Source organism: Klebsiella sp. Sb-30 (genome assembly GCF_057652795.1).
This window is the reverse complement of the sequence record NZ_CM172749.1, coordinates 4,178,663-4,291,571: the sequence shown is the minus strand read 5'-3', so window position 1 is coordinate 4,291,571 and position 112,909 is coordinate 4,178,663. Positions and strand designations below refer to the sequence as shown.

Annotated in this window: 113 protein-coding genes and 1 tRNA gene (2 of these 114 cut by a window edge); 52 read left to right on the top strand and 62 right to left on the bottom strand. The window is 53.7% G+C overall.

What is annotated here, in order from left to right; translation table 11 throughout:
* From nqrF to AC236I_RS20105, 4 genes are all read left to right on the top strand, one after another.
* A protein-coding gene (gene nqrF, locus AC236I_RS20120; protein WP_004858252.1) for an NADH:ubiquinone reductase (Na(+)-transporting) subunit F crosses the window boundary here: on the top strand, window positions 1-256 show its end. Its footprint begins 968 nt before the window's first position; the window shows 256 of its 1,224 coding nt (coding positions 969-1,224); its start codon lies off the left edge, out of view; the stop codon is at window positions 254-256.
* Between the two features lie 2 nt (window positions 257-258).
* Window positions 259-474 (top strand): (Na+)-NQR maturation NqrM, encoded by a 216-nt coding sequence (nqrM, locus tag AC236I_RS20115; protein ID WP_004858255.1) that lies wholly within the window; start codon window positions 259-261, stop codon window positions 472-474.
* A 136-nt stretch (window positions 475-610) separates the two neighbouring features.
* Complete coding sequence (gene dinB, locus AC236I_RS20110) at window positions 611-1,666, top strand: DNA polymerase IV (protein ID WP_044349669.1); 1,056 nt, start codon at window positions 611-613, stop codon at window positions 1,664-1,666.
* Window positions 1,667-1,671: 5 nt separating this feature from the next.
* Window positions 1,672-2,124 carry a GNAT family N-acetyltransferase gene (locus AC236I_RS20105; protein ID WP_032724333.1) on the top strand — a complete coding sequence of 151 codons (453 nt, stop codon included), beginning with the start codon at window positions 1,672-1,674 and terminating at the stop codon, window positions 2,122-2,124.
* A 40-nt stretch (window positions 2,125-2,164) separates the two neighbouring features.
* Here AC236I_RS20105 and pepD read toward each other — a convergent pair whose 3' ends face one another.
* The gene (gene pepD, locus AC236I_RS20100; RefSeq protein WP_004858263.1) at window positions 2,165-3,622 is read right to left on the bottom strand and encodes a cytosol nonspecific dipeptidase; all 1,458 of its coding nucleotides are present in this window, start codon (window positions 3,620-3,622) and stop codon (window positions 2,165-2,167) included.
* Window positions 3,623-3,879: 257 nt separating this feature from the next.
* Here pepD and gpt point away from each other — a divergent pair, with 257 nt between their 5' ends.
* From gpt to crl, 3 genes are all read left to right on the top strand, one after another.
* Window positions 3,880-4,338: a xanthine phosphoribosyltransferase gene (gene gpt / locus AC236I_RS20095; RefSeq protein WP_004858267.1), complete on the top strand. Its 459-nt coding sequence runs from the start codon at window positions 3,880-3,882 to the stop codon at window positions 4,336-4,338.
* Between the two features lie 107 nt (window positions 4,339-4,445).
* Window positions 4,446-5,690 carry an esterase FrsA gene (gene frsA / locus AC236I_RS20090; RefSeq protein WP_487608621.1) on the top strand — a complete coding sequence of 415 codons (1,245 nt, stop codon included), beginning with the start codon at window positions 4,446-4,448 and terminating at the stop codon, window positions 5,688-5,690.
* A gap of 57 nt (window positions 5,691-5,747) precedes the next feature.
* Complete coding sequence (crl, locus tag AC236I_RS20085) at window positions 5,748-6,146, top strand: sigma factor-binding protein Crl (protein WP_004858274.1); 399 nt, start codon at window positions 5,748-5,750, stop codon at window positions 6,144-6,146.
* A 92-nt stretch (window positions 6,147-6,238) separates the two neighbouring features.
* On the opposite strand, the gene AC236I_RS20080 is transcribed toward crl, so the two are convergent.
* The 12 genes from AC236I_RS20080 to AC236I_RS20025 are packed head-to-tail and all read right to left on the bottom strand — an operon-like array spanning window position 6,239 to window position 19,813.
* Window positions 6,239-6,745, bottom strand: a complete 507-nt coding sequence (locus tag AC236I_RS20080) for a serine acetyltransferase (protein ID WP_487608620.1) — start codon at window positions 6,743-6,745, stop codon at window positions 6,239-6,241.
* 2 nt (window positions 6,746-6,747) lie between these two features.
* On the bottom strand, window positions 6,748-8,166 hold the full coding sequence (locus AC236I_RS20075; RefSeq protein WP_487608619.1) for a DUF4832 domain-containing protein: 1,419 nt from the start codon (window positions 8,164-8,166) through the stop codon (window positions 6,748-6,750).
* 2 nt (window positions 8,167-8,168) lie between these two features.
* Window positions 8,169-8,576: a hypothetical protein gene (locus tag AC236I_RS20070; RefSeq protein ID WP_487608618.1), complete on the bottom strand. Its 408-nt coding sequence runs from the start codon at window positions 8,574-8,576 to the stop codon at window positions 8,169-8,171.
* Window positions 8,573-9,688 carry a glycosyltransferase family 4 protein gene (locus AC236I_RS20065; RefSeq protein WP_438303747.1) on the bottom strand — a complete coding sequence of 372 codons (1,116 nt, stop codon included), beginning with the start codon at window positions 9,686-9,688 and terminating at the stop codon, window positions 8,573-8,575. The genes AC236I_RS20070 and AC236I_RS20065 overlap by 4 nt, the downstream gene beginning before the upstream one ends.
* Entirely contained in the window at window positions 9,688-10,899 is a 1,212-nt protein-coding gene (locus AC236I_RS20060; RefSeq protein ID WP_438303748.1) for a glycosyltransferase family 4 protein, read from the bottom strand. The genes AC236I_RS20065 and AC236I_RS20060 overlap by 1 nt, the downstream gene beginning before the upstream one ends.
* On the bottom strand, window positions 10,880-11,905 hold the full coding sequence (locus AC236I_RS20055; protein WP_438303749.1) for a glycosyltransferase family 2 protein: 1,026 nt from the start codon (window positions 11,903-11,905) through the stop codon (window positions 10,880-10,882). The genes AC236I_RS20060 and AC236I_RS20055 overlap by 20 nt, the downstream gene beginning before the upstream one ends.
* 1 nt (window position 11,906) lies before the next feature.
* Entirely contained in the window at window positions 11,907-13,280 is a 1,374-nt protein-coding gene (locus AC236I_RS20050) for a capsular biosynthesis protein (RefSeq protein ID WP_438303751.1), read from the bottom strand.
* A complete protein-coding gene (locus tag AC236I_RS20045; RefSeq protein WP_438303752.1) occupies window positions 13,271-14,488 on the bottom strand; it encodes a lipopolysaccharide biosynthesis protein in 1,218 nt (405 codons plus the stop codon). Before AC236I_RS20045 ends, AC236I_RS20050 begins: the two co-directional genes overlap by 10 nt.
* Window positions 14,485-16,581 carry a GumC family protein gene (locus tag AC236I_RS20040; protein WP_487608617.1) on the bottom strand — a complete coding sequence of 699 codons (2,097 nt, stop codon included), beginning with the start codon at window positions 16,579-16,581 and terminating at the stop codon, window positions 14,485-14,487. The genes AC236I_RS20045 and AC236I_RS20040 overlap by 4 nt, the downstream gene beginning before the upstream one ends.
* 1 nt (window position 16,582) lies before the next feature.
* A complete protein-coding gene (locus tag AC236I_RS20035) occupies window positions 16,583-17,137 on the bottom strand; it encodes a polysaccharide biosynthesis/export family protein (protein WP_438303755.1) in 555 nt (184 codons plus the stop codon).
* On the bottom strand, window positions 17,134-18,420 hold the full coding sequence (locus tag AC236I_RS20030) for an outer membrane beta-barrel protein (protein ID WP_487608616.1): 1,287 nt from the start codon (window positions 18,418-18,420) through the stop codon (window positions 17,134-17,136). Before AC236I_RS20030 ends, AC236I_RS20035 begins: the two co-directional genes overlap by 4 nt.
* Window positions 18,410-19,813 (bottom strand): undecaprenyl-phosphate glucose phosphotransferase, encoded by a 1,404-nt coding sequence (locus AC236I_RS20025; RefSeq protein ID WP_438303758.1) that lies wholly within the window; start codon window positions 19,811-19,813, stop codon window positions 18,410-18,412. Before AC236I_RS20025 ends, AC236I_RS20030 begins: the two co-directional genes overlap by 11 nt.
* A gap of 505 nt (window positions 19,814-20,318) precedes the next feature.
* Between AC236I_RS20025 and AC236I_RS20020 the strand changes: the two genes are divergently transcribed.
* A complete protein-coding gene (locus tag AC236I_RS20020; RefSeq protein WP_032717161.1) occupies window positions 20,319-20,684 on the top strand; it encodes a hypothetical protein in 366 nt (121 codons plus the stop codon).
* A gap of 66 nt (window positions 20,685-20,750) precedes the next feature.
* Here the strand turns inward: AC236I_RS20020 and gabD are convergent, their stop codons facing one another.
* Window positions 20,751-22,199 carry an NADP-dependent succinate-semialdehyde dehydrogenase gene (gene gabD, locus AC236I_RS20015; RefSeq protein WP_004858280.1) on the bottom strand — a complete coding sequence of 483 codons (1,449 nt, stop codon included), beginning with the start codon at window positions 22,197-22,199 and terminating at the stop codon, window positions 20,751-20,753.
* 567 nt (window positions 22,200-22,766) lie between these two features.
* Here gabD and AC236I_RS20010 point away from each other — a divergent pair.
* The 4 genes from AC236I_RS20010 (at window position 22,767) to AC236I_RS19995 (ending at window position 27,109) form a co-directional block, all read left to right on the top strand.
* The gene (locus AC236I_RS20010) at window positions 22,767-23,723 is read left to right on the top strand and encodes a TRAP transporter substrate-binding protein (protein ID WP_224050084.1); all 957 of its coding nucleotides are present in this window, start codon (window positions 22,767-22,769) and stop codon (window positions 23,721-23,723) included.
* A gap of 75 nt (window positions 23,724-23,798) precedes the next feature.
* Entirely contained in the window at window positions 23,799-25,673 is a 1,875-nt protein-coding gene (locus AC236I_RS20005) for a TRAP transporter large permease (RefSeq protein ID WP_004858284.1), read from the top strand.
* 206 nt (window positions 25,674-25,879) lie between these two features.
* Window positions 25,880-26,644, top strand: coding sequence for an SDR family NAD(P)-dependent oxidoreductase (locus tag AC236I_RS20000; RefSeq protein WP_015585083.1), 765 nt, complete (start codon window positions 25,880-25,882; stop codon window positions 26,642-26,644).
* A gap of 45 nt (window positions 26,645-26,689) precedes the next feature.
* Entirely contained in the window at window positions 26,690-27,109 is a 420-nt protein-coding gene (locus AC236I_RS19995; protein ID WP_015585082.1) for an RbsD/FucU family protein, read from the top strand.
* Between the two features lie 60 nt (window positions 27,110-27,169).
* Here the strand turns inward: AC236I_RS19995 and AC236I_RS19990 are convergent, their stop codons facing one another.
* Window positions 27,170-28,219: a LacI family DNA-binding transcriptional regulator gene (locus AC236I_RS19990; protein WP_004858294.1), complete on the bottom strand. Its 1,050-nt coding sequence runs from the start codon at window positions 28,217-28,219 to the stop codon at window positions 27,170-27,172.
* Between the two features lie 411 nt (window positions 28,220-28,630).
* Window positions 28,631-29,224, bottom strand: a complete 594-nt coding sequence (locus AC236I_RS19985; RefSeq protein WP_054829166.1) for a TetR/AcrR family transcriptional regulator — start codon at window positions 29,222-29,224, stop codon at window positions 28,631-28,633.
* A gap of 140 nt (window positions 29,225-29,364) precedes the next feature.
* Here AC236I_RS19985 and AC236I_RS19980 point away from each other — a divergent pair, with 140 nt between their 5' ends.
* From AC236I_RS19980 to AC236I_RS19965, 4 genes are all read left to right on the top strand, one after another.
* Window positions 29,365-30,420 carry a sugar phosphate isomerase/epimerase family protein gene (locus AC236I_RS19980; RefSeq protein WP_032716721.1) on the top strand — a complete coding sequence of 352 codons (1,056 nt, stop codon included), beginning with the start codon at window positions 29,365-29,367 and terminating at the stop codon, window positions 30,418-30,420.
* A gap of 25 nt (window positions 30,421-30,445) precedes the next feature.
* Window positions 30,446-31,342 carry an alpha/beta fold hydrolase gene (locus tag AC236I_RS19975; protein WP_214240943.1) on the top strand — a complete coding sequence of 299 codons (897 nt, stop codon included), beginning with the start codon at window positions 30,446-30,448 and terminating at the stop codon, window positions 31,340-31,342.
* Entirely contained in the window at window positions 31,332-32,234 is a 903-nt protein-coding gene (locus AC236I_RS19970; RefSeq protein ID WP_134936902.1) for an alpha/beta hydrolase, read from the top strand. The genes AC236I_RS19975 and AC236I_RS19970 overlap by 11 nt, the downstream gene beginning before the upstream one ends.
* A gap of 410 nt (window positions 32,235-32,644) precedes the next feature.
* On the top strand, window positions 32,645-33,031 hold the full coding sequence (locus tag AC236I_RS19965; RefSeq protein WP_004858320.1) for a hypothetical protein: 387 nt from the start codon (window positions 32,645-32,647) through the stop codon (window positions 33,029-33,031).
* Between the two features lie 539 nt (window positions 33,032-33,570).
* Here AC236I_RS19965 and AC236I_RS19960 read toward each other — a convergent pair.
* From AC236I_RS19960 to AC236I_RS19910, 11 genes are all read right to left on the bottom strand, one after another.
* Window positions 33,571-33,939 (bottom strand): TA system toxin CbtA family protein, encoded by a 369-nt coding sequence (locus AC236I_RS19960; protein ID WP_487608615.1) that lies wholly within the window; start codon window positions 33,937-33,939, stop codon window positions 33,571-33,573.
* 20 nt (window positions 33,940-33,959) lie between these two features.
* On the bottom strand, window positions 33,960-34,316 hold the full coding sequence (locus AC236I_RS19955) for a type IV toxin-antitoxin system YeeU family antitoxin (protein ID WP_487608614.1): 357 nt from the start codon (window positions 34,314-34,316) through the stop codon (window positions 33,960-33,962).
* Between the two features lie 24 nt (window positions 34,317-34,340).
* Window positions 34,341-34,562 (bottom strand): DUF987 domain-containing protein, encoded by a 222-nt coding sequence (locus AC236I_RS19950; protein WP_487608613.1) that lies wholly within the window; start codon window positions 34,560-34,562, stop codon window positions 34,341-34,343.
* A complete protein-coding gene (gene radC, locus AC236I_RS19945) occupies window positions 34,559-35,101 on the bottom strand; it encodes a RadC family protein (protein ID WP_487608612.1) in 543 nt (180 codons plus the stop codon). The genes AC236I_RS19950 and radC overlap by 4 nt, the downstream gene beginning before the upstream one ends.
* A 12-nt stretch (window positions 35,102-35,113) precedes the next feature.
* The gene (locus tag AC236I_RS19940; protein WP_487608611.1) at window positions 35,114-35,557 is read right to left on the bottom strand and encodes an antirestriction protein; all 444 of its coding nucleotides are present in this window, start codon (window positions 35,555-35,557) and stop codon (window positions 35,114-35,116) included.
* A gap of 30 nt (window positions 35,558-35,587) precedes the next feature.
* On the bottom strand, window positions 35,588-36,409 hold the full coding sequence (locus AC236I_RS19935; protein ID WP_487608610.1) for a DUF932 domain-containing protein: 822 nt from the start codon (window positions 36,407-36,409) through the stop codon (window positions 35,588-35,590).
* 120 nt (window positions 36,410-36,529) lie between these two features.
* Window positions 36,530-36,994: a hypothetical protein gene (locus AC236I_RS19930; RefSeq protein ID WP_487608609.1), complete on the bottom strand. Its 465-nt coding sequence runs from the start codon at window positions 36,992-36,994 to the stop codon at window positions 36,530-36,532.
* A 25-nt stretch (window positions 36,995-37,019) separates the two neighbouring features.
* On the bottom strand, window positions 37,020-37,493 hold the full coding sequence (locus AC236I_RS19925; RefSeq protein ID WP_487608608.1) for a hypothetical protein: 474 nt from the start codon (window positions 37,491-37,493) through the stop codon (window positions 37,020-37,022).
* 20 nt (window positions 37,494-37,513) lie between these two features.
* Entirely contained in the window at window positions 37,514-38,203 is a 690-nt protein-coding gene (locus AC236I_RS19920) for a WYL domain-containing transcriptional factor (protein WP_487608607.1), read from the bottom strand.
* Between the two features lie 214 nt (window positions 38,204-38,417).
* Complete coding sequence (locus AC236I_RS19915; RefSeq protein ID WP_487608606.1) at window positions 38,418-39,293, bottom strand: GTPase family protein; 876 nt, start codon at window positions 39,291-39,293, stop codon at window positions 38,418-38,420.
* Window positions 39,294-39,419: 126 nt separating this feature from the next.
* Window positions 39,420-40,526, bottom strand: a complete 1,107-nt coding sequence (locus AC236I_RS19910; RefSeq protein ID WP_487608605.1) for a hypothetical protein — start codon at window positions 40,524-40,526, stop codon at window positions 39,420-39,422.
* Window positions 40,527-41,016: 490 nt separating this feature from the next.
* On the opposite strand from AC236I_RS19910, the gene AC236I_RS19905 reads away from it, so the two are divergent.
* From AC236I_RS19905 to AC236I_RS19865, 9 genes are all read left to right on the top strand, one after another.
* Window positions 41,017-41,223, top strand: coding sequence for a helix-turn-helix transcriptional regulator (locus tag AC236I_RS19905; RefSeq protein WP_487608604.1), 207 nt, complete (start codon window positions 41,017-41,019; stop codon window positions 41,221-41,223).
* Between the two features lie 96 nt (window positions 41,224-41,319).
* Window positions 41,320-41,913, top strand: coding sequence for a hypothetical protein (locus AC236I_RS19900; RefSeq protein WP_487608603.1), 594 nt, complete (start codon window positions 41,320-41,322; stop codon window positions 41,911-41,913).
* A gap of 361 nt (window positions 41,914-42,274) precedes the next feature.
* A complete protein-coding gene (locus tag AC236I_RS19895; protein ID WP_487608602.1) occupies window positions 42,275-42,928 on the top strand; it encodes an inovirus Gp2 family protein in 654 nt (217 codons plus the stop codon).
* 473 nt (window positions 42,929-43,401) lie between these two features.
* Window positions 43,402-43,725, top strand: a complete 324-nt coding sequence (locus tag AC236I_RS19890) for an ArsR/SmtB family transcription factor (RefSeq protein WP_024273792.1) — start codon at window positions 43,402-43,404, stop codon at window positions 43,723-43,725.
* A 1-nt stretch (window position 43,726) separates the two neighbouring features.
* Window positions 43,727-44,440 carry an arsenical resistance protein ArsH gene (arsH, locus tag AC236I_RS19885; protein WP_487608601.1) on the top strand — a complete coding sequence of 238 codons (714 nt, stop codon included), beginning with the start codon at window positions 43,727-43,729 and terminating at the stop codon, window positions 44,438-44,440.
* An 8-nt stretch (window positions 44,441-44,448) separates the two neighbouring features.
* Window positions 44,449-44,994 carry a sigma-70 family RNA polymerase sigma factor gene (locus AC236I_RS19880; protein WP_487608600.1) on the top strand — a complete coding sequence of 182 codons (546 nt, stop codon included), beginning with the start codon at window positions 44,449-44,451 and terminating at the stop codon, window positions 44,992-44,994.
* Window positions 44,995-45,069: 75 nt separating this feature from the next.
* Window positions 45,070-45,432 carry an arsenic metallochaperone ArsD family protein gene (locus AC236I_RS19875; protein WP_024273795.1) on the top strand — a complete coding sequence of 121 codons (363 nt, stop codon included), beginning with the start codon at window positions 45,070-45,072 and terminating at the stop codon, window positions 45,430-45,432.
* A gap of 20 nt (window positions 45,433-45,452) precedes the next feature.
* Window positions 45,453-47,210, top strand: coding sequence for an arsenical pump-driving ATPase (gene arsA, locus AC236I_RS19870; RefSeq protein ID WP_096965025.1), 1,758 nt, complete (start codon window positions 45,453-45,455; stop codon window positions 47,208-47,210).
* Between the two features lie 124 nt (window positions 47,211-47,334).
* Window positions 47,335-47,871 carry a GNAT family N-acetyltransferase gene (locus AC236I_RS19865; protein ID WP_024273797.1) on the top strand — a complete coding sequence of 179 codons (537 nt, stop codon included), beginning with the start codon at window positions 47,335-47,337 and terminating at the stop codon, window positions 47,869-47,871.
* 34 nt (window positions 47,872-47,905) lie between these two features.
* On the opposite strand, the gene arsC is transcribed toward AC236I_RS19865, so the two are convergent.
* Genes arsC through arsR form a run of 5 tightly spaced genes read right to left on the bottom strand, consistent with a single transcriptional unit; the run spans window position 47,906 to window position 52,210 of the window.
* Complete coding sequence (gene arsC / locus AC236I_RS19860; RefSeq protein WP_024273798.1) at window positions 47,906-48,331, bottom strand: glutaredoxin-dependent arsenate reductase; 426 nt, start codon at window positions 48,329-48,331, stop codon at window positions 47,906-47,908.
* A gap of 12 nt (window positions 48,332-48,343) precedes the next feature.
* Window positions 48,344-49,633 carry an arsenite efflux transporter membrane subunit ArsB gene (arsB, locus tag AC236I_RS19855; RefSeq protein WP_024273799.1) on the bottom strand — a complete coding sequence of 430 codons (1,290 nt, stop codon included), beginning with the start codon at window positions 49,631-49,633 and terminating at the stop codon, window positions 48,344-48,346.
* 47 nt (window positions 49,634-49,680) lie between these two features.
* Window positions 49,681-51,432: an arsenite efflux transporter ATPase subunit ArsA gene (gene arsA / locus AC236I_RS19850; RefSeq protein ID WP_024273800.1), complete on the bottom strand. Its 1,752-nt coding sequence runs from the start codon at window positions 51,430-51,432 to the stop codon at window positions 49,681-49,683.
* Between the two features lie 17 nt (window positions 51,433-51,449).
* Window positions 51,450-51,812: an arsenite efflux transporter metallochaperone ArsD gene (gene arsD, locus AC236I_RS19845; protein WP_024273801.1), complete on the bottom strand. Its 363-nt coding sequence runs from the start codon at window positions 51,810-51,812 to the stop codon at window positions 51,450-51,452.
* Between the two features lie 47 nt (window positions 51,813-51,859).
* On the bottom strand, window positions 51,860-52,210 hold the full coding sequence (arsR, locus tag AC236I_RS19840; protein WP_000060257.1) for an As(III)-sensing metalloregulatory transcriptional repressor ArsR: 351 nt from the start codon (window positions 52,208-52,210) through the stop codon (window positions 51,860-51,862).
* A gap of 326 nt (window positions 52,211-52,536) precedes the next feature.
* On the opposite strand from arsR, the gene AC236I_RS19835 reads away from it, so the two are divergent.
* Genes AC236I_RS19835 through AC236I_RS19825 form a run of 3 tightly spaced genes read left to right on the top strand, consistent with a single transcriptional unit; the run spans window position 52,537 to window position 54,770 of the window.
* Complete coding sequence (locus tag AC236I_RS19835) at window positions 52,537-53,130, top strand: hypothetical protein (protein ID WP_487608599.1); 594 nt, start codon at window positions 52,537-52,539, stop codon at window positions 53,128-53,130.
* Window positions 53,127-53,627, top strand: a complete 501-nt coding sequence (locus AC236I_RS19830) for an ImmA/IrrE family metallo-endopeptidase (RefSeq protein ID WP_029779292.1) — start codon at window positions 53,127-53,129, stop codon at window positions 53,625-53,627. Before AC236I_RS19835 ends, AC236I_RS19830 begins: the two co-directional genes overlap by 4 nt.
* 12 nt (window positions 53,628-53,639) lie before the next feature.
* Complete coding sequence (locus AC236I_RS19825; protein WP_024273804.1) at window positions 53,640-54,770, top strand: beta family protein; 1,131 nt, start codon at window positions 53,640-53,642, stop codon at window positions 54,768-54,770.
* Window positions 54,771-54,815: 45 nt separating this feature from the next.
* On the opposite strand, the gene AC236I_RS19820 is transcribed toward AC236I_RS19825, so the two are convergent.
* From AC236I_RS19820 to AC236I_RS19810, 3 genes are all read right to left on the bottom strand, one after another.
* Window positions 54,816-55,526 (bottom strand): sce7726 family protein, encoded by a 711-nt coding sequence (locus tag AC236I_RS19820; RefSeq protein WP_024273805.1) that lies wholly within the window; start codon window positions 55,524-55,526, stop codon window positions 54,816-54,818.
* Window positions 55,527-55,555: 29 nt separating this feature from the next.
* Window positions 55,556-56,782 (bottom strand): tyrosine-type recombinase/integrase, encoded by a 1,227-nt coding sequence (locus tag AC236I_RS19815; protein WP_487608598.1) that lies wholly within the window; start codon window positions 56,780-56,782, stop codon window positions 55,556-55,558.
* 163 nt (window positions 56,783-56,945) lie between these two features.
* Window positions 56,946-57,021: transfer RNA gene (locus AC236I_RS19810), tRNA-Thr, on the bottom strand.
* Window positions 57,022-57,360: 339 nt separating this feature from the next.
* On the opposite strand from AC236I_RS19810, the gene AC236I_RS19805 reads away from it, so the two are divergent.
* The 3 genes from AC236I_RS19805 to AC236I_RS19795 are packed head-to-tail and all read left to right on the top strand — an operon-like array spanning window position 57,361 to window position 60,714.
* The gene (locus tag AC236I_RS19805; RefSeq protein WP_032716723.1) at window positions 57,361-57,735 is read left to right on the top strand and encodes a GtrA family protein; all 375 of its coding nucleotides are present in this window, start codon (window positions 57,361-57,363) and stop codon (window positions 57,733-57,735) included.
* On the top strand, window positions 57,735-58,694 hold the full coding sequence (locus AC236I_RS19800) for a glycosyltransferase family 2 protein (RefSeq protein ID WP_015585076.1): 960 nt from the start codon (window positions 57,735-57,737) through the stop codon (window positions 58,692-58,694). The genes AC236I_RS19805 and AC236I_RS19800 overlap by 1 nt, the downstream gene beginning before the upstream one ends.
* Window positions 58,684-60,714, top strand: a complete 2,031-nt coding sequence (locus AC236I_RS19795; protein ID WP_487608597.1) for a hypothetical protein — start codon at window positions 58,684-58,686, stop codon at window positions 60,712-60,714. The genes AC236I_RS19800 and AC236I_RS19795 overlap by 11 nt, the downstream gene beginning before the upstream one ends.
* A 49-nt stretch (window positions 60,715-60,763) precedes the next feature.
* On the opposite strand, the gene proA is transcribed toward AC236I_RS19795, so the two are convergent.
* Together proA and proB are read right to left on the bottom strand one after the other, a co-directional pair.
* On the bottom strand, window positions 60,764-62,017 hold the full coding sequence (gene proA, locus AC236I_RS19790; protein ID WP_097357502.1) for a glutamate-5-semialdehyde dehydrogenase: 1,254 nt from the start codon (window positions 62,015-62,017) through the stop codon (window positions 60,764-60,766).
* A 10-nt stretch (window positions 62,018-62,027) separates the two neighbouring features.
* The gene (gene proB / locus AC236I_RS19785; protein ID WP_004858334.1) at window positions 62,028-63,131 is read right to left on the bottom strand and encodes a glutamate 5-kinase; all 1,104 of its coding nucleotides are present in this window, start codon (window positions 63,129-63,131) and stop codon (window positions 62,028-62,030) included.
* A 290-nt stretch (window positions 63,132-63,421) separates the two neighbouring features.
* Here proB and phoE point away from each other — a divergent pair, with 290 nt between their 5' ends.
* Entirely contained in the window at window positions 63,422-64,474 is a 1,053-nt protein-coding gene (gene phoE, locus AC236I_RS19780; RefSeq protein ID WP_004858338.1) for a phosphoporin PhoE, read from the top strand.
* Window positions 64,475-65,149: 675 nt separating this feature from the next.
* On the opposite strand, the gene AC236I_RS19775 is transcribed toward phoE, so the two are convergent.
* A complete protein-coding gene (locus AC236I_RS19775) occupies window positions 65,150-65,716 on the bottom strand; it encodes a C40 family peptidase (RefSeq protein ID WP_004858341.1) in 567 nt (188 codons plus the stop codon).
* Between the two features lie 341 nt (window positions 65,717-66,057).
* Here AC236I_RS19775 and AC236I_RS19770 point away from each other — a divergent pair, with 341 nt between their 5' ends.
* On the top strand, window positions 66,058-67,002 hold the full coding sequence (locus tag AC236I_RS19770; RefSeq protein ID WP_004858343.1) for a LysR family transcriptional regulator: 945 nt from the start codon (window positions 66,058-66,060) through the stop codon (window positions 67,000-67,002).
* Here AC236I_RS19770 and AC236I_RS19765 read toward each other — a convergent pair.
* Window positions 66,999-68,066, bottom strand: coding sequence for an ABC transporter substrate-binding protein (locus tag AC236I_RS19765; RefSeq protein ID WP_015585073.1), 1,068 nt, complete (start codon window positions 68,064-68,066; stop codon window positions 66,999-67,001). The genes AC236I_RS19770 and AC236I_RS19765 overlap by 4 nt on opposite strands.
* Window positions 68,067-68,286: 220 nt before the next feature.
* Between AC236I_RS19765 and AC236I_RS19760 the strand changes: the two genes are divergently transcribed.
* Genes AC236I_RS19760 through AC236I_RS19750 form a run of 3 tightly spaced genes read left to right on the top strand, consistent with a single transcriptional unit; the run spans window position 68,287 to window position 72,407 of the window.
* On the top strand, window positions 68,287-69,855 hold the full coding sequence (locus tag AC236I_RS19760; RefSeq protein ID WP_044347150.1) for an ABC transporter permease: 1,569 nt from the start codon (window positions 68,287-68,289) through the stop codon (window positions 69,853-69,855).
* Window positions 69,852-70,595: an ABC transporter ATP-binding protein gene (locus tag AC236I_RS19755; RefSeq protein ID WP_015585071.1), complete on the top strand. Its 744-nt coding sequence runs from the start codon at window positions 69,852-69,854 to the stop codon at window positions 70,593-70,595. The genes AC236I_RS19760 and AC236I_RS19755 overlap by 4 nt, the downstream gene beginning before the upstream one ends.
* 24 nt (window positions 70,596-70,619) lie before the next feature.
* Window positions 70,620-72,407 (top strand): aryl-sulfate sulfotransferase, encoded by a 1,788-nt coding sequence (locus AC236I_RS19750; RefSeq protein WP_004858358.1) that lies wholly within the window; start codon window positions 70,620-70,622, stop codon window positions 72,405-72,407.
* Between the two features lie 24 nt (window positions 72,408-72,431).
* Here the strand turns inward: AC236I_RS19750 and AC236I_RS19745 are convergent, their stop codons facing one another.
* Entirely contained in the window at window positions 72,432-73,214 is a 783-nt protein-coding gene (locus AC236I_RS19745) for an AraC family transcriptional regulator (protein WP_015585069.1), read from the bottom strand.
* A gap of 102 nt (window positions 73,215-73,316) precedes the next feature.
* On the opposite strand from AC236I_RS19745, the gene AC236I_RS19740 reads away from it, so the two are divergent.
* Both AC236I_RS19740 and AC236I_RS19735 read left to right on the top strand, forming a co-directional pair.
* Window positions 73,317-74,126 (top strand): sulfite exporter TauE/SafE family protein, encoded by an 810-nt coding sequence (locus AC236I_RS19740; RefSeq protein ID WP_044347146.1) that lies wholly within the window; start codon window positions 73,317-73,319, stop codon window positions 74,124-74,126.
* A 178-nt stretch (window positions 74,127-74,304) separates the two neighbouring features.
* Window positions 74,305-74,967, top strand: a complete 663-nt coding sequence (locus AC236I_RS19735) for an HAD family hydrolase (protein WP_004858368.1) — start codon at window positions 74,305-74,307, stop codon at window positions 74,965-74,967.
* A gap of 69 nt (window positions 74,968-75,036) precedes the next feature.
* Here AC236I_RS19735 and phnE (AC236I_RS19730) read toward each other — a convergent pair whose 3' ends face one another.
* The 8 genes from phnE (AC236I_RS19730) to AC236I_RS19695 form a co-directional block, all read right to left on the bottom strand.
* A complete protein-coding gene (gene phnE / locus AC236I_RS19730; RefSeq protein WP_004858372.1) occupies window positions 75,037-75,918 on the bottom strand; it encodes a phosphonate ABC transporter, permease protein PhnE in 882 nt (293 codons plus the stop codon).
* Window positions 75,915-76,787: a phosphonate ABC transporter, permease protein PhnE gene (gene phnE, locus AC236I_RS19725; protein WP_004858375.1), complete on the bottom strand. Its 873-nt coding sequence runs from the start codon at window positions 76,785-76,787 to the stop codon at window positions 75,915-75,917. Before phnE (AC236I_RS19725) ends, phnE (AC236I_RS19730) begins: the two co-directional genes overlap by 4 nt.
* A gap of 67 nt (window positions 76,788-76,854) precedes the next feature.
* Window positions 76,855-77,796 (bottom strand): phosphonate ABC transporter substrate-binding protein, encoded by a 942-nt coding sequence (phnD, locus tag AC236I_RS19720; protein WP_004858378.1) that lies wholly within the window; start codon window positions 77,794-77,796, stop codon window positions 76,855-76,857.
* 23 nt (window positions 77,797-77,819) lie between these two features.
* Window positions 77,820-78,662 carry a phosphonate ABC transporter ATP-binding protein gene (gene phnC / locus AC236I_RS19715; protein WP_004858380.1) on the bottom strand — a complete coding sequence of 281 codons (843 nt, stop codon included), beginning with the start codon at window positions 78,660-78,662 and terminating at the stop codon, window positions 77,820-77,822.
* Between the two features lie 172 nt (window positions 78,663-78,834).
* Window positions 78,835-79,539 (bottom strand): amino acid ABC transporter permease, encoded by a 705-nt coding sequence (locus AC236I_RS19710; RefSeq protein ID WP_004858383.1) that lies wholly within the window; start codon window positions 79,537-79,539, stop codon window positions 78,835-78,837.
* Window positions 79,529-80,281: an amino acid ABC transporter permease gene (locus tag AC236I_RS19705; RefSeq protein WP_004858385.1), complete on the bottom strand. Its 753-nt coding sequence runs from the start codon at window positions 80,279-80,281 to the stop codon at window positions 79,529-79,531. Before AC236I_RS19705 ends, AC236I_RS19710 begins: the two co-directional genes overlap by 11 nt.
* Entirely contained in the window at window positions 80,278-81,096 is an 819-nt protein-coding gene (locus tag AC236I_RS19700) for an amino acid ABC transporter ATP-binding protein (RefSeq protein ID WP_487608596.1), read from the bottom strand. Before AC236I_RS19700 ends, AC236I_RS19705 begins: the two co-directional genes overlap by 4 nt.
* Before the next feature lies 1 nt (window position 81,097).
* Entirely contained in the window at window positions 81,098-81,907 is an 810-nt protein-coding gene (locus tag AC236I_RS19695; RefSeq protein WP_004858392.1) for an ABC transporter substrate-binding protein, read from the bottom strand.
* 250 nt (window positions 81,908-82,157) lie between these two features.
* On the opposite strand from AC236I_RS19695, the gene AC236I_RS19690 reads away from it, so the two are divergent.
* Window positions 82,158-82,334, top strand: coding sequence for a hypothetical protein (locus tag AC236I_RS19690; protein ID WP_015585065.1), 177 nt, complete (start codon window positions 82,158-82,160; stop codon window positions 82,332-82,334).
* A 106-nt stretch (window positions 82,335-82,440) separates the two neighbouring features.
* Here the strand turns inward: AC236I_RS19690 and eutC are convergent, their stop codons facing one another.
* The 3 genes from eutC to eat are packed head-to-tail and all read right to left on the bottom strand — an operon-like array spanning window position 82,441 to window position 85,994.
* Window positions 82,441-83,220, bottom strand: a complete 780-nt coding sequence (gene eutC, locus AC236I_RS19685; protein ID WP_004858399.1) for an ethanolamine ammonia-lyase subunit EutC — start codon at window positions 83,218-83,220, stop codon at window positions 82,441-82,443.
* Window positions 83,217-84,605, bottom strand: coding sequence for an ethanolamine ammonia-lyase subunit EutB (locus AC236I_RS19680; RefSeq protein WP_180554054.1), 1,389 nt, complete (start codon window positions 84,603-84,605; stop codon window positions 83,217-83,219). Before AC236I_RS19680 ends, eutC begins: the two co-directional genes overlap by 4 nt.
* 9 nt (window positions 84,606-84,614) lie before the next feature.
* Window positions 84,615-85,994: an ethanolamine permease gene (gene eat / locus AC236I_RS19675; RefSeq protein ID WP_004858404.1), complete on the bottom strand. Its 1,380-nt coding sequence runs from the start codon at window positions 85,992-85,994 to the stop codon at window positions 84,615-84,617.
* Window positions 85,995-86,217: 223 nt separating this feature from the next.
* Here eat and mmuP point away from each other — a divergent pair, with 223 nt between their 5' ends.
* Window positions 86,218-87,624, top strand: coding sequence for an S-methylmethionine permease (gene mmuP / locus AC236I_RS19670; RefSeq protein ID WP_004858407.1), 1,407 nt, complete (start codon window positions 86,218-86,220; stop codon window positions 87,622-87,624).
* Window positions 87,611-88,543, top strand: a complete 933-nt coding sequence (gene mmuM / locus AC236I_RS19665; RefSeq protein WP_004858411.1) for a homocysteine S-methyltransferase — start codon at window positions 87,611-87,613, stop codon at window positions 88,541-88,543. Before mmuP ends, mmuM begins: the two co-directional genes overlap by 14 nt.
* A 138-nt stretch (window positions 88,544-88,681) precedes the next feature.
* Here mmuM and fbpC read toward each other — a convergent pair whose 3' ends face one another.
* The 6 genes from fbpC to AC236I_RS19635 form a co-directional block, all read right to left on the bottom strand.
* Complete coding sequence (gene fbpC / locus AC236I_RS19660) at window positions 88,682-89,728, bottom strand: ferric ABC transporter ATP-binding protein (RefSeq protein ID WP_004858415.1); 1,047 nt, start codon at window positions 89,726-89,728, stop codon at window positions 88,682-88,684.
* Between the two features lie 11 nt (window positions 89,729-89,739).
* The gene (locus AC236I_RS19655) at window positions 89,740-91,818 is read right to left on the bottom strand and encodes an ABC transporter permease (RefSeq protein WP_004858419.1); all 2,079 of its coding nucleotides are present in this window, start codon (window positions 91,816-91,818) and stop codon (window positions 89,740-89,742) included.
* Window positions 91,819-91,893: 75 nt separating this feature from the next.
* Window positions 91,894-92,925: an ABC transporter substrate-binding protein gene (locus AC236I_RS19650; protein WP_004858421.1), complete on the bottom strand. Its 1,032-nt coding sequence runs from the start codon at window positions 92,923-92,925 to the stop codon at window positions 91,894-91,896.
* A complete protein-coding gene (uhpC, locus tag AC236I_RS19645; RefSeq protein ID WP_227499836.1) occupies window positions 92,925-94,250 on the bottom strand; it encodes an MFS transporter family glucose-6-phosphate receptor UhpC in 1,326 nt (441 codons plus the stop codon). Before uhpC ends, AC236I_RS19650 begins: the two co-directional genes overlap by 1 nt.
* 60 nt (window positions 94,251-94,310) lie before the next feature.
* A complete protein-coding gene (locus AC236I_RS19640) occupies window positions 94,311-95,852 on the bottom strand; it encodes an MASE1 domain-containing sensor histidine kinase (RefSeq protein WP_097357505.1) in 1,542 nt (513 codons plus the stop codon).
* Entirely contained in the window at window positions 95,852-96,481 is a 630-nt protein-coding gene (locus AC236I_RS19635; RefSeq protein ID WP_015585060.1) for a response regulator transcription factor, read from the bottom strand. Before AC236I_RS19635 ends, AC236I_RS19640 begins: the two co-directional genes overlap by 1 nt.
* Window positions 96,482-96,956: 475 nt before the next feature.
* Between AC236I_RS19635 and tauA the strand changes: the two genes are divergently transcribed.
* Genes tauA through tauD form a run of 4 tightly spaced genes read left to right on the top strand, consistent with a single transcriptional unit; the run spans window position 96,957 to window position 100,370 of the window.
* Window positions 96,957-97,919, top strand: a complete 963-nt coding sequence (gene tauA, locus AC236I_RS19630; protein ID WP_004858433.1) for a taurine ABC transporter substrate-binding protein — start codon at window positions 96,957-96,959, stop codon at window positions 97,917-97,919.
* 11 nt (window positions 97,920-97,930) lie between these two features.
* The gene (tauB, locus tag AC236I_RS19625) at window positions 97,931-98,698 is read left to right on the top strand and encodes a taurine ABC transporter ATP-binding subunit (RefSeq protein WP_004858436.1); all 768 of its coding nucleotides are present in this window, start codon (window positions 97,931-97,933) and stop codon (window positions 98,696-98,698) included.
* On the top strand, window positions 98,695-99,522 hold the full coding sequence (gene tauC, locus AC236I_RS19620) for a taurine ABC transporter permease TauC (protein WP_004858438.1): 828 nt from the start codon (window positions 98,695-98,697) through the stop codon (window positions 99,520-99,522). Before tauB ends, tauC begins: the two co-directional genes overlap by 4 nt.
* The gene (gene tauD, locus AC236I_RS19615) at window positions 99,519-100,370 is read left to right on the top strand and encodes a taurine dioxygenase (RefSeq protein WP_004858441.1); all 852 of its coding nucleotides are present in this window, start codon (window positions 99,519-99,521) and stop codon (window positions 100,368-100,370) included. Before tauC ends, tauD begins: the two co-directional genes overlap by 4 nt.
* Window positions 100,371-100,473: 103 nt before the next feature.
* Here the strand turns inward: tauD and olsF are convergent, their stop codons facing one another.
* The 3 genes from olsF to ampH form a co-directional block, all read right to left on the bottom strand.
* Window positions 100,474-102,192, bottom strand: a complete 1,719-nt coding sequence (gene olsF, locus AC236I_RS19610; RefSeq protein WP_015585058.1) for a bifunctional ornithine lipid synthase OlsF — start codon at window positions 102,190-102,192, stop codon at window positions 100,474-100,476.
* A 183-nt stretch (window positions 102,193-102,375) separates the two neighbouring features.
* Window positions 102,376-103,350, bottom strand: a complete 975-nt coding sequence (gene hemB, locus AC236I_RS19605; RefSeq protein WP_004858446.1) for a porphobilinogen synthase — start codon at window positions 103,348-103,350, stop codon at window positions 102,376-102,378.
* A gap of 115 nt (window positions 103,351-103,465) precedes the next feature.
* Window positions 103,466-104,623, bottom strand: a complete 1,158-nt coding sequence (ampH, locus tag AC236I_RS19600; protein ID WP_004858455.1) for a D-alanyl-D-alanine-carboxypeptidase/endopeptidase AmpH — start codon at window positions 104,621-104,623, stop codon at window positions 103,466-103,468.
* A 221-nt stretch (window positions 104,624-104,844) separates the two neighbouring features.
* Between ampH and AC236I_RS19595 the strand changes: the two genes are divergently transcribed.
* The 3 genes from AC236I_RS19595 (at window position 104,845) to AC236I_RS19585 (ending at window position 107,865) form a co-directional block, all read left to right on the top strand.
* Window positions 104,845-105,357, top strand: coding sequence for an isochorismatase family protein (locus tag AC236I_RS19595; protein ID WP_463667031.1), 513 nt, complete (start codon window positions 104,845-104,847; stop codon window positions 105,355-105,357).
* Window positions 105,358-105,476: 119 nt separating this feature from the next.
* On the top strand, window positions 105,477-106,697 hold the full coding sequence (gene sbmA, locus AC236I_RS19590; RefSeq protein ID WP_004858462.1) for a peptide antibiotic transporter SbmA: 1,221 nt from the start codon (window positions 105,477-105,479) through the stop codon (window positions 106,695-106,697).
* Between the two features lie 40 nt (window positions 106,698-106,737).
* Window positions 106,738-107,865, top strand: a complete 1,128-nt coding sequence (locus AC236I_RS19585) for a DUF1615 domain-containing protein (RefSeq protein ID WP_097357545.1) — start codon at window positions 106,738-106,740, stop codon at window positions 107,863-107,865.
* On the opposite strand, the gene AC236I_RS19580 is transcribed toward AC236I_RS19585, so the two are convergent.
* Window positions 107,862-108,164: a DUF2755 family protein gene (locus AC236I_RS19580; protein WP_004858469.1), complete on the bottom strand. Its 303-nt coding sequence runs from the start codon at window positions 108,162-108,164 to the stop codon at window positions 107,862-107,864. The genes AC236I_RS19585 and AC236I_RS19580 overlap by 4 nt on opposite strands.
* 254 nt (window positions 108,165-108,418) lie before the next feature.
* On the opposite strand from AC236I_RS19580, the gene AC236I_RS19575 reads away from it, so the two are divergent.
* Entirely contained in the window at window positions 108,419-108,628 is a 210-nt protein-coding gene (locus AC236I_RS19575; RefSeq protein WP_004858472.1) for a DUF2754 family protein, read from the top strand.
* A 101-nt stretch (window positions 108,629-108,729) separates the two neighbouring features.
* Here the strand turns inward: AC236I_RS19575 and ddlA are convergent, their stop codons facing one another.
* Window positions 108,730-109,827: a D-alanine--D-alanine ligase gene (gene ddlA / locus AC236I_RS19570; protein WP_004858474.1), complete on the bottom strand. Its 1,098-nt coding sequence runs from the start codon at window positions 109,825-109,827 to the stop codon at window positions 108,730-108,732.
* Between the two features lie 303 nt (window positions 109,828-110,130).
* Between ddlA and AC236I_RS19565 the strand changes: the two genes are divergently transcribed.
* The 3 genes from AC236I_RS19565 to AC236I_RS19555 all read left to right on the top strand — a co-directional run.
* Window positions 110,131-111,330, top strand: a complete 1,200-nt coding sequence (locus AC236I_RS19565; RefSeq protein WP_004858477.1) for a multidrug efflux MFS transporter — start codon at window positions 110,131-110,133, stop codon at window positions 111,328-111,330.
* Window positions 111,331-111,509: 179 nt separating this feature from the next.
* Window positions 111,510-112,274: a gluconate 5-dehydrogenase gene (idnO, locus tag AC236I_RS19560; RefSeq protein ID WP_032716738.1), complete on the top strand. Its 765-nt coding sequence runs from the start codon at window positions 111,510-111,512 to the stop codon at window positions 112,272-112,274.
* A gap of 105 nt (window positions 112,275-112,379) precedes the next feature.
* Window positions 112,380-112,909, top strand: partial view of an MFS transporter gene (locus AC236I_RS19555; protein ID WP_015585052.1) — the 5' end (the start) only. 760 nt of this gene lie beyond the right edge of the window; only the first 530 of its 1,290 coding nucleotides appear in the window; its start codon is at window positions 112,380-112,382; its stop codon lies beyond the right edge, outside the window.

Below are 112,909 nucleotides of genomic sequence, written 5' to 3'. Positions count from 1 at the left end.
ACAGCTGGCACGTGAAAATCCGAACTTTACCTTCCACGTGGCGCTTTCCGATCCGCAGCCGGAAGATAACTGGAACGGCCACACCGGCTTTATTCACAATGTGCTGTATGAAAACTACCTGCGCGATCATCCGGCGCCGGAGGACTGCGAGTTTTATATGTGTGGGCCGCCGGTGATGAATGCCGCAGTGATCAAGATGCTAAAAGATCTTGGCGTTGAGGATGACAACATCATGTTGGATGACTTTGGAGGTTAATGATGTTGACGGTGTTTGTGGCAACCTTCGTCATTTTCGCGCTGGTTATTCTGGGGATGTCCTTAGGATATCTGATAAAGCGCAAAAGTCTCCAGGGCAGCTGCGGCGGTATCTCATCGCTGGGGCTTGAGAAGGTCTGCGACTGCCCGGAGCCGTGCGATGCACGTAAAAAGCGCATGGCTCGTGAAGCACAGCGCCAGCAAAATCGGATCCTCTGATCTCTCCGTAGGCCCGGCAAGCTTGCGCCGCCGGGCATTATTGCCTGATGGCGCAAGCTTATCAGCCCTACAAACCCCGCTTCTCATTCCTTGTATTATTACTGTATACTTAACCAGTAATCGTTGAGGGCTGAGTATGCGCAAAATTATCCATGTCGATATGGACTGCTTTTTTGCCGCCGTGGAAATGCGGGATAATCCAGCCCTGCGTGATATCCCCATTGCCATCGGCGGTAGCCGGGTACAGCGGGGGGTGATCAGCACGGCCAACTATCCGGCGCGCAAATTTGGCGTACGCAGCGCGATGCCGACCGCGATGGCCCTCAAGCTTTGCCCGCATTTAACCCTGCTACCCGGCCGCTTTGATGCCTACAAAGAGGCCTCGTCCCATATCCGGGAAATCTTCTCACGCTACACGTCGTTAATTGAACCGCTGTCTCTGGATGAGGCGTATCTCGACGTCAGCGATAGCGTTCACTGCCAGGGCTCTGCGACGCTGATCGCGGAAGAGATTCGCCAGACCATTTTTCACGAGCTTCAACTGACCGCCTCTGCCGGTATCGCGCCGGTAAAATTTCTGGCGAAAATTGCTTCCGATATGAATAAACCCAACGGTCAGTTTGTGATTGCGCCGCATCAGGTCGCGGAGTTTGTCCGAACGCTGCCGCTGGCGAAGATCCCCGGCGTGGGGAAAGTCTCAGCCGCAAAGCTGGAAAGCATGGGGCTGCGTACCTGCGAAGATGTGCAGAAAAGCGACCTGGCGATGTTGCTCCGCCGTTTTGGTAAGTTTGGTCGGATCCTGTGGGAGCGTAGCCAGGGAATCGATGAGCGGGAGATCAACAACACCCGACAGCGTAAATCGGTTGGCGTTGAGCGTACGCTGGTGGAGGATATCCACGAGTGGTCTGCCTGTGAGAGCATCATTGAGCACCTCTATCCAGAGCTGGAGCGGCGGGTGCTGAAGGTCAAACCGGACCTTCTGATTGCCCGTCAGGGGGTAAAGCTGAAATTCAATGATTTTCAGCTGACCACTCAGGAACATGTCTGGCCGCGCCTGAATAAAGAGGATTTGCTCTCCACCGCCTACAAAGCCTGGCACGAACGGCGGGGCGGTCGCGGAGTGCGGCTGGTCGGGTTGCATGTGACGCTGCTCGATCCTCAACTGGAGCGGCAGCTGGTGCTGGGGTTATAACGATGCTGAAGATCAGACCTTATCGCGACGATGATTTTACTGCGCTGTGCGCCATTTTTCTGCGCGCGGTACAAGAGACCGCCAGTCATGATTATTCACCCCGCCAGATAGCCGCCTGGGCGCAGATAGACGAGACCCGCTGGCGGCACAAAATGAGGGAGTCTCTGGTATGGGTCGCGGCGATGGACCAGCGTCCTGTGGGGTTTATCACCGCCGTGGACCGCTATATCGATCTCCTGTTTGTGGCGCCGGAGTATGGCCGCCGGGGTATTGCCAGCGCGCTACTCCAGGAACTGTTTACGCAGATACCGCATGGCTCCCTGACGGTCGACGCAAGCATTACGGCAAAACCGTGTTTTGAACGGCATGGTTTCAGGGTCGTGGAAGAACAGCAGGTGGCGGTGCGCGGCGAGACGTTTATTAATTACCGTATGGAGAAGGTGAGACGGCCCGGATAAGGCGCCACGCGCCGCTATCCGGACCGTTTATTACCGTAACTTACTTCGCAGGAATCGCTTTCAGCAGTTCCGTCAGCAGCGTCCAGTATTGACCAACGCTTTCGATATGCACCTGCTCATCCGGAGAGTGCGGGCCGGTAATGGTTGGCCCGATGGAGACCATATCCATGTTCGGGTACGGTTTCTTGAACAGACCGCATTCCAGGCCGGCGTGGATAATCTGGATGTTCGGCGTCTTGTTGAACAGACGCTGATAGGTTTCACGCACCAGATGCATCACCGGTGAGTTCGCGTCCGGCTGCCAGCCAGGGTATGCGCCTTTGGCTTCGGTTTTCGCGCCCGCCAGTTTACCCAGTGAATCCAGCATGCTGACGACGTAATCTTTGCCGCTGTCGATCAGCGAACGAATCAGGCAGTGGATCTCAACATTATCATCGGTCATGGTCACGACGCCGACGTTCAGAGAGGTCTCGACAACGCCTTTTGCCACGTCAGAGTTACGAATAACACCGTTTGGCGTGGCGTTGAGCAGACGCACAAAGCCGTCACGGGATTGCACGGTCAGGGCCGCTTTGTCGTTGACGACAGAGTCCAGCAGCAGCACCAGATTTTTCTCTTTTGCCGCCAGTTCGTTTTTCAGGATGTCCTGATAGGTGGCGACCAGCGCTTTCAGCGCATCGACCTTATCGGCCGCGACCGCGACGGTAGCGAAAGCTTCACGCGGAATGGCGTTACGCAGGGTGCCGCCGTTGAAATCGACCAGACGCAGGTCCAGCTCTTGCGCGTGACCGGCGAGGAAACGGGCCAGCAGCTTGTTGGCGTTCCCCAGACCGACGTGAATTTCGCCGCCGGAGTGACCGCCTTTCAGCCCTTTTAAGGTCAGCTTAAAGCTCTGGAAACCTGCCGGCACCGCTTCGCGGGTTAAGGTCAGGTTGGAGGTAAAGTCGATACCGCCGGCGCAACCCATATAGATTTCGCCCTCTTCTTCAGAGTCGGTATTGATCAGGATATCGGCCTGCAGCCAGTTAGCCTGAAGACCAAACGCGCCGTCCATGCCGGCTTCTTCGGTCATGGTCAGCAGCACTTCCAGCGGGCCATGTACGACGCTGTCATCAGCCAGCACTGCCAGCGCAGAAGCCATACCGATGCCGTTATCCGCGCCCAGGGTGGTGCCGCGCGCTTTGACCCACTCGCCATCGATATATGGCTGAATCGGATCTTTAGTGAAGTCATGAACGGTGTCGTTGTTTTTCTGCGGCACCATATCGAGGTGCGCCTGCAGAACAACCGGTTTACGGTTTTCCATACCGGCCGTGGCGGCCTTACGAATCAGAATGTTGCCAACCTGATCGCGTTCTGCGTGTAAGCCTTTTTCTTTTGCCCAGCCCATGATGTGTTCAGCGAGTTGTTCTTCGTGATAGGACGGATGGGGAATGGAGCAGATTTTGGCAAAAATATCCCATAGCGGCTGCGGGGATAATTGAGACAATTCAGACACGATGAGTCTCCTTACGATCGCCTGCAAAAGTCTTTTGCAGGTCGAGGGTTAGCAATAAAAAATACAACAGGCGCAGGCTTGCGCGGTGGGGTTGAGAATACCACTTTCCACGCCGACTGGTAGTGTAAACAACGCAAAAAGCGCTGGGATGGCCGCTTAACACTGGTTTTTAGTGCGTCAGATCTCTATAATCTCGCGCAACCATTTTCCCCCTCGAACATCATTTAAGCCGTATAACACAGGCTGGGACACTTCACATGAGCGAAAAATACGTCGTCACCTGGGACATGTTGCAGATTCACGCCCGCAAACTGGCCAATCGTCTGATGCCTTCTGAACAATGGAAAGGCATTATTGCCGTAAGCCGCGGTGGTCTGGTACCGGGTGCATTACTGGCGCGTGAACTGGGTATTCGTCATGTTGATACCGTTTGCATTTCCAGCTACGACCACGATAACCAGCGCGAGCTGACCGTCCTGAAACGCGCTGAAGGTGATGGTGAAGGTTTCATCGTGATCGATGACCTGGTCGATACCGGCGGTACCGCCGTCGCTATTCGCGAAATGTACCCAAAAGCACACTTCGTTACCATTTTTGCTAAACCGGCTGGTCGTCCGCTGGTTGATGATTATGTTGTTGATATCCCGCAGGATACCTGGATTGAACAACCGTGGGACATGGGCGTGGTGTTCGTACCGCCGATCTCAGGTCGTTAATTTACAAGGTGAGTGCTATTTACCACGCCCGGTTATGCCGGGCGTGGTTTTTTTTGCCCGTATGCAGGTTACAATAGCCCGGAGTGGCAACACGATGGAGGCTGCACATGTCACAAGCTAACCTTAGCGAAACACTGTTTAAACCTCGATTCAAACATCCAGAAACGTCTACGCTGGTGCGCCGGTTTGCGTCAGGTTCGCAACAGCCGATCCACTCTGCGCTCGACGGGAGCAATGTCGATCACTGGTATCGCTTGATTAACCGTCTGATGTGGATCTGGCGCGGCGTGGCGCCACGGGAGATCCTGGATGTGCAGGCGCGCATTGTGATGAGCGATGCTGAGCGTACGGATCCGGAGCTTTATGACACCGTGGTGGGCTATCGCGGCGGCAACTGGATTTTCGAATGGGCCAAACAGGCGATGATCTGGCAGCAAAAGGCCGGGCAGGAAGCCGATCCGCTGAGCAGCGGGCGCCACTGGCTGCATGCATCCAATCTCTATAGCATTGCCGCCTACCCACATATTAAAGGTGATGAGCTGGCGGAGCAGGCGCAGGCGCTGGCTAATCGGGCCTATGAAGAGGCGGCTCTTCGCCTGCCGGGCGAGCTGCGCGAGCTGGAGTTTCCTGTGCCCGGCGGCGCGCCGGTGACCGGCTTTTTACATATGCCGAAGAGCGAAGGTCCGTTCCCGGTGGTCCTGATGTGCGGCGGTCTGGATGCGCTGCAGACGGACTACTACAGCCTGTATGAGAACTATTTTGCGCCGCTGGGGATTGCCATGCTGACGCTGGATATGCCTTCGATAGGCTTCTCGTCAAAATGGAAGCTAACCCAGGATACCAGCCTGCTGCATCAGCATGCGTTGCGGCACCTGACGAATGTGCCGTGGGTCGATCATACCCGGGTTGCAGCGTTCGGTTTCCGTTTTGGGGCGAATGTCGCCGTCCGTCTGGGTTATCTGGAGCCGCAGCGCTTAAAAGCCGTGGCCTGCCTCGGCCCGGTGGTGCATAACCTGCTGGTGGATCCGCTGCACCAGGGCCGGGTTCCGGAAATGTATCTCGACGTTCTGGCATCGCGGCTGGGCATGCACGATGCATCTGATGAAGCATTGCGCATAGAGCTGAACCGCTACTCATTAAAAACCCAGGGGCTTCTGGGCCGTCGCTGTCCGACGCCGATGCTTTCTGGCTTCTGGAAAAACGATCCGTTCAGCCCGGAAGAGGAATCGCGCTTAATTACGTCGTCATCCGCCGATGGTAAGCTGCTGGAGATTCCATTTAAGCCCGTTTATCACAATTTCGATCGCGCATTGCGCCAGATTGCCCGCTGGATCAATCAGAGATTTAGTTAATATATTGCTAAATTTTATTGATTTGGTAAAACAGTTGCATCACTAAAGGAGATCGCAATGACGTTACCGAGTGGACACCTCAAGAGTAAGCTGATTAAGAAATTCACGGCTCTTGGCCCTTATATTCGTGAAGAACAGTGTGAAGACAACCGCTTCTTTTTCGATTGCCTGGCAGTTTGCGTCAATGTAAAACCCGCCCCGGAAAAACGAGAGTTCTGGGGATGGTGGATGGAGATGGAAGCGCAGGCATCACGCTTCACTTACAGCTATCAGTTTGGCCTGTTCGATAAAGAAGGGAGCTGGCGGCCGGTGGCTATTGACGATCCGGAAGTCAGCGAGAAACTTGAGAAAACGCTGCGTGATTTCCACGATCGGGCTAACGCATTGCTGGCGACATTCAGCCTGAAGCTGGAACCCGCCGATGACTTTAGCGAGCCGCTCAGACTGCGCGCCTGATATCTCGCCGATTATCTGGTTATATCGAAAAAAATCCACGCCCGAGCGCGTGGATTTTTTTATCAGTGAATCGGGCTGGGTAGCGCGATGATTTAGTCCGTTTTTAAAATACGATACGGCTGGCCTACGACAATCGCACCATCAAGCAGATCTTTGGTCACAACGGTTCCGGCACCCACTTTGACATTATCACCCAACGTAACCGGGCCAATCACAACCGCATGCGCCCCGAATTCAACATTGTCGCCGATGAGCGGACTGATGCTTTCATGCCCGTTGCTATCGGCGACGCTCCCGATCGTTACCCCCTGACGCAAAGTACAGTTGCTGCCAATGACCGTGCCCCGATTAATCACGATACAATGTGGATGAAAGAGCTTTAATCCGTATCCGATACGTGCTTGCCATGGAATCTCGACGCAAAATAAACATTCATTAATGATCTTATTGAGGATCACAAACGGAATCGCGCACAGTTTCCAAATCGGATTGCGGCTGCGAAATAATGTCGCCAGACGGTAAAGCAGGATGGCGATTTTTGCTTTCATGCCACCGGCGTGCTTGATTTCTTCTCCAACCTGTCGAATGGATTCAAACATAGTTATTCCTTAATGCTAAATGAAGCCATCGGATACCATCCTTCAGCATTTCCACCTTCGTTGGCAAGGCGAATGCGCGGTGTGCCCCGATCGTTGGTTAAGGCCACCTCCAGCTGGTACTTCCCGGCTGTCAGGATTGAGGGCAGTGCAAAGGTGAACTGGCTCTGATAGCTGCCGGGTAGCCATTGGCGGACATCGTCCTGGGTTGTTTTCCGGGCAACGACCTTCCCTCGGGCATTCACGACTCGCCATTGCACCTGATACGGAAGATATACCGGCGCCACGCCGTCATTGTGCCAGATGACATCCACGATTAGGGGCTGGCCCGGGGGGACAGAGCTCTCCAACTGAAGCTGGCTCACGCGGTAACGATAGCCGATGCGTAATAGCGCCCGATCGACGATATCGCGATACTCCACGGGGACCGGGCGGGATTTCAGATTCAACGTACTGGCATGTTGCTGTAAAGCCCAGTCAAAGGTTGCCTGAACCTCTTCGCGAGTGTAGTGCTGCACGTTTTGCCATTCGTTCATATAGCCGCAAATTTCCAGACTTACCGGTGCCTTTTGCCAACGGGTCTGCATTCCAGGATATGTGGCCTGGGCTGACGCCAGACGCTGGGGATAGTCATCGCGCATATGGCTCCATTCCGGCGTAAAATTATGCCAGTCCCCCCAGCAGTCTGCGCGCCATCCAGCGCCTTTTTGGCTGGCATAGGCCAGGGAATCACCACCGCTGATGAGCATAATTTTGGGTGTTTTGGGAAAGCTGGAGAAGTGCATATCCACATAGCGATTGAGCTGTTCTGGCGTATATTTTTCCAGTAAGGGCTGCACGTCGGTAAAATTGGAATTGTGCCACTCACCCCATGAACCCACGATGCCAATGTCGATGAACGCCAGTTCAGGATGACCATCATAGCGGGCACCCAGTGCGTTTAGCAGCTTCTGTACGTAGGAGACAAAGAGAGGATCGCTGAGGTCCGGTACAAACGTTTTGCCGTTGGCGACCCATTGGCCTTTTATGCCTTTTGCAATTAGCCAGTCGGGTATTTTAGAACCTGACTGTGGCTCATCCAGCGCCATAAAGCGCAGGCCGACGTTCATAGCCGGTTGATGGTGTGCCGCGACGGTGAACGCATGGTCAATGAGATCAAAGCGATAGCTCCCTTCCTGTGGTTCCAGTTCATTCCAGTAAAAGCGGTCATATTCAAAGCCGGTGTCAGGATATTGCTCTGGCGTTGGTTTTTGTCCGTAGCCATCATGAAAGCTGGATACGCCCATCCCGGGATTGGTCAATATGCCGTTGAAGGCAGGAGGAGAGACAACGATCCGTTCAGCCCATGCGGGCAAAGAGGTTAGTCCACATGAGAGCAGAAGCGTCGTCAGGAGATCTATCGCGCGGGGGTAAGTGACAGCCATCGTTAGTTCACTTTATCATGGAGGTTGACAAACCATGTCCAGATACCGATATGGAAGTTCTTAAAAACATCAATACCTAACGCGGATTTGAACATATACAGCATCAGCAGCACCGACAAAATACCTATCAGCAGGGCGATGGAAATTGCCAACGTCGAAAAAATTCGTCCGAGGGTGCTGTCCCGTGAAATTTTGCGTAGATCGCGGCCGAACAAAAATACCACAAAGTAACGTCGATGAAGAAAAGGAAAGCTGCGGCGAAAATCAATACTATGACGAGAAGAGAGGGTGGCTCTGACTAGCGCCTGCTCAATTCCACGTTTTTGTTCCAGGGTCAACGAGGCCTCTACCTCTGTATCGAGCGAGGCATAGAAACGCTCAACTACCCGTTCGAATGTCGGTTTCGTCACTCTTCATTCCTGTCAATCAGGCGCTGATACACTCGTGTGGTTTCAGCAGCAATTTCTGGCCAGCGATACTTCGGCATCAGCTGGCTATAATCGACGGCGCCAGCGCCGCTCCAGGCCCGTAATTTTTGCGCAAGGGCAGTAACGTTACCGACCGGGAAGTAAACATCGGATGACAGACCTATTTCCAGGTTTGCCGGAATGTCGCTGACGACCACCGGTAAGGACCACGACATTGCTTCCAACAGCGCAATCGGCAGACCTTCATGGTATGAAGGCAGGACAAACAACCCGGCTTGCGAAAATAACGTCTGCAGAGGTTCACCGCTGATAAAACCGGTCATGATTACATTGGGACTTTCTGCCGCCTGTTTTTTCAGGCGCTGGCTGTATTCATCAGGATGATCTGCGTCACCGATCAGCACCAGAGGAACCTGGCACTGTGCGGTTTCGTGGGCGGCTATTAGATCATGGAGACCTTTTTCCTCAACGAAGCGGGCAACGGCCACAATATACAGGCCTGTTTTCAATGCGTATTTATCCAACGTTGCAGCCATAGACTCCGGTGGAGGGAGCGCCTGCTGGCGTACGCCATTATAAATTACGTTGGCGTTGGTCCGGCCATGTTTGGTTGTAATCAGATGGTTGATGACTTCTGAGATAACGATAACCTCGTTGGCATATTTTACGGCCCACTTCTCTCCCAGGCGTAACATCTCTTTGGCCATTTTTCCCCATTTCTGGCGATCGTAATCCGGCCCATGATGGGTAAAGACGACGCTTTTGCCCAGCAGGCGAAGCAGGGGAACAACCAGACCTGGGCCAACGGCATGGACGTGGACTACATTTGAACCATCAAACAAGGTGCTGAAAGCCGCCAGCGTCGAGTGAATAATCGCCTCGAATTTCCGGCTTTTCGGTGCCCACAGGCTTTTCAGACGAACACCTTTATACTCGCTATGGTGATAACTTACGTAGGGTGAACGGGCGATTACACAAATATCAGCATGATTTTGCTGATAAATTTCCGGATATAAATTCTGACAATGCGTTTCTACTCCACCCTGAACGTCAGGGATTCCGCGGGTTCCAAGAACCGTCACTTTGAGCTTCATTATTGTTCTCCCACGAGTTGCTGATAGAGCGCTCGTAGTACCTGCATATGGTGGGCAAGATCGTATTTATCCTGCAAACGTTGGCGAGCATTACTCCCCATTTCACGGGCTTTCTGCGGGTTGGCCGCCAGATCGTCCATCATCCGCGCTAGCGCATCGGCATTTCCGGGTTCAAACAGATAGCCGTCAACACCGTTGCGAATCTGTTCAGGAATCCCGCCGATGTTACCGCCAACAACAGGCCGACCGAAGGCCATAGCTTCCAGGACTGACATCGAGCAGTTTTCATAGTATTCAGAAGGGACAATCACTGCCCTGGCCCCGCGTATCAAGTCGTTGAGGGCCTCTCCATGGCGCATATAGCCGAGGAATTCCGGACCGCTAAACCGTGAACGTAGATCGGCATTTAACGGGCCATCGCCGATGATTTTAAGCGGCATCTTTTGCTGCATTTTTTGCTGTGCTTGTGCCAGGGTAGCGACACCTTTTTCCCGGCTCAGACGGCCAATGTAGAGGAAATAATCTCCCGCGGTATCGCCCGGAATGGTCGCGCTGGCATCTATTCCGTTGACGATGACGTCAATCCGCGCGTTGGGTAATTTACGCAGTAGAGTCTGGCGCATAAATTCACTCGGCGCGACGATGGAATCGAGCATGGCGTAGTTTTTGGCAAATTTCTGCCAGTAGGCTTCCAGAGAGAGCAGCAGACTTTTACCGGTGTCGCCTTGCTGACAGCGATGACGGAAGGCATTCATTACTGAACCCGTAATACAGTCATCGCAAACGTGACCATCACGCAGCATCGTATAGGACGGACAGACAATCTTATAATCGTGTGCGGTCAATACGGTTTTACAGCCAAAACGTTTGGCGATGCCAATGAGTGCTGGTGTGAGCTGATGGTAAATATTGTGGAAGTGAACAATATCCGGCTGCTCCTGAAGCAACAAGGTATTGAGCTTTTTGCATGCATCAGCATTATAAATAAAGTCGATACCAGCTTTTATCTTCCCAGGCAGACCATAACTACTATGATAATCCACGTTATGTACGAAAAACGACGCCCAGGGCGAAGGCTTGTTCTCGGCATGCACCATGCTGAAATCAACAATCTGAAAACCAGATTGCAGCATGGCATCCCGCTCCTGGAAGAATACAGTTTCCGCTCCTCCTTTAATAAAGAAGAACTTATTAACGAATAATATTTTCATTTTCTGTCTTGATATGCTTTGGATTGGTAACGATCACCGCCGGTCGTTTCATCGGATCTTTGACCGAATTAATGACGCCTCGCAGTAGGCCTGCGGAAAAAAGCGATAAGTTGATGACGCTTTGTACACCGTCTCTCAGGGATTTATTCTTGATCGCTTTAAGGGCAATAAATGCCAGCAGGGGGAGGATCGTGATAGCGATCAGTTTGAGGTTCAACGAAAGAAGACAGACGAATAAAATGAGCAGATATACCGTAAATATCAGTTCATTGCGTACAATCCTAAACGCTGCCGGAAAATGGGGTTTTCCCCAGCAGTTGCGCAATAGTTCGCCTGGCGCCCATAAAAAACCATTTTTCCAGCGATAGGCGAGCATCTTAAATGTGGGCATGGTGTAAGAGGCATGGCTAAAGTAGGGGGTGGAAAGACGATGCAGTTTATAACCTGCCGCCTGTAAACGAATGCCTAATTCTGCTTCTTCATAGCCGTGCAGATTGAGGTTGGTCAGATAGCCAATTTTTTCTATGGCGGAGCGACGATAAAGACCGCCGCCGCCAAGATGATCCGTGTCGCCCAGAGGATAAATAAGATGCAGACGCTGCTTACGTGATTTGAATTCATAATTGGAAGCATCGTCCATTTCTACGCTCCCGGCCACGCCAGCATATTCCGGATGGGCTTCAAGAAAAGCGATCGCCGTGTCGAGGAATCCTGGTTCCAGTTCCATGTCCCCATCCAGAAGCAGCAGATAATCCCCTTCGCTGAAGAGCCAGCCCAGCTGGTGGCCGATACCGCAACAGCGGTCTTTGGCGTTATCCAGACAGACAACCATCGCATCTTTCGCCACCGCCAGTTCACGGGTGTTATCCGTGGAGAGGCTGTCTGCTACGATGATCTGATGAGGATAAGGCTGTAATTGCTTGCGCACGCTGTCGATCGTTTTTTCAATTCCCTGAGCTTCATTCAGAGTCTTAATGCTGACGGTAATGGACGGAGTTTTATTCATATTAGATACCGGAATTCAAACGAACAGAGCGGTGGATGATAATCAGCGCCCCAAGGGCCAGCCATAATAAGAACTGTAGCATGGGAATGATCATCAGGATCTGGCTATAGGGGAGGCTAAGTAAACAGCCGATAGCAAAGACATAAAATGCCGGTGCTGAACTGAGCAGCTGTAAATCCTCTCGCTTCAGGTCGTATCGCGAAAATGTCTCTTTTGGCCGCATTGAAATAAGAATCGAGGTTATCATGGCAATAAATACCACGACGCCAATAATGCCGACTTCCCAAAGCAGCATACTCAACGCCGTGGAGTCGAGAATTAAGTGGAACCAGGCGCCAATATAGCCAGGTGATACGGTACTTCCGCTGTTGGTAGCGTTCAGGCCATAACCGAACAGCATTCCGCCGGGGCCGAAAAGTTCATTGTGCTGAAGCCAAAAGAAAATGGTGGTAAATCGCCCCAGCTCGCCGCTATCCATGATGTAGTTAGTGTCAAAAATATAACCGAGAGAGTCGATAAACACGGAGAACGCGCTTTTTGTCGGATCACCGCCAAATGCGGCAGAATAGTTAGCGGCAAGAATGGTAATGGCACAAAAAATTAATACCACCGTTCCTGCGGCAATAATCAGCAGCGAACGCAGGCTGACTTTACTGACGCCGCTGACATAGCCGGGCATGATCCAAAGCAAGACCAGCAGGAAAGGGGAAAGCAGAATAACGAATTTAACTTCACCAATGATACAGAGCACAAAAGCCAGCACGATATGTATAACCATGGATTTAAAGGAGCAAATACCGTGCTTAAATTCGGACACTTTTAACAACATGATCAGTAGGCAAAACATCCCCATGGCCGCGGTATTCCCACCGCCCATCGGATCGCCGCCGAAGGTACCGACAACCGAATCCCACTTTTCATCTTCCCCGCGTATCGCAACACGCTGGGGCACCACAAACAGAACCTGATAGATAGCAATCGGAAACTGTATGTAAAACAACCAGTAGAATAAATGAGTTAAACGGTGCAGCTGAGATTCACGAAACATACCGAGCAACATGCAAAACATTACCAGCGACAACGCCAGCTCGTTCTTAAAACCAACGATAGTAGTCACAACTCCGGACTGTAAAACTGTCGAGGAGAGGCTCAGGATAATAAACGTCAGATAGAGGAGAAGTACCAGCTTTTCACGTGTGCTGAGCGTCAGCGGCTGCGGATTGCTCTGCATCATCAGCAGCACAACCATGATCAGCACCATAAAAAACGGTATCCACAGTACCGCTACAATACCGGTGAAATACTGCACGGTCCCGCAGAAGATGATGGTCATCAGGGCGAATGCTTCCAGATAACGACCGGTATTCAGCTGCATGCCTTCTGCTCCTGCAATGAGAGTTTTTTCGCCCGGGCATTCATTTTCAGCAGGATGAACAGGTAGCGTACGCTGGTAAGCAACGAAAAGGCCAGCAACGAAATTTCATAACCTATGCCCATTTTTGGCATCACGACAAATGCCACGCCGATAATCAGCAGCTGTTCCAGTTGGATACGCAGGAAGTAACGTTTTGAGCCAAAAATTAACTCGATGACGGTCAATGGACTGACGGCCAGGGCGGCAAACAGATAGGGCAGCATGTAGCGTGATGTCGGGATGGAGTTGAGCCATTCCTGGCTGAAGCCCAGGCGCATGATCAGAGGATAGAAAATCCAGATCCCCACCATGCAAACCATCGCTGTAGCCATCAGTAATAAACGGACCTTTTTATATTCATGATAATTAAAGGTATTGTGTCGAAAATCCATCGACCATTTAGAGAAGATAGAGTTACGTACCGCATTGCCAATGATCATGACCGGCGACAGGCAGAAGCGACTGACAACGGAAAAATAGCCGGCAACCAGCGGTGAAAACCAGACATTAATTAGCATGGTTGGCAGGTTGTTGCTGGCCATGGCCAGTACTTCAGCGCTACCCACCCGGCTGACATGCTGCCAGTGTTCGCGAAGAAAACGACCATTCATGGTGGGAGAAAAGTGCGCCAGCGTCAGCGTTCTGAAGTTGAACAAACGTAGCAGACAGGTGCCCAGGAGCAGCAGAATTCCAACCATCCACGCCAGATAGAACAAGGTGGGATTGGGCATGATCAGCAGCGCGATCGCCACTACCAGCGAGACCGCGATACGCTGAAAGGTCAAAAACTGATAATTCCCGCCTCGCAGCGATAGGTTTTCCGCAATCAAGACCAGCGCATAGCCGAATGTCATCAGATAGAGAAAGGCGATATTTAGCTCAAAAATCAGCCCTGTGATGATCGCCCACGGAATTGCCATGATAAAGCTTTGCAGCAGGCAAAATACCACGTTTTGTCCGAGTTCATGATCTTCCTGACGGGGGATTAACAACTGTGAAGCAAAGGTACAGACCTGCGCGCCAATCAGCACATTACTGTAAATCATCGCGTAATGCCCCACTTCCGCCATACCGTAGCGATGGGAGATCAGCCAGACAGAAAATGCGCCGATCAGTTGTGACAAGACGGAAGAGCTGGCGATGGATGAAATGCTTTTTATTAAATTCATAAGCTCTGCTTCGGTGAGATAAGTTCGCGCATACCGCGTTCGGGCAGGCGTCGACCTTCCTGAGTTTGCAGATTTTCTTCTGCCACCTGGTTGAGCATACTGGCTACCTGCAGACTTCCCGCTGCACGCAGTCTCCTGTCAGCATCCCGGATATGCCCCGCCTGTTCAGCTGCTTTGATCACCAACAGCGCCACATCGACATGCGGTGCCAGCAGCAAGCTGTCCTGCGCCAGGCTGAGCGACGGCATATCGAGGATCAGCGTGTGATACGTCTGCTGCAATGATTTCAGGAGGGCAGTGAGCTTCCCGGACGACAGTACTAATAAAGAGGAGTCACCGAGTTCGCCGCGTGGCATGACATCAAGGTTTTCCCCCAACGTAATCACCGCCTGTTCCAGCTGGCATCGCCCGTTAAGATACTGACTAAAACCGTCTTTATGCTGCGACCATCTGGCTGATAATCCCGTATTCGTGAGGTAGTCCAGATCAATCAGCAGGGTTTTGTGGGCCCTACTGTTGGACCAGGCCAGCAGTTCGGCAATGAGGCTACTGCCCGATGGTGAACGAACGGCCGTGACCAGAATGGTGCCCGGGCGATCGAGTTTGTTCAGCAACGCCAGGCGCAGGCTGTGGATCATGTCGGCGTACACCACATCGCGGAACGCTGCCTTCGCACTCTCTAGATGAGCAAGCCGCGGGAATTCACCACTGGCATCAAGCATGGCTTTGGTTTTCAGTTCACTGATGCTGTTCACCGTTTTATCCAATGCGGTGCTGACTATCAGATACATGACATACACGGCCAGCGCCATCATGGCCACCATGACAATCAATAAGCCGCGGTTCGGTTTCGATGGTAAATCTGGCGGAACGGCGGCATCGTAAATAACTTCATCCGCAACGGAGAATTGTTCGGATAGCTTTTGCTCATTGGCGCGCTGATACAACGATTTATACAGCTCTTCGGTTTTGCTTAGCTCCGTAATCATGGTGTTGTACTTATCGCGTTTCGCCGCCAGTTCCTGGAAGTTACCTTTCTGCGCATTGAGCATCTGCTGATAACGTTGCTCATCATCCAGCGCAATCTGATACTGCTGGCGTAAACCGTTTAACAACTCACCGAGAACCTGCCCTATCTGGCTGTTGACTACCTGCAACTGCGCCTGAGCCTGGCGATATTTTGGATGGTCGGGACCATAGTGTTTTGCCGCTTCCGAGAGGTTACGCCGCGTCTGGGTTAACGCAATTCGCAAATCCTGAATTTGCGGGTGGCCGGAGATGTCCGGCAGTGAAATGATCTCTTCCGGTGTTTTTCCCTGCTGGCGGCGGACTTTATCCCAGATGGTTTGCGCCTTAAGACGACGCTGGGTGGCGTCGGCAAGATGGTTAATGGTGATACCGAGCTGCTCGGTTTCATAACCGTCCATGCTCCGGAAGGTTAATAATCCGTTCTTTTTCAGGAAATCATCAATGTCAGCTTTTTGCTGCGTCATCTTGTTTTTCAGGTCATCCATCATTTTTTCGTTCCAGCCCTGGGCCTGGAGCAATGATTTCTGCTTCAACAGCAGACTGTAGTCGATGAATGCCTGGGCAACGCCGTTAGCGATGAGCGCCGCTTTCTCAGCCGATTTGGCTTCCATAGAAACCGACACTAACTGGGTGGCTCTCACGCCAGAAATGGTGCTCTCTTTTTGCAAGGCGCGGATGGCGTTGTTGAGTTTTGTCGCGTCGTCGAGGTTGTTACCGCCGTTAAACTCCTCATCTTGGTCTAGTTTCAGGGTTTTGACCGCGGATTCAAGAACAACCCGCGACTTCATTAACACATACTTTGTTTCGTAGTAATCATTGCGGGTGGAATCATAGTTTTCCAGCCGCGGCAACGGCGTAACATCCTGGGCCTGAGCTTTAAACAGCACCGTCGCCGTCGCCGTATAGCTGGATGACATAAATCGCGTCAGGATAAACGCAGCTGCCCCCGCCAGAATAACCACCAGCAGGCACCAGATAAGCTTGTGCTTAATTTTGTTGAAATAGGGTGTAAAGTCGATAACACCTTCTTTCTTCTTTCCATTTTCTACTAATGAAATAGCCATATCAGAAGAAGCTCATTCCAATAATAATGGTATCTCCGGCCTGAACGGCGGAGTCGGCGGCGACATTCTCCAGCAGCTTACCGCTGCGTACCTGGCGAATTCGGATATCCTGGCGGTCGGCGCGATCGGTGAATCCACCGGCCAGCGCAATGGCTTTTTCAGCTGTTAAACCGGGCTCCCAGGCATAGCCGTCGGGTTTTTTAACTTCTCCTAACAGGTAGATTTTACGGTATTCAGCAATGCTGACGGTCACCATTGGCGCCTGCAGATAATTGCCGCGCAGCTTGTCGGCTATCTCCCGACTGACCTGTTCCGGCGTTTTACCCTTTAGCATCAGGGAGCCGACGTAGGGATACTCAATGTTGCCGCTGCTATCGATTTTAACGCGCATTGTCAGATCCTGTTCACCTGAAACGGCAATGTTAACTTCATCCCCTTGATCCAAATGATAGACGGCATCCGGTGGGTTTTTGACCGTTTGTGGCGGTGTCGAGCAGCCTGTCAGCAGCCATGCCAGAAGAGGGAGCACTGCCAGTTTCCTGCTAGTTAGGATCATATCTGTACCTGCGTCATAAAAATAATTGCCGAATCGTTGTAGCCCAGCGTGCGTTCGACGGCATGGTTGTAGTCCGGGCCAATATAAAAGACATCCGTATCTTTATTGGAATGCATCGTGTTCCATTGCAGCTTCAGCTTAAAATTAATGGATGGACGATAGTCATAGTTAAAGGTAAGCGACAAAAGATTTGACTGGTCTTTTCGTCCATTCGATTGATGTTTATAGTCTTCGGTGATGTAAGCATAATCTATCAGGGTTGAAAAACGATCCACCAGCCAATGATGTTCATAACCGAGACCGAAATTAGAGACCAGGATATAGCCACCGGAGTCAGAAGGGTCCTTAATGCGCTGTGAACTGTGCAGGTTCAGCTTAATTTGCTCGAGTGGCTTCCAGTCGGCATTAATATCCCAGTTCAGACCGTTAAATCCCTGTGAATCAGGGTTATGGATAAAATCTTTGTACAACCAGGCAATGTTGCCATTAATCTCAGTTTTACCGGAAAGACGGTTTTTCATGCCGACCAGCAGATAGTATTCATTGGTATCTTTTAAAGGATTAAGTTCATAGCGACGTTGGTTGGTAATAAAACTGTAGCGATAGCGCAGCGTTTTAGCTTTCTGGTCAAAAATCTCGGCAATCAGGCTGTTCTCATGCCATTCCTGATCGCGCATGTAGTAATAAAAGTCAGCATCGGCAGCTTGAATGTCAGACAGATCGCGAAAGCGGAGCTGTTTATGGAGCAGCGCCAGTTCTGCTTTACCGCGCCCCTCCGGAGCACCGTAGCTGTAGCGTAATTCGCTATTGAAAAAACGCGTACTGAGCGGTTTATTGATGCCAAACTCTTTAAACTGTTCCGGTAAAAAGCCCAGCGTGGTATCCAGTCCACGCTCTTCATGGCCGTATGTCTCATCAAGATCCAACGACAGACCATGCATTTTCCCATAGCGCCAGTTGCCATTGAACATGAAAAAATGGTTACTGCGGTTGTCTGCGCTATCGCTGGTGTAGTTGCGGTAATCCCCCGAGTACATTAGCAGGTAGCGATCTTCATAACGTTGGCCAATCGCTTTCAAGATCGGTTTGATATTCTGATAACCTGAGACAATCTTATTGTTGTCTGCGCGCTGCCAGGTAACGTTATCATTGTAACCGACGTCATAGCCTATCTGGCTCTCGAAATCGATGCCCGCGACGCCCGTATGCGGTTTTGCTTGTAGGTCAGCATATCCGTACGGGAGATACAGCAGACCGGCCAGAAAGATAAGCCTAGAACGCATTTTTCCCCACAAACCCTCGAAAGAAGGTCAGGAAGATAATTTTCAGATCGAGGAATAACGACCATGACTGGATATATTCCAGATCGTAGTGAATGCGTTTTTCCATTTTATCCAGGGTGTCCGTTTCACCCCGGAAGCCACTGATTTGCGCCAGTCCGGTGATTCCCGGCTTCACTTTATGGCGAATCATATAGTTATCGACCAGAACGCGATATTCCTCATTGTGGGCAACCGCATGAGGGCGGGGGCCGACAATCGACATTCTTCCTTGCAGGACATTGATAAATTGCGGCAGTTCATCGAGTGAGGTTCTACGTAAAAATGCGCCAAAACGGGTAACGCGCGGATCGCCCCGGGTCGCCTGCTTGACCACTGCATTGTTTTCCATAACCCTCATTGTGCGGAATTTCCAGACCTGAATTTTTTTACCATTCAGGCCGTAACGGTTCTGCTTAAATAAAACCGGCCCGGGTGATGTTAACTTGATCCCGATGGCGATGAGAAACATTACCGGCAAGCTGAGCAGGGTGAAAAATGAACCAAGAATGATATCTTCGATGCGTTTTAGCAGCGCGCCATCACCATCAAAAGGTGACGTAAAGATACTGATTGTCTGAATATTACCAAACATACGCAACTGCGAGATATGCGAGCTATACGAAAACAGATCCGGGACCAGAAACACATCAACGGTGGTATCGGAAAATTCGTTAAGGAACTGACGGATGCGCTGTTGAGCGACCATGGGTAGGGCAATGTAGATTTCATCAACCTTATCCTCCTTCGCCAGCGCGAGTAAATCGCGTGAGTTGCCCTTTTGCTCAATGTTGATGAACCGACTATCGCGCTGAATATTCCGATCCTCAAAGTAGCTGATTTCGATGCTCTTCTTTGAAAACTCATGCAGCAGAGCTTGTTCAATCGCCAACCCGGCAGGGGTAATTCCCAGGATCGCGACATGGAGTTTTTTACGGTTGAAAAAACATCTGATAATTAACCGGACGACCAGTACGCTGCTAAAGATAATGATTGAACATTGGCTAAGGGCTTTAGCCAAAAGGAGGGTGTTTTCCGTTGAGTGTTTATTCAACAGTATCTCGGAGAGGACAAAAAATATGAACGAGAGAAGACTGCTTAAGCAAACGCTCAGAAACAGACTCACCGATTTGTTGAATAAATGTTCTCTGAACTGGCTTGCGTAAAGACGGAAATACTCATTGCCGTGGATGAATATTAACGAGTAGATAACACCGAGAAGGGCAGATGCAGTTGATGGTTCGATGTAAAAATACTTTAGATAAATAAATATCAGGGCGTTGACTGTGAAAAAATCCAGAAGCTTCATCAACTTGCTATAGCGGACGTTGTAAATTTTTATTTTGCTATCTGCCATTTTTTTTCTCGTTTAATAGAGTTAATTAAACAAAATAATACATGATTTAAATCGGTGATGGATGTTTGATAGTTATTCATAAAATTAATGAATAATTAGCACCAATCATTATAGCGTATAGTTCATATCATGTCGAATAGATGCGTATTTAAATTGAAGTTTGTTTTGAAAAAAATGCTGTGAATTTAATGTGAATATAATTCACTATCAACGTTATTTATAAACATGCTATCTGCTTTATCATGCCGTAGCGGAAATAATCGGGTGCTAATAATAACGGTGCTATTTCGATGCGTATTGCGCTCGGGGACAACGTTTACCCAGGCCGGTGGAAACAGCAACATCAGAGGATTTCGGTTCGTTATAGCAGCAAAAAGATCGGTAAAAGAAAAAGATGGGATTTTTCTTAGAAGCGCACCATCCCGAGGAAATGTGTCCCGAGAGAATGCCTGAACAGGCTATCCGTGTTACCGTCACCACATGGCCCTGTAAAATAAAGATATTTATGAAGATTGTATTACTAATGAGTCTGTTAAGCCTGTTTCTTTCTCCAGCATTTGCCGGGACTGCAGTGAAATTGTCCTGCTCGTTACGCAAAAGCGTGACGATCTCAAAATTCCATTACCAGCTGTCGACAATGAAATGGGGCGATCACTTCCAGGTTGCTGCCGGAATAAGACAGGCGCAAACCAAAAGCAATGTCCCGTTTCGCGTGACGCGTTTTCAAAATGGCGACGATCTGGTCTTTTTCCCCGACAGCCAGGACTATTATTTCTTCTATTCCGGGATGGCGACACCTGACCGCTGCATTGTACAGGAGACGTATTCCTATCCGGTTGTTGAGCTACCGCGCTACAAGAAAAGCGAGTAGCCGGCGGCGCAAACAGAGCCCGAAGGGTCACCCCATCGGGACTCCGCTGCCTGGAACGGACGTGAATTAAAGGCCAATACACATGTATTTGATTTCTAAATAGTCTTCAATGCCATACTTCGAGCCTTCGCGGCCCAGACCGGAAGCCTTCACGCCACCAAACGGGGCGACTTCGTTGGAAATCAGCCCGGTATTGATGCCCACAATCCCATACTCCAGCGCTTCGCCGACGCGGAAAACGCGGCTCAAATCACGGGCATAGAAGTAGGCGGCGAGGCCAAATTCAGTATCGTTGGCCTGGCGGATGACATCCGCTTCATCTGTGAAGCGGAACAGAGGAGCCAACGGGCCGAACGTCTCTTCTTTCGCCACTTTTGCACCGTCGGGAACATCGACCAGAATAGTCGGCTGAAAGAAGTTGCCGCCGAGGGCATCCACTTTCCCGCCGGTGATGACCCGGGCGCCTTTCCCGACGGCATCGGCAATATGTTCCTGCACTTTGGCAATGGCTTTCTCATCAATCAACGGTCCGGTTGTGACCCCCGCCTGAAGGCCGTCGCCGAGGTGCAGCTGCTCCACCGCCTGCTGCAGTTTTTCGGCAAAACGCGCATACACCCCGTCCTGCACGTACAGGCGATTGGCGCAGACGCAGGTCTGCCCGGCGTTACGAAACTTCGACGCCATGGCGCCTTCTACCGCTTTATCCAGATCGGCATCGTCAAACACGATAAACGGCGCGTTACCGCCCAGTTCGAGCGAAACTTTTTTGATGTCCTGGGCACACTGCGCCATCAGCTGGCGGCCGATTTCCGTGGAGCCGGTAAACGACAGCTTACGCACCAGCGGGTTGCCGGTCAGTTCATTACCTACCGCGCTGGCGGAGCCGGTCACCACGTTAAATACGCCGTCAGGGATCCCGGCGCGTCTGGCCAGTTCGGCCAGCGCCAGCGCGGAAAAAGGGGTCTGGCTGGCGGGTTTGAGTACCATTGTGCAGCCGGCGGCTAACGCCGGGCCGGCTTTACGGGTGATCATCGCCGCTGGAAAATTCCACGGCGTGATCGCGGCGGTAACGCCAATCGGCTGTTTAATCACGATCAGGCGCTTATCGGCCTGATGACCGGGAATGGTATCGCCATAAATGCGTTTTCCCTCTTCGGCAAACCATTCGATAAATGAAGCGGCGTAGCCAATCTCGCCTTTTGCTTCTGCCAGCGGTTTGCCCTGCTCCAGGGTCATCAGCCGGGCCAGATCGTCCTGGTTTGCCATCATCAGATCGAACCAGCGGCGCAGGATCGCGGCGCGCTCTTTTGCCGTTAGCTGTCGCCAGGCGGGAAGGGCGCGATGGGCGGCCTGGATCGCATCGCGCGTCTCTTCTGCGCCCATTTTAGGGACTGAGCCCAGCACCTCTCCGTTCGCCGGGTTGGTCACCGTAATGACATCGCTGCTGAGGGCATCACGCCACTCACCATTGATAAATGCCTGCTGGCGGAACAAGGTTAGGTCATTCAGTTGCATGGTTATTTCCTGTCTCAGAAGGTTAACGGTTGAACGGCGTACTCCAGCGTAGCGGAGAATCAAAAGCGGCGTTTGCGATAGCCTTCACGTTTACCAACGTCTCTCGGCGCGAACCCGCGTCATGCCCGGTAAAGACTTTTCCGGCCCTCTTCTTTTACGCCAGCCAGGTACGCCTGTGTTTGTTTAGTGTAGTCGCCAGAGTCAGATGACAGCAGCGACTAAACAGTGACTAAACAGCGATGACGACGTTTTCACGATGTAAAACCAGCGTCTGAATTCGCGACGCCTGCCACAAAATTCACACATCATGCGCGATGACGGGGGGAAGCAACTTGCTTTTATCTGGCGAGGCGAATACGGTCTGTAACGTTACACTAAAACGTTACAGTAGAAATTTACCCTCCGGTTATGAGTGAAGTCCCTGGCGATTTAGCGAGGCCCGAAGGTGCTACAGACACCTCAACGGTACGTGAAAGGATAACGATGATGAAAATGACACAGTTTTGTTCGGCCAGACGTTTTTTAGCTTTTGCTTGTTTGAGCTCGGCCCTGATAGCGGGAAGTGCGGTGAGCGCCTTAGCCCATGCGGCGCTCAACTTCCGCGTTTATTCTTCTCTCCCCGCGGACGACTCCTCGGCGCACTACATCTGGTTCAGCCGTTTTCAGGAAAACATTAACAACAATGCGAAATTGAAAGGGCAAATTAAGCTCAACTATTTTGCCAACGGCATGTTGGGCAAAGAGGCCGATGCGACGCAGCAGGTTCGCATTGGCGCAATTAATATGATGATCTCCGGTACATCCATTTGGGCCACGCTGGTACCTGAAATGGGCGTCCTGGATCTGGGTTATTTATTTAAAGATTACAGTCAGGTAGGGAAAGCGCTGGACGGCAGCGCCGGGGAAAAACTCTCCGCCTTAATGATGGATAAAGCCAACGTGATGGTGCTCGGCTACGGCTTTAACCTCGGCGCGCGTAATATTTATACCAAAAAGGTGATTGAAAAGCCGGAGGATTTAAAGAACCTGAAAATTCGCGTGCTGCCGGTGCCTAATTTCATTGCCACGTTAAACCATATGGGGGCGGTGGCGATCCCGATGCCGGGCGGTGAAGTCTATTCCAGCCTGCAAATGGGCGTTATTGACGGCGTAGAGCACGATGCCCCGACGATTTATGCGAGCAAATATTATGAAATCATCAAAAACGGCACCCTGACTCGCCACAGCTACAACCCGCTGATGATTGCGATGAATAAAAAGAGTTTCGAACAAATCCCGCCGGAGCTGCGTGCGGACGTGCTGGCGGCGGCGAAAGAGGCGACGGACTATGAACGCATGCAAGCGGGTAAAAAAGAACAGGAAGCAATAAAGAACCTTGAAGCAAAAGGGGTGACGTTCCGCGAAACCGATCGCCAGTTCTTCTATCAGCAGGTGCAGCCCGTGTGGCAGTCGTTCCTCAAGCAATATCCGGATATGAAGCCCATCGTTGATGAAATTACCGCGGCGGCAAAAGACCCGTCATGATCGGCGCCGCTTAACCCGCCCGTGCCACGGCGGGGTTAAGCGGTGAGATTGGCAATCTTGTGGAGAAGATTCAACATGGCTGATATCTCTATTAAAGCAAAGGACGGGTGCGTTGCCCTTGCGCTATTGGGCAAACTGAGCCGCTTTTTAACCACCTTAACCGCCTGGGCCGGAGCGCTGGTGCTGTTTATCAACGTGCTGGTGGTGTTTGCATCCGTCATCTGGCGCTATGCGCTGCACTCGCCCATTCATTGGGCCGAAGAGGTGGCTCGCGCGCTGATGATTGCGCTGGTGTTTTTCGGCGTGGCCACCTCGACGGCGAAAGGGGGTCATATTGGCGTCGATCTGTTCCTGCGTTTCCTGCCTGAACGGGTTCGACCCTATGTCGTTCATGCCAGCCGCTGGATCCTGTTTCTGGTCTCGGTTGGGCTCGTCGTTTCCAGCTACGACCTGGTGCAGGCCGCGCGATTGCAAACCACGGAGACCGGTTTACCGCAGACAATCTACGTCATTCCGGTGCTGATTGGTTCGCTGGTTATGATGGTGGCGGCGCTGGAGCTGGCCTTGCGAGAACGTGTTCGGGTTGTGCTGTTCAGCGGCCTTGGCATTGTGGTTCTGGCCGCCATTGGCTATATGAAACTTTCGCTCATGGCCGATCCCGCCAGCGCTGCTGCCGGGCTAATGCTGATCTGCTTTGTGCTCGGTATTCTCGCCGGCGTACCGATTGCGTTTACCCTTGGTCTGTCGGCGATGGTGTTCTTTATCTGCGATCCGTCATTACCGTTTGTCTTTTTCTCCCAGCAGGTCGCGGCGGGGGTAGATCACTTCGTGCTGTTGGCTATTCCGTTCTTCCTGCTTGCCGGTGCCGCTATGGAGATCAACGGGATGTCAACGCGGCTCGTTGAACTTATCGTGCGTGGCATGGGGCGCTTTCGCGGCGGCCTCAATATGACTACCGTACTGTCGATGGCCTTTTTCTCCGGGATCTCCGGCTCCAAACTGGCAGATGTTGCGGCGGTTGGCGGCGTGCTGATGCCGGCGGTGCGTCGGGCTAAACAGGATGGCGAAGAGGCCGCCGGGGTGTTTGCCGCCTCGGCCGTGATGGCCGAAACAATCCCACCTTGCGTGAATCTGATTGTTATGGGTTTTGTCGCGAACATCTCGATTGGCGCGCTGTTTATTGCAGGCCTGGTGCCCGCCGTCTGCCTGCTGGTACTGCTGATGATTGCCGCCAACCGGTTTGGCGGCAAAATCAACGTTAGCGAAGCGTATCCGGTATTACGGCCGCGCACGCAGCTCTACCTTGGTGCCGCCGTTGGGCTGGTGATGATCTTTATGATTGGCCGCGGCGTCATGATGGGGATCGCCACCTCGACAGAAATCTCCGCTTTTGCAGTGATTTACGCCATCGTCGTCGGTCGCCTTGCATTTCGTGAACTGACGTTCAAAGCGACGGTAAAAATGTTTATCGATATCGCCGCCATGTCCGGAGTGCTGCTGTTTATCGTCGCCTGCGCCACCAGCCTTTCTTATGCGCTGACGATACAGATGATCCCGCAGCAAATAGCGGAATTACTGGTCAGCATTGGGGTCGAGCAGGGAGCCTGGCTATTTCTGCTATTAACCATCGTTATTCTGGTTATTTTTGGCGCCGTTCTGGAAGGGGCTCCGGCGCTGATTATCTTTGCGCCGATTCTGGTACCGATCGCCGTTCAGCTCGGTTTCAGCCCGCTGCATTTCGGCATCATTATGATTATGGCAATGGGTTTTGGTCTCTTTTCACCGCCTATCGGACTCGGTCTTTATACCACTTGCGCCATTTGCGGCGTGGAGATGAAACACGTTATTCGGCCCATGGCAAAATATCTGGCGGTAGTCTTCGTCGGGATTATTATCGTGGCTATGGTCCCACCATTAACAACATGGTTGCCGGGGCTCGCTGGTTATTAATTGTGAATCCAGTCGTCAACAGTATTCCGTTATTTAAACACGGTTAAAAGAGGCGTCCTGTCAATATCGGCAGGGCGCAAGGTCAACAGGTATCGCTCAGGTTCTGATATTTAACACGCCTGCAGGTGGGGATAACAACGTCCTGAATCTCTCGCTGATAAATATTATGCGCCGATGGCGGATTTATTCTGAAACAGGAGTATGCAATGGGGTCATTAACGGGAAAGAAAGTTTTTATTACTGGCGCTGAGCAAGGTATTGGTAAAGAGACTGCGAGAAAATTAATTGAGGCCGGATGTGATATCTATATTCACTATTTCAGCGGTGAAGAAGGCCCCAGAGAATTAATCGCGATTGCCCAACAGCGGGGAGGCAAGGCCGCCTGCGGCTATGCGGATTTGACCAACGAGGCGGATGCGGCGCGCTGCGTTGCCGAGGGGGCAGCGTTCTTAGGTGGCATCGATATTCTGGTGAATAACGTCGGGGGAATTATTGCCCGCAAATGGCTCGGTGAAATTGACCCGCAGTTCTGGCGTACCGTCATTGATGTCAATATGACGACCATGCTCAATGTGACTCAATCGGCGCTGCCGTGGTTAAAAGAGGCGACTGACGGCGCGAGTATCGTCAATCTCGCCTCGTTAGCCGGACGCTCCGGCGGGCACTCCGGATCGCTGGTCTATTCGATGACTAAAGGCGCGGTGCTGACGTGGACCCGCTCCCTTGCCGCAGAGCTTGGCGAGTTTGGTATTCGGGTGAATGCGGTGGCGCCAGGGCTGATTCTGGGGACACGTTTTCATAACCAGCATACCACTCAGGCCTCGGCCGATCGGACTATCGAAGATATTCCGCTGGGAAGAGCCGGTACGCCTGAAGATATCGCACGCGCGATCTGCTTCCTTGCCTCGGAATACGATGGCTTTATCTCCGGGGCGACTCTGGATATTAACGGCGGTATTTATCGGGCATAAATCTCAGGGCGGGTTATATCCCGCCCATATTAAGAGAACGTAGTCATGATCAAAACAGAAATTATTCATCCGGATTTGCTCCAGGCGTTGGCCCAGTGTGGCCATAAAGCCAATATTCTTATCGCCGATGCTAATTATTCATTTTTAACCAACTCATCTCCGCGGGCGCGGATTATTTATCTCAATTTTTCCCCGGGTTTAATTAGCAGCGTGGTCATCCTGCAAAAAATGCTCGGCTACATCAATATTGAAAAAGCGGTGCTGATGTCCTGCCCGGATGATTTTGATAATACGATTGCGCGTGAATATCGCACTCTGCTTGCTGAGTCGACCGCAGTGGAATATGTGACCCGGGAGGCCTTTTACGCGCTGGCGAAATCGTCGGATACCCTGCTGGTTGTCGCCTCTGGCGAGACCCGCCGCTTTGCCAATATTCTGCTCACCGTCGGCCCGACGCTACTGTGACGCGGGAGAAGGGCAACGTGTTCTTCTCCCGTCACAGGCACAAACACTGCGGCGCGAGAGTCAGACCTCGGGCGCATCGCGTACCGACTGACGGCACACCAGGGAAGGCGTAAACAAAAACTCCTGCGGCGGGAGGGAGGGGTTGTCCGTCCGCTCAATCAGGCGTTGTACCATGACCTCCGCCATATCACTCAGCGGAGGCATCACCGAACTTAATCTGGGATAAACCAGCCCGGAGAGCGGGATGTTATCGATGCCGATGATGGAGATCTCTCCCGGCACGCTAATCCCGGCTTCGTGCAGGCCGGCCATCAGCCCAATGCCGAGCGCGTCATTAATTGCCACAATACCGTCAGGACGGCGCGACTGGCGGCAGATTTTTTGCGCCAGCGATCGGCCCAGTTCGGTCATTTCCGCATCACCGTACGCCGCTTGCGTCTTCTCCTCGACAATCATGCCCTCACGAAATAGCCCGTGGCGTTGCACCGCGCTGAGAAAGCCTTCGATTTTATGGGCGCGGCTCGGGATCATACCGGCGACGGTGGCGAAGGTCAGGTGTCGGCACCCGCGCGCAATCAGATGCTCTGTGGCTAAACGTCCGGCTTCGACGTTATCCATGGATACGCTGTCGAGCGCCAGACCGCCGGAACCGGCGCTGGCCGGCATACGACTGTCGTAGTTGACCATGATCATGCCCTGAGAGGCGGCACGCACAAAATGCGGTTTTTCAATATCACCGGCGGCGACAATAATGCCGCGCACGCCGTGGGCAAACATATCTTCCAGAAAGGCTTCTTCTTCTTCAATCTGACGGTAGGTGTTACCAATCAGCACGCGATAAAAGCGCTTTTTTGCCGCCAGATCCACTTCACGGACCAGCGAGGCGAAGCTGGGGTTGACGATGGACGGAACCAGCAGGCCGATCATTTTGGCCTGGCCCGTTTTCAACTGCTGGGCGACGCGATTAGGAAAGTAATTGAGCGTTTGCATGCTTTGCTGGATACGCGCCAGCGTCTCTTCGCGCATCTGGTCGGTACGGCCATTGAGCACGTTGGATACGGTGCTGACGGACACGCCAGCATGCTTTGCGACATCGCGAATGTTTGCCATACATCTCCTTTGCAGCGGTGGGCGAGGCGCGGACGAGAGCGATTCTCCGCGCCGCTTTATACGGGGTCGACAAGCCTGATCCTGCATCGTTTTCTGATGAGGATCATCAACAATAACGGTTTAGTGTAACGTTACAGCTGGTGCTGTCAATGCGCTTGCAAACGGCAAGTGATGTCAGCCACGCGACTGCGCCCCAGGCTGCGGGAAACCGCAGGCCCTTTATTTAACCCGGTCCGACACACCGTCGGGGATGTTTCCCGTCGGCATAGCCATCCATGCAGACAGTGAGGAGGTGCGAAAGGAGACAAACGAGAACGGGTGGCGTCTCGTGGTCATCGTGAGGCCTCCCGACCTGCGATGGTAAACTAATGACCCGTTGATATTAAAAGATTTATTGCTGGCGATAATGCGTTATGCTGTGCACGGCAGCGCGTTAAGCGCGACGTTAACTGCCGCTAACAATCGCGCTTCTGAGACACCGTCGCGCGCCTGAACGGAAAGACCATGCAAAAAGACGGCGAAATAGTCTCCCAGACTGTCGGCATCGGTTGTATCCGGTAGCTCGCCGTTATCCGCCGCCTGTCTCAGTCGGTCGATGATCTGTTGCGTGCGTTGCAGGCGATGTTCGGCCAGCCAGGTTTTGATCTCATCATTTTCCGCGCTGACACTCGCGGCAGAGGCGACGACCATACATCCTCGCGGTAATTCCGCCTGGCTGTACAGGCGCACGGCGTCGACAAGCATCTTTTTGATCGCCTCCTGCACGTTGTTCTCAGCGGCGAAGGCCCGATCTGCAAACCCGCCTTCCTGGCTTTCATAATGGGCGATGGCCTGTCGGAACAACTGTTCTTTTGAACCGAACGCTTTGTAAATGCGCGCGGAAGCGATGCCAAGTTCTGCCACTAAATCCGACATTGACGTACCTTCATATCCCTGTCGCCAGAAGAGATTGCGCGCCTTCAAAAGCGCATATTCGCGATCAAATTCGCGCGGTCTGCCTGCCATTGTGCTGCTCCATTTTGCCTGCCGTTCAGTCACACAGGATCGCTTAAACCTGCGCTATTACCAAAGAATTTATAAATTTTTCTTGTGGTTCTCCGATTTTACTCCTATTGTTTGTCAATCGACAAACAATAGGAGTTTCGATGAAAACCATCAAAGGCCCAAGCCTGCATCTCGCCCAATTCAGTGATGGGATAGCCCCGTTCAACAGCTTGCCTGCGATTGCCCGATGGGCGTCGGAAACCGGCTTCAAAGCATTGCAAATTCCGGCATGGGATCGGCGTCTGTTTGATGTAGCCACCGCGGCGGAGAGCCAGACCTACTGCGATGACCTCACCGGAATGCTGGCGGAACATGGCCTGGTCGTCAGTGAACTGACCAGCCATATTTTCGGCCAGCTGATGGCGGTACATCCGGCTTACGACGCCATGTGCGACAGTTTTGCGCCGTCGGCACTGCATGGTGATCCGCAGGCGCGCGGTGAATGGGCGCGGCAGCAGCTGCTGTTGGCCGTCAAAGCCTCAGCACGGCTTGGTCTCAGCGAGCTCGGCACGTTCTCCGGCTCGCTGGCCTGGCCCTATCTGTTTCCGTTCCCGCAGCGTCCGGCAGGGTTAATCGAAGCGGCTTTCGACGAGTTGGCCAGACGTTGGCTGCCGGTACTCAATGCCTGCGATGAGCAGGGTATTAACCTGTGTTATGAAATCCACCCGTGCGAAGATCTGCATGATGGGGTGACGTTCGAAATGTTTCATCAGCGGGTAGGGGAACACCCTCGCTGTCAGGTACTTTTCGATCCCAGCCACATGGTGCTTCAGCAGCTTAACTATCTGGAGTTTATTGATATTTATAAAGATGTTATTGGCATGTTTCACGCCAAGGATGCCGAGTTTAATCCCACCGGTCGCCAGGGCATCTATGGTGGCTATCAATCGTGGATTGACCGTGCAGGCCGTTTTCGCTCGTTGGGGGATGGTCAGGTTGATTTTAATGGCATCTTCTCGAAGCTGGCACAATATGACTATTCCGGCTGGGCTACCCTGGAGTGGGAATGTTGCCTGAAACACCCGCAGGACGGCGCCCGGGAAGGTGCTGCCTTCATCCGCGACCACATCATTAACGTCACTGATAAAGTGTTCGACGATTTCGCCGGCGCACAGGTTAATCCTCATCAGATCAATACATTACTCGGCATTCGCTAAGCCGTAATATCACAGGGAGTCCCCCATGAAACAGCCATATGACGAGATCCTGGAACAGGATCCCGGGACGCAACACGTCTATACGAAGGTAAACGGACAACGCATCCACTGCGTTGTCGCAGGGAAAGGGCAGCCAGTCCTGCTGATCCCCGGATGGCCGCAGACCTGGTATACCTGGCGCCATGTTATGCGTGCGCTGGCCGCGGCTGGTTTTCAGGCGATAGCCGTAGACCCGCCCGGCATCGGCGATTCGGACAAACCGCGCGACGGTTACGACACCGGAAGTATCGCCGTGATGTTGCATACGATGATGACGCAACTGGGACATTCGCGTTACCGTCTGGTGGGGCACGATGTCGGCATGTGGATTGGCTACGCTATGGCGAGCGATTTTCCGCAGGCCGTCGAGCGCCTGGTGCTGACAGAAGCGGTGATCCCTGGTCTTGCTCCGCCACCGCCGATTTTTGTCGCGCCGGAGGAGAACATTTTTCTGTGGCACTTCATGTTCAATCAGTTGACTGATTTACCTGAAACCTTGACCTACGGGCGTGAATCACAGTATCTCAACTATATTTTCAACCGCTGGTCCCATCGCCGCGATCGGGTCGCCGCAGAGGTTTACATTGCCGCTTATTCGACTCCGGGTGGATTGCGAGCGGGCTTTGAGTACTATCGGGCGATCCCGGAAACCATTCGACAGAATCAATTACGCGCGCAAACGCCATTAACCATGCCGGTACTAACAATCGGTGCGGAGCACGCGACGGGCGATGCGCCGCTGGCCACCTTACGAGGCAACGCGCATGATTTGCGCGGCGAGACGGTGGTCGACTGCGGACATTTTATTACCGAAGAGTGCCATGAGGTTTTTATCGCGCTGATTGTGCCATTTCTGTCAGAGGGGACCTGTTATGCCGCTTGATAAGCGTATTGCCGAGTTTTTGGCCTCTTTGGCGGGAACACCGGCGCCCGTATCGCTGACCGATATGAGAATGGCGACAGAAACGGGTTTGCGCCAGCTGCAGGGCAAAGGGGAAATGAGCGGAGGTATTAAGGATTATATCGTTGTCGCTGATGACGGCCATCGCATTATGCTTCGCGCCTATAAGCCCGTAGCGGCAAATGACGGGAGCGCCCGGCCAGCAATGCTGTTTGCCCACGGCGGCGGTTGGTGTCTGGGGTCTCTGGCGCTGTACGATCAACCTTGCCAGGCATTGGCTAACGCGACGGGCCGGATAATTCTGTCGGTTGATTACCGGCTGGCGCCAGAATATCCGTTTCCTCGCCCCCTGGAAGATGTCTATCAGGCACTATGCTGGGTTTACGAGCAGGCGCATCGTCTGGGTATAGATGCCAGTCGGTTAGCGGTGGGCGGCGATAGCGCTGGAGGAAATATGGCTGCGGCTACGGCATTGTTGGCTCGGGACCGCGGGGGGCCTCATATCGAGCATCAGCTGTTGTTGTATCCAGCGTTAAGTCGCGATATGGCGACGGAGAGCTACCGGGAGTTTGCCGAAGGCTACTTTTTAACGCGAGATGCGATGGCGTTTTGCTGGGACAACTATCTTGGCCTGCGTCGTCATCCCTACGCCGAACCGCTGCATGCCGCTTCACTCAGCGGCTTACCTCCGGCCACCATTTTGAGCTGCGAATATGATCCGTTACGCGATGAGGCTGAAGATTATGCGCAACGGCTTCAGAAAGCTGGCGTTAAGGTGCGCAGCGAGCGATTGCAGGGGATGGTCCATGCCTGTATCCATATGTCAGGTCTGACCCCGGCGGCAGGCCAGCTATTCGAGCTCGCCCGCGGTTAACGGAAGGCGTGCAGCCAAAAAAGCACATTGCAACGGCGCGGCCGGTGGTTTACAGCCGCGATAATCATCCGCTCAGGCATTTTTGCCCTGCCGATTTTCAGCTCGCATTAGCTGTAATCAGTGCCGGTTCAACCCCACAATGCCTGCAAATGGACCGGCATTTTCCGCCCCGACATGCATCGCAATTTTACTTAACATGTTGAGCCGCTCTGACGGTTTAATCTCAGCGACTGGCTGCGCCTGCATACGGGAAAATAGCGTTGGAAATGTCTCTATGATGGCGGAGGCATCTGGTGCCGATGTAAGCATCCCTGCTCCCTCTGATAAATAGCAGTGTCTGTGATGCATCATTGAACGTTACTGAAAGCGTGGATAGAATTAAGAAAACTCTTATAAATGGAATGGCGTTTATGGTTAAGAAAATCTCATGGCTGGGCTTGTCGGTACTTCTTCTGTCACAGGTTGCTATTGCAGAAAATTCAAGTAACTGGATTTCGGTTGCATCTAATGACACCACTGAGTATTCAGCTAAAAAGGGTACTTTCAAAAACATCAAAGGCGAGTCATCTATCCTTATGATGTTCGATAACAAAAGCGATAAGACAATCAAATACTACAAAGTCAGCATCAAAAATGCGGATTGTGACAATGGCTTCGGAAAGCTGAGTTTCTTCGGTATGGATGGGAGATTAGATTTTCAGGGCGATTACGTAGCCGATGGTAACAGCGTTGGTGCTGGCATGGGGGATTTTATCTGTGGCGTGAGAATTGCGGCCGCAAACGCACAAAATAGCTAATATATCAGGGGCGTTGGTTATCATCGCCTCTCTGTTAACTCCTCCTCTGACTTCCTCCTCTGCTGATTCATTTAGGTATACCTCAGGAAGCACTGTAAGGGGCATCGGAGCTGAATGCGTAACTTTTAAGCGTTTATTGGGCAATTTTGAGACATTGGAAGTCATCAGCTTCGAGTTGAGCTTGCACCTGTTCGAGCGGTACAACGACAGGCCGTTACAGTTAACATCCCAATTGCCATATCAACCATAACGGCAGCTATGAGGGATGATTTACCGATTCTTATAGATGAATTAAAGGCAGGCCTTTAAGTTTAACATATTGATTTATAAGGATCTTTAAGTGATGGTGCGATAATAGGAACATAACACACCGCATATTCCCTTTGATAAATATAGATATTTTCTTGTTTCATCTTTATAAATGCCCCCTTTTGTGCCCCCACCTTGTTTTTCATGCGACTCGATGAGCCTTTCACCGAGTAGCCAATATCACCAATTTTTTCACAGACTATAAATTTTCTCGGCTCTTGAAGTCTTTCTCACTGCCGCGATCGGCTAAGAACAATATTACTTACTTCCCGATACGAACAACTGTTCATTAATCCGCATGCTCTCCTGGCATGAAGGATATCTGTCACGGTCAAATATGGCGCTTGTTCCTGTGAGGTAAATCCTGTGCGATCGATACGTACTAACTCATACTTTTCTACCAGAAAGTTAACGGCATTAGCCAGAGTGATACCGGCATCGATATGTTCCTGTATAACGGTTTCATCACAGAACGGCGTATCGTTCAGGGTCAGACCATAGTGTTTTTCCAGCAGGCGTGTAAGTAGCATTTGCCAGACTGCAACGGGCGACAGACATGGCTTCGCCGCCCGCATGTTTCTTGCAGGTAGAAATTTCATTTTTGCTCTCGTGTATTTAATTAGCGTTGAGTTGGGTAAACGGCGATGTATACGTAGCCGCAACTACCAAGTGTGTCAGCTTCGCAAGTGAGCCCATTGTGATATAGCCTGACGCAGTGCTGATACTGGGGATTGAGCTCGCCGCTGGTCAGCATTAGTTCCAGTTGTTTGAGTATCAGGGGAAAAGCCTGGTCCAGGCGCAATGCATACTTGTCGCTGAAAGCACCGTTAAACCCGGCCCGGTCAGCAAGAAAATGCAGGCGGTTGCCTTCCTGCACTAGACGAGCGCCAAAACAGGGGGGGATCGTACTCTGTAGTCCCCACTGCTGGCAGGCGGGATTCTCAGGCTTGGTACCGGATTCTGAGTAATTGTTCATTATTGTTCCTGATTAAAGGAAAGATTAATTAAGAGTAACGCTTCGAAGAATGACATAGGGACCATTGCGGTCCTGACGACGTTCAGCAAATACGGCCAGAACGCCGCATAGGTCCTCCACCTCGCGGCCAGCATAATGGCAGATACTGCCAGACCATTTATATTTGCCGGTACAGAAGCGAAACAGCCGAGAGCCAGGATGTTGCCGGTACAGGGTCATTGCCTGGCGTTTGCTTATGATTTTCATATCCAGCCTCGCTCTGCGAACGATACAATGCCCTCTGAACCGATGACCAGATGATCGAGCGTGTTCACATCAACCAGTGCTAGCGCTTCTTTAAGCCTGCCCGTAATGTTGCGATCGCATTGACTGGGCTTCGGGTCACCGGATGGATGGTTATGCGCCAGTACGACAGCTGCAGCATTGAAGCGAAGCGCTGACTTCACTACCTCACGGGGATGGACCTGGACATGGTTAATCGAACCGGCAAACAGCGTTTCGCTCTCCAGTAAACAGTGCTGGTTATCGAGATAGAGCACCATAAACACTTCCCGCTCCTGTCCGGCCAGCTGTAACCGAAGCCAGTCACGGGCAGCAGTACTTGAGGTAAAGGCTATTCCAGGCTGGCGCAGATATTTATCCAGCAGGTTGATAGCCCGGCGGATGGTCCGTTGGGCATAAGGTGTCAATCCGGATGTCGCTGGGAGCAGGCAACCATGCTGGGTCATAACCGCCAGCGGAAAGAGTTCAGGCTGAGATGACAGCGGGGATAATGCGGTATTCATGTCAGGCATTCCTCAGTCGATGAGATGCATAATGGCGCTGCACTCTGGATGGTGTAACGCGAAGTCACGTAAGCGATAATAGTGCTCAGTCATCGCATCACATTCGGTACGACAGGCGTGGTGGCTGTAAGCCATCAGACAGGCGACTATCCCTGCCGCTTCGCCAGTAAGTTCCGCGCCGTTGCCGTTCATGCTGTTGAACAATGCCCACGTCTTATCGTGCTCTGACTCAGGAGCCATGAAAGCACCGCCGTTGCTGAGCGTCGAAAAGTTCCAGATACCACCGTGGTAATCGGCACACAGACGGTCCATCCAGCCAAAGATTCGGGGCTCAAGGGTTATCCATTGTGGGATGGAGCCAAAGTGCTGCGGCCAGAAGCCGATGCGTAGTTCGTCAGAAATCGGTGATGCAGTAATTGCTGTCTGCTCAGCGAACTCAAGGTTTTGTGTATCCATTAAACTATCTCTTTATGTTGGTGTTGTTGTTTAACGCCCGAAAAACTCGAGCATGTTTTCTGCCATCACCCACAGGGCACGATTGAGCTTCACATCGCCATCAATACCGGTAACGGCACGGGTGCGACTGCTTTTCCCCTGTGCGGTTCGCCCTGACAATCCACCTTTCATCAGGTTCTCCTGCACGCGCTGGTAGACAGTCCACAGGTCATCGCTGTAGTCCTCCCGACGACGCGGAGTCAGCAACTGCGATACCGTGACCGGCTGGTGGTCTTCACCAAAGCGATACTTCAGCGCGGCATTCGCCAGCGCGTGACGGGCCGGGGCTGGTAGCGTCAGCGAATGCATCGCATCGCGTTTCTCCTCCACACGGTCAAATACGCCGAGCACTTCGTAAGCCCCTTCAATCACCTTCTCGACGACATTACCTTTATGCGGCACCCGCACTTCGCCGAATGACTGGCCGCAGACAAGACCGTTAGTACAAACGCCACGAAATAGCCCCGGCAGCATCTGGTAGCTTGATGAGCCGTCATGGCTGTTGAGAAGAATGATTTCCGGCACCTGATGCCCGGTCAGTTGACCGGCACGACGCAGGCGAAGCATGTGTTTGGTGTGCTCCCGCTTACTCTGGTCGCGAACCTTTGTCTGGCAGGCAAAGAACGGCTCAAAGCCTTCCCGCTGCAGACTTTCAAGGATGGTGATGGTCGGGATGTAGGTATAACGGTCTGAACGAGATTCATGTTTGTCACTCCCGAACACACTGGGGACATGACTCATCAGCTCTTCGTGTGTCAGTGGCCGGTCACGGCGTATCTGGTTGAGACGGCCAAAACGGCTGGCTAATCGCATGGTTAACTCCTTATCTGATAATGAAATAAAAACAAAAAAGGCCATGTTCCCGAAGGAGCATGGCCTGTTGCTATCTGGTGTTGGTGCGTAGCGGGCTGGAGAGATCTGAAATGTGAATAATTAATCGCTGTAGTGTGTGGTCCGACACTCACTGAGGTCAGATAGTTCTTTTTGCGTATTCTTCAGACCCGGACTAAAGGAGCCAACTTTGTTATTGTTGACGTAAACATCGAACGTTGCGGCGTCACCGATAGCATCAATAAACTGAATCCACGCATTATCCCCATTTCGCCAACCCAGCGAGGAGGGTAAATGAAACTGTCGGTCATTCATTACAACCGTTACTGCTGTTTTGTCATCATGTGAATCAACACGAGTACCGTCAGGTAAATCGATGAGTACATTATGTTGTAAAGTGTTCTGTTCATCAGGGTTTATCGTGCAGTTAAGGTTAAAAACGACACTTTCAGAGCTGGTAATCAAGTATTCTGTTATGCCTTGACCAAAGCCGCTGGTCCACATATTTGGGATAGCAGAGGCTGTCAATGGAAATAATAATGCAATTATTAATGATGACTTTTTCATATTTATTCCTTGTCTGGAAGACAATTTATTTTGAATCAGGCCATTTATAACGAAACACTTCCTTTCCGTTATATAGCCCTACCATATCCTCAAACTGGGGTCTTTTAACATTAGGGCGAAAGGTCACTTTCATGTCTGGGCTGCACATATCTCTGGTTGTTACCTTAGATGTAGCATCAGGCGTTATGGTATAACCCGTTGCAATGTAATCAGTAGCACTATTGTTGTCACCAGGGTTGATCCATCCCCAAATGCCAGCTTTGCAATCTTTTAACGGAGCTGAACGTACCAGGATAAATCCGCCTGAAGCATCAATTTCAGTAGCTTTACACAATTTCCGCACTTGATGGTAAGCATCACACCAAAATTTGTTGCCACTCTTATTATTCACCACAGCAGGTAATATCCCTTTATAAATACTGGATGCCTCCGCAAAACCTGACGTGATTAACCCAATGTAGATACCAGGTATTAATAGCACTAATTTTATTTTTTTCACTTCATTATCCTTTTATTTGGCTAAAGCGTTTTAGTACTGAAGGCAGATATAATGTCATTGATACATTGAAAGTAAGGTAAAGCTTGAAGGAAATCCGGGCGGGACAGAATGTCGCGCACGGAGGTGTCGGGGGCAAAATTGTCGGGATGGAGCGTGACCGCACGGATATCTGTCAGCGGCAGCGCGATAATGCGGGCCTGATGCGTTCCTGTCAGATACCAGCCGCCGTCATGCAGCACCAGACGGTAGGGGGCTATATCCGCATGACAGCATCCGTTACCGCGCAGGGTCACTTTCCTGTATTCCGAGATACCACTTACCAGCCGGGTAAAAACTCCGCTGTCGGTGACTGGCAACGAGGAATGTTTCTGCCAGATAAGACAGGGGGACTCACCAGGTCCGCCAAGCAGGGAGGTGACCAGATGACTGTCCAGTCCCGGAAACAGGATCTCAACTCCCGACTGTCGGGCAAAGGTCATTACTGCCAGCTCCCGTTGGCGGTTGCCGGAAAGCAGACGACACCGGCCCTGTCGGTACTCCAGGTCCAGATACATCAACCGTTCACGAAAATCCCGGCGCAGGGTACGGACCGACACACCAAACTCTGCGGCTAGCTTGTGCATATCCAGCGTCTCGCCTGCCACCAGGCGACCGATAATCATCGACAACCTGACGGCAAGCCGATCATGGCGGCGTGCAGTCTGAGTCATAAGGCTTTGTTCTCCGATGAGCTAATGGACTGAAAAGATGCGGTTTAGTGTAACAAGGACGTAAGGCAGGGTATGGACACGCCAGTACGATTTTTTAAATCGATCGAAGTCAGGAATGGTGCGGCTTTCCAGAACATGCTGGTCGTCAGTACGATGAAAAACAGCTGCTAACGGACAGGGTATGTCCGCACGCTATTGGCATAACAGCGAAACGTCAGAAGAAAATCCAGTTCCAGACTGCGCGGGCAACCGACACGACGACATCACGTACATTGTTTATAACGTTTCGGACAGGGGGCGGAAGTAAATGCGATGATGCAACGAAATCAAACACGCTGCCCACCGCGCAACCAAAACTATCTCTGGCCTGCTTTTTTACCGGTTCAGTACAGAGCTTCTTGTGCAGTTGTGTCGTCAGTGGGCTGGTGGCCCTGTCAGGCAGGCTGCGCATCATGCACTGCACCATCGCTTCCATCCCCCAACCGGTTCGGGCCGACACGACACAGACCGGATGATGCGACAGGAACAGTTGCTGTACTGCGCTCCGCTTAGCCTCAATAGTCAACTGTTGGTCCGGAGATGGTGTATTGCTGGTGGTATTCCACTGATGACAGGGTTCAGCCTTATCAGCCTGATTCAAGACAAACAGAAACCGACGCTGGCAGCCCACCATAACTTTTCGATAAAAATGCTCATCTACCGACAGAGCGCGATCATCCGTTTTAATAACCCACAGCACTAAATCCAGTTCAGGCAGGATACGACGATACAGTGCGGAGTATTCTTCATCGCGTTGCTGACTTTCCCCCACGCCCGGTAAATCAACAATCATCAGACTGTGGTTGCTATTATGGAGCCGGAAGCGCAGCACATCGCGGGTACAGGCCCCCACATCGCTGACCGGCGTAACCTCCCCCTGGAACAGGGCATTGCATAGACTGCTCTTACCCGCACCGGTTTTGCCCATGATCCCGATTACGGGTTCGTAGTGAGTGATAGTTTGAATATGTTCAAGAATAGGTTTGACGATAGCATGGGGTAGTGATGCCAGCGGCCTTTCGATGGCCTGAAGAGCTTCAGATTTTTTCATACAAATATCTCGATGTGAAAACAACAATCCCCGCGATCCGTTGAAGAACGCGGGGGGATTCACAGCGATAATATCTATCTGAAATTATTTGGGGTGATGCCTTGTTACTGCTGCATCAAGTTATAATTACAGGGCTTTACGCTTCGCTTCATGAAAAGCTTTGTCAATCAGTTCGTTAAGAATGTCCTTTGATGTGGTTTTCTCTATGCTGGCAATAAACTCCAGTTTTTTTTGAGCCGCTCTAGTTAGCCTGGCGGCAACAGGATCCTTTGCTCTTCGGGCTCTTCTTTCCCTTTGATCCCATGCCTTTTTTAGCTCATCAAGGAGAACCGTTTTGTGTTCAATTTCTTTTTTGCTCGTTCCCATGCGATCAGAAAATAATTTATCTGGATTGCGCTTTGGATTTTTCTCCGTTAAATAATCTAGCTGTTCTATTGACCACCCTTTCCAGTTATCGAACGTCGCGATAATAAAATGCCATTGTTGACTATGATCCCGAGGTTGAAATGGAATGCCAACACAGCGCTTATGCATTTCATCCCAAAGCCACTGGCAATGTTCTTTATTTTTACTGTTAAGCCAGGAAAAAGGTGACGGGAATCTTTTGAATTGTATTCCCCACAAAGAAGTGATATCCGATATTATCTTCAATATCTCTCGATCAGAATGATATCTAAGAAGTAACTGGTCAATAACGCTAAAGAAGCTGTTGCGTATATTGATGGAATTTTTAACATTTGAGTTGGTGACGCCGTCTGCAAACATTAAATCTGCCGGTGGAAATTTGTTATTGCTTTTACTATCGCCAACAATTTTATTATCAACCAAACCAATGTTAATCTCTGTAACATCATCCGAGGTTTTTATTTTTTCGCTAGCTACTTCAATATCCAGCCCTTCATTAATCTGCCGTTTTAATTCGCTAGGTAAATCTTGAGGTGGAGAGAAAAAACTAGCGTCAGTCTGATATAAAGGGCTATCAAGCGTTAACGCAAGTGTTCCCCAGCCACTTTGAGGCTCGCTTAGAGCAGTATCATTGTTATTCTGTTTAACTCTACTGCGTTCCGCCCATCCTGAAAATTCTGTAGTTAAATGGAACAAAAAAAAGTGACATGCTCTATGGTCTTTTTTTAACCATGTCATTTCTTTTTCCAACCCTTTTACCACCCTGAATTTTCTTTGATATCGATTTTCGTTCTCACTTTTATCACTAACTTCAGTTTTTTTGTTCACGATCATCACCTTTGCAAATGATTGTTATTTTCAATTGGTGATGTAATGCACTGCCTTTACCACCAAAAATGTGGGTTCAGCATAAGATTTCTTGTAAAGAAATCAAACGTAATTCATAGAAAATTCAATTCAAATACATAGAAAATACGTAGGGTAATTCAGAGGTGAATGTCTGGTTTTACGGGGGTAAGGGTAGCTTTATTGCGTTTAAGACACAATCATTGCATGTGAGTGCTTTCTATACGGACATTACCTTTTAGAAAAAAAAGACTATCAATGAGGAGTAGCTTTTTGCAACGACGCCTGGTTTGCAGTGGCTCCGCCAAAGACAAAAGAAGGTAGCGCGCATCGGCAAGCATGGTTTTGGAGTGATAATGGTAGGTAAATGGTCCTCTCTTTTTTTACGTTTCCCTCGGTTGGTATGTCGGAGCAGTGGTCGTTATCAAACATCACGAATCCGGCTTACCTTTCATAACCGGAGATACAAATCATGACTACGCGTCCCTCACTTACCGAAGACCAGTTCGTTGACATGGCTTTTATCACCAGTCTGCTCCAGATGACAGACAAGTGGATATTTAAGCTCATTAAGGACGGAGCCTTTCCCAAGCCCATAAAGTTGGGGAGAAGCTCCCGATGGTTAAAAAGCGAAGTCGAAAACTGGCTACAGGAACGAATCGACCAGTCCCGTAAATAACCTCCCGCCAGATTAAACCCTCAGCAGAATAATGACTTCCCGGTTTCTCCGGAGGTTTTCTGCTTTCTGTAATTTAAGCCAGAAGGAATATGAACCATGAAAGATTACAAACCTCGTTACGAAGAACTATATAAATATTATCAGGTCTGGTTGACCGATTTTACGAAGCTGACGGTCAGATCAGGTATGTGCCACCAGAATATCTACCACCATCATACCCTAACGGTTGGCAGCCTTAAGTTTCTGGGTGAGGACGAGGTTATTGCTATTGTCCCCCAATGCCTGCATCGGATTATTTATGGCAGAGCAGCAGCCCCACTGACTGTTAATGATGACCTGAGCGTCAGTTTATTTACCCAGGAGCATCTGCTGGCTCACCATCCCATGCTGGAGGGGATTTTGCTGTCTGAGTGCGTGCGTTTAAAACAGCGTCCTCTGGCAAATAAGCTCATCAGTTTGTTCCGGCAATTCAGCGGTAGCGAGCTGCGTCTGAAGCTGGTCTGGCTGTGCTGGTACGATTTGATGCTGGGTAATTGCCTTGATGACTGGACCGACAATCTCAGGTTCAAAAAAGACAAAGAGATAGATATCTGGGTCAATGACCGACAGGCAGAAAACCTTGCGCTGGCCAGTCTGATGGATGAGTATGTCTGCTTTGCCTGGAGGACAACTTCCGAACCACTGGGCTAATCCCCTCAGATACATTGTAGCCCACCTGACTCCATCGAAATTCATTATTTTATGAGACAACTAACTTCGGAGTGATGTTAGTCCAAAAAACAGCCACCCAAGCCATACACAGCAAGGCTTACCGGCGTTAGCCTGCGTCGGATAGGTAATATATACTTTTAATACAACCACTTAATAACACCTCAGATATGAGTAATGTTCTGTAGTCATAACAGTCACTGGTCAATCAGCCAAGAGCACCTGTGTTCTGCATGACCATCAGCATTACCTCCCTGAATCCCCCATTTAAACCACTATGTCAGCCTGTCTCACGGGGCAGCATCGTGCCTGCTGCCCCGTGAGACAGGCTGAGGAAACCACTATGTTTTTATTTGATGATACTAAGCCTATGAAGCTCGACCCAAGCCAGGCACCTTTCAACGTGCTTTATCTACAAAGAGTTGCTGAAGTGCTCTGTCACGCACTGCAGGACCATCCGCAAACCACAGTTATCAGGGTGGATCTGCACTTACCGGAAGACGGGGATGTGGGCGACAGTATTATCAGCGATGCTGATTTAAGCCAGGGGCTAATGTCCCGTTTTATCGACTCACTGAAAGCTCAAATAGTCGCTTACCGACACCAAAAAGCCAGAGAAGGTAAACGCTGCCATCGCACTTCAGTTCGCTATGTCTGGGTGTTGGAGCAGCCTGAACTTGATGGCAAGAAGCATTACCACCTGGCTCTCCTCGTCAACACCGACACATTCAATGCTCTGGGAAGCTACGATGAACAGGGGAAAGGTTTGGCATCCCTGATTCAGAACGCCTGGCTGAGTTCAATGAAGAAACGAGACTGGTCTGAATATCTTACGTTAGTCCATTTTCCGGATAACCCTCTGGCTTTCCTGGATCTCAATAAGCAGGATTTCAGAAAAAAACTGGAGGCACTGACTTTCCGTCTGAGCTACATGGCAAAACATCGCACCAAGCGCTATAGCAGTACCGAACGCTCATTCGGCTGCAGCCAGGGTTGATATTCCCTACATCCGTTTTGCTGGTGGCGATTTATTTACGCCAGCATCTCATCGTGTGAGAACCACACCACAATATCCCTCGCAACATCTTTAAACCTTCCAACCGCATGGCTTTTGTCTGCCCTTCAGGGACGGCTTATGCCTGCGTGTTGGTTGGATGGAGCCTAGAATATGTTCGCCAAATCCTTTCTCACTCTCGACGGTAATGGTCGTCTGACAGGTGCCAGAACGTTAATGCCTTAGCTGCCAAACAGGGCGTTTTTAGCCTCAAGCTGAGTGCAGAATCATGCTATGTGTGATGCCCTACCAGCAGTGGAACAGCCCTTCAACTCTGGCTAAACATAGTAACCACTGGAACCTCCGTTGCAGATTAAGTCGTTTCTCCAGCTCGACTCTCAGGCATGTTTACTATGGTTTCTTGGGAAAATAAGTTATTATTTCCATAATTCCGGAAATATAGAAATGAGATGCAAATGGAGCTTTCGAAAGCAGCAGAAACCCTGAAAGAGCTGGGTCATCCTACGCGCCTGAGCTTGTATAGAGAGCTGGTTAAAGCCGGGCATGAAGGTTTACCGGTTGGCGAGCTGCAGAAGCGGCTCGAAATCCCAGCGTCTACGCTGAGCCATCATCTTTCCTCGTTGATATCAGTTTCTCTGATACGACAGGAACGTCAGGGCAGAACGCTCTTTTGCCATGCTCGATATGAAAACCTTGAGGCTCTGATTGCCTTCCTGACAGAAGAATGCTGCTCAGGGACTGACGACTGCCTCACCATGCCCCAGAAGACGGAGAAGTAAAATGACAGGTGATCTTAAGAATGTTGATTCGGGTTTGTTCGACACTTCAGTCACAGAGGCAAGATTAGGTGTTCCTGCCGTTCCCCATCCTCCACGCATCCTCATGTTGTACGGCTCTGTGCGCGAACGTTCCTACAGCCGACTGGCAACGGAAGAAGCGGCAAGGTTACTGACCGCCATGGGCGCAGAAGTGCGGATCTTCAATCCTTCTGGCTTGCCTCTTCCTGATGATGCGCCTGACTCGCATCCTAAAGTCATGGAACTGCGCGAGCTGGTTCGTTGGTCTGAAGGGATGGTGTGGTGTTCCCCTGAACGCCATGGTGCGATGACCGGCATCATGAAAGCCCAGATTGACTGGATACCACTTTCGGAAGGCGCTGTTCGCCCTTCTCAGGGGAAAACGCTGGCCGTAATGCAGGTCTGCGGTGGCTCTCAGTCTTTCAATGCCGTAAACCAGATGCGCATTCTTGGCCGCTGGATGCGGATGATCACCATCCCGAATCAGTCCTCTGTGGCAAAAGCCTGGCAGGAGTTTGATGAAGATGGACGCATGAAGCCGTCATCGTACTACGACCGTATCGTGGATGTGATGGAAGAACTGGTGAAATTTACTCTGCTGACCCGAGGTAACTCAGCCTATCTCGTTGATCGCTACAGCGAACGAAAAGAGTCTGCAGAAGAATTTTCCCGGCGGGTTAATCAGAGCAAAATTTGAGGGCTGGTATGAGTGATGTAACGGCATTCAACAATTGCATGAGCGTGTTCTGGCGGCAACATGAAGCCGAACTATCTCGCTTCCTGACATCGAAGACAGGTGATAGCCAAAAAGCAGCAGACCTACTGCAGGAACTATTCCTGCGTGCCCGCGCTCATTCAGACAGTTTCTGCAAGATGGAGAATCCGCGAGCCTGGCTATATCGGGCGGCGAGAAATCTACTGATTGATGAGTACCGCACCACCAGGGAATTCGTTGAGCTGGAAGAAGATGCCCCATTAATTGATGCATCCCCTGATGCAATCTCAACGCTGGATATTTGCCTGCCTGAAACATTACAGGCTTTATCCGAAGATGAGCGGTGGTTGATTGAAGAGTCCGACCTTAACCGGCGTCCCCAGCAGTCTCTGGCCGATGAACTTGGAATCTCGCTTACGGCGTTTAAATCCCGTTTGCTACGGGCCAGAAAGCACCTGAAAGAAACGATGACAGAACTTTGTCAGATTGAGGCGGATGACACGTCTCCCGTCTGCTGCCACAAAAAAATGAATTAATCGCGCATCTTTTTCCCACCACCTTCGTTTACCTCAGTGTAAAGCCAAATGACTAAACACTGAGGTAAACACTCCATGTCAAAAATTGAGATCTTTGAAGCTGCAGGCTGCTGCGCAACCAGTAGCGTTGTGGTCAGTGACGAAGCCGTCAAATGGAACGCCAGCGCCGAATGGGCAAAAAAAAATGGCGTCGATATTCAGCGCTACAGCCTTGCGAAAAACCCGCAGCAGTTCCTGAATAACCCTGTCATCAAAGAGTTTCTGAACACTTCGGGACTAGAGTCCCTTCCAGTGACCTTGCTCGACGGCAAGCTCGTAATGGCAGGCAAACTCCCGAATCGTGAAGATATCGCCCGTTGGGCCGGTATTCAGCTTCCTCAGGACTGGAGTGAAGACAGCACGCAACCAAGCTGCTGCTGCATTCCACGTATGCCTTAATTACAGAGGAGCTATCACTGATGAATATGCCATTTTTAAAAGACATTCCCCCGTTCATCTTCTTCACCGGTAAAGGTGGAGTAGGTAAAACATCCCTCGCTTGTGCTACTGCGGTATGGCTGGCCGATCAGGGTAAGAGAACGCTTCTGGTGAGTACCGATCCGGCTTCCAATGTCGGTCAGGTATTTAGCCAGACTATCGGCCACCGAATAACAGATATCAGTACCGTCCAAAATCTTGCGGCGATGGAAGTTGACCCGATGGCTGCAGCGCAAGCCTATCGTGACCGAGTGCTCGACCCTGTTCGCGGGCTGATGCCTGCCGATGTAGTCAGCAGTATTGAAGAGCAACTCTCCGGTTCTTGCACTACGGAAATCGCGGCATTTGATGAGTTTACTGGTCTTCTTACCAACCATGAGTTGCGGGAAAAGTATGACCATATCGTATTTGATACTGCGCCAACCGGTCATACCATCCGTATGCTTGAGCTGCCAGGAGCCTGGAGCGGTTATCTCGAAGCGAACCCTGATGCTGCCGCTAACCTCGGGCCGCTGGTGGGGCTGGAGAAACAACAGCACCAGTACTCAGACGCGGTTAAGGCGCTCTCTGATACTGCACTCACGCGTCTGGTTCTGGTTGCCCGCGCCCAGGCTTCGACACTGAAAGAAGTCTCTCATACGCACGACGAGCTGTATGCAATCGGTTTGCAGCATCAACACCTTGCCATCAATGGCGTGCTGCCGCCGTTTGCAGGTGAAAATGATCCACTGGCACAAAGTATTCTGGCTCGGGAAGAAAAAGCATTACAGGCAATGCCAGAGAACCTGGCGAACCTTCCCCGCTCGCAGCTGTATCTGAAGCCATTTAATCTGGTCGGTCTGGAAGCCCTGCGGGAGCTATTTACGGAGAGCAAAGCCTCACCGGTTCTGGCTGCTACCACGCTGAATGCTCTGGATTTACCGAAACTTGCCTCGCTGGTAGATGAACTCAGCCAGACAGGTAAAGGGCTGATAATGACGATGGGTAAAGGCGGAGTGGGTAAAACGACCGTAGCGGCCTCGGTAGCGGTATCGCTGGCTAAGCGCGGTCACAAGGTCCACTTGACCACATCCGACCCGGCAGCTCATCTGTCTTATACGCTGGATGGCTCGCTACCAAATCTTCAGGTCAGCCGTATCGACCCGAAGGTAGAGACGGAACGCTATCGTCGCTTTGTTCTGGAAAATCAGGGGAAAGGGTTAGATGCAGAAGGGCTGGCGGTGCTGGAGGAAGATCTCCGCTCACCCTGTACTGAAGAGATCGCCGTCTTCCAGGCATTCTCGCGGATCATCAAAGAGGCCGATGACCATTTTGTCATTATGGACACAGCGCCAACAGGTCACACGCTTCTGCTACTGGATGCAACAGGAGCCTATCACCGGGAAATGGTGCGCCAGATGGGGCAAACGCATGATCATGTGTTGACGCCAATGATGCAATTGCAGGACCCGGAGAAGACGAAGGTGATTATCGTAACGCTTGCCGAAACGACACCTGTACTGGAAGCAGCAAACCTGCAGCAGGATTTGCGTCGGGCCGGAATTGAACCATGGGCATGGGTAATCAATAGCAGTCTGGCTGCTGCGAAACCATCCTCACCGTTCCTCGTAACCCGAGCCAGTCGCGAACTGCCGCTGATAAAAGACGTTACAAAGCAGTTTGCAAAGCGTATTGCATTAACACCACTGCAGAACGAAGAGCCAGTGGGTGCGACTCTGCTGGCAAAAATGGCAGACTAATAGATGGGGCCGCGGCCCCATCTTCTGTAGCCAAACTTTTGCTTATACAGATTATAAGTTTAAGTGCTTAACCTGCTGTCGCGAATTCCGGTAGTTTGTAAAACACCATTACTGGAGCAATTCGATGCACATTATCAAAGCTGAAGAACAGCACATTACCGCGATACGCAATATCTATGCTCACCATGTTCTGCATGGTACAGGTAGCTTCGAAACCGAACCTCCGGATACGCAGGAAATGCTTAACCGACTAAGGAGCATTCAGTCTCGAGGATTCCCATGGTATGTCGCCCTGCAGGGCGATACGATCATCGGCTACTGTTATATTTCCCGTTACCGCGAACGCCATGCTTATCGGTTCACGGTTGAAAATTCGATATATATTGATCCGGCTTATCAGCGACAGGGGGTCGGAAAAGCACTGCTCGATCATGCATTAAAATGGGCCGAATCTCAGGGATATCGTCAGATGATTGCTGTTGTGGGTGACAGCGCTAACGTCGCTTCTGTTGCGCTGCATATTCGCGCAGGATTTACTGAAATAGGCACATTAAAGGACATTGGTTTCAAACATGGCCGCTGGCTTGACACGGTTTTGCTGCAAATGAAACTTGGTGAAGGGAATAGTACTCTGCCAGAAGATTCAGATCTTATGCTCTGAGGCAGGAATAAGGGGGCGTCTGCCCCCCTTATGTTTATTTCAATCGCTTACCTGTTTCATCAACGACTTTCTCGCCGTCTTCCTTAGCAAATTCGCCTTTTTGCGCATCCGGAAGAATATCCAGTACCACTTCGGAAGGGCGGCAAAGGCGCGTTCCCAACGGTGTCACCACAATCGGGCGGTTAATCAGGATCGGATGCTGAAGCATAAAATCGATTAACTGATCGTCAGTAAACTTGTCTTCGGCAAGCCCCAGTTCTTCATAAGGCTCGACATTTTTACGCAGCAGCGCCCGTACTGTAATCCCCATATCTGCGATAAGTTTGACCAACTCATCGCGTGACGGTGGATTTTCAAGGTAATGAATAACGGTCGGTTCATTACCGCTGTTGCGGATCATCTCCAGCGTATTACGCGACGTGCCGCAGGCCGGGTTGTGATAAATGGTGATGTTGCTCATATCAGTATCTCATTACAAAGTGAAAGAGAGACGTAGCGCCAGCGCTGCCAGCGTTACAAACAGCACAGGCAGAGTCATGACGATCCCGGTGCGGAAATAGTATCCCCAGGTGATGGTCATATTCTTCTGTGAAAGGACATGCAGCCAAAGCAGCGTTGCCAGGCTACCAATAGGTGTAATTTTAGGTCCCAGATCGCAGCCAATCACGTTGGCATAAATCATCGCTTCTTTGATAACGCCTGTTGCGGTGCTGCCATCAATAGAGAGAGCGCCAACCAGCACGGTAGGCATGTTGTTCATGATGGAAGACAGGAAAGCCGTCAGGAAGCCAGTACCGAGCGTCGCGGCCCAGAGTCCTTTATCCGCCAGTACATTCAGCACACCAGAAAGGTATTCGGTTAGCCCGGCGTTGCGCAGACCGTAGACCACCAGATACATCCCCAGCGAGAAAATAACGATCTGCCAGGGTGCCCCACGCAGCACTTTACCGGTATTAATGGCATGGCCTCGTTTCGCCACGGTAAACAGTATTACCGCCCCTACCGCGGCAATCGCGCTAACGGGAATACCGAGCGGCTCAAGGACAAAGAACCCAACCAGCAGAAGAATTAAAACTATCCAGCCGGTTCTGAAGGTTGCCAGATCTTTAATCGCCTTTGCCGGTGCTTTCAGGAGAGCCAGGTCGTAAGTCGGTGGAATATCTTTGCGGAAGAACAGATGCAGCATCACCAGCGTGGCGATAATAGCGGCAATATCCACCGGCACCATTACCGACGCATACTCAGTGAAGCCCAGTCCAAAGAAGTCCGCCGAGACTATATTCACCAGGTTCGACACGATAAGCGGCAGGCTGGCCGTATCGGCAATAAAACCGGCAGCCATGACGAATGCCAGCGTGGTGCCTTTGCTGAACCCTAATGCCAGCAGCATGGCGATGACTATCGGCGTCAGAATAAGTGCCGCACCATCGTTGGCAAACAGTGCCGCCACCGCCGCACCGAGCAGAACGATATACGTAAAGAGCAAACGTCCACGACCGTTACCCCAGCGGGAAACGTGCAGCGCTGCCCATTCGAAAAAGCCGGACTCATCAAGCAGCAGGCTGATAATAATTACGGCAATAAAGGTCGCCGTCGCGTTCCAGACGATATTCCACACCACCGGAATATCGCCCACATGCACAACGCCAGATATCAGAGCCAGGCCCGCGCCCAGCATTGCACTCCAGCCGATCCCTAATCCCTTTGGTTGCCAGATAACCAAAACAATGGTCAGGACAAAAATAGCGCCTGCCAGTAACATAAAACCTCCTGACAGGGCGACTTTGCCGCCCTGTATATGCAAAAAAATTAACTCATCAACTCTCTGAGCTTTTCAATACCAGCGGGCTCTGACGCCAGCACCGGAACAAGCGCTATACGGTTAGCGTACTGATTCTTAACAGCCTCAATCTGAGGCTGTTCCTGATGAGCGCGCTGGCAAAGCAACGGAGAACGCGTATCCGCAATGGAAAGGCTGTTATTGATAATCCAGCCCCACGGATGAATTCCCGCTCTTTCAAGATCAGCCTGCAGGTTTGCCGCTTCCAGCACCGGTGTGGTTTCAGGAAGCGTAACCAGCAGAACTTTGGTTCGTTCCGGGTCCTGAAGCTGCATCATGGGGGTAGTAAAATGACCTTTACTCCCCATTTTTTTGGCAATCTCTCGGTGGTAAGCCCCGGTCGCATCCAGCAGCAACAGCGTGTGTCCGGTAGGGGCGGTATCCATAACAACAAAGCGCTTACCCGCTTCACGAATCACGCGGGAGAAGGCCTGAAACACGGCAATTTCTTCAGTACAGGGAGAGCGTAAATCCTCTTCCAGTAGCCGTTTCCCTGCTTCGTCCAGATCTCTTCCCTTCGTCTCAAGAACATGCTGGCGATAGCGTTCGGTTTCATCGTGAGGGTTGATGCGGCTGACCTGCAGGTTTTTGAGGCTGCCGTTCAGCGTTGTACTCAGGTGCGCAGCAGGATCAGAGGTCGTGAGATGCACGTCAAATCCCATGTCTGCCAGCCTGACGGAGATGGCAGCAGCCATCGTGGTTTTCCCTACGCCACCTTTGCCCATCAGCATAATCAGGCCGTGTTCACTGCGGGCGATATCATCGACCAGGCCAGAGAGCGATAAGTTTTCAGGCGTGTACAGGACGTTCGTTACCGGGAGCGGTAATGCCTCAGAACGGGTATCCAGCAGTCCCTTCAATGCTGAAACACCAACCATATTGACTGGCTGTAGTAATAGGGTATCTGTCGGTAGCTCAGATAAACCGGCAGGAAGATTTGCCAGTGCCTCCTGCTCACGTTGCCATATCGCAGCGGCCAGGGCGTCATATTCAGTTTCGGCTTTAGGCAGCACACCATTAATCACCAGATACTGGTTTTTCAGGCCAATTGCAGCCAGTTCTTCATGGGTGCGGGCGACTTCCTGCAGCGTAGATTTTTGCAGTCGTGCAACCAGAACCAGGCGGGTACGTTCAGGATCGGATAACGCCTCTACTGCATGAGCATACTGCTCACGCTGCTTTTCCAGCCCGGCCATTGGGCCAAGACAGGAAGCACCATCTGGATTACTTTCAATGAAGCTACTCCAGGCACCGGGAAGCTGGAGAAGGCGAATCGTGTGGCCCGTCGGCGCTGTATCAAAAATGATGTGATCGAAGCGGGTCAGCAGGGAAGCGTCTGTCAATAAGCCGGTGAACTCATCAAACGCTGCAATCTCAGTGGTACAGGCTCCTGAAAGCTGCTCGCTGATACTGTTAACAACATCATCAGGCAGAAGACCTTTGATAGGATCAACGATTCTGGCGCGGTATTGCTGGGCAGCTTCCTGCGGGTCAATCTCCAGAGCAGAAAGCCCAGGAACTGCCGTTACAGGGTGAATGGTGTTACCGATAGCCTGATCGAATACCTGGCCGACATTGGAGGCCGGATCGGTACTGACCAGCAAAACCCGCTTACCCTGTTCGGCAAGGCGGATAGCCGTCGCGCAGGAAATAGAAGTTTTTCCTACACCTCCCTTACCGGTAAAAAACAGGTAAGGCGGGATATTCTGTAAGAATTTCATATGTCCTCCTGACATATTCAGCAACAGGAAGTATTACCACCACAGCAGCTGGTGGGAGCTAACGCCACCTTCTCCAGCGGAATACCGAACCAGCGAGCCAGCTCAGCACGTTTTGGGTATCGCCCTGCCATCACCGTTTCACCGTCCAACAGCAGTAGCGGAAGCCCTTCTGCTCCAGATGCTTCGAGGAATGCTTTCGCTTTCTCATTCTGAACAAAGCTCATGGGCTGCTGCGCCAGGTTGTAACGTTCAACCTGTACGCCACGTCCTTTCAGCCACTGCACATCAGCAGAAAAATCAACCAGAACCTGATCGACATCTGAGCCACATACGCCGGTACTGCAGCACATTGCCGGGTCAAACACCGTTAACGTCTTCATTCTGAATACCTCACATTCGAAAAATCATATATGTTCAGGCAAATTTTTTAGATGCAAACAGCCTTACCGCTACCAGAGCAGTTTGCTGATGCCAGCTTACGGGCGATGGCCTGTACATCGTCCTGTTGGCTTAACCAGGCCTGCTCAATCACCTGAGCGGCCCAGGAAGGAATATGCGGGGACAAGCGGTAGTGAACCCACTTGCCTTGTTTACGATCCAGCAATAGACCACTTTCCCGGAGCATTGCCAGATGACGGGAGATCTTGGGCTGCGACTGCTCCAGCGCTGTACAGAGATCGCACACGCACAGCTCTCCCATCTCTCTGAGCAGCAGCACGATGCCTAGACGGGTTTCATCGGAGAGGTTTTTGAAGAGTTGTAAGGATGTTAGTGACATCTGGCCTCCTGAAACTTTGGATACAGGATACTCGGTAGATGAACATAATCAATAGACACATTCGAAAAAACATATGTGTAGTTTTGATGTTTTATATTTAGCTTTAAAAATCAATAAGATAATTTAAAAGATAACACTTTTCAGACATTATCGAGGTAAACTAGATTTCATTGTGGCTTCTCCCCCCCAACTATCGGTGAGTCTTATAACTAGGTTTTATGAGATTACTATATTTATTGAATATCTATCTCGTTGTCATGAAAAGGTTTTATTCGCAGAAGATAGATAGTACACTATGTGTACTACATACTGAAAAGTACCTAATCATGAAAGATAAAAAATTTAAATTCATTGTTTTTTTTCTGACATTCTTTATTTTTTCTTGTGTAAATAATGTAGCATTTGCTTCAAATAAAACAATAAGCGCACAACCAACAGAAAAAAAACTTATCGATGATAAGCAAAACATTCCATCTGAGAATATCAAGCCTTATCTTGAATCAAAAGAAATAATTGAACTAACGTCTTTAATTAATTCTCAGAAAAATGAAATTGAAGTAATGAGGAATAAAATAAATTCATTAGAGAATAGTAGTGGAATGAATTTTGCCGTATGGACCGGTATTTTATTAGCCTCAGTGGCAGTAATACTGACAGTACTTGGTATTGCAATGGCTGTGTTTTCATTTTTCGGATATAAGAAAATAATGGATAGTGTTAAAGAGGTTGCGACGACCATATCTACAACAGAGGCAGCTATTGTTTCAGAACGACTCGCACCTACAGTAACAGAAGATGTGTTATTAAAACTTATAGAAGGTAGAAGCTTCGATAAAATAATTTACGAAGCTGTACAAAAAGTAACGTATCGAGGGATTAGATTTTCATCAGAGGACATGCTGGAGGAGGAACCAAAATGATTATGACTAACTCTAACGAATGGTTTTCTCTTTCAGATGAGCAAGTATCCTTAATTAAAAAAATGCAGGAAGAGTTTCCAATTCCTGTAGGTGCAATAGCTAAAGAATTAGGGGTAACAGTTATGAAAGCAACTTTACCCGCAGGAATCTCAGGTGAAATCAAGGAAGACAACGGCCGTTTTGTTATAAGAGTTAATCGTCATGATGTAAAAGAAAGACAGCGTTTCACCGTTGCTCACGAAATAGCCCACTTCCTGTTACATAGAGATCGTATTGGAGATGGTATAACGGATGATATTCTTTATCGTTCCAAACTTTCAGACTATATGGAGGTTCAAGCTAATAGACTTGCAGCAGATATATTAATGCCTTGGCATTTAATTCAACTAAAATTATCCGAATATAAGGAGTTCCGGGAAGAAGAGAGATATGAAAAAATAGCTGACGAGGCAGAGGTATCGACTACAGCTATTAAAATTCGACTCGGAAAATTATAAGGAGCAGTTGCAATGTTTAATCATGATGATAACTTTCAATATGACTATGCTCCAATATTATCGCTTAGCCCTTCTGAAATGATGGCTTTAGAACAATTGCCAGGGAAGGATAAAGACAATATTTTACCCGTAATACCGCTAAAAGGTTGGGCCAGCTCACAGCAGCTTGAAAACTCGCTATTGAGAATTGAAAAATCTATTGACGACAGGAAGTGGGTAGCATCCATTGATAAGGATTACCTGTTGAATAATAAGACTTTTCTTTTTACTGGGAAATATCCCAGAGAGGTTTTTTATCAACTTAAAGAGTTGTTACAACCAACAAATGGTTATGATAATTGGTATAAATTTTTAGTAAAAACTATACATGCCATACCCGTTGTAAATTTAGAGGAATCATCAGCCCTCGAATTGCAAATAAAAAAACTATATTCTCTTGATAGAGGTATTGTTTTTATTTTTGACTTGAAAAACATGACTCTTTCTTATTATCACGATGTAATTCATCTGATTTCCAAGATGGGGATACAAGACTTATTATTTATTTATGATATCGGAACTATTAATGGTGATTATAATAATTACTATCAACCGATACTTAACCTGATAAATAAGACAAAAGAAAAAATCCCTTTTGTGAGGGTGGCGATATCGGGAACGTCATTTCCTTTCAATTTTGCTGGCTATCATCGAGGTGAAAACCCTATATTTGAAAGGTTATTATTTAATAAATTAAAACAAAACATTACATCATATCCCACTATATATTCTGACCGAGGTAGTGCAAGAATTGAAAAACAAAGTGGAGGCGGTAATCTACCCCCGCCACGAATTGACTATGCCTTGAAAAATGATTGGCGTTTCATTAGGCATGAATTTTACGACCCAAAATCTCCTGGAGAGGGAGAAAAAGAAGAACTGTACTCTTTATGTGCTAAAGAAATTATGGAACAAGAGTATTGGTCAGAAAACTTACATCTTTGGGGAACTCAAATGATTGAATTAACATCTAAAGGTGACAAATTTGGCATAAACTCGGCGCAAAAAGCAACTGCAGTTAGAATAAATTTGCACCTTTACACCCAACTACATTACAACGATGAATTAGAAAGCATTGATACTGATGAAGAGTGGGAGGATTAAATTTTATTATTAAAAATTGAAGGTTTCTAAAAAGAAACCTTCACCTTATAACTTCATCAATTGTCCTAAGATACTTTCCTCATGACCAATATATATATTTGTCCTTTGAGCTGAGTATGGGCTTAATAGATCGATATCACTAAGAATAACTTTCTTTCTCAGTAGAATATTCTCTATAAACAAGTTTGATGTCAAAGCATAACGATTAGAGATAGCATTTATTGTAAATGCCTTCAATTTTTCAAAAGAAATACCACCTAATCCTTTTATAATACTTTTTCTAACTTCTTGTTTGTTTTTTCCTTCTAATTTTATCTGAAATAGATGCGCCATCTTTTTCATCTCATGAACTTTTAAAAGATCAAGATATTTTTCCTTACTCTCGACTCGTTGTAATTTACCTCTTTTCTTTAAAATAACTTTGTCATCTGCGATCTCCCAAACTTCAATTTTTTCATTAATAGAATTTAATATATTTGGGGTGTGTTTTGACGTAGTAACCACTACAACCTTATCGAAATAGTCAAGATATTTATCCATTTGCCCTGATAATCTATTAAGGCTATCTGCATCACTTTTGATCTCATATGCAATCATTTTTCCATTTTTTATGACAACAAGATCAGCCCTTCGAGAAAAAGAATCAATTGTTAACTCATTGATAACAATAGTCTTTTCATCAAGAGTGCCTTTTTTATATAGATGTTCAAGTACACTTCTCTTTAACTTTTTTTCAAAAGGATTATTAATCTTCATTTGCGCACCCAAAATAACCAAAAGTGAGGTTAGTATAATTTTCGATATTTATTATCAACGTATTTTAAGATTGTTCTGGTCGTAAATTCTAAAATATTGAGATAATCCCCGTACCATTGCATCATCTCTCTCCGTCCCTCCATATACTGCGCATGGTTATACGTCCCACGAATCGCATTCTTATCGACATGCGCAAGTTGGGTTTCAATCCATGCCGTATTGAACCCTTCCTCATGCAAAATCGTACTCATCGTGTGGCGGAAGCCATGCCCCGTTACCTTCCCCGTGTATCCAATCCGCTTGAACACCTGATTAATACTCGCTTCACTCATCGTTTTACGTGGATCATTGCGCCCAGGGAACACCAACGGATATTGCCCAGACATCACTTTGAGCTGCTGTACGATCTCCAGCGCTTGGGTAGAGAGGGGGACAAGGTGAGGCCGTTTCATCTTCATTCGCTCGGCAGGAATTTCCCACACCGCCTTCTCAAGATCAAACTCACTCCAGAAAGCACCTCGAAGCTCACCGGTGCGAACTCCCGTAAGGATCAGCAAACGTGCGGCAAGAACAACCAGCGGGCTGCCTGTATAACCAGAGAGAGCTTTAAAGAAGTCTGGTAACTCCTCAACAGTCAGGAAGGGATAATGCTTTGATTCATGCCCTGACATCGCGCTGGTTAGATCTGCTGCAGGGTTGTATTCCGCACGGCCAGTAACGATGGCGTAACGAAAAACTTCGCTGCAGCGCTGGCGAACCTTCTTGGCCTTCTCTGTCGCGCCACGGCTTTCCATTCGACGCAGCACATTAAGCAGAACCAGCGGTTTGATTTCATTCACCGGCTGCTGGCCAATATAGGGGAAAATATCTTTATTGAAAGCTTCGATAATGTCCGAGGCATAGCCTTCTGACCACCGGCTCACCTTCGTACCGTGCCACTCAAGCGCCACAGACTGGAACGTATTATTGAGCTGCACATCTCGAACCAGCTTTTCTTCTTTCTTCGCAAACGATGGATCGATACCTTCGGCCAGTTTTTTCTTGGCTTCATCACGTAGTACCCTCGCTTGTGCGAGAGACACTGCAGGATAAACACCAAAAGCCATACGCTTCTCTTTTCCATTGAAGCGATATTTCATTCGCCAGTATCGAGAACCAGAGGGAACGACTTCAAGATACAAACCAGCACCATCTGCCAGCTTATAGGCTTTCTCTCTGGGTTTAGCAGCGTCTACCTGTCTCGCATTAAGTTTCATTGGGGGCATCTCCCTGGACCGAACACAGAATGCCCCCACTTATGCCCCCAACTACGACTTGATTTCGGTTGAGTCCAGTTGATAACAGGAGATAAGATACGGGCCAGAAACCGCAGTATACGGGCTTTTAGTTGATTTCGGTAGACTTGGGAAGAGTTTGAAATGGTGCCGATAATAGGAGTCGAACCTACGACCTTCGCATTACGAATGCGCTGCTCTACCAACTGAGCTATATCGGCCCTGAAGAGGACGCGTCCACGAACGTGAATCACGGGGTAAAAGGTTAAAACTAAGTGGAGGGGGCGTCAATGCCCTCTTGTATCGAATGGCTATTTTTCCAGCATCTGCACGGTATTACACATCAAATTGTCCACTTCTACGACGATCATTGACCTGAATTGCTCAGGGGATGGGCGCGAGCTGCTCTTTAGCGACACGTTTCAAAACGCCATTACTGCAGCCTACCAGAGCTGTAAAAATGCTAACTGTATGCAACTAAAGGCAACTGGCTAACCTTAGTAGTTGTCAGCTTTCCCCTGAATGATAAAATCAGTGGTGGTTAATAATAGGGTGATGCAGTGAAAAAAATACTTTCTAATCCCGCGTTGAAATATGTAATGGTGGGGTTATTGAACACAGCAATAACTGCGGTGGTGATATTTTTATTAATGTCTGCCGGGGTTGGGATATATCTATCAAATGCCATGGGGTATGTGGTAGGTATTCTGTTTAGTTTTGTCGTTAATTCGTTATTTACGTTTTCAAAAGCGCTGAGCGGCAAACGGTTTATAAAGTTTTTGGCATCTTGTGCAATATGCTGGGTAGCAAATATTATAACAGTTAAAATATTTTTATTAATATTCCCTGATTTGACTTATATATCTCAGTTATGTGGCATGATTGTTTATACAATTGCTGGTTTTTTAATTAATAAACTCTGGGTGATGAAATAATGAAACAGCCAAAGTTGGCTATTGTTGTGCCATGTTACAACGAGGAAGAAGTATTCAGTCACTGCTTATCTGAATTACAAGCGGTTCTGGCGGAATTAGTCACAGCAACACTGATTTCCGCTGATAGCTATATTTTATTCGTTGATGATGGCAGCCGTGACTCAACGTGGCAGTTGATTGCTCAGGCATCGATGGATTACTCAACGGTTAAAGGAGTTAAGCTTTCAAGAAATCGTGGTCATCAGGTAGCCCTGGTTGCGGGTCTTGAGGCCGCCGAATCGGATATTACCGTGAGCATTGATGCAGATCTTCAGGATGATACATCTGTTATTGCGTTAATGGTTAAAGAGTACCTCAATGGTAATGAGATTGTATATGGTGTACGTAATGATCGGGCATCTGACTCGCCATTTAAAAGAAAAACCGCGGGTCTCTTTTATAGTTGTATGAAGTGGATGGGCGTTCAGCAGGTTCCACAGCATGCCGATTTTCGATTGTTGAGCGATCGCGCAAAAAAGGCGCTGCTGAGCTTTAAAGAGCAAAATTTATATTTACGTGGATTAGTACCACTGATTGGTTACCGTTCCACCCAGGTCGCCTATTCGAGAACAGTACGTCTGGCCGGTGAGTCGAAGTATCCATTAAAAAAAATGCTTGCCCTGGCAATTGAAGGCATCACTTCTCTGACCATTACCCCATTAAGGATTATCGCAATCTCAGGGTTTGCGATCAGTATTCTTTCGGTGTTTGCAGCAATTTATGCGCTGTTTGAGAAATTCTCAGGAAATACCGTTGAAGGGTGGGCTTCAGTCATGATCGCTATTTTCTTCCTCGGCGGGGTACAGATGCTATCGTTAGGCATCATTGGTGAGTATGTAGGTAAGATATATATGGAGGCTAAAGCTCGGCCTAAATATTTTATCGAAAAAACAACGCAGCAGAAGGTTGATGATGAATAACGAAAAAATAAGCAGAGGAATATTGTATGTGGCATTCATCGCCATACTATCAGTACTTTGTTATTCCTTTGTGGCAAGTGAAAATCAGGCTTATACATGGGATTCCAGATTTTACTGGGTGGTATGGAATGAGTATACTGACTTACTGCAAGGCTCATTTAGTCAATGGCTTGCTAGTATAAAATCTTCAGTCTATTCAGCTGATTATAATCCTTTGCCAGTCATTGCACTGATCCCGTTTAACTATCTGCCGATAGGAAACCGGGAAGCTTATATATTGGGTGTGTATATTCTTTATCTGTTGCCATTTGCTTATATTGCAATGCGCTTGTTTGCGACTGCTGCAGGTGTGGACAAAAAATACCAGCCGTATATCTTTGTTTTTCTGGCAAGTTTTATTCCTTTTATCACGCCAACATTGCGCGGCTATCCTGATATTATAGGAATGATTCCATTATCGCTGTGCTGCTTGATTCTGTTTAAAGTTAATATATTAAATTATCGAGGGTTCCGCTTTGTATTACTTGCAATCGCAATGGGAGTATTACTATGGTTGCCATTTGCATTCCGGCGGTGGTATGCCTATAGCGTAGTTTCATTGTTTGTAACGTTACCTTTCTTAAATACTTTTTTGTTTGGTGAAACGGCTAAGTTTAGTAAGGAAAGAATATTAAAATACTTTATTTTCTTTACTATTTCTGGGCTGGTAGTTATTTTCTTAGTCTGTATTTTTCAGTTTGAACTGGCGGAGAGAATACTGACGACCAACTATTCTGATATTTATTCCGCATACAAAGCAACAGAGCAAGCAACGTTCTTTATAACCCTGAATTATGCTGGTTTATATTTGGTGCCATTAATTTTAGTGGGTGGGTTATATATTGTTTTTGGAACCAGTTTTCGGCTTAAAATTCTTTGTGCTTTTGCCTTAGCTAATTTTATCATCACCTACATTATATTTACCCGAACACAGACGCCAGGGATGCAGCATGGAATGCCATTCTGTTTTTGGTTGGCAATACTCGTGCTTTCGGCTTTGAAACTATTCTTTGATAGGTTAAGTAAGGGGCTGGCGATAGCGCTTACGATCGCATTCTCATTATTTACGGTTGCAGTCTTTATTAGCACGTATTCAAAACCATTCGGTAAACCGGAATTAGTTAGCCGCTATCTGCCAGGCAAAGAGTATCCTTTCAGATTAGAAAACTTTGACCATTATCATGAGCTGATTGCCTTTATGAGTGCGCGTCTTGAACCAGATGATAAGGTGGCTGTTTTTGCATCCAGCGGTTCACTTAATAATGATCTGTTTTCAGCCATATCACCGGCATCATTTGTCAGCCATATCGCCAATGTCTCGCAGGTAGATTTGCGTGATAAACTGGCGACTGAAGCCTTTAGTTCTCGTTATGCTATTGTGACCGACCCTGCTCAAACGCACCTTGGGATTCATGGACAACAGGTTATATATCTGCCAAATAATCTTATCCTGGAAGGTAAGGGCATTGGTGCCGCTTATAAAAGAGTGAGTCAGCCATTTATACTCAGCGGCGGTGTTCAGGCATACGTCTATGAAAAAATCAGGCCGTATACAATCAATGAATACCGAAGCATGATTGATGAATTTTCCCGTTCCTACCCCTCATGGAAAGCGGAGTATGAAAACAATCTTACGGAGAGTTATCTCAGCGCGGCGATAGAGAAGGGCGACACCTGGGGTCAGTTTAGTATGTATCGTGAAGGCCGAATCTACGCCCACCCTGGTGCGACAACGCCGACTGTTGTCAGGATGTTCGTCGGGGAATATGACACCTTACGTATTACGTCAGTCAATAAAAACTGCGGGAAAACTGACGGGGTGAAAGTGATTATCAAAGATGCGACGCATCGTGTAGAAAAGCATATTGCCACAGCGGAGAGCGTGGTTTTCGATATGCGTGATTTCCACAACAAAGATATTACCTTGATTATTGATAATAATGGCTCTTCTGCCTGTGATAGCCTGGATATTAACCAGTAAATAAAAATGGGGGCAATCGCCCCCATTTCACTGCCGTTGCCGATTTGACTTAAGCACGAATCGTATCGTCGCCGAAACCAATCCACTTGTAGGTCGTTAACGCTTCCAGGCCCATCGGGCCGCGCGCGTGCAGCTTCTGGGTGCTGACCGCCACTTCTGCGCCGAGGCCAAACTGGCCGCCGTCGGTAAAGCGGGTAGAGGCGTTAATGTATACCGCAGAGGAATCCACTTCGTTGATAAAGCGGTTGGCATTGCTCAGCGTGCGGGTCAGGATGGCGTCAGAGTGCTGGGTACCGTGCTCGCGGATATGGGCGATGGCCTCGTCGAGGCCGGTGACCACTTTGACATTCAGATCCAGCGACAGATACTCATCGTTGTACTGCTCCGCCTTCACCGGCTCGACGTTTGCCGGGCCGTTTTGCAAAACCGGCAGGGTGGTGGCGTCAGCATGCAGCGTCACGCCGCTTTCCGCCATCTGTTTACTCAGCGCTGGCAGGAAACGGTCGGCGATATGCTGATTGACCAACAAGGTTTCTACCGAGTTACAGGCGCTTGGGCGCTGAACCTTGGCATTGACGATAATCTTCAGCGCTTCAGCTATGTCGGCCGAATCATCAATATAGATATGACACACGCCAATCCCGCCGGTGATCACCGGAATCGTGGACTGTTCGCGGCACAACTTGTGCAGACCGGCACCACCGCGTGGGATCAGCATATCGATGTACTTATCCATCTTCAGCATCTCGCCAACCAGCGCGCGATCCGGGTTCTCAATCGCCTGGACCGTCGCGGCCGGCAGCCCGCACTCCTCCAGCGCCCGCTGAATCACTTTCACCGTGGCGGCATTGGTGCGCCAGGTCTCTTTCCCGCCGCGCAGAATCGCGGCATTGCCGGTTTTCAGGCACAGGGAAGCCACATCGACGGTGACGTTAGGACGGGCTTCATAAATCACCCCCACCACGCCCAGCGGCACGCGGCGGCGTTCGATGCGCAGACCGCTGTCAAGCAGACCGCCGTCGATCACCTGGCCGACCGGATCGGCCAGGTTGCACACCTGGCGAACATCGTTCGCAATGCCGCTTAAACGCGCCGGGTTAAGCGCCAGGCGGTCGAGCAGCGCGTCGCTTAAGCCATTGGCGCGCGCTTCCGTCAGGTCTTCGGCGTTCGCACGCAGAATCTCTTCACTCTGCGCTTCGAGATAATCGGCGATCTTTTCCAGCACCTGATTTTTTTCACGGCTGGAGAGTTGCGCGAGTTTGTACGAGGCCGCCTTGGCAGCAATGCCCATTTGTTCCAGCATTTTCAGCTCCTTAACGGATAATCATATCGTCACGATGCACGGCAACCGGGCCGTATTCGTAGCCCAGAATGGCATCAATCTGCTGCGAATGCTGGCCGGCAATCAGGCGCAGCGCATCGCTGTTATAGCGGCTGACGCCGTGGGCAATATCGCGACCTTCGCTATTGCGGATGCGGATAACTTCACCGCGGGAAAAGTTACCCGTGACGGTTTTGATGCCTTTTGGCAGCAGGGAGCTGCCGCGTTCCAGAATCGCCTGGGTGGCGCCGGCATCAACGCTAATTTCACCCGCCGGCGGGGCTCCGAAGATCCAGCGTTTGCGGTTCTCCAGCGGCGATTCCTGCGCGTGGAAGCGGGTACCGACCGACACGCTCTCCATCACATCGGCAATCACCCCGGGACGGTTGCCGGCGGCAATAATGGTGTCGATACCTGCACGGCAGGCGACATCGGCGGCCTGCAGCTTGGTTCCCATACCGCCGGTGCCGAGGCCGGAAACGCTATCGCCGGCGATGGCGCGCAGGGCGTCATCAATGCCGTAGACATCTTTGATCAGTTCCGCCTGCGGGTTATTGCGCGGGTCGGCGGTGAACAGACCCGGCTGGTCGGTCAGCAGCAGCAGCTTATCGGCGCCGGCAAGGATTGCCGCCAGCGCGGAGAGATTGTCGTTATCGCCGACTTTAATCTCGGCGGTCGCCACGGCGTCATTTTCGTTAATGACCGGCACGATGTTGTTATCAAGCAGCGCGCGCAGGGTATCGCGGGCATTGAGGAAGCGCTCGCGATCTTCCATATCCGCACGGGTCAGCAGCATCTGGCCAACGTGAATACCATAAATGGAAAACAGCTGTTCCCACAGCTGGATCAGACGACTCTGTCCTACCGCAGCCAGAAGCTGTTTCGACGCAATGGTCGCGGGCAGTTCCGGGTAGCCGAGGTGCTCACGCCCGGCGGCAATCGCCCCGGAGGTCACAATGACAATACGGTGGCCCATCGCGTGCAGCTGTGCGCACTGACGCACTAATTCGACGATATGGGCGCGGTTCAGGCGACGGGATCCGCCCGTTAAAACACTGGTGCCCAGTTTTACCACCAGCGTCTGGCTATCACTCATGATTCTCTGCCGTTCAAAAGGAATATCGATATCGAGCTGATGTTGTAACAGGACTCAGGCCGCTTGCCAACACCTGGCGTATTGGACGAGCCACTTTATTGCGCGAGATCGGGCATTGTGGAGTAACACGATGACAAATTTATGACGGAAACATCTAAACACTCTTTTTTATAAAAAGTTCCACATTGTCATAAATTTTTAATATCGGAGCGTTAAAAAACCTCCTGTTTTTCACGGGGCCTTCGCCCGGAATTGATTAGCGCGTATAAATAAATCACCAGGACTGAATAATGAAAAAGAGCTCACTGGCATTAATGATGATGGGTCTTGTCGCTTCTTCAGCTACACAGGCAGCAGAAGTTTATAATAAAGACGGCAACAAACTGGACGTCTACGGCAAAGTCAAAGCGATGCACTACATCAGCGACTATGACAGTAAAGATGGCGACCAGACCTATGTCCGTTTCGGTATCAAAGGCGAGACGCAGATTAATGACCAGCTGACCGGCTACGGTCGTTGGGAATCTGAATTCTCCGGCAACAAAACGGAAAGCGACTCCACCCAGAAAACCCGTCTGGCGTTTGCCGGCCTGAAATTGAAAAACTACGGTTCTTTCGATTACGGTCGTAACCTCGGCGCCCTGTATGACGTTGAAGCCTGGACCGATATGTTCCCGGAATTCGGCGGTGACTCTTCCGCTCAGACCGACAACTTCATGACCAAACGTGCCAGCGGTCTGGCAACCTACCGCAATACCGATTTCTTCGGCGTGGTGGATGGCCTGGATATGACTCTGCAATATCAGGGTAAAAACGAAGGCCGCGAAGCGAAAAAACAGAACGGCGACGGCTTCGGGACCTCGTTAAGCTATGACTTCGGCGGCAGCGATTTTGCCATCAGCGCGGCCTATACCAGCTCTGACCGTACCAATGACCAGAACCTGCTGGCGCGCGGCGCGGGTAAAAAAGCGGAAGCCTGGGCGACCGGTCTGAAATATGACGCCAACAATATTTACCTGGCCACTATGTATTCTGAAACCCGCAAAATGACGCCAATCAGCGGTGGTTTTGCCAATAAAACGCAGAACTTTGAAGCCGTTGCTCAGTACCAGTTCGACTTCGGTCTGCGTCCGTCTCTGGGTTATGTGCTGTCAAAAGGCAAAGATATTGAAGGCGTTGGTAACGAGGACCTGGTGAACTATATCGACGTGGGTCTGACTTATTACTTCAACAAAAACATGAACGCCTTCGTTGATTATAAAATCAACCAGCTGAACAGCGATAATAAACTCGCTATCAACAATGACGACATCGTCGCACTGGGTATGACTTACCAGTTCTAATCCGCGACCGCCGAAGGAGACTCCCGAGGCGGTTAGCTGGCGGAACAAAAAACCGCAGCGTTATTGCTGTAATGCTGGTCACTTAAAGGTGACCAGCATTTTTTTGCTTTATCGCAGGCCAGGGCGAGCCGGTAAACGGTGGTTTGTGCGAACGTTTGTTGTTGCCAGAACGGTGGCATGTTCCGTTCACGGTGAATCCGCCCCTTTTCTCATACCCGCTGTGGGGAACGGCATTGCGCTGAAAACGGGCGCTGCGCGGTATGCTCCACTCCGGCTTCATCTGGCGGCCAGTTCTCGATGCGCACCTGCGTTCTCGCCCGTTTTCCTGAGGCGCCTTAACTCCCGCGCAGTCCTCCCGTGGCCGTCACGTTGCGATATCCTTGCAGAAGGTTTTTCAGCGGCGGAATGGTCAGCATGGAATAACAGGACATGCCGCAGGGGGCCGTTCACCTGCAGCGCAGGAAAAAGCAGCGTGCGGAAACTCACGTGAACGGAATATTCCACAGAACACACGAGCCAGAAACTCCTGCAGATATGTTGAAAACCTGACAGCGCCGCATAAGAATCGGTCATCTCGGTGAGATGACCGATTCTTACACCTCTGCCAAATCGGTCTGCCGACCCTTAAACGATCGGCATTACAGCGTTATTGCTGCGGTTTTTTATTGAAATGGGTTAATGATTTTTAGCCAGGTGCTGATGGTCGCTATTCATGGTGATCTGCGCGTTATACTCTTTCGGCAGGCGACGCGCCTGGTAGAAGACCGAGTTCCAGTAAGGGTTGTCCAGCGAGGAGCGCATAACGCCCTGGCTGCTGGAGGCGTGCAGGAAGTTGTGCTCGGTGTCATAGAAACCGACGTGCATCCCGCCACGAATGCGGAAGAACACCAGATCCCCCGGGCGGAGCTGCTGCTTGCTGACGCGGACGCCCATATGCAGGAGATCGCCCGTTGTTACGCGATCCATGGGCAAATTGAAGCGGTCCTTGAGCGTTCGCCAGACGAAGCCGGAACAGTCGACGCCGCTTTGCTCGGTACCGCCCCATTCATAGGGGGTGCCGTGCCAGGTGTGCATTTGATCGTGAAGGGCGGCAACCACCGGAATCAGATCGTCAGATCCGCTATCGATCGGGGCATATTGGTGTTTGGCGGCGGTTTTTGGCGGATGTTTAGATGAAGATGAGCATCCTGCCAGAATCAAAAAAGGCACTAATAATAAAGCGTGAGCAAGTTTAGGCGTCATATCGTTATTTTTCGTGAGGGGAATGGGCCGTGGGTATTTATAGCGTATCCGCTATATTGTCAGAATGGTTCGCTGAAAAATTTACGAAACCTTACGTAGAGTAAACTTGTTACTTCACGTTTTTCATTGCTCCAGTTAAATATAAGAGAAAAAGCTGTGGTGTCGCTTGTTAATAAATTATTTCACCATGAAACACTATTTCGCGATCGCCTATAAGACGCATCTGATGTTAATGACTCTTTTCTCTTTGCCGAAGGTGAAAGATCCTCATCATCCGGCCATTGCACGCTGGGGGTGGCGTCCAGTACTTTGTCCGCTCCAGGTCCCTGTGAGGCAAGCTTATGCATCTCGATTTTCGCCAGCTGCGCAATTTTGTCGCGTTGGTTGAATACGGTAGTTTTCACCGCGCCGCCGAGGCGGTATGCCTGTCGCAATCGGCCTTCAGCCGCAGTATTCAGTCGCTGGAGCAGAGCGTCGGCCATCCTTTATTCGACCGGCAGAATAAGCTGCCGACGCTGACGCGACACGGGCAAAAGCTGCTGCCCTACGCCCGCCGTTTCCAGGAGTTAAACATTGAATTGAGCAGCCTGCTGGGGGAAACGGACGATAGTGAAAATGGCGAAGTGGCGTTCGGTTGTGGCCCGGCGCCCGCGGCGCGCCTGATCCCGGCGGCCATCGGAGAGTTTCATCGCCGTCTCCCGCAGGCGAGGGTGCGCTTTCAGGTCGATAACTGGTTTGCCCTGCATCACGCGCTGACGACCCAGCAGTTTCCCTTCGTGGTGGCCGACAGCTGGCATGCGGAGCTGGATCCGCAGCTGCGGGTACAGCCGCTCAGCCCGCAGCGCTGTTTTTTCATCTGTCATGCCGACCATCCCCTGGCTCAGATCGGCCCGGTAGCCATTGAGGAGATGCTGCGCTATCCCTTCGCCGCGCCGTACCTGCCTCCTGGGGTGCGAAAAGTGCTGGCGACTCTCAGCCAGCGGCAGGATTTCACCCCGGCGATTCAATGCGATCACGTCTACGCCTTGCTGTCGACGCTAGCGCACACTCAGGCGATAAGCTTTGCCAGCGAAGACGGCTTCGCCCTGTGTCAGCACAGCCATCGCCTGGTGAAGCTGGAGCTCAGCAACCTTCCGGAAGAGTGGCGGCTGATGCAGACCCGCTTCGCGGTGATCTCCCCGGTTCATGCCGCGCTTTCGCCGCTGGTCGCCAGGTTTATCGATATTATCCTGCATACCGACCGCCAGCATCAGATCCAGCTGCTGGCGCAGGAAGAGGAGGCTTAGCCGGCGTTCGCCGCCTGGCCCTGGCTATCATACTGCGGCCAGTGGTTTTCCAGCTGCAGGGTCTTTAGCGCCTGTTCGACAAACTGCCCGTCTGCCCACTGCGTTACCGCAAAGGCGTTGCGAATGAGGCGACCCGTTTTGGCCTGCTCGACGCTGCTGCTGAAGCTGTCGGCCAGGAAGGGGTCGATGCGCGGCGAAGTGCTGAAGTTGAGATCCTGTGGCTGCAGATCCTCAAGGAACAGCGCCTGTGGAATTTGGCTCTGCTGCGCCATCTCTGCCGACCAGGTCTCGCGATTCGCCGGGTTGCTGATTTCCGCCGCGTTTTTCACCAGCACGTCAATAATTTGCTGGGTGGCCTGCGGCCAGGCCTGAATAAAGTCCTGAGTTCCGAGAAAAGCCGCCTGGGTCGTATTTTGCCGGCCTGAATCACCGCTTTTTACCACCACGTCAATCTTATCGCCGCGCAGCGCCAGCAGCGAGACGCCGCCCCACACCGCATCCACGCGACCGGCGGCCAACGCGGCTTTCCCGGCGCTCCAGTCGAGATTAATGACCTGCATATTGCGTTCGCTAAGCCCGACGGTTTGCAAGGCGCGATCGAAGGCCAGCTGGTCTGCGGTACCGCGATAGACCGCCACGCGTTTCCCTTTCAGGTCTGCCAGCTGTTTAATTCCCGATGCTCTGGTGGCCGCGAGGTAGGATTCCGACCCGCGGCTGCCCAGCAGCAGGCGGGTTGGCAGACCGTTGGCTTTGCCGATAATCGCCGCCAGATCGCCGAGATAGACAAAATCGAGCTGCCGGTTGGCCAGCGCTTCATTCACCGCCGGGCCGGCGCCCTTAAAGAATTGCCACTGCACCTCCACACCCTGCGGTTTAAACACCGTCTCCAGCTGATGACGGATAAAGGCCATCCCGACCGGCCCTTCAATAAACGGTTTGCTGCCGGCGCTTTGATCCGGCACGCCAATGCGAATGGTGCGCAGGCTCTCGGCCTGCGCGCTGGCAATCAGCGTAACTACGGCAACCAGCGCCAGCGCCGTACGGGTAAAAATAGCTTTCATCATTGGTGGTGACTCCCTGAGTTTTTTCTCACCCTAAAGAGGCTCACCGCGTCCTGTTAAATGCTTTTATTCGCAGAGCAAAGGCAAAAATAAGCTAAATCAGAGCCCGCCTGTCCGCCAGGCTGAGATGCATTTGTTGCATCGGGATTATTCACCAAACGCAATGACGCCAGACGGCGAGGACGGTTTTATAGGGTGATGATTTCACTCAAAACGGACCGCTATGTCGCAGATGATCTTGAAAAGACGCAGGCTCTCCTGGCCTGCTATCAGGCTAAACGGCTGGCCCTTGCTGCTGCCGGCGCTGATCGTGCTGCTGTGGCACATCGCCGCCGTAGAGCGCTGGATGCCGGAGCAGATCCTGCCCGCCCCGGCGGTCGTCGCCGATACCGCGCTGTCGCTCCTCAGCGGCGATTTGCTGGCGCAATGGGGGTTTAGCCTCCAGCACCTGGCCGTCGGGCTGCTGCTGGGGGTGGCGGCGGGTACCCTCCTGGGGGCGTTGTTTGGTCTCGTACCGGCCGCGGCTCAGCGGGTAGAACCGCTATTTTATGCCCTGGCGCAGATCCCCACCCTCGGCTGGATCCCGCTGTTTATGGTGCTGTTTGGCATCGATAACGGCCTGAAGCTGGCGGTTATCGTCAAAACCACTCTCGTCCCGATGACTATCCACACGCAACTGGCGGTGACCAGCGTCTCGCCAGCGCTGGGGGAAGCGGCGCAGGTGATGAATTTTTCCCGCTGGCAGAGGCTGCGTTGGCTGGTGATTCCCGCGAGCCTGCCGGGCTGGTTTACCGGCCTGCGGCTGGCGCTATCCCAGGCCTGGGTGTCGTTGATTGTTGTCGAGCTGCTGGCCTCGTCGGAAGGGATCGGCTACCTGATGGTCTGGGGCCGCCAGCTGTTTCAGCTGGATATTGTCTTCGTCACCATCGCGGTGGTGGGGCTGAGCGGGTTGTTGATGGAGTGGGCGGCCAACCGGGTCTATGCCCGGCTGGTCTTCTGGCCGCAGGCCGCTACCGGACGGCTGGCCTGGAAGCCGCAGGCCAGCTGGCATGCATTCCAGCTGCCGCTGATCCTGCTGGTGCTGTGGCAGCTGGCCAGCCATCGCGGCTGGATCGACAGCACATTATTCTCTTCGCCGCTGGCGGTGGCGCAGCGCTTTATGGCCGGAGCGGTCAGCGGGGAACTGCCCGTTGCGATGCTGGCCAGTCTGGGACGGGCCTTTGCCGGCGGCGCGCTGGGGATCGCGATTGGGCTGCTGTGCGGATTGCTGCTGGCCCTGCGCCCGCGCGCCGGGCAGATATTGACCCCGACGCTGAATGTCCTGCGCCATATCGCGCTCTTTGCCTGGCTGCCGCTGCTGACCGCGTGGGTCGGCAACGATAACGGCGGAAAAATCGTGTTTATCGCCCTGGCTTCTTTCTTCCCGATGTTTTTCAGCACTTTGCAGGCCGTCAGCCAGCGCGATCCGCAGCTTGATGAAGTGGCAAAGGTGCTGCGCTTTGCCCCGCTGACCCGTCTGCGGGCGCTGATTTTACCGGGGGCGGCGCCGGGCATATTTGCCGGTCTGCGCCTGGCGTTGATTTATGCGTGGCTGGGCAACATCGGCGCGGAATATTTCATGTCCTCCGGGACCGGTATCGGCAGTCTGATGATCAACGCCCAGCAGCTGCTGGATATGCCGACCATTCTCTGCGGCATGGTGCTGATTGGTATCACCGGCGCGGCGCTGGATAAAGCCGGACGTTTACTGGAATCTCGCGCCACCCGCTGGCGCCAACAGGAGCAACTATGACCGCCTCGACCCTGGTCTCTTTTCGCCACGTGCGTAAATCCTGGCAACAGGTGACGGCACTCCAGAACTTCAGCCTCGACATCGCCGCCGGCGAACTGGTGGTGCTGGTTGGCAGCAGCGGCTGCGGCAAATCTACGCTGCTACGGATGTTGATTGGCCTTGAGCCGGTGACGCAGGGGGAGATCCGCATCAACGGCGAGCCGGTACGCGGCGTGGGCAAAGAGCGCGGTATCGTCTTTCAGGAGCCGCGGCTGTTTCCGTGGCTGACGGTGATCGACAACGTGATGCTGGGCCTCGCGGATGAAAAGCTGAGTCGTGGGGTGAAGCGCCAGCGCGCGCTGGCGATGCTGGAGCGCGTACAGCTGCAGGAATTCGCCCATGCGCTGCCATCCCGGCTTTCCGGCGGGATGGCCCAGCGGGTGGCGATTGCCCGCGGGCTGATCGCCAGTCCGCAAATTCTGATGCTTGATGAGCCCTTCGGCGCGCTGGATGCCCTGACGCGCCATACCCTGCAGCAGGAGCTGCTGCATATTCATCGCAGCGCGGGGACCACCACGCTACTGGTGACCCACGATGTGGAAGAGGCGGTGGCGCTGGCCGACCGGGTCGTGGTGCTCTCTCCCCGTCCGGGTCGGATTCGTGAGGTGGTGACGCTGGCGCTACCGCATCCGCGACAGCGCGATGATGAGTCGTTCTCCGCCGCCTGCCGCCAGATTCGTAACTTGATTACTTGTGCCTGATTTGACTATTTAAGGAGTGACAACATGGGACATCCTTCCGTCTACCCGACCGGCGCCACGCTTTACGATCCGCAGCGCGCATGGAGCGGCTATACCGTTTTTCAGGCCACCGAACGCGGGGCGATTCTGGTCGATATGAATGGCAACGTGGTCCGTGAATGGCCCGAGCTGCACGGCTTTCCGAATAAGATCCTGCCCGGCGGGACGATTCTGGGCCACAGCGGCGAACGCGATCCCCGCTACGGTATGCAGGATATGCTCGACCTGATTCAGGTGGACTGGGAAGGCAATATCACCTGGAAATTTGACCGCTATGAGCAGGTGAGCGACCCGGGTCAGACACCGCGCTGGATGGCGCGCGCGCACCATGATTATCAGCGCGCCGGGAATCCGGTGGGCTATTACGCTCCGGGGCTGGAGCCGCAGGTTGACGGCGGCAACACCTTGATTCTGGCCCACACCAACCTGGTGAACGAAGAGATTTCCGACAAGCTGCTGCTCGATGACACCATCATTGAGGTCGACTGGCAGGGCAATGTGGTGTGGGAATGGCGCTGCAGCGATCATTTCCACGAGCTGGGTTTTGACGACGCGGCGCGTGCGGCGCTGCGTAATAACCCCAATATGCGCGCCAGCGGCGGCGGGATGGGGGACTGGATGCACATCAACTCCATGTCGGCGCTGGGACCGAACAAATGGTATGACGCCGGCGACGCGCGTTTCCATCCTGACAACATTATCTGGGACGCGCGCGAATCCAACATTATCGCCATTATCGATAAACAGAGCGGCAAGATCGTCTGGCAGCTCGGCCCGGACTACAGCAAACCGGAGCTGAAGCACATCGGATGGATTATCGGCCAGCACCATGCGCATATGATCCCCCAGGGACTGCCGGGGGCGGGCAATATTCTGATCTTCGATAACGGCGGCTGGGCCGGGTACGGCGCCCCCAATCCGGCGTCGGCGGACGGGGTGAAAAATGCCTGGCGCGACTATTCGCGGATCCTTGAGATCAACCCGGTGACGCTCGATATCGAATGGCGCTACTCGCCGTATGAGGCGGATCTCCCGCAGCCAACCGACTCGTATCGGTTCTATAGCCCGTATATCAGCAATATGCAGCGCCTGGAAAACGGCAATACCCTCATCAACGAAGGTTCCAACGGCCGCATTTTTGAAGTGACCCGCGACCATGAAATTGTCTGGGAATATATTTCGCCATTCTGGGGCAAGACGTTGAATAACAATATGGTTTACCGCGCCTACCGTATTCCGTATGCCTGGATCCCGCAGCTGGCGCAACCGTCCGAAGTCCCGATTGCGGCGGTTGACGTGCGGACTTTACGCCAGCCCGGTGCAGCGGCGGCAGGTCCGGCGCAGAGCGTGGTGCGCGTCGCCGGCGTGCAGCCCTACAGTAAAAGCGCCGATGCGCTGTGTGTGGCGACCGATAACGATACCCTGCGTCGCAGCCCGAAACTGTTCCGCGTCGCGGAGAGCCGGTTCACACCGCTGAGCGCGGAAAGCGAGCTGCATAGTGCGTCTGCGCTGCTGTTGTTCGTCGGCGCCGAACGCTGCGTCCACTGCCGTAAGCTGTGGCAGCTGCTGGGTCATGCGAACCTCGCAAGCCACCTGGCGGCGCTGGAGACACGCTATCTGGATGCCGATCGCCATCAGGAACTGGCGACAGCGCTGGGGGTTCGTGGTTTACCTGCGCTGCTGATGGTGAAATCGGGTCAACCGACGGCGCGGGCCCCGGCGGATCTCTCCGTGGCGAGCCTGCTGGACTGGCTGCAGAGCGCGGTGCGGTAACGCCGACTGGAAAGGGCGGCGGCGTCAGACCGGGCCGCCGTTCATCTGGCGGACAAACGCGGTGGGCGCCTGGCCAATCGTTTTACGAAACATGCTGGTAAAGGCCGCCGGGTGTTCATATCCCAGGCTGAGCGCCACGTCGGTGATCGTTCTGCCTTCTCGCAGCGCCGTCAGGGCGTACATCAGGCAGGCCTGCTGGCGCCAGTCGCGAAATGCCATGCCGGTCTGCTGGCGAAACAGGCGATGAAAAGTCCGGGCGCTTTTATTCAGCCTGACGGCCCACTGTTCCGGGGTACTGTGAATATCCGGCTGGCGCAGAAAATCGCTGCACAGCGCAACCAGCGGCGCGCTCTGCGGCAGGGGGGTAAACATCGGCAGCGGAGTAGCGGCCTTCAACTCATGCAAAACCAGTTCGATTAACGCGCCATCGTGTCCGTCTTCGTGGTAAAGCAGCGGTAGCTGGCAGGCGCTCAGCAGCAGCTGATGCAACAGGGGAGAGACCTGCAGCACCTCGCAGCGTTCTCCGGCACGCGGCGCCGCATCCGGTTCGATGTACAGGCTGTGGGTGCTGACTCCCGGCATCAGCACCCGGTGCGGGCGGGTAGCCGGGATCCACACGCCGCTGTAGGGCGGAACCAGCCACTGCCCGTCATCCGTTTCCACCTTCATCATCCCGTTCATGGCATAGAGAAACTGCGCCCGGCGATGGCTGTGGCGCGCCAGCTGCGTATTGGCCGGGTAATCGCTACCCAGCGCCAGCACCCGGCGCGGGAGGTCATCGACATCGTTCACCGCAATATTGCGCATGACGCATCCTTCTGGCTGAAAATCGTAAGATGATGGCTTTTAATCGTAAGTCAGCCATGTCGTTATTCTATATCGTGATGACTCTGAATGGAGGAGAATCGAATGATGTGCTGGCTTTTTATCTGCGGTGTAGCGTGTGGCGTCACGACCTGGCTGTTTGGTTTTGGCGGCGGTTTTGTCACCGTGCCGCTGATCTCTCTTCTGGTGACCGCGGCGTGGGGCGCGCAGAGCGATGTCGGCGGGCAGGCGATGCATATTGCGGTGGCCACCTCTGCGCTGGTGATGCTCTGCGCGGCGCTGCTGGCAACCTGGCGTCATCTTCGCAGTGGAACGCTGTGCTGGCGTCCTCTGCGGATGATGTTCGTGGGCATTGCCCTCGGGGGGATCGCCGGGGCGTTGCTGGCGCTCTCGGCGAACGGGCGGTGGATTCGCTGGCTGTTCGTCAGCTATCTGCTGGTGACCATTCTCGACTGCTATTTTCGTCCGGGTTTTATGGCCCCTGGCGTCCGACGTTCTGCGCCGGTTGCCGCGCGCGAGCTGACGACGGGAGGCGTAATTGGCCTGATCGCATCGTTTCTTGGCGTCGGTGGCAGCGTCATGACCGTTCCGTTGATGCGTCGTCGCGGCGCGACGATGCCGGAAGCGGCGGCAACGGCCAATGTGCTGACGCTGCCGCTGTCGGCGAGCGCTACCGCCACGTGGGTGGCGATGACCGGCGTATCGCCCACAGGGCTGCCGGCAGGATTTTTGGGGCATATCTGGCTGTCGGCCGCGGCATTGCTGGTCGCCGGCAGCTGGCTGGGACTGCGGTTAGCCGCCCGTTGGCTGACACGTCTGCCGGATCGCTGGCACGCGCGGATTTACCCGCTGTTGCTGATAGCGGTACTGCTGGTGATGAGCCTTCAGGGATAGTCGTAGGGCGACATTAATGTCGTCATGGTTCGCGGCATATCGCCACCGATCCGCTAATCTGACCCGTTTTTCCTCTCTTTTTGCTACCCTTTGTCCGGTGCGCAGGCGAGTCATTCTCCTGTCATCTTCGTTAAGCATGCTCTGGCGAGCCAATTTTGCTGATTAGGGAAAATGAACAATGTCCAAAAATCTGACGATTTTCGATCTGGATAATACCTTGATTAAGGGCGACAGCAGCACGGTATGGAGCCGGTTCCTGGTGCGGGAAGGGTGGGTGAGCGATCCGGCGTATCTGGCGCGGGAGGCGATGCTGATGGACGATTACGATCGCGGTGAAATGAATATCGCCGACTACGTCGCCTTAATCCAGGCGCCGCTCATTGGCGTGCCGAAGGCGGAGGTCGATGCGCTGGTGGCTCGCTGCGTGCAGCAGGATATTATGCCGCGCGTCTATCCGCAGGCGTGGGATCTGCTGCAAACCCTGCGTGCGCAGGGCGAACAGATGCTGGTGATTTCGGCCTCGGTTAGCCTGTTGGTGCAGGCGGTGGCCTCGGCGTTGGGGATTGAGCAGGCGTTAGGTATCGACGTGGAGATGGCCGACGGCGGCTATAGCGGAGTGATTGCCGGTACGCCAAGCTACCAGCAGGGAAAAGTGGTGCGGCTGGCGGCATGGCAGAAAACCTGGCCGCACGAGAGCGGCGAGGTGACCTTCTATACCGATTCGATCAATGACCTGCCGCTGTGTCTGCATGCAGACCATGTCCGACTGGTTAACCCGTGTCCGCAGCTGACGGCGGTGAATGCCAGCTACAACTGGCCGGTGCTGGCGTGGAGCCTTTGAGCCCGATTTTTACCGGGCCCCCGGCATCATCCCTGCCGGCTCTGCTGCCCCGGTAGCCGGGGAGGCAGGTTACTCCGCTTTGAACAAGGGCACCACGTTGCCGCCAATATAGCGGCGGCGTAGCCACGCCGAGAGCGTGTCCATCGCCATGACCACGACGACCAGCAGCAGGGTGATAAACATCACCACGTCCCAGTTCCACAGCCGCATGTTTTCCGCATAAATCAGGCCGATACCGCCGGCGCCGACGAAGCCTAACACCGCGGCGGAGCGGGTATTCGACTCAATCTGATACAGGCTCAGCGCCAGAAATGTCGGGAAAGACTGGGTAAAAATGCCAAAGCGATGCTTCTGCAAGCCGTTTGCGCCCACGGCGGTTAGTCCGCGCCCCGGTGAGCGGTCAACCGCCTCATGTCCTTCCGCATACAGCCGCCCGAGCAGTCCGGTATCCTGCATAATAATTGCCAGCACCCCGGCCAGCGGCCCAAGGCCCACGGCGCGGACAAAAATCAGCCCCCAGATAGCCATATCAATACCGCGCAGCACGTCAAACAGGCGGCGCATCAGCAGGGCGATAAATCCGGGAATCAACCCGCGCATAATGTTACGTGCCGCGAGGAAAGAGAGCAGCAGCGCAATCACCGTTGCGGTCAGGGTCCCGACGAAGACAATCGCCAGAGTGATGCCGATTTGCGTGAAGTAGTAGGCAAACGGCCAGTTGAAAAAGTCGTGCCAGACAAACATCCGCAGCAGATAGCGGCTAATTTGCTGCAGACCGGTGGTGAGCTGCTCGCCGCTGATGCCAAACTGGGTAAAAAACCAGACGTAGTAAAGTAAGCTTGCCAGCGTCAGCAGAGCGACGAAACGCAAATAGCGCCCCTGGGCTTGATACAGTTGACGATGCTGCCGACGGCTGGCGGCGACATCCGGTTGGCTTTGCCATTGACTCATTTTTTGCCCTCAAGAACCCACTGCCGCAGGCGGCCGGACAGCATATCCAGCAGCGACACCACGATGATGATCAGCAGCAGCGTGATGCTGACCTGATCGTAACGATCCAGCTTGATGTTGGTCATCAGCTCCTGACCGATCCCGCCGGCGCCCACCAGCCCAAGAATGGTTGACGAGCGAAAGTTAATCTCCAGACGCATAAAGCCGTAGGAGAGAAAAATCGGTTTGACCTGCGGCCACAGCGCGAAGCGAATGCGCTGGATCGGTGAAGCCCCGCAGGCCATCAGGCCGCGTACCGGTTTGTCCTGTGCGCTTTCCACCGCTTCGTAAAACAGCTTGGTCAGGCTGCCGATGGTGTGCAGCATCAGGGCCAGAAATCCGGGAATGGCGCCGATGCCGAAGGCCATCACGAAAATCACCGCCCACGCCAGCTCCGGCATGGTGCGTAAAAATGCCACCACAACGCGGATAGCAAAACGCAGCGGCGGCGGTGACCAGGCGTTATTGGCGGCGAGGAACGCCAGCAGAGTGGCAATGACCACCGCAATCAGAGTGGAAGCCAGCGCCAGCTGTAATGTTTCCCAGATCAGCGGTAGCTGAATCGGCAGACGATAGCCCCAGTAGGCCAGCGAGCCTTTGGTGTGGACATCGGCGAACAGAGCGCTGACGTGCAGCGTCGGCAGCGTCTCAAACATGTAATCGAGAAAATTCGGCAGCGAGCGCCAGATGGTGAAGAGATTAAATTCAGCGGCGCTGCCGGCGGCGAAATAAAGCACCAGCAGGAGCAGCGACCAGCTAAAGGTATCGCGCTTTTGTCGCGCGCGTACCTGCTGGTAATAACGTTCAAATTCGGTATTCGGTATATTCATACGTCGATGGGTCTTCAGTATGCCGCCGCCTCACGCGGGCCTACGCGGAGGCGGCGTTGGGGCGGGATTAACGGGCGCTTACCAGCTCGCGTTTCATATCGATAATCTGCTGGAAGTCAGCCACGCTACCCGGGCCGATATGCTGAGTACCGCCCATGGCTTTCACAAAGCAGGCGTGGTCCTCGGTATCCAGCTTTTTGATCGCGCTGATGACTTTGGCTTTAAAGTCAGCCGGCAGCGCGTTGCTGACCAGGATCGGTCCGTTGGGGATCAGCGGCGATTGCCAGATGATACGGATCTGCTTCATCAGATCCGGGTGATCCATACGAATCAGGCGGTTGAAGGCACCGACGCTATAGCCGCTGTTGTAGTCGCCGACCATCGACGTCCAGGTGACCGCACCCGCGAACTGGCCGTTCAGCACGCCCAGGATGTCCTGCTCGTGGCCGCCGGAGAAGGTTACGCTGGAGAAGAAGTTGTTGTATTTGTTATCCGAAGTACCGCCGAATTTCTGTTTGAAGGCGTGGTTCGGGATCAAATAGCCGGAAGTGGAGTCCGGATCGGCGAAGCCGAAGGCTTTGCCTTTCAGATCGTCTAACGATTTATACGGGCTGTCGGCTTTGACAACGACCACCGAGTGGTAGCCGCGGGACTGATCTTTATCATCCACGGCGATACCGACAATATCCACCGCTTTCGGGTTATTGATATAAACCGAGGCGTAAGAGGAAGGCGACATACTGAGCACCACGTCGACTTTACCGCCCAGCAGACCCTGAATAACGCCGGAATAGTCAGAGGAGTTGCGTAATTTGGTATCGACGTTCAGCTCTTTGTCGAGAAACTGTTTTACACACTGGTTATCACCAATTTGCTGGGTGGCGTTCTGGCCCCCCAGGATCCCCAGGTTTAACTCTTTCGGCTGCTCCGCAGCACCTGCCTGCCATGCCATCATCATTCCCGCGACCGCGGCGGATATACGAACTGCACCAGTGATGTATTGTTTCATTATCTTGTCCGTGTGAGTGGAAATTAATGCAATTGGCTAATTTCATCCCCGTACAGCTGATGCAGAATATCCTGAGTCAGCAGTAAGGGATGGTCGTCAAAAATAATGTTGCCCTTCGCTACGCCAATAACCCGCGTGCAATACTCTTTCACCAGTTCCACCGAGTGCAGGTTCACCATCACGCTGATGCCCTGTTCGCTGATTTCGCGCAGTACGTTCATGATGCGCTGTGTGTTTTTCGGATCGAGAGAGGCAACCGGCTCATCGGCCAGCAAAATACCGGGGTTCTGCATTAGCGCGCGACAAATCGCCACGCGCTGCATCTGCCCGCCGGAGAGGTTTTCCGCCCGCTGCAGCGCATGCGGCAGCATGTTCATCCATTCGAGCAGGGAGATGGCCCGCGCCCGGTCGGCATCAGGGAAGATTTTAAACAGGGATTTCAGCGTTGAAGTCTGGCTCAGCCGACCCAGCAGCACGTTGGTTAACACGTCAAGACGCGGCACCAGGCAGAAGTCCTGGAAAATCATGCCGCACTCGCTGCGCCAGGCGTTCAGCGCGCGGCCTTTTAGCTTCGCCACATCGTGCGGCATGCCCACTTCCGGGTAGCTGAGGATTTCACCGCCGGTGGCGCTGTGGGTGCCGTTCAGCACATGCAGCAGGGTCGACTTACCGGCACCAGAGCGGCCGATCACGCCCACCAGTTCGCCGGCATGCAGATCAAAACTGATGTTATCGAGTACGGGTTGCTGCGCGCTGTAAGACTTATTCAGGTTGCGCACGCTTAAGACTTTCCGCTGCCGGGCGGTATTCGGCTGACCAAAATGCGGATAATCGGTGTCGGTTACCGCGGCAAGAGAACTATTCATAAGAGCGTCCAGATTCATCATTAAACTGGGCACTATTAATGGCGTTTTATGTGATCGTTATATGACGGTAAGACGAAAAAACAGTGAACGGTGCGGTTATTGCGCGAGCGATGTTGCGCTATCTGCCCGGGAGAGAAGCCAGACCGGCGGCGCACGAATGCGCCGCCGTGTCTTATCCGCGGGCGTAACGCCTGTCGCCGTTGCGCCGGATATAACGACGGTTAGCCAGCAGGCTCAGGCCGCAGCACAGCAGGTAATAGACCGCGCCGGTGAAGACAAAAATCGCCAGCGGGTAGATCTGCACCCGGTTATTGACCTGGCCGGCAACGGTGGTGAGTTCCGGCACGTTAACAATAAACGCCAGCGACGTATCTTTCAGCAGGTTGATAAAAATCCCCACCAGTGAAGGCTGAACATTGCGCAGCGCCTGCGGCAGCAGGATTAAACGCAGCGCTTGTCCGGCAGAAAATCCCTGGGTTCGTGCCGCTTCAAACTGTCCGGCGGACAATGACTGCAGCCCCGCCAGCACCGAGTGCATCACCGAGGCGGCGGTAAACCACGCCAGCGCCAGGGTGACCGTTACCGCCCCCGGCAGGTCGCTCCCGGTCAGCATCGGCAGCAGATACCAGAGCCAAAAAATGACGAAAATAAGCGGAATGCCGCGAATCAGCTCGGCCCACAGGAACAGCAGTCGGCGCACCAGCCCGCCATAGCGCCAGGCGGCGCCTGCCAGCAGAATGCCGAGAGGAAGCGCCAGCGCCGCGGCGCCGATCGCCATCATCAGCGTCAGCGCCACGCCGCCGGGAATGCCGTCCGCCAGCCGTCCCCACAGCAGGTAATCGAGGTTATCGGCGATGACCGCCAGATTAGCGTTCATGCTGTGCGCTCCTGTGCTGCGTGGCGCCCGGACCCAGACGCGCCAGCGCCATCCCCATCACCACCCCAAGCACCAGATACAGCGCCGTGCCGACGGCGAAGGCCTCCAGCGCATGGGCGTTATAGCTTTCGATTTGCCGCACCTGATAGGTCAGTTCGGCAAAGCCGATGCCGCTGGCCAGCGACGAGAGCTTCATCAGGTTCAGATACTGGCCGATAATCGGTTGCCAGGCGTTCGCCAGCCCCTGCGGCAGCAGAATATGACGCAGTTCGCCCCACGGTGTAAAACCTTGCGCAAGAGCGGCTTCCCGCTGACCGTGACTGACGGCACGCAGCCCGGAGGCGATCTCTTCCACCAGAAATGCCGAGGTGAATACTCCCAGCCCCCACATCGAGCAGAGAAACTCCGGGGTCAGCCACCAGACGTTACCCGGCAGAATGGACCAGGCGTGGTCGGCATTGATGAAATCCCGCGCCGTCAGCGGCAGCAGGTTCCAGGCAGCGAAATACCAGAACAGCAGCTGTACCAGCAGCGGCGTATTGCGAAACAGCGAGACCCAGCAGGCTACCAGGCCGCGTCCGGCGCGGCCGCCGCCTAAGCGCAGCGCCAGCAGCAGTACCGCCAGGACGGTAGCCAGGATCATCCCGGCGAGGCTGACCCACACGGTGGTCAGAAAGCCGGAGATGATCCACTGCAGCGGCTGCCCGCTCAGCACGCCGTGCCAGTCGAGAACCGGGTTCACTCGAGACTCTCCTGGTGCAGCGGATTGAGCACCTTTTGCAGAAAACGCCGCGTGCGGGCATGCTGTGGCCGGGCGAAAAAGTCCGCCGGCGGCGCCACTTCGAGAATATCGCCCCCGTCGATAAACACCACCCGGTCGGCAATTTCGCGAGCAAACTGCATCTCATGCGTCACGACCACCATGGTAATGCCGCTGTGCGCCAGCTTCTTCATGACCAGCAACACTTCGCCGATCATTTCCGGATCGAGCGCCGAGGTGGGCTCATCGAAAAGAATAATTTGCGGCGACGAGGCGAGGGCGCGGGCAATGGCCACGCGCTGCTGCTGGCCGCCGGAGAGCTGGGCCGGCATCTGGCGGGCTTTATCCTCCAGCCCGACCTGTTGCAGCAGCGCCAGCGCGCGTTCGCGCGCGGCGGCTTTTTCCCAGCCGTGCACGCGCTCCAGCGCCAGGGTGATATTTTCCTGCGCCGTCAGATGGGCATAGAGGTTGAACTGCTGGAAAACAAAGCCCACGCGGCTGCGTAGCTGACGCAGCGCGCTGTCCGTGAGGTGGCGAGTGGGTTTGCCGTCGATCAGAATCTCGCCTCCGCTGAGGGTTTCGAGCTGATTGATCAGACGGATCAACGTTGATTTTCCCGATCCTGATGGCCCGAGGATCGCGACTACTTCCCCGGGTTCTACCTGCAGATTGATGCCGTTGAGTACCTGATGGTCGCCGTAGCGTTTTGCCGTCTGGCGAAATTCAATACTGGCACGCTGCAAATGCGAAAAATCCGCGGACGAAGCCGCGGAGCGTGAAAACAGACCCGATAACATATTATTTAGCTTCTATGGTAAACGCACGCGGCTGTGGAGTTTTGGTGGCAGGGCCAAACCAGACATCATAGATTTTGGCGGCCTGGCCCGATTTTTCCAGATTGACCAGCTCGTCGTTGACCGCTTTCAGCAGCGCCGGTTCGCCTTTCTTGACGCCAACGCCGATCTCCTCTTTGCTCAGCAAATCGGGGATGATTTTAAAGTTAGCTTTGTCCGGCGCCTCTGCCAGCAGGCCAGCGAGAATGGTGCTGTCCTGGGTGATGGCCTGGACGTTGCCGTTACGCAGGGCGGTCAGCGCCAGCGGAATATCGTCATAGGAGAGCACGCGAGACTGCGGGAAACGCTGATGCAGCGCCTGTTCGCCGGTGGTGCCTTTAACCGCGCCGATCCGTGCTTTGCTATAGCTGTCGAGCCGATCGGCAGATTTGACCGGCACGAGGAACTGCTGGCCGGTAACAAAATACGGGGTCGAAAAATCAATGACCTGCGCACGTTCCGGCGTGATGGTAATGTCGGCGACGATCAGGTCGGCCTTCCCGGATTGCAGCAGCGGGATCCGGTTGGCCGGGTTGGTGGCGACCAGCTCCAGTTTTACCCCAAGCGATTTTGCCAACGCCTGGGCGAAATCGACGTCATAGCCCACCAGCTGGTGAGTTTTGGGGTCGACCGAGCCAAACGGCGGGTTGGCGTCGAAGGTGGCGACTTTCACCACGCCGGCGGCTTTAATATCCGCCAGCTGGTCTGCCTGAACCTGTGCGGTCAGCGCCAGAACACCCAGCGCCAGCGCGATTTTCGTTTTTGCAATGCGCATGATTATTTCCCCTGAATCCCTGTTTTTGTTTTGTGCTTATCACGCTCCCACAAACCGACCGTCTCCGGCAAAGAAGAAAAAGTTCTTATCTATAGCAAAAAAGAACTTAGAGAGCGCATGGGTATTTGCCGACGTGACCAGCGGGATGATATGCATCTTCCGGGATTGAAAACCCGGAATTGATATTTCCAGGCTCGGGCCATCTGTGGTTGAAATACGGTCAGGCAAATCGCTTCCCGACGGAGGAAAAATGAAAGTAGCTCTATGGCAACGATTAACGCGCTGGCTGGCTTTTTTATCTAACGGTGAAGCCGGGCAGCAGGATACCCAACGAATGATGGAGGCAATATTGCCGGTCGCCAGCCTTTACGGCGTGGATATCGGCAATGTTGAAACACGGTGGTTCCGTCATGATAAGACATACTGAGCGACGCTGGACGCGTGAAGCCTACTGGAACGAGGTGTGCTTTGTGTAGCGCGAGGCTGCTGGAGGTTGCGGCGAGCGGGATGCCATGCCGCAGCCTCCAGCGGCTTTAAATCTGTGCCATCCCCAGCGGTCTTACCTTGCCATGCAGCGCCGGGTTATCGCTCTCATCCTTAAGACGCACGCCGGTCAGACGACGTAAAAAAGCCTGCTCCAGCAGCCACGCCAGCTTAAAGGCGGCGGCATCATAGCTCAGTCCCTCCGGGCGAATATTCGAAATACAGTTACGCTCCGACTCCAGCCGTTGACGATGCGGTTGCCAGGTGAGATAGACGCCAAGGCTATCCGGCGAAGAGAGCCCCGGCCGCTCGCCGATTAATATCGCCACCGCCCTGGCCTTCAGCGTTTCGCCAATATCATCCCCCAGCGCCACCCGGGACTGATGGGCAAGCACGACCGGCGCAAGGCTTATGCCCAGCGTGTGTAGATAGGGCAGCAGCGCGCGGATCAGCGGCAGAGCCTGACGATGCACGGCATACGAGGAGAGCCCGTCGCCAATTACCAGCAGCAGGTCCGCCGGGCGCACGCCGCTGGCGGCGAGATCGGCGCGGCTGGCCTCATCCAGTCGGCGCCCGAGATCCGGACGGTTAAGGTAAATATGCCGATCGCCGGCGGCGCTGCGTACCGTGAGCGAGGAGAGCCCCATTTCCGCCAGCCCCGGTGCCAGCTGTTCGCTGTCAAACGGCCGGTGAATAGCGTCCCGGGCTCTGGCATGAGCCAGACCAAAATTGAGCACTTCGCGCGTGGGCAGGCTGGCGCCGCTGCGCCCCAGCGCAATGCGCGCATCGGTAAATTCACGCAGCGGGTTCCAGGCGTCGGGGGGATTCATACCGGTTCTCCTTGCGGCAGGACGGACAGCAGCGGATGGCGGGCATCGGTCAGACGCAGGGTGCCATCCGGGTCGATAATGCGCATTTTCGTCAGCCAGGCGGCAAACTCCGGGGCGTGTTTCAGGCCGAGTAAGCGACGGGCGTACAGCGCATCGTGAAAGGAGGTGCTCTGATAGTTGAGCATAATATCGTCCGCGCCCGGCACACCGATTAAGAACGTCAGCCCGGCGGTACACAGCAGGGTCAGCAGAGTATCCATATCATCCTGATCCGCTTCGGCGTGGTTGGTATAGCAGACGTCGCAGCCGATCGGCAGCCCCATCAGCTTGCCGCAGAAGTGATCCTCCAGACCGGCGCGGATGATCTGCTTACCGTCGTAGAGATATTCCGGGCCGATAAAACCGACCACCGTATTGACCAGCAGCGGATCAAAATGGCGGGCAACGGCATAGGCGCGCGCTTCGCAGGTCTGCTGATCGACGCCGTGATGCGCATTGGCGGAGAGGGCGCTTCCCTGGCCGGTTTCGAAATACATCACGTTGTTGCCGAGGGTGCCGCGATTCAGGCTTAGCGCCGCCTCACGCGCCTCCTGCAGTAAGGCCAGATTAATACCAAAACCGCTGTTGGCCGCCTCGGTTCCCGCCACCGACTGGAACACCAGATCGACCGGCGCGCCGCGCTCAATCAGCTGCAGGGTGTTGGTGACGTGGGTCAGAATGCAGGACTGAGTGGGGATGGCGAAGCGCTGAATAATATCGTCGAGCATCTGGTTGAGCTGCGCCAGCACCGGCAGGCTGTCGCTTGCCGGGTTAATGCCGATCACCGCATCGCCCGCGCCGTACAGCAGGCCGTCAAGCATGCTGGCGGCGATGCCCTTCATGTCATCCGTCGGGTGATTGGGCTGCAGGCGGACGCTAAGATGACCCGGCAGCCCGATCGTATTGCGAAAACGGGTAATGACCTGGCACTTGCTGGCGGCGAGGATCAGATCCTGATTGCGCATCAGTTTGCTGACTGCCGCCGCCATTTCCGGCGTTATCGCCCGCGCGACCCGTTGCAGGGTGGCGGTATCGGTCGCGTCATCCAGCAACCAGTCGCGAAAATCCCCGACCGTCAGGTGGCGAATAGCGGCGAATCCACTGCTATCGTGGGTGTCGATAATCAGCCGGGTGACCTCATCCTGTTCATATGGGATCGGGGGATTGGCCAGAATCTCGGTCAGCGGGACCTCCGCCAGCGCGATTTTTGCCGCCATTCGCTCTTCGGCGTTTTCGGCGATCACGCCCGCCAGCGCATCGCCGGAGCGCGCCGGAGAGGCCTTCGCCATTAACGTCTTCAGACTATCAAAGCGCCAGACCTGGCCCGATAGCGTTGTTTTATACATGCCGCCTCCTCAGGAGACAATGCGCAGCTGTGGATCCGCCGGCGCACGCTCGCGGGAGGACGCGGTTTTGCGAAACCACAGATAGCCTCCCAGCATCATCGCCGCGAAAATCAGCGCCAGCAGCGGGTTATACCAGACCATCGCCACCAGACAGAGTACCGCCATCGCCAGGGCGAACGCCGGTGCCCACGGGTAGAGCGGCGCGCGGAACGGACGAATCAAATTTGGCTCGCTGCGGCGCAGCTTAAACAGCGCCGCCATCGAGGTGATATACATAACAATAGCGCCAAATACCGACATGGTGACGATACAGGCGGTCAGAGGCATCCCGCTGATGGTAATCAGCGAGTCGGAGAAAATCGCGGCCACGCCAACCACGCCGCCGGCGAGGATTGCCAGATGCGGCGTGCGGGTTCGACGGTTGAGAGTGGCAAGACCGGCAGGGAGATAGCCCGCCCGCGCCAGCGAGTAGATCTGCCGGGAATAGCCCATGATGATGCCGTGAAACGAAGCCACCAGACCGAACAGACCCAGCCACACCAGCATATGCAGCCAGCCGCTGCTGGTGCCGACCACCATTTTCATCGCCTGCGGCAGCGGGTCGTTGATGTTGGCCAGGGTGCGCCAGTCGCCAACGCCGCCGGCAAACACCATCACGCCAAGGGCCAGCACGGTGAGGGTCAGGATCCCGCCCCCCAGCGCGCGTGGGATGGTACGCTGCGGATCTTTTGCCTCTTCGGCCGCCATCGATGCGCCTTCAATGGCCAGAAAGAACCAGATAGCAAAGGGAATCGCGGCAAACATTCCCGGCAGCGCCAGGCCGCTGAAACTCTCTGCGCCTGCCCAGCCGTTGGCGGTAAAGTGGCTCCATGAGAAGCCCGGCGCCACCACGCCCATAAACACCAGCAGTTCGAAAATCGCCAGCAGGGTGACGATCAGCTCAAAGGTGGCGGCAATACCGACGCCGAGAATATTGAGGGTCATAAAGACCACGTAGGCGCCGCAGGCGACCCATTTAGGGTCCAGCGCCGGGAACTGGACGTTAAGATAGGCGCCGATCGCCATGGCAATCGCCGGCGGGGCAAAGACAAACTCAATCAGGGTGGCGAAACCGGCAATAAAACCGCCGGTCGGGCCGAATGCGCGGTAGGCGTAAGCGAAGGGGCCGCCCGCGTGCGGAATGGCGGTGGTCAGCTCGGTAAAGCTAAAGATAAAGGCGCAGTACATGGCGGCAATCGCCAGCGCCACAATCATAAAGCCCAAGGTCCCGGCCTGCGACCAGCCGTAGCTCCAGCCAAAATATTCGCCTGAGATGACCAGCCCGACGGCGATCCCCCATAAACGGAAACTGCCGAGCGTTCTTTTTAATGTCGTGGTGTGCCCTGTCATATTCGCTGCCTCGCCAGATGAAGATGAGCAGGACGCTGCAAAGAGGATGCCAGAACAGGGCTGGCGTCTGCGCTTCACCCGGCGGCACAAGATGAACAAAAATGGGGCAAAAGACGGGGCAATCGCGCGACGGGATGGTGCAGCACGCTTTGCATTTTAGCCATCGTCAGGGTATAACAGACCCTCTTTGGATGTTTAGATGTCCATACGTTTAGAAGGTAATATGCAAACAACACAACAAGAAGGTGGGCAGTTAAAGCGCACCATGAAGACGCGTCATCTGATTATGCTGTCGCTGGGTGGCGTCATTGGCACAGGGTTATTCTTTAATACCGGGTATATCATCTCCACGACCGGCGCGGCGGGTACGCTGCTGGCCTATCTGATCGGCGCGCTGGTGGTCTGGCTGGTGATGCAGTGTCTGGGCGAGCTGTCGGTGGCGATGCCGGAAACCGGTGCTTTTCACGTCTATGCCGCACGCTATCTCGGTCCGGCGACCGGTTATACCGTGGCGTGGCTCTACTGGCTGACCTGGACGGTGGCGCTGGGCTCAAGTTTCACCGCCGCCGGGTTTTGCATGCAGTACTGGTTTCCGCAGGTGCCGGTGTGGATCTGGTGCGTCCTGTTTTGCGCGCTGATCTTTGGCCTTAACGTCATCTCCACACGCTTCTTCGCCGAAGGTGAATTCTGGTTTTCGCTGGTGAAAGTCGTCACCATCATTGCCTTTATTATTCTTGGCGGCGCCGCCATTTTTGGCTTTATTCCTATGCAGGATGGTTCACCGGCGCCGGGTCTGCACAACATCACCGCCGAAGGCTGGTTCCCCCACGGTGGATTGCCGATTCTGATGACCATGGTGGCAGTGAATTTCGCCTTCTCCGGTACTGAGCTTATCGGGATTGCCGCCGGCGAGACGCAAAACCCGCATCAGGTCATCCCGGTCGCTATCCGCACGACCATCGCGCGGCTGATTATCTTTTTTATCGGCACCGTTTTTGTGCTGGCGGCGCTGATCCCGATGCAGCAGGCGGGGGTGGAAAAAAGCCCGTTTGTGCTGGTGTTCGAGAAGGTGGGTATCCCCTATGCGGCGGACATTTTTAACTTTGTGATCCTCACGGCCATTCTCTCGGCGGCCAACTCCGGGCTGTATGCTTCCGGGCGGATGCTGTGGTCGCTGGCGAATGAAAAGACGCTGCCGGCCTGTTTTGCCAAAGTCAACAAGAACGGCGTGCCGCTGATCGCCCTGTCGGTCAGTATGCTGGGCGGCGTACTGGCGCTGTTTTCCAGCGTGGTGGCGCCGGATACGGTCTTTGTTGCGCTGTCGGCTATCTCCGGCTTTGCGGTGGTGGCGGTCTGGCTAAGCATCTGCGCATCGCACTTTATGTTCCGCCGCCGCCACCTCCAGCAGGGGAAAGCGCTGAGCGAACTGCACTATCGCGCCCCGTGGTACCCGCTGGTGCCGGTGCTGGGCTTTATTTTGTGTCTGGTGGCCTGCATTGGTCTCGCCTTTGACCCCAGCCAGAGAATTGCGCTGTGGTGCGGGATTCCGTTCGTCGCCCTGTGTTATGGTGCGTACTACCTGACTCGTTCACGGGCATTGACCCAGGAGCCTCAACATGTCGCAGAATAATCCGTTAACCGCCATCCTGGACGCACAGCCCTTTATTTTGCTGGACGGCGCGATGGCGACGGAGCTGGAAGCGCGCGGCTGCAATCTTGCCGACAGCCTGTGGTCGGCGAAAGTGCTGGTCGACAACCCGGAACTTATCCGCGAAGTCCATCTGGATTACTTTCGCGCCGGTGCGCAGGTGGCGATTACCGCCAGCTATCAGGCTACTCCGGCGGGGTTTGCCGCCCGCGGGCTGGATGAAGCGCAGTCGAAGGCGCTGATCGGTAAAAGCGTTGAACTGGCGCGCAAGGCACGGGAAGCGTATCTGGCGGAGAACCCGCAGGCGGGCACGCTGCTGGTTGCCGGTTCAGTCGGGCCGTACGGCGCGTTCCTGGCGGACGGTTCGGAGTATCGTGGCGATTATGTCCGTAGCCACGAAGAGTTTCAGGCGTTCCACCGTCCGCGGGTGGAAGCGCTGCTCGACGCCGGGGCCGATCTGCTGGCCTGTGAAACCATGCCCGGCTTTGCCGAGATTAAGGCGCTGGCTGAGCTGTTGAGTACCTATCCTCGTGCGCGGGCGTGGTTCTCGTTTACCCTGCGTGATGCGCAGCATCTCAGCGACGGGACGCCGCTGCGGGAAGTGATTTCCATACTGGCAAACTACCCGCAGATTGTGGCGCTGGGCATTAACTGTATTGCGCTGGAAGAGACCACCGCGGCGCTGGAGCATCTGCATAGCCTGACGGCGCTGCCGCTGGTGGTCTACCCCAACTCCGGCGAGCATTATGACCCGGTGAGCAAAACCTGGCATCACCACGGCGAAGCGTGTGAAACGCTGGCGGGATATTTACCTCGATGGCTGGCCGCAGGGGCGAAGCTGATTGGCGGCTGTTGCCGGACGACGCCGAAGGATATTGCTGAGCTGAACGCGCAGCGCTGAGTGGGCGCCGGGTGGCGCTGCGCTTACCCGGCCTACAAGGTATCCGAACTCCCATGCGCAGATGGCGCTGCGCTTACCCGACCGGCAAGGTATCCGAACCGTAGGCCGGGTAAGGCGTAAGCCGCCACCCGGCATCCGTTACGCCGCATCGGCCAGCACAAACATCCCGTACGGGTGGATTTCGAGGTAATACTGCTCGCCGACATCCGGCTGCAGCCGCGTCGCGTTCACCTGCAGCAAAATTTCCTGCCCGTGCCACTCCACCGTCACCTCATACTGCGGTCCCATATAGGCCACGTGGCGGATGGTGCAGCGCTGGCTCTCCTCGCCGCGATCGCTCAGGGTAATCGCCTCCGGACGTACGCCGACGCTGCCTTCGCCCTGGGCGGCAAAATGCAGCGGTCTCGGCAGCCGATAGCCATAAATATCGACAAAATCCTCGCTGAAGGCGGCCGGGAACAGGTTGGCGTCGCCCATAAAGCTCGCCATAAAGCGCGACGCGGGCTGGCGGTAAAGATCCTGCGGCGAGCCGATCTGCATGATATGACCTTTATTCATCACCAGCACGGTATCGGAAACCGCAAAGGCTTCGCTCTGATCGTGGGTTACGTACAGCGAGGTGATATCAAACTGTTTTTGCAGTTCGCGGATCTTATCGCGCATGCTGCGCCTGAGGTTGGCGTCGAGGTTACTCAACGGCTCATCAAATAGCAGCACCTTCGGCTTGAGGATCAGGGCGCGCGCCAGCGCCACGCGCTGCTGCTGACCGCCGGAGATCTGATCGACATAGCGGTCTTCGAATCCTTCCAGATCCACCATCGCCAGCGCCTCTTTCACCCGCGCTTTCACGTCGCTGCGCGACACGCCAAGCATCTTCAGACCGTAGCCGACGTTATCCCCCAGCGACATGTGCGGGAACAAGGCATAAGACTGAAACACCATGCAGATGTCGCGTTGCTGAATCGAGCGATGGGTAACGTCCTCACCATCAATGAAAATCTGTCCTTCGCTCGGTTTTTCCAGCCCGGCCACCAGGCGCAGAATAGTCGTCTTACCGCAGCCGGAAGGGCCGAGCAGCGTCACCATTTGCCCCTGCGGAATGGTGAGATTGATAGTGTCGATAACCATGTTGCTGCCGAATCGCTTGGTGACGTTGCGCAGCTCAACAAAATTTTTCTGACTCATAGTGCGCTCCATTACGCCTGGTTTTTGGCTTTTGAACGGGAGATACGCGCTTCCCCGATCAGCCAGTCAAAGATGAAAATAATCGCCAGCATCACCACGATCAGAATCGAACCGTAGGCGATCGCCACGCCGTATTCGCCGTCTTCCACGCGGTTCAGAATGTAGGCCGTCGCCACGCGGGTATCCGGCGTCACGAGGAACACAATGGCGCTGACGGTAGTAATGGCGCGCACAAAGCTGTAGATCAGCGCCGACAAAATAGCCGGGCGCAGCAGCGGCAGCAGAATGTGCGTAATGGTGCGCAGGCTTCCGGCGCGCAGGCTGAGCGAGGCTTCATCCAGCGATTTATCGATCTGGCCTAAGCCGGCAATGCCCGCCCGAATGCCCACCGGCACGTTACGCATCACCATTGAGATAATCACAATCGCCGCCGTTCCGGTGAGGTACACCGGCGCGCTGTTAAAGGCGAGAATATAGGAGACGCCCGCCACGGTGCCCGGTACCGCGAAGCACAGCATGGTGGTGAACTCGATGGTCTTTTTGCCCTTAAACTGCTGGCGCACCACGACCCAGGCGATCAACAGGCCGAAGGCGGCGGTGATCGGCGCGGCGATCCCGGCGTAGAGCAGGGTGTCGAGTAGCGAAGGCCACGCCCCGTCGCTCATGCCCTGACCGAACAACTTGATAAAATTATCCAGCGTCAGGGTGTAGTCCACGCCCCAGTTGACGGTGAAGCTGCCGTAGAAAATGCTGCCGTAGAGCAGGGCGTTGAAGGCTACCCACACCGCCAGAATGGCGATCACGCTCCACACCAGGGTCACCGGCAGCGGCTGCACGTCGCCGCGATAGGACTTACCGGAGACCGTGACGTAGGAGCGCTTGCCGATCCACATATACTGAATACAGAACACCAGCAGGGAGAACAGCAGCAGGAACGCGCCCAGCGTGCTCGCCGCCTGATAATCGAGCTGTGAACCGGTGATGTAGAAGTAGATCTGCGTTGCCAGCACGTCGAAGTTGCCGCCGAGCACCAGCGGGTTGCTGAAGTCGGCCAGCGACTGGACGATGACGATCAAAAACGCATTCGCCAGCGCCGGTTTCAGCAGCGGGACGAAGACGCCGTTAAAGGTCTGCCAGCGGCTGGCGCGCAGGGTGTACGACGCCTCCTCCAGCGACGGATGGATAGTCTTAATCGCGCCGTCGAGGATCATAAACGCCATTGGGGTGAAGGCCAGCACCTGCGCTAACCAGATACCGGTAAACCCGTACAGCCAGTTGGTGTTGGTTAAGCCGAACCACTCCACCATAAACTCGGTGACATAGCCGGAACGGCCCATCATCAGGGTTACGCCGAGGCCGACGACGAACGGCGGGGTGACGATGGGCAGAATCGAGAAGATGCGGCCAATAACGGCGCTGCGTCTGGCGATGCGGGTGGTGTAAATCGCCAGTACCAGCCCGAAGAAGGTACAGCCGATGCCTACCGCAATCGACAGGGCGATGGAGTTGAGGATCACCTGGACAATATGCGCCTGCGACAGCACGGCCATAAACGCCAGCGGCGCGAACTCGCCGGCGTCGTTGGTGAACATCGGGATAAAAATGGCGATGCTCGGCCAGACGATAAAGACGCCAATTAACGCGACGATGGTGACCAGCGAACCAATCACAAAGCGGTCGCCGCCCAGCCATTCAAGGCGGGTGAGCGCCAGTGTCATGATAGCGCCCAGCGCGACAAACAGCACGATGGTGGCGTAGCCTAACCCACGACCTTCAACGGTGGCGCTGATGACGATAAACGCCATACATAACAGCGCCCAGCCCGCGTCGAGGTAGTGGCGGCCGCGCTGCTCCCGCGCCGCTTCCTGCCATGGACGAATCAGCAGCAGGCTCGGCAACAGATACCACAGCCAGCTGATATTGAACTGTGACCAGCCGTAGGCCGCGACGATTTCATCGCGCGTGGACTCCAGCAGACCGTAATCCAGGCTCCAGCTTGGCAGCAGGGCGAACGCCAGCCAGCCAAACAAAACCCAAAGGAATATCGCATCCCGTTTTTTCACGGGATGGAGTGCAAGTGTGTGTGACATAGCGGTTCCGGTGTTGAGGAAGGTATTGGCCGGGCAGGGCGAAGCCGCCGCCCGGCATTAACCGCAAGAGTGGGCTTATTTACCCATCTTCACTTCGCTGACCCATTTATTGATCAGCGCTTTACGCACGTCGGTTGAGCCGTATTTATCCATGTCGTAGTTGATAAGCTTCAGGTCGTCGAGCTTCAGCGAGTTCGGCGAGGTTTCGGCGGTGGTGTTGGTCAGGATCTGATAAGACTTGCCTTTTTTCCACGCCAGCTCCTGGGCATCTTTCGACAACACCCAGTCGACAAACAGCCTGGCGTTGTCGAGGTTGCGCGCGCCCTTCAGAATACTGACGCCGCCAATTTCATAGCCGGTGCCTTCGCAGGGAGAGATCAGCTCCAGCGGTGCGCCCTGTTCTTTTTCCAGCGAGTAGTCGTGCAGGAAGCCGATGCCGATGGCCGTTTCACCACGGGCGGCGTTACGCGCCGGGGCGATACCGGATTTGGTGTACTGAGAGACGTTGGCGTTGAGCTGTTTCAGGTAATCAAAGGCCTGATCTTCTCCCCACAGCTGGGCGAAGGTCGCCAGCGCGGTATAGGCGGTGCCGGAGCTTTGCGGGTCGGCGATCTGGATTTCGCCTTTGTATTCCGCTTTGGTCAGATCCTTCCAGCATTTTGGCACCGGCAGATTTTTCTCTTTCAGGCGCTGGGTATTCACGCCGAAGCCGAGGATGCCGACGTACACCGCCGAAGAGTAGTTGCCTTTCAGCTTCGCCGGATCGCGGAACTGCTCCATCACCTGCGTAAGATTCGGCGACTGATAGGGTTGCAGCAGACCCATTTCACCGGCCTGGGACTGCGGATCGAGGGTGCCGCCGTACCAGACATCGGCCTGCGGGTTTTTCTTCTCGGCATCGACCTTCGCCAGCGTGCTACCGGAACCGTTGCGGATAAACGAGGTTTTCACATCATATTTGTCGCCGAAGGCTTTAGTTTCGGCTTCACACATTTCGTTGGTGGCGCTGCAGTAGACCACCAGTCGACCTTTGGCGTGCGCCGCGCCGCTTAGCGTCGCCAGCGCAATGCCGGAAGCAATCAGGGTAGTGACCAGCGTTTTTTTCATTATTTTATCCTTTGAGCAGCAGAGGTAGTAATGCTCGCCATCAGCAGCGGCATCAGCAATAAACCCATCAGTACCGCGGCGACCGAGAGCAAACTGAACATGCCCGGCCAGCCGTAGCGTTCAATGACCAGCGACAGAGGCCAGCCCGCCAGCGCTGCCCCCAGATAGGCGAACAGGCCGAGAAAACCCGTAATCGAACCCGCCGCCGCTTTGTGTCCGCACTCCACCGCCGCGAGGCCAATCAACATTTGCGGGCCAAAGACGAAAAAGCCCACCGTAAAGAAACAGACCGCCAGCAGCGCGTAGTGATGCACCGGGGCCAGCCAGAGGGCGGCGACGGAGACCATCAGCCCCAGCGTGAAAAGCAAAATCATCGGCGCCCGCTGGCCGCTGAACAGCAGATCCGAGCCCCAACCGGCGAACAGTGCGCCAAGCAGCCCGCCCGCTTCAAACAACATGACCGTGGCATTGGCGCTGAGCAAATTGACGCCGTGGCTCTCCGTCAGCCAGATGTTGCCCCAGTCGTTGAGCGCAATGCGGATCAGGTAGACCAGCACGTAAGAGACGCCCAGCAGCCAGATCATGGAGTTCTTCAGCATCGTGGTCCGCAACATCTGCCATAGCCCCATCGGCGGGCTTTGCTGCTCCTGCCGCAGTTCCAGCGGATCCTGGCGCCAGGCGCCCACTGACGGCAGTCCCTCTTCCTGAGGCGTCCCTTTTAGCTGCAGCGTTAACCCGATCCCCAATGCCATGCTGATAATCCCCGGTGTCAGCATCGCCGCCTGCCAGCCCCACCAGTGGGCGGCAAAGGCGCTAATCAGGGGGATAATCGCCCCACCGATATTGATCGACATATTCCAGCACCCCCACCAGAAACCGCGTTCGTTGCGCGAATACCAGTGGGTCAGCAGGCGGGCGCAGGGGGGCCATCCCCAGCCCTGGAAAAATCCGTTCAGCGACCAGACCGCCAGCAGCAGCGTCAGCGACTCGCCAAAGGCGAACACCACGTTCAGCAGGCCGGTAGCGAACAGGCCAACGCCCATAAACCAGCGCTGCCCGTGGCTGTCGTGCCACAGCCCGGCGGTAAACTTCGACACGCCGTAGGCCAGATAAAACAGCGACCCCAGCAGGCCGATATCGCCTTTATCCAGCCCCAGATCCGTTTGCAGCGCCGGCAGTACGTAGTTGACGCTTTTACGCGTCAGGTAAAACGCGGCATAGCCGATCACCATGTACATCAGCAGCTGTGGACGCAGCGTCCGGTAATGTTGATTGATGTCGGTTGCTGAGCGTGCGTGCATAGCCGTCTCCGTTTTGCTGACTATAAGAAAGTGAATTCAAAAGGGGATGAGAGAAAGTCCGCAGTGGCTAAGACTTTTTCCTGGTTAGCAGGCTGTTTGTTGCAAAGTTGTGGGCAGGTTAACAATTACCCGCGTCCCGCGCTGCGATTCCAGCGTCAGCTCGCCGCCCAGGGCGCTGACCCGCTCGCGCATACCCTGGATACCGAATCCGGCAATTTTGTCTGGGCTGATACCGACGCCGTTATCCTTCACTTCGAGGCGCAGCCGCGTCCCCTGCTGAAACAGGGCAATGGCGACTTCGCTGGCGTCGGCGTGTTTACAGACGTTATTGAGCAACTCCTGCAGCAACCGATAGAGGGTGAAACGCACCGTTTCGCTCTCCGGGGTGGCGGTAAGCTGGTAGTCAAAATGGCAGCGGATACCGCGCTCGGCAAAGGCAAACTCATTGAGCAGATGGTGCAGCGCCTCTTTAAACGACAGTTCGTCGAGCGCCGGGGGACGCAGCTGGCGCAGCAGCTGGCGGGTGGAGTGGTGAATACGCCGGGCGAGCTCGTTAATCTGGCTGGCGGCGGCCTGGCTCTGCGCCGGATCGCGCGCCCGTTTTACCAGCTGCGACTGGATCTGAATGGCGGTGATGTTCTGGCCTATTTCGTCATGCAGTTCGCGCGCCAGGCTTTTGCGGGTGTCCTCTTCGGTGTGGATCAGCTTTTCGGTCAGCGCCCGTCGCGCCGCCAGCTCCGTTTCCAGCCGCTGGCGGTAGTGGTGCAGGTTTTGCGCCAGATGCTGCTGACGGCTGATGGCAATGCCCAGCCCGATGCCGAGCAGCGCCTGAGTCGCCAGAAAAATTTCCAGCTCCACCAGATTACTGAATCCGACGCCAACCTGGCGGGCGATAGTGATCATCATGCTGCCCAGCAGGCCAGAGAGGACGCCGCCCTGCCAGCCGAACTTCCACGCCATCACCACGTTTGGCAAAAACACCACAATTAACAGCAGGCGCTCGATTTCCGGCGACAGCACCATCTGGGTGCCGATGCCGATGATAAAGAACAGACTGCACCAGATGATTAACGAAGTGCGCAACGGCGGGTTGTTGGTATCCAGCCCCAGCAGGTGGTAGCGGTGTTGCTGGCGCAGGAATTCAAAAATCAGATAGACAAACGGCGTCAGCAGCACGCCGCCGGTAAACGAGGCCAGACCGAGCATCATAGCCGGGCTTTTGACAAACGACGAGAGCAGGGCGGTGTTGAGTAATGCGCTGGCGGTCACCGTGGCCAGCAGCAGCGTCAGCCGCTGCCAGTAGAGAGGAAAACGATGCCAGAACTGTTGAGCGAGAGCGGCAGGGAGCAGACTAATCAACGGCGCGGCCAGCAGAATATAACCGTTCAGCAGTTGTTCGCTGCGCAGCCAGAGCAGCATCAGCAGAGGGGGGATCACTAACGCGGGCCAGTAGCGGCGCGAAAGCAGGATCAGCAGCGCCAGATAGACGCCGTGCGGCAGGAACAGCGCCGCCTGCTGGCCGTTATGGGTCAGATAAAACCCGAGCGTCCACAGCATCAGCCAGCCGGTTCCCCAGGCCAGCACAATGAACAGCGAAATGACCCCGTGGCGAAGGCTGCGCGACATTAATGCCCTGCCAGCAGCTGGTGGTCGAGCGCGAAGTGCACCAGTTCGATGGTGCTTTGGCAGTGCAATTTGCCCAGCACGTTGGCGCGATGGACATGCACCGTTTTGTGGCTGAGATCGAGCTTGAAGGCAATTTCTTTTACGCTATCGCCTTTGACCAGTAAATCAAACACTTCACGTTCACGCGGGGTGAGTCCCTCCAGCACCCTCGCCGGTTGTTCACCGCCGCGCAGCGCCCGCAGCGCATCGGCGCACAGGTAGTGTCCGCCCATGCCGACAGAACGGACCGCCTGCACTAACTCTTCCGGGCCGCAACGCTTGGTCAGATAGCCGCTGGCGCCCGCATCGAGTGCGCTCTGTACAAAAGTCGGGGTGTCATAAATGCTGAGAATAATGGCGCGAAACTGCGGTTTTTGCGCGCGCAGGCGCTTGAGCAGACTCAGACCGTTTTCATCCGGCATGGCGATATCCATGACCGCCACGTTGACGTCGTCGCGTAATAACGCCGGCCAGGCTTCCGCCGCGCTGCTGAACTGGCCAACGATGTCGAGATCCTCTTCGAGACTGAGTAGCTGCGCAAAACCGGAGCGCACCACCACATGGTCATCGACCAGCACAACACGAATCATATTCATACTCTCATAGCGAATCATGGTTGTATGATGCCTGCCGCCGCTGCGCTGGCAATCTCCGGGGTGCGGATATGTAACGAATGTAACGAAATCTTAATACACGTCATCCTTCAAGCTGCCGCTTTGTGGGCTGTAGATTACTCGGCCCGCCCCTTACGAGGCCGCTGCGAGCAGCGTTCAAATCCGCTCCCGCAGATTTGTCAGAAACCCTGGTCACATCGTTATCTATGCTCCAGGGATTGTATGAGAGGCATCCCAGCTTCTCTTCGGGGGCAGCCTGCGGCTGTACAAATTCGTTCCCGACGGATTTGTCGTTCCCTTGCCTCTTCGACGTATCTTGAATGGTTTTGTGTATAAGCATTGCCGCTTTTTTTCTAAAAACACTTTGTTCTTAGCAAGAATTTTTAATTACTTCATCAAATGCACCGCGGCGGAAATACTGCACCCATAACAACTATGGGAAGCAGACACTATGGCACTATCATCGCGTATTACACTCATTGCCGCACTGGCACTGGCCGCATTCCAGGCGCAGGCGGTCAACGTCACCGTCGCGTATCAGACTTCCGCTGAGCCGGCGAAAGTCGCCCAGGCGGATAACACCTTTGCCAAAGCGAGCGGCGCAACCGTTGACTGGCGCAAATTCGATAGTGGCTCGAGCATCGTGCGGGCGCTGGCATCCGGCGATGTGCAAATCGGCAACCTCGGTTCCAGCCCGCTGGCGGTCGCCGCCACGCAACAGGTGCCGATTGAAGTGTTCCTGCTGGCGTCAAAGCTCGGAAACTCTGAAGCGCTGGTGGTGAAAAAGAGCATCAGCAAACCGCAAGACCTGATCGGTAAACGCATTGCGGTACCGTTTATCTCCACAACCCATTACAGCCTGCTGTCGGCGCTCAAACACTGGGGCATTAAGCCGGGCCAGGTGCAGATTATCAACCTGCAGCCGCCGGCGATTATTGCCGCCTGGCAGCGCGGAGACATTGACGGCGCCTATGTCTGGGCCCCGGCGGTGAACGAACTGGAAAAAGAGGGCAAAGTGCTGACCGATTCATCCCAGGTGGGAGAGTGGGGCGCGCCGACGCTGGATGTCTGGGTGGTACGCAAAGATTTTGCCGAGAAACACCCTGAGATTGTGAAAGCTTTTGCGAAAAGCGCGATCGATGCCCAGCAACCGTACATTGCCAATCCGGATGCGTGGCTGAAGCAGCCGGATAATATCAGCAAGCTGTCGCGCCTGAGCGGCGTGCCGGATGCCGATGTGCCGGGGCTGGTAAAAGGCAATACCTATCTCACCGCCGCGCAGCAGGCCCAGGAGCTGAATGGTCCGGTGAATCAAGCGATCGTCGACACCGCGAAGTTCCTCAAAGAGCAGGGCAAAGTCCCGACGGCCGGCACCGACTACAGCCAGTACGTCACCGACCGTTTTGTGAAGTAAAGGAGGCCACGATGCTGCAAATCTCGCATCTTTCCGCCGACTACGGCGGTAAACCGGCGCTGGCGGATATCAACCTGACGCTGGACAGCGGCGAATTGCTGGTGGTCCTCGGACCCTCCGGCTGCGGTAAAACCACGCTGCTGAACCTGATTGCCGGATTCGTGCCTTATCAGCACGGCAGCATCACCCTCGAAGGCCAGCGGGTAGAAGGGCCGGGCGCCGAGCGCGGCGTGGTGTTTCAGCATGAAGGGTTGCTGCCCTGGCGCAACGTACAGGATAACGTCGCGCTGGGACTCCAGCTGGCGGGCGTGGACAAAGCTGCTCGCCGGGAAACCGCGGTGCGGATGCTGAAGAAAGTGGGCCTCGAAGGAGCGGAAAAGCGCTTTATCTGGCAGCTCTCCGGCGGCCAGCGCCAGCGGGTCGGCATTGCCAGAGCGCTGGCGGCAAACCCACAGCTGCTGTTGCTGGATGAGCCGTTTGGCGCGCTGGATGCCTTCACCCGCGAGCAGATGCAAACCCTGCTGCTTAGCCTGTGGCACGAGACCGGCAAACAGGTACTGCTGATTACGCATGACATTGAAGAGGCTGTATTTATGGCCACCGAACTGGTGCTGCTGTCGCCGGGGCCGGGCCGGGTGCTGGAGCGGCTGCCGCTGAATTTTGGTCGCCGCTTTATCGCCGGCGAATCCTGCCGCAGCATTAAATCTGACCCGCAGTTTATCGCACAGCGTGAATATGTCCTGAGCCGGGTATTTGAACAACGGGAGGCCTTCTCATGAGCGTGGTGATTAATGACAAACCCCAGCCGCGGACGCTGAAGTGGCGCTGGCCGCTCTCCCGCCAGCTGACGCTGAGTTTCGCCACGCTGGCGGTGCTGCTGGCGATCTGGTGGGGCGTGACCGCCCTGCAGCTGATTAGCCCGCTGTTTCTTCCGCCGCCGCAGCAGGTATTACAGAAACTGATCGTCATTGCCGGCCCGCAGGGCTTTATGGATGCCACGCTCTGGCAACATCTGGCGGCGAGCCTGACACGGATCGCGGTCGCCCTGGTTGCGGCGACGATCCTTGGCGTGCCGGTCGGGATCGCCATGGGCCTGAGCCCGACGATCCGCGGGATTCTCGATCCGCTGATCGAACTGTATCGACCGGTGCCGCCGCTGGCCTGGCTGCCGCTGGTGATCATTTGGTTCGGCATTGGCGAAACGCCAAAAATATTACTGATTTATCTCGCGATTTTTGCGCCAGTGGTGATGTCGACGTTGGCGGGGGTGAAAAGCGCCCAGCAGGTACGGATTCGCGCCGCGCAATCTTTAGGCGCCAGCCGGGCGCAGGTGCTGTGGCTGGTGATTTTGCCCGGCGCATTACCGGAAATTCTCACCGGCCTGCGTATCGGGCTCGGGGTGGGCTGGTCAACGCTGGTGGCCGCCGAACTGATTGCCGCCACCCGCGGATTAGGTTTTATGGTGCAGTCCGCCGGTGAGTTTCTCGCCACCGATGTGGTGCTGGCCGGGATCGCGGTGATTGCGATCATCGCCTTTTTACTGGAACTGGGGCTGCGCGCGTTGCAGCGTCGCCTGACGCCCTGGCATGGAGAAGTACAATGAGCGAACGTTTAAGCATTACCCCGCTGGGGCCATATATTGGCGCGCAGGTTTCCGGCGTCGACATTACCCGCCCGCTGAGCGACAACCAGTTTGAGCAGCTGTATCACGCGGTATTGCGCCATCAGGTCGTGTTCCTTCGCGAGCAGAACATTACGCCCGAGCAGCAGCGGGATCTCGCCCTGCGCTTTGGCGACCTGCATATTCATCCGGTTTATCCCCATGCGCCGGGCGTTGATGAGATTATCGTTCTCGATACCCACGACGATAATCCGCCGGATAACGATAACTGGCACACCGATGTCACCTTTATTGCGACGCCGCCCGCCGGGGCGATCCTGGCGGCAAAAGAGCTGCCTTCAACCGGCGGCGATACTCTGTGGACCAGCGGCGTTGCGGCGTATGAGGCGCTCTCTGAGCCTGTGCGCCAGCTGCTAAGCGGCCTGCGGGCGGAGCATGATTTTCGTAAATCGTTCCAGGAGTATAAATACCGCAAAACCGAAGAGGAGCATCGGCGCTGGCTGGAGGCGGTTGCGAAAAACCCGCCGCTGCTGCACCCGGTGGTGCGCACCCACCCGGTGACCGGCAAACAGGCGCTGTTTGTCAATGAGGGGTTCACCACCCGCATTGTCGACGTGACGGAAAAAGAGAGCGAGGCGCTGCTCGGCTTCCTGTTCGCCCACGTCACAAAGCCGGAGTTTCAGGTACGCTGGCGCTGGCAGCCGAACGACGTGGCGATTTGGGATAACCGCGTCACCCAGCACTACGCCAACGCCGATTACCTGCCGCAGCGGCGCATTATGCACCGGGCGACGATTCTCGGGGATAAGCCCTATTACCGGGCGGGGTAATTTCTGTCACCCGGCTAAGGCGCAACGCGCCGCAGGCCGGGAGATAACGCGCGATAAATGCGCGCCGATTTAGTGCTGATAGCGCGCCTCCGGGAAGAGGTCTTTATGCCGATTTTTGCCCGTCTAAATGCACCCCAATATAGCGCTGATAGCGGTTGGCCTTCAGATAGGTCAAATCTACCAGCACCAGACCATCCACGCAGTTGTTGAAATCCGGGTCGCTGCCGAAATCGATAAACTGCACGCCGCCAGGCTCGCAGACTTCCGAATACTGCTTATACAGCGGCGGGATCGCGCAGCCGAGGTTGCCGAGCAGGGATTTCAACCGCGCCAGGTCGTCGTTGTAATCTTCCCCGCCAAACTGCGCCAGCACATCCGGTAGGGAGGCAGGATAAGGGCGACGGGATTCCGCCAGCGGATGCGTCGCCGGGAACCACAGACGGTAGAATGCCACCAGCAGATCGCGAGCCGCGGGCGGCAGGCCGCCGGAAATGGAGACCGGGCCGAACAGATAGCGATAGTGCGGGTAGCGCGCCAGCCAGGCCCCGATGCCGCACCACAGATAATCCAGCCCGCGACGCCCCCAGTAGCGCGGCTGAATAAAGCTCCGACCCAGTTCAATCCCGTGGGTGAGGATATCCTCCATCCGCGCGTCGTAGTGAAACAGGCTGTAGCTATAGATCCCTTCCAGGCCGCGTTTTTCCAGCTGCATGGCGGTAGGCATAAAGCGATAGGCGCCGACGATTTCCAGGTCCTCTTCGTCCCACAGAATCAGGTGCAGGTAATCGTCATCATAGCTGTCAACGTCGCGGCGTTTGCCGCTGCCTTCGCCCACCGCGCGAAAGGCAATCTCGCGCAGGCGGCCCAGCTCGCGCAGCAGCGGCGCATCTTCCTTACCGTCGCGCTGCCACAGATAGATGATTTTGCCATCTGCCGTGCGCCCGAGGCACTCCGCCTGGCTGAGCTCGCGCTTAAGCAGGGCGCGATCCTCGGGACGGGCAATGGCGCTTTCTGTTTTAAATACCCCCGGCATCCCTTTGCCCAGCCGCTCAACGTGGCGATAGAAGCGATCCGCCAGTTCGCGCGGAGGCGTTTGCGCGCTGTACCACGAGGACCAGGCAATCTGTTGACCGATAGCGATCGGCAGGCTGCTGTTACGCCGGCGGAACATTTGCTGCATCAGTAGCAGCAGCGGCAGATTGTCGGAGAGCAGAGTGCTGGCGTAAAACAGCGCGCTGTTGTGCGCCCGGATCCATACCGGCAGCAGCGGGGCGCGGTACCTGGTCGCCAGTTTGATAAAGCCAGAGTGCCATTTTTTATCGCGGATCCCCCGGCGCGTCGGGCGTGAGACTTCTCCCGCAGGGAAAAAGATCAGCACGCCGCCGTTCTGCAGCTGGTTATCCATCTGTTGCAGCGCAGTTTTGGCGGTACGGCCGTTGATATTGTCAACGGGAATAAACAGCGAGCTCAGCGGTTCAAGATGGGTTAACAGGCGGTTAGTCACGACTTTGACATCGCGGCGCACGCGGGAAACGGCATAGAGTAACGCCAGGCCGTCAAGCGTGCCGGTGGGGTGGTTAGCGACGATCACCAGCGGACCGTGTTCAGGGATTTGTTCCAGATCGTGTGCCGGGATGGCGCAGCGGATATTGAGATGTTCGAGCACCTGTTCGACCGTATCAAGCCCTTTCAGGTGGCGATGGCGAGCGGCAAATTGTTGAAACTCTTCCTCATGGAGTAATTTTCTGAGTAGTTTTTTTTGCCAGGGGGCAGGCCTCGCCTGAGGCCACAGGTCGTCGAGTACATTGTCGAGACTAAACATAGCGCTTCCTCCTCCGTCCTGCCCAGACAGTAGAAGGTGCAGATGTCGCTCAGATTACAGTTGAGTGAAGATTTGGGACTGGCGCGAGTTCATTCCCCCGGGTTGCGGCTGGCGCCTGAACGGGGCTACCGGAGCAGGCCGTAGCCCCGGTATGCGTAGGGCTACCGGGGGAATGACGGGAAATTAACGCAGGATTTTCTTTTCAGCCAGATCGAGGGCGAAGTAGCTGAAGATCAGATCGGCACCGGCGCGCTTAATGGCACCGAGGCTTTCCAGCACCACTTTTTCTTCGTCGATAGCGCCGGCCTGAGCGGCAAATTTGATCATCGCGTATTCGCCGCTCACCTGATAGGCGCCGAGGGGCAGATCGCTGCGTTCGCGGATATCGCGCAGAATATCAAGATAGGCGCCGGCTGGTTTGACCATCAGGCAATCTGCGCCCTGGGCTTCATCCAGCAGGGATTCGCGAATAGCTTCACGGCGGTTCATCGGGCTCATCTGGTAGGTTTTACGATCGCCTTTCAGCGCGGTACCGGCCGCTTCGCGGAACGGGCCATAGAATGAAGAGGCAAACTTGGTGGAGTAGGACATGATGGCCGTACGGGTAAAACCGGCGGCGTCCAGCGCCTGGCGAATCGCCTGCACCTGACCATCCATTGCCGCGGAGGGCGCGATAAAATCGGCGCCTGCCGCAGCGGCAACCACCGCCTGTTTGCCAAGGTTCACCAGGGTAGCGTCGTTGTCGACGCCGTGGTCGCACAATACGCCGCAGTGGCCGTGTGAAGTGTATTCACAGAAGCAGGTATCGGACATAACAATCATCTCCGGTACTGCGTCCTTACTGATGCGTGACATACGCGCCACCAGGCCGTTCTCATTCCAGGCATCGCTGCCGGTCGCGTCGGTATGGTGCGAAATACCGAAGGTCATCACCGAGCGGATACCGGCGTTGGCGATACGCTCGATTTCCCGCGCCAGGTATTTTTCCGGAATACGCATCACGCCAGGCATGGCTTCGATGGCTTTGTAATCGTCGATTTCTTCTTCAACAAAGATCGGCAACACCAGGTCATTCAAACTCAGTGTTGTCTCTTCAAACATGGCGCGCAGCGCAGCGGATTGACGCAAACGGCGGGGGCGAGTGATTAAATCTGTCATGGTTTGCCTGATTTTGTGAAATGAAAACAACAAGTCTAACCGAAATTCCGGTGAGATGTTTCGCCAAAGGAAGCATTAAGCCCACGTTACCCTGGAACCCATGCCGTGATGACGATCAGGACTCCGGGATCGGCGCCGGCTGTCCGCCGCTGAGTTCGCTGACCAGATCGTTAATACCGTTGCTCATATTGCTAAAACGGGTCAGCGATGAGCGGGTGACCACCACAAAGGCACCAATATTTGCCTGCGGGTTCATGGCCATATAGGTAATGAATCCACCGCCGCCGCCGGTTTTTTGAATAATCCCCGGATGGCCATCTTTCGGTTTCATATAGACCCAGCCAAGACCCAGAGCGTCCGCTTTGCCCGGCACATCCATACCGATAACCCGTGTTAGCTGGCTACGTTGATAAATCAACGTCTGCATACGGTCAGCCTGCTGCCCGCGGGTATAGAAATCGGAGGAAAGGAACTGCTGCATCCAGCGCATCATATCGCCCGGCGTCGAGTAGACGCCGCCGCTGCCGATTGCCGCCAGCGTATTGTTGCACGGGCTGGCGCCTTTCTCGGCGACCATCAGGCGGCGGCACTGATCCGGTGAAGGGGTAAAGGTGGTGTCTTTCATACCCAGCGGCCGGGTGATTTGCTCTTCAAATAGCTGCGGATAGGGTTTTCCCGCTGCCGTAGAAAGGGCGTCTGCCAGCAGATCGAACGCGAGGTTAGAGTAAGCGGCCTGCGATCCCGGGGCCGCTTTCAGCGATGCTGTCGACAGCCACGACCAGCGATCCTGGCGCGTTGGCCAGACGAAGACCGGACGATGCGCCGCACCACCGGGCTGTTCGCGCGGCAGCGCGCTGGTGTGGGTCGCCAGGTTGACCAACGTAATCGGCGTGCCCTGATACGTCGGTACCCGGGCACCCGGCGGCGCGTATTTACTGAGCGGGTCGTTGAGCTTGACGACGCCCTGATCGAGCATTTTTACCAGCATCTCGCTGGTCATCAGTTTACTCAGCGAAGCAATGCGGATAACCGAATCCAGCTGCGGATGCTCATTGTTGCCCGGACGCGTTTCGCCAAAGCTACGAAACACGCGCTGGTTGCCATCAATAACAACCAGCGCCATGCCGGTGGCACCGCTACCGTAATAGATATGGTTGGCGTAACGATCGACCACATTGGCGGCAAATTCCGGGTCAACGATCGGTTGAGCTGCCTGGACCGATGTCCATGACGCCGCACACAGCGCAGCAAAAATAAGCAGACTACGTTTCAACTGGGGTATCCATAATGATAAGAAGAGATATAGGGCATATTTATACTACGAAGCGCGGCTGAACGAAGTGGAATAACGACAATATTTAGCAGAAAAACGTAACCGTGCGTAAAAAGGACTTTTTTATGCTTTCGGATATCCGCTTTCTCCGGTGGGCGCGTATGATGAGCGTTTGATGTATCGGGTGACGAGAGAGAAACATGGCGGCTCAACGAGTGGTGATGGTAGTAGATATGCAAAATGGCGTCTTTGCGACGCCGCGTATTGAGCGCGAACGCTGCGTCGCGCATATTAACCGTCTGATTCGCGCCGCGGATCGCGTGATTTTTATTCAGCATGCCGAGGACGGCGGTCTGGAAGAGGGGAGTGCAGGCTTTGCGCTGCTGGCGGATCTGGAACCCCCCGCAGACGCCCTCTATGTCACCAAAACCGCCTGCGATGCGTTCTATAAAACGCGTCTTGAGCAGGTACTGAGCGAGCATCAAATCCACCAGTTCGTGATTTGCGGCTGCGCGACCGATTACTGTGTCGATACCACCATCAAAAACGGCGCCAGCCGCGGCTATGCCATCACCGTGGCTGAGGATGCGCACACCACGGCGAACCGTCCGGCTGCGCAGGCCGTAACGCTGATTGACCACTACAACGACGTCTGGCGTACGCTAACCGTACCCGGCAATCCCGTACGCGTGAAATCCGTAGAAACAATTCTGGCCGAATGGCAGACGAACTAAGCTGCTGATATTTGGTCTCATCATCCGACCGCCCTCCCCAGGCTGCTACAGTGATGCGGCGGGCGTTTTCGTGGTACACAGCATAGCCAGAACGATAAAGAAGTTAGCAGGAGTAGATGATGTTTAAATCTTTTTTCCCCAAACCGGGGCCGTTTTTTCTTTCTGCCTTTGTCTGGTCGCTGCTTGCAGTGATCTTTTGGCAGGCGGGCGGTGGCGACTGGCTGCTGCGTTTGACCGGGGCATCACAAAATGTTGCCATCAGCGCTGCGCGATTCTGGTCGCTGAACTATCTGGTATTTTATGCCTACTACGTTTTCTGCGTGGGCATTTTTGCGCTGTTTTGGTTTACCTACAGCCCACACCGCTGGCAATACTGGTCGATTCTCGGCACCTCTTTGATCATCTTTGTAACCTGGTTTCTGGTGGAAGTTGGGGTCGCGATCAACGCCTGGTATGCGCCGTTCTACGATCTGATCCAGACCGCGCTGGCCACGCCGCATAAAGTCAGTATTAACCAGTTCTATCAGGAAATTGGCGTGTTCCTCGGCATTGCGGTGATCGCGGTGATAATTGGCGTGATGAACAACTTTTTCGTCAGCCACTACGTTTTCCGCTGGCGTACGGCGATGAACGAACACTATATGGCCCACTGGCATCACCTGCGCCACATCGAAGGTGCCGCTCAGCGTGTGCAGGAAGATACCATGCGCTTTGCCTCTACCCTTGAGGATATGGGCGTGAGCTTTATCAACGCCGTGATGACGCTGATTGCCTTCCTGCCGGTGCTGGTCACGCTGTCTGAACACGTGCCGGATCTGCCGATTGTAGGTCACCTGCCGTATGGCCTGGTGATTGCAGCGGTGGTGTGGTCACTGATGGGGACCGGCCTGCTGGCGGTCGTGGGGATCAAACTGCCGGGGCTGGAATTTAAAAACCAGCGCGTGGAAGCGGCGTATCGTAAAGAGCTGGTGTATGGCGAAGATGATGAATCCCGCGCCACGCCGCCGACAGTGCGCGAGCTGTTTAGCGCCGTTCGTCGCAACTATTTCCGCCTCTATTTCCACTACATGTATTTCAACATCGCCCGCATTCTTTATCTGCAGGTGGATAACGTTTTCGGTTTGTTCCTGCTGTTTCCGTCGATCGTTGCCGGTACGATTACGTTGGGCCTGATGACGCAGATTACCAACGTGTTCGGCCAGGTACGCGGCTCGTTCCAGTACCTGATTAGCTCGTGGACGACGCTGGTGGAACTGATGTCCATCTACAAACGTCTGCGTAGTTTTGAACGCGAACTGGATGGTAAAGAGCTGCAGCCTGTTACCCAGACGCTAAACTGATTACCGATCCCCACCCATAGCAGAGGCAGATTGAAGGATGATGCAAAGACAAGGAAAGTGCAGGGCAGCCGCGGTACCACGTCGAGTTTCCTGCGTCCTGACGCTGTTGGCTGGGGTTGTTCTGAGCGCCTGTACCAGCAACACGGCGCCGGTACTGAAAGAGGGCGAAAAGCCCGTTGACGTTGCCGCGGTGGTGCGGCAAAAAATGCCCGCCAGCGTGAAGGACAGGGATGAATGGGCGCAGGCGATTGCCAAAACCTTCGAAAGTCAGAAGCTGGCACCGACGGAAGAGAACGTCTGTTCGGTGCTGGCCGTCGCGCAGCAGGAGTCCAACTATCAATCCGATCCGGTGGTGCCGGGGCTGAGCAAAATCGCCTGGCAAGAGATAGACCGCCGGGCCGAGAAGATGCATATCCCGGTTTTCCTTGTGCACACGGCGCTGAAAATTCCGTCACCCAACGGCAAAAGCTACAGCGAGCGGCTGGATAACGTGAAAACGGAAAAGCAGCTTAGCGCCGTGTTTGACGATTTTATCGGCATGGTGCCTATGGGGCAGAAGTTATTCGGTTCACTTAACCCGGTGCATACCGGCGGACCAATGCAGGTGAGCATTGCGTTTGCCGAACAGCATACCGATGGCTACCCGTGGAAAATCAACGGCACCGTGCGCCAGGAAGTGTTCAGCCTGCGCGGCGGCCTGTGGTTTGGTACCCGGCACCTGCTCAACTATCCGGCGAACTACAGCGTGCCGCTGTACCGTTTTGCAGATTTTAACGCGGGCTGGTACGCCAGCCGCAATGCTGCGTTTCAGAATGCCGTCAGTAAAGCGAGCGGCGTGAAGCTGGCGCTGGACGGTGATTTAATTCGTTATGATAGCGATGATGCAGGGACGACGGAGCTGGCGGTACGCCGTTTAGCCGGGCAGCTGGCGATGAGTGATGATGACATCCACCGGCAGTTGAAAAAAGGCGACAGCCTGGCGTTTGAAAAAACCGAACTGTACCAACAGGTTTTCCGTCTGGCGGATAAGAAAGCAGGCAAAGCGCTGCCGCGGGAGATACTGCCGGGGATTCAGCTTGAGAGCCCTAAAATTACGCGCAATCTGACCACGGCCTGGTTTGCGAAACGCGTTGATGAGAGGCGGGCCAGCTGTATGGCGCGTCGCTAGCGATTATCGCTCCAGCGCAGGATAAGCCCCAGTACGCCGATCAACAGGCCGCCGAACAGGAAGGGGATCAGACCAAACAGGGTCCCCACCGCCAGCCCAATCTTAATTCGGGGCGAGCTGTTGTCCTGGATTTGCATCAGGTGCTCGAAAACGCCGGGGGCATGTACCAGCATACTTAACATCTGCGCGCCGGCCCAGAAACAGAACAGCACAAACAGGGCATAGGCAATATTGCTGCGGGTGATGGCACTTCTTTTTTTAGCGGCAATAAGTGATTTTGAAAAGGCGAACTCAGCCATCTTACCCTCCGAACTTGACTGACCTGCTGGTGTGCATCGCGGCATAGCGATTATTCTGGCAGCGGGAAGGGGTTCTCAGTATCAGATTGCTGGTAATTTACGACCAGGAATATTCCTGTTTTCTACCCGGGAGCGGGTGGGCGGATCATTTTGCGGAACTTAGAGCGATATCCCAATGTGTGATAATTCTCCCCGGGGCTACAGACCGCGGATTCCGGCTGTGCGAAGATGCTTTTTTTGTTGTCGGAGGGGCCATGAAACTCACTGAAAAAATTCGCCGTGACTGGCATTACTACGCGTTTGCGCTGGGATTAATTTTTATTCTGAACGGCGTGGTGGGGCTGCTGGGCTTTGAAACGCAAGGCTGGCAATCCTATGCCGTCGGGCTGGTGACCTGGGTGATTAGCTTCTGGATTGCAGGAAAGATTATCCGCCGCCGCCAGACCGGGGTGGAAGAAGCCTAGGCCGGACGCGTTCTCCGTAGCGGGAAGGTGGCCGGGATTGCGGCGCTGCGTCTCAGATAGCCCGGGTAAGGCGCCACGCGCCGTCACCCGGGAAAAGACAATCAGTTCATGGATGTCTTCAGCGCGCGGTCTGCCGCATGGCGCTCCAGCGCCAGTTCAATCAGGCGGCTGATCAGGCTGGTGTAGTCCAGGCCGCTGGCCTGCCACAGCTTCGGATACATACTGATGTTGGTAAAACCTGGCAGCGTATTGATTTCGTTGATGATAACTTCGTTCTCTTCCGTCAGGAAAACATCAACGCGGGCCATGCCGCTGCAGCCCAGCGTCTGGTAGGCCTGAATGGCAATATCGCGAATTTTATCGTTGATATCGCTGGCAATGGCCGCAGGAACCACCACTTTCGCCCCCTGATCGTCGATGTACTTGGTATCGTAGGCGTAGAACTCGCTGTTGAGGACGATTTCGCCGCAGGTACTGGCCTGAGGATGATCGTTCCCCAGCACCGCACACTCAATTTCCCGTCCTTTAATTCCTTGTTCCACCACCACTTTATGGTCGAATTCAAAGGCCAACGCGACCGCCTGCTGGTACTGCTCTTCGCTGTTGACTTTGCTGACGCCTACCGAAGAACCCTGGTTGGCCGGTTTGACGAACAGCGGCAGGCCGAGTTTGTCTTGCACCTGCGTAAAGCTGAACTGCTGGCGATTGGCGCGAGTCAGGGTGATGAACGGGGCAATCGCCAGTCCGGCATCACGCAGCAGGCGCTTGGTGACGTCTTTGTCCATACAGGCGGCGGACCCGAGGACGTCGGAACCGACGAAGGGCAGGTTAGCCATGCGCAGCATGCCCTGCAGCGATCCGTCTTCCCCGAGGGTACCGTGAACAATCGGGAAAATCACATCGATGGCGGCCAGCGGTTGGCCGCTGTCGGCGTTGATCAGCTGCTGCGCGTCACGGCCAGGAATTTGCGCCAGGGTGACGTCGGAAGGACGCAGGGCGATACGGGCAGGATCCTGCGGGTTTAACAGATAGTTACCGGCATCGTTGATATGCCAGAGTCCCTGTTTATCAATGCCGAGCAGAACGACATCAAAGCGTGTTTTATCAATTGCTTCAACGATATTTTTCGCCGATTGCAGCGACACTTCATGTTCTGCCGACTTACCGCCAAAAACGATCCCAACCCTCATCTTAGCCATTTCAACTTCCATCCTGATGACAACAAAGCACATAACATAGCATGTGCAATGCGCGCATGGCTGCCAGAATGTTGCTCCTGGAAAGCGGCAGGCTAAAAGCTGTTCGATTGCCGTCCAGCGCACCCTGCAGGTCAGCAGAACGCGCTGAAGGGGCGGCGGTTGGTCCTGATAATGTTCGACAAAAAATTTAATCGAGCGATAAAACACTAAACTCAGGCTCAGCGCATCTCTGGTAATACGTCGATGAGTGGAAATTGCTAAGCTAGATAATAATTCACAAAAAATTAATGAATACGTGTAGTTATGGAATCCTGGAAGGTCAATCTCATCTCCGTCTGGTTTGGTTGCTTTTTCACCGGCCTGGCGATCAGTCAAATTCTGCCTTTTTTGCCGCTTTATGTTTCTCAGCTCGGCGTGACGTCTCACGAGGCGTTATCGATGTGGTCGGGGCTGACGTTCAGCGTCACCTTCCTTGTATCGGCTATTGTCTCACCCATGTGGGGCAGTCTGGCCGATCGTAAAGGGCGTAAGCTGATGCTGCTGCGCGCCTCGCTGGGTATGGCGATTGCCATTCTGCTTCAGGCCTTCGCCACCAACGTCTGGCAGCTGTTTATCCTGCGTGCGGTAATGGGGTTGACCTCAGGCTATATTCCGAACGCGATGGCGCTGGTGGCCTCTCAGGTACCGCGGGAACGCAGCGGCTGGGCGCTCAGTACGCTATCGACGGCGCAAATCAGCGGCGTTATCGGCGGGCCGCTACTGGGCGGTTTCCTGGCCGACCATGTTGGGCTGCGGGCGGTCTTTTTTATCACCGCGATTCTGCTGACGGTCAGTTTTCTCGTCACGCTATTTCTGATTAAAGAGGGCGTCCGGCCGCAGACCAGCAAGGCCGATCGCTTAAGCGGCAGGGAAGTGCTGGCGTCGCTACCTTATCCTGGGCTGGTGATTAGCCTGTTTTTCACAACCCTGGTCATTCAACTGTGCAATGGCTCTATCGGCCCCATACTGGCGTTGTTTATCAAGTCAATGGCGCCGGACAGCAACAATATCGCCTTTCTCGCCGGGATGATTGCCGCGGTACCCGGAGTTTCCGCGCTGATCTCCGCGCCGCGTTTAGGCAAACTTGGCGATCGCATCGGAACCTCGCGCATCCTGCTGGCCACATTGTGCTGCGCGGTGGTGATGTTTTTCGCCATGTCGTTCGTCACCACCCCGCTGCAGCTGGGCGTCTTGCGTTTTCTGCTAGGCTTTGCCGATGGCGCAATGTTGCCGGCGGTGCAGACTCTGCTGCTCAAATACAGCAGTGATAAGGTGACCGGGCGTATTTTCGGTTATAACCAGTCGTTTATGTACCTGGGAAATGTGGTCGGGCCGCTGATTGGCGCTTCGGTATCGGCAATGGCCGGTTTTCGCTGGGTCTTTATCGCAACCGCAGTTATCGTGCTGATTAACCTTTGGCAGCTGGCCGTGATGCTGCAACGCAGTCGCCGTACCGCCGCCTAGCGCCTTTCTCGCGGCATTTACGCCCGGGCGTAAATGCCGCGTTCAGATGTCCATCTTCTGCCTGTCTCCTGTAAATGTCGCACTGATCACAAATTGATCATTTCTCTTCTTTTCCCTCTTTAAAATACAACTGTTACGCGTATACAGTTACGCATAACAGTACATGGAAAAGAGTTTTTATGAGAAATTTATTCGATTTATCCGGCAAGCGCGCGCTGATCACCGGCTCCGCCAGAGGTATTGGCTATCTGCTGGCGGAAGGTCTGGCGGAGTATGGGGCCGAGATTATTATCAATGACCGCACGCAGCAGAAAGCAGACGCCGCGGCGCAGGCGCTGCGTGAGCAGGGCTATCGTGCGACGGGCGTGGCTTTCGATGTTACCCGCAGCGTCGAGGTTGAACAGGCCATTGCGCGGATTGAGGCGCAGATCGGGGCGATTGATATTTTGATTAACAACGCCGGGATCCAGCGTCGTTATCCCTTCACCGAATTTCCTGAGGATGAATGGGACCAGGTGATTGAGGTTAACCAGAAAGGGGTTTTCCTTGTTTCTCAGCAGGTGGCTAAATATATGATGATGCGCCGCTCAGGGAAAATAATTAATATTTGTTCAATGCAGAGTGAATTAGGTCGTAAGACTATTACACCGTATGCCGCATCGAAAGGGGCGGTCAAAATGCTGACGCGTGGAATGTGTGTGGAGCTGGCCGAATATAATATTCAGGTTAATGGTATTGCTCCGGGTTATTTTGCCACAGAAATGACCGCAGCATTAGTTAACGATCGGGATTTTTCTGCCTGGCTGTATCAAAGAACCCCAGCTGCGCGCTGGGGAAAACCGGAAGAATTAATTGGCGCCGCGGTCTATCTGGCCTCCCCTGCGGCTAATTTTGTGAATGGACATCTGTTGTTTGTTGATGGCGGGATGCTTGCCGCCGTTTGAGTCCTGCATCGCCTTTTAGCGGCCGCACGTCGGCCGCCAAAAAGCTGATGAATATATAAAATAATGACCCCCCGTTTGATTATGCACTTTATCTGAGGATGGCATATGCAAATGCTCGCGAAATTACCAGCGCGTCGCTGGTGGTATTTAATGCCGGTAATTTTTATTACCTATAGTCTGGCGTATCTCGATCGTGCGAATTATGGTTTTGCCGCCGCTGCCGGTATTGAAAGTGATTTAGGTATTACCAAAGGAACGGCATCACTGATTGGCGCTTTGTTCTTCCTGGGCTATTTCTTTTTCCAGGTTCCCGGTGCGATGTACGCCGTAAAACGCAGCGTACGAAAAATGATTTTCTTCAGCCTGGTACTATGGGGCTTTTGCGCGGCGGCCACCGGGTTTGTCAGCAATATTCCGATGTTAATGGTTATTCGCTTTACGCTCGGGATCGTCGAGGCGGCGGTGATGCCGGCGATGCTGATTTATATCAGCAACTGGTTTACCAAAACCGAGCGTTCACGCGCCAATACCTTCCTGATTCTTGGCAACCCGGTGACGGTATTGTGGATGTCGATTGTCTCCGGCTACCTGATTCAGTCCTGGGGCTGGCGGGAAATGTTTATTATCGAAGGCAT

What these genes read in the sequence shown, in the direction of transcription:
- AC236I_RS20005 (WP_004858284.1), top strand. Translation starts at nt 23,799, where the DNA reads ATGGCTGATATCTCTATTAAAGCAAAGGACGGGTGCGTTGCCCTTGCG.
- AC236I_RS19950 (WP_487608613.1), bottom strand. Translation starts at nt 34,562, where the DNA reads ATGAAAATCATAAGCAAACGCCAGGCAATGACCCTGTACCGGCAACAT.
- crl (WP_004858274.1), top strand. Translation starts at nt 5,748, where the DNA reads ATGACGTTACCGAGTGGACACCTCAAGAGTAAGCTGATTAAGAAATTC.
- AC236I_RS19990 (WP_004858294.1), bottom strand. Translation starts at nt 28,219, where the DNA reads ATGGCAAACATTCGCGATGTCGCAAAGCATGCTGGCGTGTCCGTCAGC.
- AC236I_RS19565 (WP_004858477.1), top strand. Translation starts at nt 110,131, where the DNA reads ATGGAATCCTGGAAGGTCAATCTCATCTCCGTCTGGTTTGGTTGCTTT.
- AC236I_RS20080 (WP_487608620.1), bottom strand. Translation starts at nt 6,745, where the DNA reads ATGTTTGAATCCATTCGACAGGTTGGAGAAGAAATCAAGCACGCCGGT.
- AC236I_RS19800 (WP_015585076.1), top strand. Translation starts at nt 57,735, where the DNA reads ATGAAACAGCCAAAGTTGGCTATTGTTGTGCCATGTTACAACGAGGAA.
- AC236I_RS19750 (WP_004858358.1), top strand. Translation starts at nt 70,620, where the DNA reads ATGGGACATCCTTCCGTCTACCCGACCGGCGCCACGCTTTACGATCCG.
- AC236I_RS19820 (WP_024273805.1), bottom strand. Translation starts at nt 55,526, where the DNA reads ATGAAGATTAATAATCCTTTTGAAAAAAAGTTAAAGAGAAGTGTACTT.
- AC236I_RS19940 (WP_487608611.1), bottom strand. Translation starts at nt 35,557, where the DNA reads ATGGATACACAAAACCTTGAGTTCGCTGAGCAGACAGCAATTACTGCA.
- dinB (WP_044349669.1), top strand. Translation starts at nt 611, where the DNA reads ATGCGCAAAATTATCCATGTCGATATGGACTGCTTTTTTGCCGCCGTG.
- radC (WP_487608612.1), bottom strand. Translation starts at nt 35,101, where the DNA reads ATGAATACCGCATTATCCCCGCTGTCATCTCAGCCTGAACTCTTTCCG.
- AC236I_RS19635 (WP_015585060.1), bottom strand. Translation starts at nt 96,481, where the DNA reads ATGATTCGTGTTGTGCTGGTCGATGACCATGTGGTGGTGCGCTCCGGT.
- AC236I_RS19835 (WP_487608599.1), top strand. Translation starts at nt 52,537, where the DNA reads ATGAAAGATAAAAAATTTAAATTCATTGTTTTTTTTCTGACATTCTTT.
- arsR (WP_000060257.1), bottom strand. Translation starts at nt 52,210, where the DNA reads ATGTCACTAACATCCTTACAACTCTTCAAAAACCTCTCCGATGAAACC.
- arsC (WP_024273798.1), bottom strand. Translation starts at nt 48,331, where the DNA reads ATGAGCAACATCACCATTTATCACAACCCGGCCTGCGGCACGTCGCGT.
- eutC (WP_004858399.1), bottom strand. Translation starts at nt 83,220, where the DNA reads ATGAATCCCCCCGACGCCTGGAACCCGCTGCGTGAATTTACCGATGCG.
- AC236I_RS19830 (WP_029779292.1), top strand. Translation starts at nt 53,127, where the DNA reads ATGATTATGACTAACTCTAACGAATGGTTTTCTCTTTCAGATGAGCAA.
- AC236I_RS20040 (WP_487608617.1), bottom strand. Translation starts at nt 16,581, where the DNA reads ATGGCTATTTCATTAGTAGAAAATGGAAAGAAGAAAGAAGGTGTTATC.
- AC236I_RS19900 (WP_487608603.1), top strand. Translation starts at nt 41,320, where the DNA reads ATGAAAGATTACAAACCTCGTTACGAAGAACTATATAAATATTATCAG.
- AC236I_RS19895 (WP_487608602.1), top strand. Translation starts at nt 42,275, where the DNA reads ATGTTTTTATTTGATGATACTAAGCCTATGAAGCTCGACCCAAGCCAG.
- AC236I_RS20065 (WP_438303747.1), bottom strand. Translation starts at nt 9,688, where the DNA reads ATGAAGCTCAAAGTGACGGTTCTTGGAACCCGCGGAATCCCTGACGTT.
- AC236I_RS19875 (WP_024273795.1), top strand. Translation starts at nt 45,070, where the DNA reads ATGTCAAAAATTGAGATCTTTGAAGCTGCAGGCTGCTGCGCAACCAGT.
- AC236I_RS19960 (WP_487608615.1), bottom strand. Translation starts at nt 33,939, where the DNA reads ATGAAATTTCTACCTGCAAGAAACATGCGGGCGGCGAAGCCATGTCTG.
- AC236I_RS19640 (WP_097357505.1), bottom strand. Translation starts at nt 95,852, where the DNA reads ATGTCGCGCAGCCTTCGCCACGGGGTCATTTCGCTGTTCATTGTGCTG.
- arsD (WP_024273801.1), bottom strand. Translation starts at nt 51,812, where the DNA reads ATGAAGACGTTAACGGTGTTTGACCCGGCAATGTGCTGCAGTACCGGC.
- AC236I_RS19650 (WP_004858421.1), bottom strand. Translation starts at nt 92,925, where the DNA reads ATGAAAAAAACGCTGGTCACTACCCTGATTGCTTCCGGCATTGCGCTG.
- AC236I_RS20050 (WP_438303751.1), bottom strand. Translation starts at nt 13,280, where the DNA reads ATGCAGCTGAATACCGGTCGTTATCTGGAAGCATTCGCCCTGATGACC.
- AC236I_RS20000 (WP_015585083.1), top strand. Translation starts at nt 25,880, where the DNA reads ATGGGGTCATTAACGGGAAAGAAAGTTTTTATTACTGGCGCTGAGCAA.
- tauD (WP_004858441.1), top strand. Translation starts at nt 99,519, where the DNA reads ATGAGCGAACGTTTAAGCATTACCCCGCTGGGGCCATATATTGGCGCG.
- AC236I_RS19865 (WP_024273797.1), top strand. Translation starts at nt 47,335, where the DNA reads ATGCACATTATCAAAGCTGAAGAACAGCACATTACCGCGATACGCAAT.
- AC236I_RS19920 (WP_487608607.1), bottom strand. Translation starts at nt 38,203, where the DNA reads ATGACTCAGACTGCACGCCGCCATGATCGGCTTGCCGTCAGGTTGTCG.
- AC236I_RS19700 (WP_487608596.1), bottom strand. Translation starts at nt 81,096, where the DNA reads ATGTTATCGGGTCTGTTTTCACGCTCCGCGGCTTCGTCCGCGGATTTT.
- AC236I_RS19890 (WP_024273792.1), top strand. Translation starts at nt 43,402, where the DNA reads ATGGAGCTTTCGAAAGCAGCAGAAACCCTGAAAGAGCTGGGTCATCCT.
- AC236I_RS19970 (WP_134936902.1), top strand. Translation starts at nt 31,332, where the DNA reads ATGCCGCTTGATAAGCGTATTGCCGAGTTTTTGGCCTCTTTGGCGGGA.
- phnD (WP_004858378.1), bottom strand. Translation starts at nt 77,796, where the DNA reads ATGAAACAATACATCACTGGTGCAGTTCGTATATCCGCCGCGGTCGCG.
- AC236I_RS20060 (WP_438303748.1), bottom strand. Translation starts at nt 10,899, where the DNA reads ATGAAAATATTATTCGTTAATAAGTTCTTCTTTATTAAAGGAGGAGCG.
- AC236I_RS19690 (WP_015585065.1), top strand. Translation starts at nt 82,158, where the DNA reads ATGAAAGTAGCTCTATGGCAACGATTAACGCGCTGGCTGGCTTTTTTA.
- AC236I_RS19740 (WP_044347146.1), top strand. Translation starts at nt 73,317, where the DNA reads ATGATGTGCTGGCTTTTTATCTGCGGTGTAGCGTGTGGCGTCACGACC.
- AC236I_RS19995 (WP_015585082.1), top strand. Translation starts at nt 26,690, where the DNA reads ATGATCAAAACAGAAATTATTCATCCGGATTTGCTCCAGGCGTTGGCC.
- AC236I_RS19745 (WP_015585069.1), bottom strand. Translation starts at nt 73,214, where the DNA reads ATGCGCAATATTGCGGTGAACGATGTCGATGACCTCCCGCGCCGGGTG.
- AC236I_RS19815 (WP_487608598.1), bottom strand. Translation starts at nt 56,782, where the DNA reads ATGAAACTTAATGCGAGACAGGTAGACGCTGCTAAACCCAGAGAGAAA.
- phoE (WP_004858338.1), top strand. Translation starts at nt 63,422, where the DNA reads ATGAAAAAGAGCTCACTGGCATTAATGATGATGGGTCTTGTCGCTTCT.
- AC236I_RS19880 (WP_487608600.1), top strand. Translation starts at nt 44,449, where the DNA reads ATGAGTGATGTAACGGCATTCAACAATTGCATGAGCGTGTTCTGGCGG.
- gabD (WP_004858280.1), bottom strand. Translation starts at nt 22,199, where the DNA reads ATGCAACTGAATGACCTAACCTTGTTCCGCCAGCAGGCATTTATCAAT.
- frsA (WP_487608621.1), top strand. Translation starts at nt 4,446, where the DNA reads ATGTCACAAGCTAACCTTAGCGAAACACTGTTTAAACCTCGATTCAAA.
- AC236I_RS19825 (WP_024273804.1), top strand. Translation starts at nt 53,640, where the DNA reads ATGTTTAATCATGATGATAACTTTCAATATGACTATGCTCCAATATTA.
- proA (WP_097357502.1), bottom strand. Translation starts at nt 62,017, where the DNA reads ATGCTGGAACAAATGGGCATTGCTGCCAAGGCGGCCTCGTACAAACTC.
- AC236I_RS19755 (WP_015585071.1), top strand. Translation starts at nt 69,852, where the DNA reads ATGACCGCCTCGACCCTGGTCTCTTTTCGCCACGTGCGTAAATCCTGG.
- proB (WP_004858334.1), bottom strand. Translation starts at nt 63,131, where the DNA reads ATGAGTGATAGCCAGACGCTGGTGGTAAAACTGGGCACCAGTGTTTTA.
- AC236I_RS20045 (WP_438303752.1), bottom strand. Translation starts at nt 14,488, where the DNA reads ATGAATTTAATAAAAAGCATTTCATCCATCGCCAGCTCTTCCGTCTTG.
- AC236I_RS19695 (WP_004858392.1), bottom strand. Translation starts at nt 81,907, where the DNA reads ATGCGCATTGCAAAAACGAAAATCGCGCTGGCGCTGGGTGTTCTGGCG.
- nqrM (WP_004858255.1), top strand. Translation starts at nt 259, where the DNA reads ATGTTGACGGTGTTTGTGGCAACCTTCGTCATTTTCGCGCTGGTTATT.
- AC236I_RS19935 (WP_487608610.1), bottom strand. Translation starts at nt 36,409, where the DNA reads ATGCGATTAGCCAGCCGTTTTGGCCGTCTCAACCAGATACGCCGTGAC.
- AC236I_RS19595 (WP_463667031.1), top strand. Translation starts at nt 104,845, where the DNA reads ATGGTAGTAGATATGCAAAATGGCGTCTTTGCGACGCCGCGTATTGAG.
- AC236I_RS19795 (WP_487608597.1), top strand. Translation starts at nt 58,684, where the DNA reads ATGATGAATAACGAAAAAATAAGCAGAGGAATATTGTATGTGGCATTC.
- tauB (WP_004858436.1), top strand. Translation starts at nt 97,931, where the DNA reads ATGCTGCAAATCTCGCATCTTTCCGCCGACTACGGCGGTAAACCGGCG.
- AC236I_RS19905 (WP_487608604.1), top strand. Translation starts at nt 41,017, where the DNA reads ATGACTACGCGTCCCTCACTTACCGAAGACCAGTTCGTTGACATGGCT.
- AC236I_RS19585 (WP_097357545.1), top strand. Translation starts at nt 106,738, where the DNA reads ATGCAAAGACAAGGAAAGTGCAGGGCAGCCGCGGTACCACGTCGAGTT.
- gpt (WP_004858267.1), top strand. Translation starts at nt 3,880, where the DNA reads ATGAGCGAAAAATACGTCGTCACCTGGGACATGTTGCAGATTCACGCC.
- mmuM (WP_004858411.1), top strand. Translation starts at nt 87,611, where the DNA reads ATGTCGCAGAATAATCCGTTAACCGCCATCCTGGACGCACAGCCCTTT.
- AC236I_RS19975 (WP_214240943.1), top strand. Translation starts at nt 30,446, where the DNA reads ATGAAACAGCCATATGACGAGATCCTGGAACAGGATCCCGGGACGCAA.
- phnC (WP_004858380.1), bottom strand. Translation starts at nt 78,662, where the DNA reads ATGAATAGTTCTCTTGCCGCGGTAACCGACACCGATTATCCGCATTTT.
- sbmA (WP_004858462.1), top strand. Translation starts at nt 105,477, where the DNA reads ATGTTTAAATCTTTTTTCCCCAAACCGGGGCCGTTTTTTCTTTCTGCC.
- AC236I_RS20075 (WP_487608619.1), bottom strand. Translation starts at nt 8,166, where the DNA reads ATGGCTGTCACTTACCCCCGCGCGATAGATCTCCTGACGACGCTTCTG.
- AC236I_RS20030 (WP_487608616.1), bottom strand. Translation starts at nt 18,420, where the DNA reads ATGCGTTCTAGGCTTATCTTTCTGGCCGGTCTGCTGTATCTCCCGTAC.
- AC236I_RS19710 (WP_004858383.1), bottom strand. Translation starts at nt 79,539, where the DNA reads ATGAACGCTAATCTGGCGGTCATCGCCGATAACCTCGATTACCTGCTG.
- arsB (WP_024273799.1), bottom strand. Translation starts at nt 49,633, where the DNA reads ATGTTACTGGCAGGCGCTATTTTTGTCCTGACCATTGTTTTGGTTATC.
- mmuP (WP_004858407.1), top strand. Translation starts at nt 86,218, where the DNA reads ATGCAAACAACACAACAAGAAGGTGGGCAGTTAAAGCGCACCATGAAG.
- arsA (WP_024273800.1), bottom strand. Translation starts at nt 51,432, where the DNA reads ATGAAATTCTTACAGAATATCCCGCCTTACCTGTTTTTTACCGGTAAG.
- AC236I_RS19680 (WP_180554054.1), bottom strand. Translation starts at nt 84,605, where the DNA reads ATGTATAAAACAACGCTATCGGGCCAGGTCTGGCGCTTTGATAGTCTG.
- AC236I_RS19580 (WP_004858469.1), bottom strand. Translation starts at nt 108,164, where the DNA reads ATGGCTGAGTTCGCCTTTTCAAAATCACTTATTGCCGCTAAAAAAAGA.
- AC236I_RS19575 (WP_004858472.1), top strand. Translation starts at nt 108,419, where the DNA reads ATGAAACTCACTGAAAAAATTCGCCGTGACTGGCATTACTACGCGTTT.
- AC236I_RS19775 (WP_004858341.1), bottom strand. Translation starts at nt 65,716, where the DNA reads ATGACGCCTAAACTTGCTCACGCTTTATTATTAGTGCCTTTTTTGATT.
- AC236I_RS20025 (WP_438303758.1), bottom strand. Translation starts at nt 19,813, where the DNA reads ATGGCAGATAGCAAAATAAAAATTTACAACGTCCGCTATAGCAAGTTG.
- AC236I_RS19735 (WP_004858368.1), top strand. Translation starts at nt 74,305, where the DNA reads ATGTCCAAAAATCTGACGATTTTCGATCTGGATAATACCTTGATTAAG.
- idnO (WP_032716738.1), top strand. Translation starts at nt 111,510, where the DNA reads ATGAGAAATTTATTCGATTTATCCGGCAAGCGCGCGCTGATCACCGGC.
- AC236I_RS19765 (WP_015585073.1), bottom strand. Translation starts at nt 68,066, where the DNA reads ATGATGAAAGCTATTTTTACCCGTACGGCGCTGGCGCTGGTTGCCGTA.
- AC236I_RS19930 (WP_487608609.1), bottom strand. Translation starts at nt 36,994, where the DNA reads ATGAAAAAGTCATCATTAATAATTGCATTATTATTTCCATTGACAGCC.
- tauA (WP_004858433.1), top strand. Translation starts at nt 96,957, where the DNA reads ATGGCACTATCATCGCGTATTACACTCATTGCCGCACTGGCACTGGCC.
- AC236I_RS20035 (WP_438303755.1), bottom strand. Translation starts at nt 17,137, where the DNA reads ATGATCCTAACTAGCAGGAAACTGGCAGTGCTCCCTCTTCTGGCATGG.
- AC236I_RS19915 (WP_487608606.1), bottom strand. Translation starts at nt 39,293, where the DNA reads ATGAAAAAATCTGAAGCTCTTCAGGCCATCGAAAGGCCGCTGGCATCA.
- AC236I_RS20055 (WP_438303749.1), bottom strand. Translation starts at nt 11,905, where the DNA reads ATGAATAAAACTCCGTCCATTACCGTCAGCATTAAGACTCTGAATGAA.
- hemB (WP_004858446.1), bottom strand. Translation starts at nt 103,350, where the DNA reads ATGACAGATTTAATCACTCGCCCCCGCCGTTTGCGTCAATCCGCTGCG.
- AC236I_RS19980 (WP_032716721.1), top strand. Translation starts at nt 29,365, where the DNA reads ATGAAAACCATCAAAGGCCCAAGCCTGCATCTCGCCCAATTCAGTGAT.
- AC236I_RS19985 (WP_054829166.1), bottom strand. Translation starts at nt 29,224, where the DNA reads ATGGCAGGCAGACCGCGCGAATTTGATCGCGAATATGCGCTTTTGAAG.
- AC236I_RS19965 (WP_004858320.1), top strand. Translation starts at nt 32,645, where the DNA reads ATGGTTAAGAAAATCTCATGGCTGGGCTTGTCGGTACTTCTTCTGTCA.
- eat (WP_004858404.1), bottom strand. Translation starts at nt 85,994, where the DNA reads ATGACAGGGCACACCACGACATTAAAAAGAACGCTCGGCAGTTTCCGT.
- AC236I_RS19955 (WP_487608614.1), bottom strand. Translation starts at nt 34,316, where the DNA reads ATGAACAATTACTCAGAATCCGGTACCAAGCCTGAGAATCCCGCCTGC.
- fbpC (WP_004858415.1), bottom strand. Translation starts at nt 89,728, where the DNA reads ATGAGTCAGAAAAATTTTGTTGAGCTGCGCAACGTCACCAAGCGATTC.
- phnE (WP_004858375.1), bottom strand. Translation starts at nt 76,787, where the DNA reads ATGAATATACCGAATACCGAATTTGAACGTTATTACCAGCAGGTACGC.
- AC236I_RS19655 (WP_004858419.1), bottom strand. Translation starts at nt 91,818, where the DNA reads ATGTCACACACACTTGCACTCCATCCCGTGAAAAAACGGGATGCGATA.
- ddlA (WP_004858474.1), bottom strand. Translation starts at nt 109,827, where the DNA reads ATGGCTAAGATGAGGGTTGGGATCGTTTTTGGCGGTAAGTCGGCAGAA.
- tauC (WP_004858438.1), top strand. Translation starts at nt 98,695, where the DNA reads ATGAGCGTGGTGATTAATGACAAACCCCAGCCGCGGACGCTGAAGTGG.
- arsH (WP_487608601.1), top strand. Translation starts at nt 43,727, where the DNA reads ATGACAGGTGATCTTAAGAATGTTGATTCGGGTTTGTTCGACACTTCA.
- olsF (WP_015585058.1), bottom strand. Translation starts at nt 102,192, where the DNA reads ATGTTTAGTCTCGACAATGTACTCGACGACCTGTGGCCTCAGGCGAGG.
- arsA (WP_096965025.1), top strand. Translation starts at nt 45,453, where the DNA reads ATGAATATGCCATTTTTAAAAGACATTCCCCCGTTCATCTTCTTCACC.
- AC236I_RS20020 (WP_032717161.1), top strand. Translation starts at nt 20,319, where the DNA reads ATGAAGATTGTATTACTAATGAGTCTGTTAAGCCTGTTTCTTTCTCCA.
- AC236I_RS19760 (WP_044347150.1), top strand. Translation starts at nt 68,287, where the DNA reads ATGTCGCAGATGATCTTGAAAAGACGCAGGCTCTCCTGGCCTGCTATC.
- AC236I_RS19770 (WP_004858343.1), top strand. Translation starts at nt 66,058, where the DNA reads ATGCATCTCGATTTTCGCCAGCTGCGCAATTTTGTCGCGTTGGTTGAA.
- phnE (WP_004858372.1), bottom strand. Translation starts at nt 75,918, where the DNA reads ATGAGTCAATGGCAAAGCCAACCGGATGTCGCCGCCAGCCGTCGGCAG.